This window comes from Rhizobium sp. WYCCWR 11128, assembly GCF_013416305.1.
Taxonomy (GTDB): Bacteria; Pseudomonadota; Alphaproteobacteria; order Rhizobiales; family Rhizobiaceae; genus Rhizobium; species Rhizobium indicum.
Map to the genome: position 1 here is coordinate 1 of NZ_JACCEZ010000016.1, position 113,366 is coordinate 113,366.

At 61.4% G+C, this 113,366-nt stretch carries 107 protein-coding genes; 46 read left to right on the top strand and 61 right to left on the bottom strand.

Going from position 1 to position 113,366, the window contains the following annotated elements; all coding sequences use genetic code 11:
• The 6 genes from HX898_RS30410 to HX898_RS30435 form a co-directional block, all read left to right on the top strand.
• Positions 1 to 650: FAD-binding protein (locus tag HX898_RS30410; RefSeq protein WP_180196588.1), on the top strand; the 650-nt coding region annotated here is incomplete at its 5' end.
• Positions 651 to 666: 16 nt separating this feature from the next.
• Complete coding sequence (locus HX898_RS30415; protein ID WP_180196589.1) at positions 667 to 1,362, top strand: dimethylsulfonioproprionate lyase family protein; 696 nt, start codon at positions 667 to 669, stop codon at positions 1,360 to 1,362.
• Between the two features lie 153 nt (positions 1,363 to 1,515).
• Positions 1,516 to 2,643, top strand: a complete 1,128-nt coding sequence (locus HX898_RS30420; RefSeq protein ID WP_164049258.1) for an S-(hydroxymethyl)glutathione dehydrogenase/class III alcohol dehydrogenase — start codon at positions 1,516 to 1,518, stop codon at positions 2,641 to 2,643.
• Positions 2,644 to 2,646: 3 nt separating this feature from the next.
• On the top strand, positions 2,647 to 3,483 hold the full coding sequence (gene fghA / locus HX898_RS30425) for an S-formylglutathione hydrolase (protein WP_138388636.1): 837 nt from the start codon (positions 2,647 to 2,649) through the stop codon (positions 3,481 to 3,483).
• Between the two features lie 54 nt (positions 3,484 to 3,537).
• Positions 3,538 to 4,110 carry an S-(hydroxymethyl)glutathione synthase gene (gene gfa / locus HX898_RS30430; protein WP_180196590.1) on the top strand — a complete coding sequence of 191 codons (573 nt, stop codon included), beginning with the start codon at positions 3,538 to 3,540 and terminating at the stop codon, positions 4,108 to 4,110.
• Between the two features lie 211 nt (positions 4,111 to 4,321).
• Positions 4,322 to 5,332, top strand: a complete 1,011-nt coding sequence (locus HX898_RS30435; protein WP_180196591.1) for a GlxA family transcriptional regulator — start codon at positions 4,322 to 4,324, stop codon at positions 5,330 to 5,332.
• Positions 5,333 to 5,443: 111 nt separating this feature from the next.
• Here HX898_RS30435 and HX898_RS30440 read toward each other — a convergent pair whose 3' ends face one another.
• The 3 genes from HX898_RS30440 to HX898_RS30450 are packed head-to-tail and all read right to left on the bottom strand — an operon-like array spanning position 5,444 to position 9,106.
• Complete coding sequence (locus HX898_RS30440; RefSeq protein ID WP_180196592.1) at positions 5,444 to 6,724, bottom strand: Xaa-Pro peptidase family protein; 1,281 nt, start codon at positions 6,722 to 6,724, stop codon at positions 5,444 to 5,446.
• A gap of 47 nt (positions 6,725 to 6,771) precedes the next feature.
• Positions 6,772 to 7,842, bottom strand: coding sequence for an FAD-binding oxidoreductase (locus HX898_RS30445; RefSeq protein WP_180196593.1), 1,071 nt, complete (start codon positions 7,840 to 7,842; stop codon positions 6,772 to 6,774).
• Positions 7,843 to 7,852: 10 nt separating this feature from the next.
• Positions 7,853 to 9,106, bottom strand: coding sequence for an aromatic ring-hydroxylating dioxygenase subunit alpha (locus HX898_RS30450; protein ID WP_168264237.1), 1,254 nt, complete (start codon positions 9,104 to 9,106; stop codon positions 7,853 to 7,855).
• A 111-nt stretch (positions 9,107 to 9,217) separates the two neighbouring features.
• Between HX898_RS30450 and HX898_RS30455 the strand changes: the two genes are divergently transcribed.
• The gene (locus HX898_RS30455; protein ID WP_171600571.1) at positions 9,218 to 10,105 is read left to right on the top strand and encodes a LysR substrate-binding domain-containing protein; all 888 of its coding nucleotides are present in this window, start codon (positions 9,218 to 9,220) and stop codon (positions 10,103 to 10,105) included.
• Positions 10,106 to 10,116: 11 nt separating this feature from the next.
• Here the strand turns inward: HX898_RS30455 and HX898_RS30460 are convergent, their stop codons facing one another.
• The 3 genes from HX898_RS30460 to HX898_RS30470 form a co-directional block, all read right to left on the bottom strand.
• Entirely contained in the window at positions 10,117 to 11,769 is a 1,653-nt protein-coding gene (locus HX898_RS30460; RefSeq protein ID WP_180196594.1) for an acyltransferase, read from the bottom strand.
• 208 nt (positions 11,770 to 11,977) lie between these two features.
• Complete coding sequence (locus tag HX898_RS30465) at positions 11,978 to 12,784, bottom strand: MBL fold metallo-hydrolase (protein WP_180196595.1); 807 nt, start codon at positions 12,782 to 12,784, stop codon at positions 11,978 to 11,980.
• Between the two features lie 436 nt (positions 12,785 to 13,220).
• Entirely contained in the window at positions 13,221 to 15,218 is a 1,998-nt protein-coding gene (locus HX898_RS30470; protein ID WP_180196596.1) for a GGDEF domain-containing phosphodiesterase, read from the bottom strand.
• A gap of 180 nt (positions 15,219 to 15,398) precedes the next feature.
• On the opposite strand from HX898_RS30470, the gene HX898_RS30475 reads away from it, so the two are divergent.
• Complete coding sequence (locus tag HX898_RS30475) at positions 15,399 to 16,436, top strand: class I SAM-dependent methyltransferase (RefSeq protein ID WP_180196597.1); 1,038 nt, start codon at positions 15,399 to 15,401, stop codon at positions 16,434 to 16,436.
• Between the two features lie 126 nt (positions 16,437 to 16,562).
• Here HX898_RS30475 and HX898_RS30480 read toward each other — a convergent pair whose 3' ends face one another.
• Positions 16,563 to 17,420: an NmrA family NAD(P)-binding protein gene (locus HX898_RS30480; RefSeq protein WP_180196598.1), complete on the bottom strand. Its 858-nt coding sequence runs from the start codon at positions 17,418 to 17,420 to the stop codon at positions 16,563 to 16,565.
• A 129-nt stretch (positions 17,421 to 17,549) separates the two neighbouring features.
• On the opposite strand from HX898_RS30480, the gene HX898_RS30485 reads away from it, so the two are divergent.
• Entirely contained in the window at positions 17,550 to 18,446 is an 897-nt protein-coding gene (locus HX898_RS30485; protein WP_138388647.1) for a LysR family transcriptional regulator, read from the top strand.
• A gap of 145 nt (positions 18,447 to 18,591) precedes the next feature.
• Here HX898_RS30485 and HX898_RS30490 read toward each other — a convergent pair whose 3' ends face one another.
• The 3 genes from HX898_RS30490 to HX898_RS30500 are packed head-to-tail and all read right to left on the bottom strand — an operon-like array spanning position 18,592 to position 21,041.
• A complete protein-coding gene (locus HX898_RS30490) occupies positions 18,592 to 19,062 on the bottom strand; it encodes a cyclophilin-like fold protein (protein WP_180196599.1) in 471 nt (156 codons plus the stop codon).
• Between the two features lie 13 nt (positions 19,063 to 19,075).
• On the bottom strand, positions 19,076 to 19,822 hold the full coding sequence (locus tag HX898_RS30495; RefSeq protein WP_180196600.1) for an SDR family oxidoreductase: 747 nt from the start codon (positions 19,820 to 19,822) through the stop codon (positions 19,076 to 19,078).
• 31 nt (positions 19,823 to 19,853) lie between these two features.
• Positions 19,854 to 21,041, bottom strand: coding sequence for an MFS transporter (locus tag HX898_RS30500; protein WP_180196601.1), 1,188 nt, complete (start codon positions 21,039 to 21,041; stop codon positions 19,854 to 19,856).
• A gap of 94 nt (positions 21,042 to 21,135) precedes the next feature.
• On the opposite strand from HX898_RS30500, the gene HX898_RS30505 reads away from it, so the two are divergent.
• Positions 21,136 to 22,032 (top strand): LysR family transcriptional regulator, encoded by an 897-nt coding sequence (locus HX898_RS30505; protein WP_180196602.1) that lies wholly within the window; start codon positions 21,136 to 21,138, stop codon positions 22,030 to 22,032.
• Positions 22,033 to 22,116: 84 nt separating this feature from the next.
• Here HX898_RS30505 and HX898_RS30510 read toward each other — a convergent pair whose 3' ends face one another.
• Positions 22,117 to 22,863: an SDR family oxidoreductase gene (locus HX898_RS30510; RefSeq protein WP_180196666.1), complete on the bottom strand. Its 747-nt coding sequence runs from the start codon at positions 22,861 to 22,863 to the stop codon at positions 22,117 to 22,119.
• 40 nt (positions 22,864 to 22,903) lie between these two features.
• Positions 22,904 to 23,296, bottom strand: coding sequence for a DoxX family protein (locus tag HX898_RS30515; protein ID WP_180196603.1), 393 nt, complete (start codon positions 23,294 to 23,296; stop codon positions 22,904 to 22,906).
• Positions 23,297 to 23,454: 158 nt separating this feature from the next.
• Between HX898_RS30515 and HX898_RS30520 the strand changes: the two genes are divergently transcribed.
• The gene (locus tag HX898_RS30520) at positions 23,455 to 23,835 is read left to right on the top strand and encodes a helix-turn-helix domain-containing protein (protein WP_180196604.1); all 381 of its coding nucleotides are present in this window, start codon (positions 23,455 to 23,457) and stop codon (positions 23,833 to 23,835) included.
• 109 nt (positions 23,836 to 23,944) lie between these two features.
• Here the strand turns inward: HX898_RS30520 and HX898_RS30525 are convergent, their stop codons facing one another.
• Entirely contained in the window at positions 23,945 to 24,439 is a 495-nt protein-coding gene (locus tag HX898_RS30525) for an Lrp/AsnC ligand binding domain-containing protein (RefSeq protein WP_180196605.1), read from the bottom strand.
• Positions 24,440 to 24,589: 150 nt separating this feature from the next.
• Between HX898_RS30525 and HX898_RS30530 the strand changes: the two genes are divergently transcribed.
• Both HX898_RS30530 and putA read left to right on the top strand, forming a co-directional pair.
• Positions 24,590 to 24,796 (top strand): hypothetical protein, encoded by a 207-nt coding sequence (locus tag HX898_RS30530; protein ID WP_180196606.1) that lies wholly within the window; start codon positions 24,590 to 24,592, stop codon positions 24,794 to 24,796.
• Between the two features lie 28 nt (positions 24,797 to 24,824).
• A complete protein-coding gene (gene putA, locus HX898_RS30535; RefSeq protein WP_180196607.1) occupies positions 24,825 to 28,532 on the top strand; it encodes a trifunctional transcriptional regulator/proline dehydrogenase/L-glutamate gamma-semialdehyde dehydrogenase in 3,708 nt (1,235 codons plus the stop codon).
• A gap of 231 nt (positions 28,533 to 28,763) precedes the next feature.
• On the opposite strand, the gene HX898_RS30540 is transcribed toward putA, so the two are convergent.
• Positions 28,764 to 29,615, bottom strand: a complete 852-nt coding sequence (locus tag HX898_RS30540; protein ID WP_180196608.1) for a sugar phosphate isomerase/epimerase — start codon at positions 29,613 to 29,615, stop codon at positions 28,764 to 28,766.
• A gap of 344 nt (positions 29,616 to 29,959) precedes the next feature.
• Between HX898_RS30540 and HX898_RS30545 the strand changes: the two genes are divergently transcribed.
• The 4 genes from HX898_RS30545 to HX898_RS30560 are packed head-to-tail and all read left to right on the top strand — an operon-like array spanning position 29,960 to position 33,767.
• Positions 29,960 to 30,847, top strand: a complete 888-nt coding sequence (locus tag HX898_RS30545; protein ID WP_138332475.1) for a sugar phosphate isomerase/epimerase — start codon at positions 29,960 to 29,962, stop codon at positions 30,845 to 30,847.
• Between the two features lie 59 nt (positions 30,848 to 30,906).
• A complete protein-coding gene (locus HX898_RS30550) occupies positions 30,907 to 32,076 on the top strand; it encodes a mandelate racemase/muconate lactonizing enzyme family protein (RefSeq protein WP_180196609.1) in 1,170 nt (389 codons plus the stop codon).
• 2 nt (positions 32,077 to 32,078) lie between these two features.
• Positions 32,079 to 32,771 (top strand): FadR/GntR family transcriptional regulator, encoded by a 693-nt coding sequence (locus tag HX898_RS30555; protein WP_138388660.1) that lies wholly within the window; start codon positions 32,079 to 32,081, stop codon positions 32,769 to 32,771.
• 21 nt (positions 32,772 to 32,792) lie between these two features.
• Entirely contained in the window at positions 32,793 to 33,767 is a 975-nt protein-coding gene (locus tag HX898_RS30560) for an NAD(P)-dependent oxidoreductase (RefSeq protein WP_180196610.1), read from the top strand.
• A 79-nt stretch (positions 33,768 to 33,846) separates the two neighbouring features.
• Here HX898_RS30560 and HX898_RS30565 read toward each other — a convergent pair whose 3' ends face one another.
• From HX898_RS30565 to HX898_RS30595, 7 genes are all read right to left on the bottom strand, one after another.
• Complete coding sequence (locus HX898_RS30565) at positions 33,847 to 34,923, bottom strand: ABC transporter ATP-binding protein (RefSeq protein WP_062942813.1); 1,077 nt, start codon at positions 34,921 to 34,923, stop codon at positions 33,847 to 33,849.
• Complete coding sequence (locus tag HX898_RS30570; protein WP_180196611.1) at positions 34,923 to 36,032, bottom strand: ABC transporter ATP-binding protein; 1,110 nt, start codon at positions 36,030 to 36,032, stop codon at positions 34,923 to 34,925. Before HX898_RS30570 ends, HX898_RS30565 begins: the two co-directional genes overlap by 1 nt.
• Positions 36,029 to 36,232, bottom strand: a complete 204-nt coding sequence (locus tag HX898_RS30575) for a hypothetical protein (RefSeq protein ID WP_138388663.1) — start codon at positions 36,230 to 36,232, stop codon at positions 36,029 to 36,031. Before HX898_RS30575 ends, HX898_RS30570 begins: the two co-directional genes overlap by 4 nt.
• Entirely contained in the window at positions 36,229 to 37,188 is a 960-nt protein-coding gene (locus HX898_RS30580) for a carbohydrate ABC transporter permease (protein WP_003549729.1), read from the bottom strand. The genes HX898_RS30575 and HX898_RS30580 overlap by 4 nt, the downstream gene beginning before the upstream one ends.
• A 1-nt stretch (position 37,189) precedes the next feature.
• Positions 37,190 to 38,095, bottom strand: a complete 906-nt coding sequence (locus tag HX898_RS30585) for a sugar ABC transporter permease (RefSeq protein ID WP_003562956.1) — start codon at positions 38,093 to 38,095, stop codon at positions 37,190 to 37,192.
• A gap of 155 nt (positions 38,096 to 38,250) precedes the next feature.
• The gene (locus HX898_RS30590) at positions 38,251 to 39,561 is read right to left on the bottom strand and encodes an extracellular solute-binding protein (RefSeq protein ID WP_180196612.1); all 1,311 of its coding nucleotides are present in this window, start codon (positions 39,559 to 39,561) and stop codon (positions 38,251 to 38,253) included.
• A gap of 369 nt (positions 39,562 to 39,930) precedes the next feature.
• Positions 39,931 to 40,569, bottom strand: a complete 639-nt coding sequence (locus HX898_RS30595; protein ID WP_180196613.1) for a TetR/AcrR family transcriptional regulator — start codon at positions 40,567 to 40,569, stop codon at positions 39,931 to 39,933.
• A gap of 99 nt (positions 40,570 to 40,668) precedes the next feature.
• Between HX898_RS30595 and HX898_RS30600 the strand changes: the two genes are divergently transcribed.
• The 4 genes from HX898_RS30600 to HX898_RS30615 are packed head-to-tail and all read left to right on the top strand — an operon-like array spanning position 40,669 to position 44,381.
• Entirely contained in the window at positions 40,669 to 41,865 is a 1,197-nt protein-coding gene (locus tag HX898_RS30600) for a Tm-1-like ATP-binding domain-containing protein (RefSeq protein ID WP_180196614.1), read from the top strand.
• An 11-nt stretch (positions 41,866 to 41,876) separates the two neighbouring features.
• Positions 41,877 to 42,719, top strand: coding sequence for a phosphoenolpyruvate hydrolase family protein (locus tag HX898_RS30605; protein ID WP_138388667.1), 843 nt, complete (start codon positions 41,877 to 41,879; stop codon positions 42,717 to 42,719).
• A 25-nt stretch (positions 42,720 to 42,744) separates the two neighbouring features.
• Entirely contained in the window at positions 42,745 to 43,158 is a 414-nt protein-coding gene (locus HX898_RS30610) for a cupin domain-containing protein (protein WP_029871362.1), read from the top strand.
• A gap of 32 nt (positions 43,159 to 43,190) precedes the next feature.
• A complete protein-coding gene (locus HX898_RS30615) occupies positions 43,191 to 44,381 on the top strand; it encodes a Xaa-Pro peptidase family protein (RefSeq protein WP_180196615.1) in 1,191 nt (396 codons plus the stop codon).
• A 72-nt stretch (positions 44,382 to 44,453) separates the two neighbouring features.
• Here HX898_RS30615 and HX898_RS30620 read toward each other — a convergent pair whose 3' ends face one another.
• Positions 44,454 to 45,047, bottom strand: coding sequence for a DJ-1/PfpI family protein (locus tag HX898_RS30620; RefSeq protein WP_180196616.1), 594 nt, complete (start codon positions 45,045 to 45,047; stop codon positions 44,454 to 44,456).
• A 54-nt stretch (positions 45,048 to 45,101) separates the two neighbouring features.
• On the bottom strand, positions 45,102 to 45,800 hold the full coding sequence (locus HX898_RS30625; protein WP_011649359.1) for a GntR family transcriptional regulator: 699 nt from the start codon (positions 45,798 to 45,800) through the stop codon (positions 45,102 to 45,104).
• A 96-nt stretch (positions 45,801 to 45,896) separates the two neighbouring features.
• On the opposite strand from HX898_RS30625, the gene HX898_RS30630 reads away from it, so the two are divergent.
• Genes HX898_RS30630 through HX898_RS30645 form a run of 4 tightly spaced genes read left to right on the top strand, consistent with a single transcriptional unit; the run spans position 45,897 to position 50,518 of the window.
• Positions 45,897 to 46,931: an Ldh family oxidoreductase gene (locus tag HX898_RS30630; protein WP_180196617.1), complete on the top strand. Its 1,035-nt coding sequence runs from the start codon at positions 45,897 to 45,899 to the stop codon at positions 46,929 to 46,931.
• Positions 46,928 to 48,157, top strand: coding sequence for an iron-containing alcohol dehydrogenase (locus HX898_RS30635; RefSeq protein ID WP_180196618.1), 1,230 nt, complete (start codon positions 46,928 to 46,930; stop codon positions 48,155 to 48,157). The genes HX898_RS30630 and HX898_RS30635 overlap by 4 nt, the downstream gene beginning before the upstream one ends.
• A gap of 13 nt (positions 48,158 to 48,170) precedes the next feature.
• Entirely contained in the window at positions 48,171 to 49,658 is a 1,488-nt protein-coding gene (locus tag HX898_RS30640; RefSeq protein ID WP_180196619.1) for an NAD-dependent succinate-semialdehyde dehydrogenase, read from the top strand.
• A gap of 11 nt (positions 49,659 to 49,669) precedes the next feature.
• Positions 49,670 to 50,518 carry an alpha/beta hydrolase gene (locus HX898_RS30645; protein WP_348649490.1) on the top strand — a complete coding sequence of 283 codons (849 nt, stop codon included), beginning with the start codon at positions 49,670 to 49,672 and terminating at the stop codon, positions 50,516 to 50,518.
• Between the two features lie 112 nt (positions 50,519 to 50,630).
• Here the strand turns inward: HX898_RS30645 and HX898_RS30650 are convergent, their stop codons facing one another.
• Positions 50,631 to 51,956, bottom strand: coding sequence for an FAD-binding oxidoreductase (locus HX898_RS30650; RefSeq protein WP_180196620.1), 1,326 nt, complete (start codon positions 51,954 to 51,956; stop codon positions 50,631 to 50,633).
• 233 nt (positions 51,957 to 52,189) lie between these two features.
• On the opposite strand from HX898_RS30650, the gene HX898_RS30655 reads away from it, so the two are divergent.
• Positions 52,190 to 52,666, top strand: a complete 477-nt coding sequence (locus HX898_RS30655) for an Lrp/AsnC family transcriptional regulator (RefSeq protein ID WP_003549758.1) — start codon at positions 52,190 to 52,192, stop codon at positions 52,664 to 52,666.
• Between the two features lie 329 nt (positions 52,667 to 52,995).
• Here the strand turns inward: HX898_RS30655 and HX898_RS30660 are convergent, their stop codons facing one another.
• From HX898_RS30660 to HX898_RS30710, 11 genes are all read right to left on the bottom strand, one after another.
• The gene (locus HX898_RS30660; protein WP_180196621.1) at positions 52,996 to 54,651 is read right to left on the bottom strand and encodes an ABC transporter ATP-binding protein; all 1,656 of its coding nucleotides are present in this window, start codon (positions 54,649 to 54,651) and stop codon (positions 52,996 to 52,998) included.
• Positions 54,648 to 55,514 carry an ABC transporter permease gene (locus HX898_RS30665; protein ID WP_180196622.1) on the bottom strand — a complete coding sequence of 289 codons (867 nt, stop codon included), beginning with the start codon at positions 55,512 to 55,514 and terminating at the stop codon, positions 54,648 to 54,650. Before HX898_RS30665 ends, HX898_RS30660 begins: the two co-directional genes overlap by 4 nt.
• Entirely contained in the window at positions 55,511 to 56,461 is a 951-nt protein-coding gene (locus tag HX898_RS30670) for an ABC transporter permease (protein ID WP_180196623.1), read from the bottom strand. Before HX898_RS30670 ends, HX898_RS30665 begins: the two co-directional genes overlap by 4 nt.
• A gap of 89 nt (positions 56,462 to 56,550) precedes the next feature.
• Entirely contained in the window at positions 56,551 to 58,161 is a 1,611-nt protein-coding gene (locus HX898_RS30675) for an ABC transporter substrate-binding protein (protein ID WP_180196624.1), read from the bottom strand.
• 62 nt (positions 58,162 to 58,223) lie between these two features.
• Positions 58,224 to 58,937, bottom strand: a complete 714-nt coding sequence (locus HX898_RS30680) for an HAD-IA family hydrolase (RefSeq protein WP_180196625.1) — start codon at positions 58,935 to 58,937, stop codon at positions 58,224 to 58,226.
• Positions 58,938 to 59,160: 223 nt separating this feature from the next.
• Positions 59,161 to 60,537, bottom strand: a complete 1,377-nt coding sequence (locus HX898_RS30685; RefSeq protein ID WP_180196626.1) for an aspartate aminotransferase family protein — start codon at positions 60,535 to 60,537, stop codon at positions 59,161 to 59,163.
• A gap of 13 nt (positions 60,538 to 60,550) precedes the next feature.
• A complete protein-coding gene (locus tag HX898_RS30690; RefSeq protein ID WP_180196627.1) occupies positions 60,551 to 61,387 on the bottom strand; it encodes a GNAT family N-acetyltransferase in 837 nt (278 codons plus the stop codon).
• Between the two features lie 155 nt (positions 61,388 to 61,542).
• Positions 61,543 to 62,823 (bottom strand): 3-oxo-tetronate kinase, encoded by a 1,281-nt coding sequence (gene otnK, locus HX898_RS30695; protein ID WP_180196628.1) that lies wholly within the window; start codon positions 62,821 to 62,823, stop codon positions 61,543 to 61,545.
• A gap of 3 nt (positions 62,824 to 62,826) precedes the next feature.
• Positions 62,827 to 63,603, bottom strand: coding sequence for a 2-oxo-tetronate isomerase (gene otnI, locus HX898_RS30700; protein ID WP_180196629.1), 777 nt, complete (start codon positions 63,601 to 63,603; stop codon positions 62,827 to 62,829).
• Between the two features lie 14 nt (positions 63,604 to 63,617).
• Positions 63,618 to 64,562, bottom strand: coding sequence for an L-threonate dehydrogenase (gene ltnD, locus HX898_RS30705; RefSeq protein WP_180196630.1), 945 nt, complete (start codon positions 64,560 to 64,562; stop codon positions 63,618 to 63,620).
• 171 nt (positions 64,563 to 64,733) lie between these two features.
• Positions 64,734 to 66,050 (bottom strand): MFS transporter, encoded by a 1,317-nt coding sequence (locus tag HX898_RS30710; protein WP_180196631.1) that lies wholly within the window; start codon positions 66,048 to 66,050, stop codon positions 64,734 to 64,736.
• 241 nt (positions 66,051 to 66,291) lie between these two features.
• Here HX898_RS30710 and HX898_RS30715 point away from each other — a divergent pair, with 241 nt between their 5' ends.
• The 4 genes from HX898_RS30715 to HX898_RS30730 all read left to right on the top strand — a co-directional run bounded on the left by HX898_RS30715 (position 66,292) and on the right by HX898_RS30730 (position 70,109).
• Positions 66,292 to 67,290: a LacI family DNA-binding transcriptional regulator gene (locus tag HX898_RS30715; protein WP_180196668.1), complete on the top strand. Its 999-nt coding sequence runs from the start codon at positions 66,292 to 66,294 to the stop codon at positions 67,288 to 67,290.
• 16 nt (positions 67,291 to 67,306) lie between these two features.
• Positions 67,307 to 67,981 (top strand): aldolase, encoded by a 675-nt coding sequence (locus HX898_RS30720; RefSeq protein ID WP_180196632.1) that lies wholly within the window; start codon positions 67,307 to 67,309, stop codon positions 67,979 to 67,981.
• A 171-nt stretch (positions 67,982 to 68,152) separates the two neighbouring features.
• On the top strand, positions 68,153 to 68,821 hold the full coding sequence (locus HX898_RS30725; protein ID WP_024319620.1) for a haloacid dehalogenase type II: 669 nt from the start codon (positions 68,153 to 68,155) through the stop codon (positions 68,819 to 68,821).
• Between the two features lie 13 nt (positions 68,822 to 68,834).
• Positions 68,835 to 70,109 (top strand): FAD-binding oxidoreductase, encoded by a 1,275-nt coding sequence (locus HX898_RS30730; RefSeq protein ID WP_180196633.1) that lies wholly within the window; start codon positions 68,835 to 68,837, stop codon positions 70,107 to 70,109.
• 68 nt (positions 70,110 to 70,177) lie between these two features.
• On the opposite strand, the gene HX898_RS30735 is transcribed toward HX898_RS30730, so the two are convergent.
• From HX898_RS30735 to argE, 13 genes are all read right to left on the bottom strand, one after another.
• Entirely contained in the window at positions 70,178 to 70,483 is a 306-nt protein-coding gene (locus tag HX898_RS30735) for a DUF982 domain-containing protein (RefSeq protein ID WP_003549782.1), read from the bottom strand.
• A 111-nt stretch (positions 70,484 to 70,594) separates the two neighbouring features.
• Complete coding sequence (locus HX898_RS30740; RefSeq protein WP_138333102.1) at positions 70,595 to 70,816, bottom strand: hypothetical protein; 222 nt, start codon at positions 70,814 to 70,816, stop codon at positions 70,595 to 70,597.
• A gap of 9 nt (positions 70,817 to 70,825) precedes the next feature.
• Positions 70,826 to 71,767: a ThiF family adenylyltransferase gene (locus HX898_RS30745; RefSeq protein WP_180196634.1), complete on the bottom strand. Its 942-nt coding sequence runs from the start codon at positions 71,765 to 71,767 to the stop codon at positions 70,826 to 70,828.
• Entirely contained in the window at positions 71,764 to 73,245 is a 1,482-nt protein-coding gene (locus HX898_RS33590) for an HEXXH motif-containing putative peptide modification protein (protein ID WP_348649491.1), read from the bottom strand. The genes HX898_RS30745 and HX898_RS33590 overlap by 4 nt, the downstream gene beginning before the upstream one ends.
• Positions 73,246 to 73,452: 207 nt before the next feature.
• A complete protein-coding gene (locus HX898_RS30755; RefSeq protein WP_138388687.1) occupies positions 73,453 to 75,147 on the bottom strand; it encodes a S8 family serine peptidase in 1,695 nt (564 codons plus the stop codon).
• A gap of 33 nt (positions 75,148 to 75,180) precedes the next feature.
• On the bottom strand, positions 75,181 to 76,212 hold the full coding sequence (locus tag HX898_RS30760) for a phosphatase PAP2 family protein (RefSeq protein WP_180196636.1): 1,032 nt from the start codon (positions 76,210 to 76,212) through the stop codon (positions 75,181 to 75,183).
• A gap of 41 nt (positions 76,213 to 76,253) precedes the next feature.
• Complete coding sequence (locus HX898_RS30765) at positions 76,254 to 78,209, bottom strand: SARP family transcriptional regulator (protein ID WP_180196637.1); 1,956 nt, start codon at positions 78,207 to 78,209, stop codon at positions 76,254 to 76,256.
• A gap of 226 nt (positions 78,210 to 78,435) precedes the next feature.
• Positions 78,436 to 79,893, bottom strand: a complete 1,458-nt coding sequence (locus HX898_RS30770) for an NAD-dependent succinate-semialdehyde dehydrogenase (protein ID WP_180196638.1) — start codon at positions 79,891 to 79,893, stop codon at positions 78,436 to 78,438.
• A 15-nt stretch (positions 79,894 to 79,908) separates the two neighbouring features.
• Complete coding sequence (locus HX898_RS30775; protein WP_180196639.1) at positions 79,909 to 80,952, bottom strand: tartrate dehydrogenase; 1,044 nt, start codon at positions 80,950 to 80,952, stop codon at positions 79,909 to 79,911.
• Between the two features lie 9 nt (positions 80,953 to 80,961).
• A complete protein-coding gene (locus HX898_RS30780; protein WP_180196640.1) occupies positions 80,962 to 82,425 on the bottom strand; it encodes an aldehyde dehydrogenase family protein in 1,464 nt (487 codons plus the stop codon).
• A 129-nt stretch (positions 82,426 to 82,554) separates the two neighbouring features.
• Positions 82,555 to 82,908, bottom strand: a complete 354-nt coding sequence (locus HX898_RS30785) for a cupin domain-containing protein (protein ID WP_018245974.1) — start codon at positions 82,906 to 82,908, stop codon at positions 82,555 to 82,557.
• Positions 82,909 to 82,933: 25 nt separating this feature from the next.
• A complete protein-coding gene (locus tag HX898_RS30790; RefSeq protein ID WP_180196641.1) occupies positions 82,934 to 83,857 on the bottom strand; it encodes a glyoxylate/hydroxypyruvate reductase A in 924 nt (307 codons plus the stop codon).
• Between the two features lie 26 nt (positions 83,858 to 83,883).
• Entirely contained in the window at positions 83,884 to 85,005 is a 1,122-nt protein-coding gene (argE, locus tag HX898_RS30795; protein ID WP_138332562.1) for an acetylornithine deacetylase, read from the bottom strand.
• Between the two features lie 337 nt (positions 85,006 to 85,342).
• On the opposite strand from argE, the gene HX898_RS30800 reads away from it, so the two are divergent.
• Complete coding sequence (locus tag HX898_RS30800) at positions 85,343 to 86,245, top strand: GNAT family N-acetyltransferase (RefSeq protein WP_171600525.1); 903 nt, start codon at positions 85,343 to 85,345, stop codon at positions 86,243 to 86,245.
• Positions 86,246 to 86,275: 30 nt separating this feature from the next.
• Here the strand turns inward: HX898_RS30800 and HX898_RS30805 are convergent, their stop codons facing one another.
• Genes HX898_RS30805 through HX898_RS30815 form a run of 3 tightly spaced genes read right to left on the bottom strand, consistent with a single transcriptional unit; the run spans position 86,276 to position 87,104 of the window.
• Positions 86,276 to 86,500, bottom strand: a complete 225-nt coding sequence (locus tag HX898_RS30805; protein WP_138332566.1) for a hypothetical protein — start codon at positions 86,498 to 86,500, stop codon at positions 86,276 to 86,278.
• Complete coding sequence (locus HX898_RS30810; protein WP_180196642.1) at positions 86,497 to 86,757, bottom strand: hypothetical protein; 261 nt, start codon at positions 86,755 to 86,757, stop codon at positions 86,497 to 86,499. The genes HX898_RS30805 and HX898_RS30810 overlap by 4 nt, the downstream gene beginning before the upstream one ends.
• 35 nt (positions 86,758 to 86,792) lie before the next feature.
• A complete protein-coding gene (locus HX898_RS30815; RefSeq protein ID WP_138332568.1) occupies positions 86,793 to 87,104 on the bottom strand; it encodes a hypothetical protein in 312 nt (103 codons plus the stop codon).
• On the opposite strand from HX898_RS30815, the gene HX898_RS30820 reads away from it, so the two are divergent.
• From HX898_RS30820 to HX898_RS30835, 4 genes are all read left to right on the top strand, one after another.
• Positions 87,049 to 87,306 (top strand): hypothetical protein, encoded by a 258-nt coding sequence (locus HX898_RS30820; RefSeq protein ID WP_180196587.1) that lies wholly within the window; start codon positions 87,049 to 87,051, stop codon positions 87,304 to 87,306. The two genes, HX898_RS30815 and HX898_RS30820, sit on opposite strands and share 56 nt — an antisense overlap.
• 66 nt (positions 87,307 to 87,372) lie before the next feature.
• Positions 87,373 to 88,278 (top strand): LysR substrate-binding domain-containing protein, encoded by a 906-nt coding sequence (locus tag HX898_RS30825; protein ID WP_180196643.1) that lies wholly within the window; start codon positions 87,373 to 87,375, stop codon positions 88,276 to 88,278.
• 57 nt (positions 88,279 to 88,335) lie between these two features.
• Complete coding sequence (locus HX898_RS30830) at positions 88,336 to 89,466, top strand: HPP family protein (RefSeq protein ID WP_180196644.1); 1,131 nt, start codon at positions 88,336 to 88,338, stop codon at positions 89,464 to 89,466.
• Between the two features lie 35 nt (positions 89,467 to 89,501).
• Positions 89,502 to 89,780, top strand: a complete 279-nt coding sequence (locus HX898_RS30835) for a DUF6522 family protein (protein ID WP_018445068.1) — start codon at positions 89,502 to 89,504, stop codon at positions 89,778 to 89,780.
• A 50-nt stretch (positions 89,781 to 89,830) separates the two neighbouring features.
• On the opposite strand, the gene HX898_RS30840 is transcribed toward HX898_RS30835, so the two are convergent.
• From HX898_RS30840 to HX898_RS30860, 5 genes are all read right to left on the bottom strand, one after another.
• Complete coding sequence (locus HX898_RS30840; protein ID WP_138388700.1) at positions 89,831 to 90,565, bottom strand: ABC transporter ATP-binding protein; 735 nt, start codon at positions 90,563 to 90,565, stop codon at positions 89,831 to 89,833.
• On the bottom strand, positions 90,562 to 91,380 hold the full coding sequence (locus HX898_RS30845; RefSeq protein WP_180196645.1) for an ABC transporter ATP-binding protein: 819 nt from the start codon (positions 91,378 to 91,380) through the stop codon (positions 90,562 to 90,564). Before HX898_RS30845 ends, HX898_RS30840 begins: the two co-directional genes overlap by 4 nt.
• Entirely contained in the window at positions 91,377 to 92,687 is a 1,311-nt protein-coding gene (gene livM / locus HX898_RS30850; RefSeq protein ID WP_180196646.1) for a high-affinity branched-chain amino acid ABC transporter permease LivM, read from the bottom strand. The genes HX898_RS30845 and livM overlap by 4 nt, the downstream gene beginning before the upstream one ends.
• Before the next feature lie 15 nt (positions 92,688 to 92,702).
• Positions 92,703 to 93,620 (bottom strand): branched-chain amino acid ABC transporter permease LivH, encoded by a 918-nt coding sequence (locus HX898_RS30855; protein WP_180196647.1) that lies wholly within the window; start codon positions 93,618 to 93,620, stop codon positions 92,703 to 92,705.
• A 179-nt stretch (positions 93,621 to 93,799) separates the two neighbouring features.
• Positions 93,800 to 94,915 carry an ABC transporter substrate-binding protein gene (locus HX898_RS30860; protein ID WP_180196648.1) on the bottom strand — a complete coding sequence of 372 codons (1,116 nt, stop codon included), beginning with the start codon at positions 94,913 to 94,915 and terminating at the stop codon, positions 93,800 to 93,802.
• A gap of 306 nt (positions 94,916 to 95,221) precedes the next feature.
• Between HX898_RS30860 and HX898_RS30865 the strand changes: the two genes are divergently transcribed.
• Genes HX898_RS30865 through HX898_RS30890 form a run of 6 tightly spaced genes read left to right on the top strand, consistent with a single transcriptional unit; the run spans position 95,222 to position 103,925 of the window.
• Complete coding sequence (locus HX898_RS30865) at positions 95,222 to 97,303, top strand: hydantoinase/oxoprolinase family protein (protein WP_180196649.1); 2,082 nt, start codon at positions 95,222 to 95,224, stop codon at positions 97,301 to 97,303.
• Positions 97,304 to 97,313: 10 nt separating this feature from the next.
• Positions 97,314 to 98,981 carry a hydantoinase B/oxoprolinase family protein gene (locus HX898_RS30870; protein WP_180196650.1) on the top strand — a complete coding sequence of 556 codons (1,668 nt, stop codon included), beginning with the start codon at positions 97,314 to 97,316 and terminating at the stop codon, positions 98,979 to 98,981.
• The gene (locus tag HX898_RS30875) at positions 98,978 to 100,189 is read left to right on the top strand and encodes a pyridoxal phosphate-dependent aminotransferase (protein ID WP_180196651.1); all 1,212 of its coding nucleotides are present in this window, start codon (positions 98,978 to 98,980) and stop codon (positions 100,187 to 100,189) included. Before HX898_RS30870 ends, HX898_RS30875 begins: the two co-directional genes overlap by 4 nt.
• A gap of 12 nt (positions 100,190 to 100,201) precedes the next feature.
• Complete coding sequence (locus tag HX898_RS30880; protein WP_180196652.1) at positions 100,202 to 101,014, top strand: NAD(P)-dependent oxidoreductase; 813 nt, start codon at positions 100,202 to 100,204, stop codon at positions 101,012 to 101,014.
• Positions 101,015 to 101,023: 9 nt separating this feature from the next.
• Positions 101,024 to 102,217, top strand: coding sequence for an FAD-binding oxidoreductase (locus tag HX898_RS30885; RefSeq protein ID WP_180196653.1), 1,194 nt, complete (start codon positions 101,024 to 101,026; stop codon positions 102,215 to 102,217).
• Between the two features lie 22 nt (positions 102,218 to 102,239).
• Positions 102,240 to 103,925: a thiamine pyrophosphate-binding protein gene (locus HX898_RS30890; protein WP_180196654.1), complete on the top strand. Its 1,686-nt coding sequence runs from the start codon at positions 102,240 to 102,242 to the stop codon at positions 103,923 to 103,925.
• A gap of 146 nt (positions 103,926 to 104,071) precedes the next feature.
• Here the strand turns inward: HX898_RS30890 and HX898_RS30895 are convergent, their stop codons facing one another.
• Together HX898_RS30895 and HX898_RS30900 are read right to left on the bottom strand one after the other, a co-directional pair.
• Positions 104,072 to 104,803, bottom strand: coding sequence for a FadR/GntR family transcriptional regulator (locus tag HX898_RS30895; RefSeq protein WP_138388710.1), 732 nt, complete (start codon positions 104,801 to 104,803; stop codon positions 104,072 to 104,074).
• A gap of 45 nt (positions 104,804 to 104,848) precedes the next feature.
• Entirely contained in the window at positions 104,849 to 107,905 is a 3,057-nt protein-coding gene (locus tag HX898_RS30900; RefSeq protein WP_180196655.1) for an FAD-binding and (Fe-S)-binding domain-containing protein, read from the bottom strand.
• 98 nt (positions 107,906 to 108,003) lie between these two features.
• Between HX898_RS30900 and HX898_RS30905 the strand changes: the two genes are divergently transcribed.
• Both HX898_RS30905 and HX898_RS30910 read left to right on the top strand, forming a co-directional pair.
• Positions 108,004 to 108,753 carry an SDR family oxidoreductase gene (locus tag HX898_RS30905; protein ID WP_138388712.1) on the top strand — a complete coding sequence of 250 codons (750 nt, stop codon included), beginning with the start codon at positions 108,004 to 108,006 and terminating at the stop codon, positions 108,751 to 108,753.
• Positions 108,746 to 109,495, top strand: a complete 750-nt coding sequence (locus tag HX898_RS30910; RefSeq protein WP_180196656.1) for an SDR family oxidoreductase — start codon at positions 108,746 to 108,748, stop codon at positions 109,493 to 109,495. Before HX898_RS30905 ends, HX898_RS30910 begins: the two co-directional genes overlap by 8 nt.
• On the opposite strand, the gene HX898_RS30915 is transcribed toward HX898_RS30910, so the two are convergent.
• From HX898_RS30915 to HX898_RS30925, 3 genes are all read right to left on the bottom strand, one after another.
• Positions 109,476 to 109,733, bottom strand: coding sequence for a hypothetical protein (locus tag HX898_RS30915; protein WP_180196657.1), 258 nt, complete (start codon positions 109,731 to 109,733; stop codon positions 109,476 to 109,478). The two genes, HX898_RS30910 and HX898_RS30915, sit on opposite strands and share 20 nt — an antisense overlap.
• Before the next feature lie 50 nt (positions 109,734 to 109,783).
• Positions 109,784 to 111,412, bottom strand: a complete 1,629-nt coding sequence (gene groL, locus HX898_RS30920; protein WP_180196658.1) for a chaperonin GroEL — start codon at positions 111,410 to 111,412, stop codon at positions 109,784 to 109,786.
• Between the two features lie 152 nt (positions 111,413 to 111,564).
• Positions 111,565 to 111,879 (bottom strand): co-chaperone GroES, encoded by a 315-nt coding sequence (locus tag HX898_RS30925; protein WP_180196659.1) that lies wholly within the window; start codon positions 111,877 to 111,879, stop codon positions 111,565 to 111,567.
• 349 nt (positions 111,880 to 112,228) lie between these two features.
• On the opposite strand from HX898_RS30925, the gene HX898_RS30930 reads away from it, so the two are divergent.
• The 3 genes from HX898_RS30930 (at position 112,229) to HX898_RS30940 (ending at position 113,365) form a co-directional block, all read left to right on the top strand.
• A complete protein-coding gene (locus HX898_RS30930; RefSeq protein ID WP_138388717.1) occupies positions 112,229 to 112,519 on the top strand; it encodes a hypothetical protein in 291 nt (96 codons plus the stop codon).
• A 108-nt stretch (positions 112,520 to 112,627) separates the two neighbouring features.
• Positions 112,628 to 112,984 (top strand): hypothetical protein, encoded by a 357-nt coding sequence (locus tag HX898_RS30935; RefSeq protein WP_138388718.1) that lies wholly within the window; start codon positions 112,628 to 112,630, stop codon positions 112,982 to 112,984.
• Between the two features lie 54 nt (positions 112,985 to 113,038).
• Positions 113,039 to 113,365, top strand: coding sequence for a DUF2934 domain-containing protein (locus HX898_RS30940; RefSeq protein ID WP_180196660.1), 327 nt, complete (start codon positions 113,039 to 113,041; stop codon positions 113,363 to 113,365).
• Position 113,366 lies beyond the last annotated feature (1 nt).

The window sequence follows — 113,366 nt, forward strand, 5'->3', positions numbered from 1 at the left end:
TCGGCAAGAACGTGCTGCCGCGCGTCGCCGCTCTTCTCGATGTCGCCCAGGTCTCCGAGATCATCGAGGTGATCTCGTCCGATACCTTCAAGCGGCCGATCTATGCCGGCAATGCCATCCAGACGGTACAGGCGACCGATGCCAAGAAGGTCATCACCGTGCGCACCGCTTCCTTTGCCTCTGCACCGGAAGGTGGTTCGGCGACCGTCGAGGCAATCCCGGCGGTTTCCGATCCGGGGTTGTCGACCTTCGTCAAGGACGCGCTGTCGGCCTCCGACCGTCCGGAACTGACCTCTGCCAAGATCATCATCTCCGGCGGCCGCGCCCTCGGCTCGGCGGAGAAGTTCAAGGAAGTCATCCTGCCGCTTGCCGATAAGCTCGGTGCTGCCGTCGGTGCATCCAGAGCCGCCGTCGATGCCGGTTATGCGCCGAACGACTGGCAGGTCGGCCAGACCGGCAAGGTGGTGGCGCCGCAGCTCTACATTGCCTGCGGCATTTCAGGGGCCATCCAGCATCTGGCCGGCATGAAGGATTCGAAGGTCATCGTCGCCATCAACAAGGACGAGGAGGCGCCGATCTTCCAGGTCGCCGACTACGGACTGGTCGCCGATCTCTTCGACGCCCTGCCGGAATTGCAAAAGGCGCTCTAGCGGGGGGAGACCGAACGTGGTGCGCGTCGTGGGACGTCCAATCAAACCTGGTGCCGACCTTCTCCTGAACGATGACGAAAAACCGGCATACATACGGCTGCACGACATCGGGAGGGAGAGGCGCTCTCGGCCGCTGCAGGAATTCCTCAATGATGTCGGCGGGCTAATGCTGTCGGCGGAGGCTCCTGCCGTCGCCAGTTTCGTCGCGGGCAAGGTTCTCCAGAGGCTGCTCAAGACCGGCAAGGTGCGTCCAGAGGGCGGGCCTCTTCCCGGCGCGCCGGAAGGGCTGGATGACGCCATCGGCCATCTTGCAAAATCGGGACGAAAATACGAGGCGATCGCCGGCCAGTTCCAGAGTCTCGCCGACAAGCTGCTCTGGAGACGCGGCCGCTCCGGTCCGTTCGCAAGCCTGAATTTCGGCAATACGCACTCCCATGCGGTCTTGGTCGGTCCCGGCGGCATGGAGGAACGCGCCGATCTCAGGGTCGGCGTGATCTACATGGATCGCTATACAAGATTTCCCGATCACGTTCAGACGCAGCCCCGCGCTTTCATTCTGCTTTCGCCGGGTGAAATCTGCCTTGGCAATTCCCAATGGTTTTCTGCCGGTATCGGCACAGTCTTTGCAAACGACGCCGGGCAATCCTTCGCGATAAGATGCACAGCCCGGCCACTGCTGGCGGTCTGGTGCCAGGTTGAGCGGGAGACGTGATGGGGTCCTTGGCGACAATGGGTCGGAGATGTACGAAAAGCTTGAACGCCAGAGCTTGAAGTCTCGGCGGTAACGCAGCGAAGCAGATCGGCGAGAAACAGGTCGATCCGAATATGCAGCATCAGAATTCAATTTAAGAGGAAGGATATCAAAATGGACGTTCGCGCCGCCGTTGCCGTTCAGGCAGGAAAACCGCTCGAAGTGATGACCGTGCAGCTGGAGGGGCCGCGGGCCGGCGAAGTGCTGGTGGAGGTCAAGGCGACGGGCATCTGCCACACCGATGATTTCACCCTGTCGGGCGCCGATCCGGAAGGCCTCTTCCCGGCAATCCTCGGCCATGAGGGTGCCGGCATCGTCGTCGATGTCGGCCCTGGTGTCACTTCGGTGAAGAAGGGCGACCACGTCATTCCGCTCTACACCCCGGAATGCCGCGAATGCTATTCCTGCACCTCGCGCAAGACCAACCTCTGCACCTCGATCCGCGCGACCCAGGGCCAGGGTGTGATGCCGGACGGCACCTCGCGCTTCTCGATCGGCAAGGACAAGATCCATCACTATATGGGCTGCTCGACCTTTTCGAACTTCACCGTGCTGCCGGAGATCGCCCTTGCCAAGGTCAATCCCGACGCGCCGTTCGACAAGATCTGCTACATCGGTTGCGGTGTCACGACCGGTATCGGCGCTGTCATCAACACCGCCAAGGTCGAGATGGGCGCGACGGCGATCGTCTTCGGGCTCGGCGGTATCGGCCTCAACGTTCTGCAGGGCCTGCGTCTTGCCGGTGCCGACATGATCATCGGCGTTGATATCAACCCTGACCGCAAGGCATGGGGCGAGAAGTTCGGCATGACCCACTTCGTCAATCCGAAGGAGGTCGGCGACGACATCGTGCCCTATCTCGTCAACCTGACCAAGCGCCACGGCGACCTGATCGGTGGGGCCGACTATACGTTCGACTGCACCGGCAACACCAAGGTGATGCGCCAGGCGCTGGAAGCGAGCCACCGCGGCTGGGGCAAGTCCATTATCATCGGCGTTGCCGGCGCCGGCCAGGAAATCTCCACCCGTCCGTTCCAGCTGGTCACCGGCCGCAACTGGATGGGCACCGCCTTTGGCGGCGCGCGCGGGCGCACCGACGTGCCGAAGATCGTCGACTGGTACATGCAAGGCAAGATCCAGATCGATCCGATGATCACCCACACCATGCCGCTCGAAGATATCAACAAGGGCTTCGAGCTGATGCACAAAGGCGAAAGCATCCGCGGCGTGGTCGTGTACTGAGCCATGAAGACGATCTCGACCGAGAATTCTCATGGCGGCACCCAGGGCGTTTACGTCGATCGCTCGGATGTCTGCGACTGCGACATGACCTTTGCGGTATTCCTGCCGCCGCAGGCCAAAGCACGGAAGCTGCCGGTTCTATGGTACCTTTCCGGTCTGACCTGCACCCATGCGAACGTCATGGAAAAGGGCGAGTATCGGCGACTTGCCGCAGAACTCGGCATGATCATCGTCTGCCCCGACACCAGTCCGCGGGGCGATGCCGTCCCGGACGAACCTGGCAATTGGCAGTTCGGCAAGGGTGCCGGCTTCTACGTCGACGCGACCGAGCCGCCATTCGCACAGAACTATCGGATGTACAGCTACGTCGTCGATGAATTGCCGAAGCTTATCGCGGCCGAGTTTCCGGTCGACATGGACCGCCAGGGAATCTTCGGTCACTCGATGGGCGGACATGGCGCGATCACGATCGCGCTCAGGAACCCCGAACGCTTCGGCAGCTGCTCGGCTTTCGCTCCGATCAGCCATCCCTCGGTCTCCGGCTGGTCAAAGCCGGCATTCCAGAAATACCTTGGATCGGATGAAACGGCCTGGCGGGCATATGATGCCTGCTCGCTCATCGAAGACGGGCACCGGTTCCCGGAATTCCTCGTCGACCAGGGGACGGGGGATAGCTTCCTGGAGGATGGATTGCGCCCCGAAGAGCTCAGGCAAGCCTGCGAGACGGCCGGCATCAGCCTGCGGCTTCGCATGCAGGAAGGCTACGGCCACTCCTACTTCTTCATTTCGACATTCATGGAAGACCATCTGCGCTGGCACGCGCGGAGATTGGGAGACTGATTGCAGAGCTTGGCCGGGCATATTGCAAACGGCCCAGAAGGGGAGGAGAAACCCATGACCAGCATAGCCATACATCCGGCAGTGGATTCAGGCTTTCGGGCGACTGACGCTGCTTTCGCAGGCGGGACGCTCGTCTGCAAGTGCGCAAGCAATCCGGTGAAGGTCAGGATCAAGAGCGACATTGCCCACAATCATGCCTGCGGCTGCACGAAGTGCTGGAAGCCCGAGGGCTTCGTCTTTTCAGTCGTGGCCGTCGCGCCGACCGATAGCGTCGAAGTTCAGGAGAATGGCGACAAGCTCGCCGTCGTCGATTCCACAGCCTTGATCCAGCGCCACGCCTGCAAGGAATGCGGCGTGCATATGTATGGGCCGGTCGTGCGCGAACATCCGTTCCAGGGATTATCGTTCGTCCATCCGGAACGCTTTCAGGAAAGCGGCTGGGCGAAGCCGGGCTTTGCGGCCTTCGTGTCGTCGATCATCGAAAGCGGCTTCGATCCCGCGAAGATGGACGCAGTCAGGGCGCAGTTGAGGACGTCCGGCCTCGAGCCTTACGATTGCCTGAACCCTGGCCTTATGGACTACATCGCAACCTGGATGGCCAAGAAGAGCGGCGTCCTGGCCGCGTGATTTGACCCTGGGGAGCGCCGGGTCGGCGCTCCCCGACAAACGCCGCTATCCGGATATCGAGATATTCCGTGAAGGCCTACGGCGGCTCAGGCTAGCCGGATCGAAGCCGCGGGAAACATTGGACAAACCATTTTCATTGACGATCATGATCCGCTAGCGCATTTCTTTCAGTTTCGATGAGCACGCTCTCACAAGCGGCAAGGAGATGACTATGCGACCTGAGCAGCATCGACAGGCAGACGCCGCCGCGAAGTCGGCTGGCCGGCTCAAGGTCGGCTTCGTTTTGGCGCGATCATTCACACTGTCGGCCTTTGCGCTCTTCGTGGACACGCTGCGACTTGCCAGCGACGAGCAGGATCGTTCCGGAAGGGTCCTTGCCGACTGGCAGGTGATCGGCAGCACGCGGCACCTGATCACCGCGAGCTGCGGCGTCCAGGTTGCTCCGACCTCCGATTTCGTCGATCCGTCGAAGTTCGATTACATCGTGGTCGTCGGCGGCCTTCTGACGGTGGAGAACCCTGTCGACCAGCAGACCATCACCTTTCTCAAGCAGGCCGACGCCAAGAAGGTGCCGCTGATCGGCGTGTGCACGGGTTCGTTCATCCTTGCTGCGGCTGGCTTGATGAAAAGGCACGATTCCTGTGTGAGCTGGCTGCATTACAAGGAGTTTCGGGAGCGGTTTCCCGAGCTTAGCGTTCGGTCCGACCGGCTCTTCAATCTCGATCGCCAGCGCGGATCGTGCGCAGGCGGCAGCAGTTCCGCCGACATGGCGGCGTTGCTGGTCAGGAAATATATCAGCCGCGACGCTGAACGTAATGCGCTGGAGGTCCTTCAGATCGAAAAGGCCCGGACTTCAGCGGACATACAGCCCCGGCGTCCGCTCTACGACGACTATGACGACGCCCGCGTCAAGGCGGCGATGATTACGATGGAACAGTTCGTCGATGGCAGCATGTCCATACAGAAGCTTGCCGCCACGGTTGGCCTGTCTCGGCGGCAACTGGAGAGGATCTTCATCGACAAGACGGGAATGTCTCCAGCCAAGGCCTATAATCGCGTACGCATGGAGCGGGCGAAATCGATCCTTGCCCAGTCGAAGGCGCCGCTGATCGAGATTGCGCGGGATGTCGGCTTTGAAAACGCCTCGCAGTTCACGAGAACCTTCAAGCGCACATTCGGACAAACGCCGTCACAGCATCGTGCCGCGTCGAGAGCGCACTAAAGCGCGTCGCAATCTTTCAGATTCGCTCCTCGCGCTTTAGGTCTTTGTTCTTTGTTCTCACGCATGTCGTTGCCGCAAAACCGCCGCACACTTTTGCGCGACATGCTTTCTTCAGATCTCTTCCCACGGAAACGTGTCCAGCCGCTCGGCTCCCCTTGCCGTAATCAGAGCCTGGGTTTCCAGCTTGATGCTCTCGGATCCGGCTTCGGCGATCAGGCTTTCGACGTTGAGCACCATGCCCTCCTCGATGACGCCGCTGAAATCGGGATCGAAATCAGGGTGCAGCAGGATCCCCGGCCATTCGTCGGCCATGCCGGTGCCGTGCAGAGCGAGCGTGTATCGATAAGGCTGGTATTTCTCCGGAATCCGCCACGACAGTTCGTTGAATTCCTGGAACGTCATCCCGGGCTTGATGATTGAAAGATTGTGCTCGATCTGATCCCTGGCAGCGGCGTAGAGTTCTTTCTGCTTGGCGTTCATGGCCACGTGTCCCGCTGTCCACGAGCGCGATAGATCGGCGCAATAGCCGTAGGGTCCGATCATGTCGGTGTCGAAGGATATCATCTCCCCGCGTTTGACTACGTAGTCCGAACATTCCTGATACCAGGGGTTTGTTCTCGGGCCCGCGGTCAGGAGCTTGGTCTCGAGCCACTCGCCGCCGCTGCGTGCGTTTTCGAAGTGGAGCTCGGCCCAGATCTCTCTTTCGGTGCGGCCGGGCTCGGACACCTCGTACATCCGCGCCATGCCTGCTTCGCAGACACGGATCGTCCATCTCATCAACTCGATTTCATCGGCGCTCTTGATGGATCGCGCCCGCTCGGCCAGCTCCTGACCGTCTAAGAGCGTGAAGCCGCGTTCCCGCAATTCGAAGGCGCCCGCCGGTTCGAGCCTGTCCACCGCCACGCGCTTGTTGCCGCCATTGCGGCTCACGAGGTCCGCGACCTCGTCCGCCCAGGCTTTCAGGCGGGGTTCCATAAGGTTGCCTGATGTGAAGAATATCCAGGATTTCGCCGGGCGGATCTCGTCGATGCCGGGAAGCCCGTCATTGACATGTTCGGCGCCTTCGAATTCGAAGAGTATCGCCGGACCATCGGCCAGGATCAGAGCGTAGCGCGAGGCGTTGTGCATCGTCCAGATGCTCATATTCGATGAATCGAAGGCATATCGGATGTTGACGGGATCGTAGAGAAGCAGGGCGCCGCAATCCCATTCGCGCATCTTCGTGCGCAGGCGTCCCAGACGATAGCTGCGAGCCCGATCGAGGGTCGTGGCCGGCAAAGGACTGATAAGAGGCCGATGCGCTCCCTCAGGATTGAGATATGCCTGCTTTCGCTCATCCTTGAAGACCGTCGGGCCGGCCAGCTCGGCGGAATCGCTTTCCTCTCGCAACATTTCAGTGAGCCCCTGTTGTCGGTGAATGACGCGACGTTACCGGGCGCTCAGCGCTCGATGACCAGATCGCTGAGCGGCTTGGAGCAGCAGGGCAGAAAGAAGCCGGCGTCGATTTCCCTCTGACGAATTCCGCCATTGTGGTTCATGTCGACCGTGCCTGACGTAAGCTTCGACTTGCAGGTGCCGCAGACTCCATTCGCACAGGAGGACGGGATCCTGACGCCCGACTTCTTCGCACAAGAGAGCACGCTCTGGTCGCCTGTTACCTCGATGCTGCGCGCCTGCTTCGAGAAGGTGACCTGAAAGACCCTCGCCGCTGCCTCCTGAGCCGCAGGGATTTCGGGTTCGTCGATGACCGCGGCGTCGAAACTTTCCTCCAGGTAATTCGAGGCGGGCACGCCGAGCTCGGCGGCAATGGTGCGCGCGGCGGCCATGAACGGGGCGGGGCCGCAGCACATCACGGTTCGCTCGGCGATATCGGGAACCGCAAGCCGCATGTAGTCTTTCGAAATACGGCCGGTCAGACCGGGCCAGGACGGCTCGCCGGCCACGGTCTCCGGGAGGAATTGCAGGCGAAGGTCTTTCAGCCTGCGGGCGATGCAGGCCAGTTCGTCGCGAAAGATCAGGTCCTGCGGCGTCCGCCCGGCGTGCATGAAGACGACGTCGGCAGGTTCGCAACTGTCGGCGAGTTCCCGCAGAATGGACATGACGGGGGTAATTCCGGAGCCGCCCGACAAAAGCAGAAGCTTGCGTCCAGACGTCTCGGGCCTGACGAAGTGGCCGAGCGGCCCGTTCGCCTTGATGGTCGCGCCGGGAACCAGGGTGTCGTGAAGCCAGTTGGAGATCTTGCCGCCGGGAACGCGCTTCACCGTCACGGAGAAGGCGTTTGTCCGATGTGGCGAAGACGAGATGCTGTAGCACCTGTTTTCAGCGTCTCCATTATGTTCCAGGTCGAACAGGAAGTACTGTCCTGCCTTGAACGCAAACCGCTTGCCCTCACGGGACGCAAAGGTGAATGTCTTGACGTCATGGGTTTCCTGCTGGACGTCGAGGCAGACGAGCGCGTCGTCTTCTTCCGGGTTCCAGAGGTCGTGAAGGGCGGCCCTTGCTGCGGGCATCTGCGGGCTCCTAGTATCCATGGGCGCGCATCCGATCGATGTACCAGCTGGCGAATTTGTCGAGGTTCGTCTCGGAAAAGCGGGAGTAGGGGCCTGGTTGATATGCCGGGTCGAGAGTGCCTGCATGGGAGCGCGCCACGAGATCGGCGTCCTGGTCCGTCGTCGCGACCCAGACATCCGTCAGCTTGTCGAGATCGTAATCGACGCCTTCGACGGCGTCCTTGTGGACCAGCCACTTGGTTCTGACCAGCGTCTTGCCCGCCGAGAGCGGAATGACGGTTGCCACCACGGCATGGTCGCCCATGAAGTGGTTCCAGCTGTTGTGGCCCCAAAGATGCGTGTCGCCGAGATCCTTGCGGGTCATGTGCCCAAGAAGTTTGGAGGATGCGGCGGTGGCGTCGTGGGTCTGGGATTCGCCGGCGCCTGCGATGATCAGCCGCTGGGTGCGGAAGTTGGTGGCGCAGTCGGCGAGCTGCTCGACGGCCGCCGACGGAAAGCCGTCGGACTCCCAGGCCTTCGTCTGCTCTTCATACAGCCTGAAATGTTCCTCGGCCTGTTCGCGATCCTCCGGGCTCAGCGTCTCCGGGTCGAAGCCGAAGTCGAGATCGACGAAGGAGACGCAAAGCTCCGGATGGTTCGCCGAGCAATGATAGCATTCCCGATTGTTTTCCATCGTGAGCTTCCAGTTGCCATCCTCGATGACATCGGTTTGGAAGGCAACCTTTGCGTTCCGGATGTCGTAGGGGGCGAGGCGTTCGGTCATGGCCTGTTCGAGGATGGCGATGTCCTCGGGCGGATTGTCGGAGAGACAGACATAAATCAGTCCGCCGATCGACTTGAAGGTGACGGGCTTGAGGCTCCGACACTCCTTGTCGAAGTCCTTGCCCATGTGAGGCGCGTAGCTGAGCTCACCCGTCAGTTCGTATGTCCAGGTGTGATAGGGACAGACGAGTTTTGAGACGATCGTCTTGCCCGGATCGAGAAGTCGGGAGCCGCGATGGCGGCAGACATTGTGCAGGACGCGAATTTCTCCGTCGTCGTCACGCAGAAGGATCAGGCTCGTCTTGCCGATATCGATCACCGTGGCGTCACCGGGTTCTGGGACATCGCAGTCGAGACCGACACAAATCCAGTGATTGTGGAAGAAGACGTCGATGTCTGCTTCGAACACGTCTTCCCTGACGTAAAGGCCGGCCGGCAGGGAGTGACCGTTGGCACGAGCGTCGAGAAGGGCGGAAATGGAAGATGGGAGCTTGTTTAGCATCAGAACCTCTTATGCGAGAGTTTTCCTAGATTGCCCTTGCAGTTCCGATGTTTCAACGGCATAAAAAATTCGCTTCGCATAAGTTTTTGTCATGCGATGAGGAATTCTGGGATGCACTTTAGAAGACGGATCCCGTCGCTGACGGCACTGGTGACCCTGGAGGCGGTGCTCAGAAAGAAGAGCTTCACCACGGCTGCGACCGAATTGGGTGTCACCCAGGCGGCGGTCAGCAGGCAGATTGCATTGCTGGAGGAGGAATTCGGCCAGCCCCTATTCGTGCGCAAGCATCGAGCGATCGAGCCGACAGCGGCATGCATCAACCTCGGAGCCACGCTGGCCAAGAGCTTTGCCGATATTGCCGAGAGCGTGGAAGCGCTCCAGTCGCGCAGCCAGGACGTGTTGACCATAGGAGCGACCGTTGCATTCTCTTCTTTCTGGCTGCTGCCGCGGCTGGCAGAGTTTCGCCGTGCCAATCCGGGCATCCTGGTGCGGGTGATATCCCAGGACAGCCCGATCGCTCTCGATGACGGAGAAGTCGATGTGGCAATTCGATATGGTGTGCCACCCTTCAGCGATAGCACCGTCATCGCCTCGCACGGCGACGTCATCTGCCCGGTCTGCTCTCCCGACTATCTCAAGCGTCGTGGCGATGGCGCGCTCGGCTCCGCCGACGAATTCATCGAGACGGACGTTCTCGATCGTTCCTGGTATAGCTGGGCGCAGTGGTTTTCGCTGACCGGCGCCAACCTCGAGATAAAGCCGTCGCTTCGGTTCAACCACTATACCGAAACCATCGCAGCCGCACGCGCCGGGCAAGGGATTGCGTTGGGATGGCGCATGCTGGTGGGCACCTTTCTGGAGGATGGAACCCTGGTGCAGGTCGACGGCGGCGAGCTTGCCGCGGAAGATCGTTACAACGTGATCGTGCCCGTCAAAGCCAAGCGAAGCAACGCACGCGATCTTGCCGCCGCCTGGCTGACGGCATCATTGCACGGTTGATCGAAGCGTAATCACAAACCCAGCCCCACGGTTGCCGTTCGGTGAACGCCTTTCGGGACGAAGGCGAAGCGATCCGCCAGTCCCAGGAAATCGGCCGCCAGGTGAATGACGGAAAGCCACATTTCCGTTCCCTGCAAGCTCGGTTCAGCACCATCGGCAAACGGGAACCCTTCGCCATCCCGCCATCTATCCAACGCCCTCGATATGACCTTGCGGGCGATCGCCTCGCCGTCGGCCCGCCTGTAGTCGGTTTGCCGGGCAATCAGCAGCAGAGGATGAATCGTATCGAGCAGGTTGCACGCATTGTATTTTGCTGCAACGAAGCCTTTGTGGTTGCGATAGTTGAGATGAACCGTTTCAAGCGAGGCGTGCGGGTGGGGAAGTGCCACGCCGAACTGGGCGTAGGTGCCGCGCGTCAGGCGATAAAAGCCGTTCACCGGTTGAAGCCATCCTTCCGCCGCGGTCGGTTCACCCCACAGCCCCGAAACGCTGTTGGCATTGCGGCTCAGCCACTCGAAGAGCGCCTGCCGTGAATGCCTGATGCCGAAAGACTCCGCATTGAAGTACATGGCAGTTCCGATCGCATCGACCACGCTTCCGGCGTGCCATGCCCGGGTCGACCAGGGCAGGGCGCTCAGCCATTCATCCAGCTCCCCGGCGCCGAGCTCGACCGCATGGACCGGTTGGCGTGGACCGGAACCAAGCAGTTCAAGCGCATAGCCAACCGCAAGGACGTTATAGAGCGCCTTAGAATCATCCTTCAATGCCCTCCCGTGCTCTCGCGCATGCTCTTCCGGGAAAAGGCCGGTCTCTTGGTCCTGAAGACCTTGGAGACGCTCGACTGTCTCCGCCGCATCGAGATCGGGCGGCAGGTGGCCGAAGCCGGCAGCGATCTCGATTGCATCGCAGAGATGCCGGGTCGCCGGTCTGCGGATGCCGTCTGCTTCCAGCGATTCATAGGACCCCTGCGTTTTCCAGCGTGCCAGAATGTCCGGCCATTGGTCTTTTGCCTTCTGACCGAGCCTGGTCAATTGATCTTCAATGTCGCCAGTGCCGGATTTCTTGGGTGCCGAGCCTCGGCTCCGCAGCACCCGGGCGGGTACGCCACCGGCAATCGCCATGGCGGGAATGTCTCCCGTGACCACCGCTCCGGCGGCGATCACCGCACCGTTTCCAATCGTGGCGCCATCGAGGATCACGCAATTGGCGCCGATCCAGACATCGTCGCCGATCACGATGCCGATGCTGACGACGCCCTGGCGGTGTATAGGAATGGTCGGATCGTCGAAGCCATGATTGAAGCCGACGATCGAGGCATGCGAAGCAATCCGCACGCCATGACCGCACGTCACCGTGCCGGAAACACAGGCATAGGGATTGATGGTGCAATCGTCGCCGAGGATCACATGGCCGCGAACGAGCGCGTGCCCGGCGATCCACGACCGCTCGCCCATCGTCAGGCTTTCGGTGAAGACTGCGGCATTCTCGGCGATGTAGGACGTCTCGGCCAGTTCCGCATCGCATGATCGCCTGAGTTCCGCCTTGCGGGCGAGGTGAGTGGGATGACGGAGGTCCGACGCAATGTGTTCCCAGGTCAGGTATTGAAGCCTGCGCGCTTCCTTCTCTTCGCTCACTGACGATTGCGGGCTATTGACGTGATCCATTCTGCTCCTCATTCCCGGGTTCAACCGCCGAATAATCGTCTGCCTTCAGCGATCAATTGCCTCGCTTCATCAGACGGCCTGATTCGTCCAAAAAGCCGCAATTTGTCGGGGGCTGCTGGCCTTACTACCTAGGAAGAAATCGATCGAAATTCCATCGGTCTCGTTTCCATCGAAGGAGTTCGCTGCCTTGTTATCGCTGAACGGCACCTTAACCTTCAATGGCCCTTATGTATCTTTGAACAGACCCTTCCACGACACGTGAGCCATCTGTTTTGATCGTTCTCCCCGTGAATGCACCGTAAATCGACTCAAATCGATATGGCCGTACGGCCTCCGATATGCCTTCCACAGTTCTGGCGTTGAGCGGAATGAGGTTCGGATAGCTGCGCATGAAGCTCACATACTGACGATCCAGCGTGACTTGCATCGTGTCGCCCACGAACAGAGCGCCCCGTCCAGCTTCCAGCCAGGGACAGTGAAGCACCGAACTGCCAGCGAAATGCCCACCGCAACGAATTACGGTCGCCGGACCGACTTGCAAAGTTTCACCCTTCCAAAGGCGAAGTGCCGGACCAGGTCTCTGTACCCATTCGCCGTCATCGGCGTGGAGATAGATCGGCACGTCGCCACAGGCTGTGCTCCACTCGACCATCGAAGAATAGAAGTGTGGGTGTGAAATTGCGATCGCCGTAAGACCGCCCATCGCAGCAATTTGGGCCGCACTCGCCTCGTCAACGAGGCTGAGGCAATCCCAAAGAATGTTGCCATCCGGTCCCTCGATGAGGAAGGCGCGCTGGTCAATTGCGAAGGCAGGTGAGATCTGCAGGCTGTGAACACCCTGCGCTTCTTGGTTCCAGATCACACTGTGTGTCCGGCTGATTGCCGCCATATCCGTCCACCTTTGCCCCGACTGGGGCACGAACTGACGGTCGTCCTCGCAGACCGGGCAGGCTCGCGGCGGCTCAGATCTCTCGCTGAACTGAGCGCCGCAGGCGGTACAGATAAAACAAGTCATGCTCAAATCCTCAACAGGTTTGGGTGCGGCCTCTGCATCGCCAGCAAAACATGCAGCAGATGTCGAATGTTCCCAATTGCATTGTTCCCATCATGTAGTGTTGCGACATGGGAGATTGGAAGGTGCCAGTGAGGCTAGCCCTCGGCCGTGCATGAAGTCGCCCCCGGTCTTGGGACGACGGGGCCTCAAGCCGAGTGAAATGGGTGAGGCGCACGGAAGCCAGGCTAAAACGTTGTCGCTGACGTAACGGAAGAATCGGACTCGCGGAATGAGCATAGCCGCCCTTACAGCTTATCGAGTGCGGGCTGTTCGGTTGCCGGCACTCCTGACATGGCAAGATAGGCGCCACTCAGCATCACGACGATCTGCAAAGACGTCACATGCCACGCATCGATCATCGGCGACGTGCTGAGCCATCTGGAAACCTTGAGGCGAGTTATGCCGCGCTCAGAAGTTCAGCGCTGACCGGCATGCCCATATGAAAGCCCTGGACGCGGTCGATGCGAAGATCCTTGAGAAGGGAAAATTGTGCTGCAGTTTCTACGCCTTCCACCAGGATCGTATTCCCACGATTGCGGATGAGAGCAATCATGTCCTGAAGCATCATCAGACCGCGTGGGTTCGAGCAGTCGTGCAGGAAGGTTCGATCGACCTTGACCGTCTGAAACTCGATTGCCCTCAGCCAGGAGAGGCCCGCGAAGCCGCAGCCGAAGTCGTCAAGCCAGATTTCGACGCCGAGTGCCCGCAGATCGGCGATGCATTTCAGCACCTCCGACTGCATATCCATGTCCAGGCCCTCGGTGACTTCCAAGGCTAGTCGCGACCCGCAGACCCCGCACCGGGCAAGGATATCAGCGACACTGGCAGCAAAGCCGGGGGAACGCAGTTGTATCGGCGACACGTTGACGCTGACGGTCGCCATGCGATCGGTCATCAGTATATCCCGGCATGCCGTCTCGATCGCCCACCTGCCTAGTTCGAGGATAGCGCCACTTCGTTCCGCAACCGGAATGAATGTCTTCGGCGAAACCGCGGAGCCGTCCGGCATCCTGAGGCGCATCAAAGCCTCGACAGCTCTTGCTTTCCCGTTCGTCACGTCGAAGATCGGTTGGTACACGAGCGAGACCAGTTTGCGATCGATAGCGGCCGCCAGCAGCGGGACGAGTTTGCCAGCATGGTCGTCGGGGCGAGGCAAAAACGGATCAAAACTGCGAATGCAGTTTCGGCCACTTGCTTTGGCATTGTAGAGAGCGAGGTCGGCTTCACGTACTATTCGTTCAACTTTCTCTCCCACTTTCTCGCGGGTGAAGGCGACGCCGATGCTGACGGTTACGATCGACATATCGTCTGGTCGCTCGTCGTGAGCAATCGCAAGAGACTCGACTTCCATTCTGATCTTCTCGGCGAGAGTCATCGCGACCTTGGGGAGGGCAGCCGGCATGACCACTATAAACTCCTCGCCACCATATCTGCCGATCATGCCATCGGACGACTCTACAACCGCCTTCAGCGCAATGGCGATGACGGTCAGGCATCGGTCTCCTTCCTGATGTCCGTAGCGATCATTGAAGCGTTTGAAAAAGTCGACGTCGATGAGGAACACGGAGAAGTCGCGGTGTTCGTCTTTCCAGGCGGCCCAGCATTCGTCGAGCCGCCGATCCAGCGCGCGTCTGTTGCCGATGCCTGTCAGATAGTCAGTATGTGAAAGCTCGAGCAGTGACCTTCCGCGCTCGGACGCTTCCCAGTGCTGGTGGCGAGCCTCCGCCGCGTTCAACAACACGTTTCGACGCTCCACGTTCAATCGCCAATTGACGAAAGACGTGAAGGCAAAGCACGAAATGTAGAACATCCCGAAGGCAAGCTTGTAGGTTTGGCTTGAAGGAAAAAATTCCACGATCGTAATGAAAAATGCGCATAGAACGAGGCCCGAGGTGATCACCGAAAGCCGAAACGGGAAACTGAAAAACAGGTTGGCGCCCATCATGAAGATGGCGCCGAATATCATGTAGTATGACATGGCGGTGACGTCGCGGGTAGCAATCGCCGGGTAAAGCCAGCCTACATAGCCCACAAGCAGAGCAGCGGCGCATGTGATGTCAAGCCAGACGGTTTTCGCATTGGCCAGTCGCAGAATTTCGAACGCCAGCAGCGCGATCGTTGCAACGACGAATCGCGCGGCGATCGTCATAGGGGCAACATCGGGGATCAGCCATCGGTCGGGAAGTGCAAAGGCCACATAAACGGCAACCGCCATCCAAAGACCTTGCCGTGAGCTCCGCCTCCGGACAGCATCATTTTCAGTTTTCAGAGATTTGAGAGCCTCGGCGAATGAAAAACTGGCGGTAGATTCGTCACTCTGGACATTAGTGCAAGCCGCGATCATGCAACGACGCCGGCCTGACAGCCATCTAAAGTATGTTGAAAAGTAAGCCATACTTCGGCGCCCTCCAAAATCGCGTTCGGCGACCTGCAACCGGTTTGTCTTATTGCTTAGCTTTGTTAGAGGGGTAGCATCTGACCCGCAAGAGTAGAATTACCCTTATCCCGTGTGGATTCTAGTCGCATCCTATTTCGAGGTTGATTATGCTTAACGCTATATCAAGGGGATCTCGAAATGGCACAAAGCCTGGTCTTGGACGGTGAAAGTCTTGTTGCGCCCGGCGAAATTCGTCGGGTGGCAAGGAGGGTTGCTACCCCAGATCCCGGCCACCTGATCGTTGCCAGAGCCGAGCTTGCCCTCAGCCTTGACGTGTCGATCCGTCAGTTCAAGTCCGGCGTCGAGCCCAATGCGATCATCGAGCGTCTTGCCGAGGCCTTGCACCAGATACGGCGGCGCTTTCATCCGGAGGTGTGGGACGTCATCGTTCCGATCGCGCAATCCCATCCCGTTGCTCACTATCTTAATCAAGATCCATTGACCCGCTGGTCGTTCGAAAAACCGCGCGGCTATTCTGGCGACGCACGCCTTCTCGACTTCATATACGGCCGACCTGAAATCGAGGACGCCGTCTTGTCCGCGAGCAACTTGGGACGTTCGATCTACGCCTACACTCGAAATGCTTCGTCATCCGTCGCGGTGAGGGAGCGTCGAGACATTCTGGCTCGCCGCGTTGACGAAATCGCTTCGACCCGGGCTGGTTCCACCGAAGTTCTCGCCATCGCTGCCGGGCATCTTCGTGAGGGGCCTTTGTCGAGCGCTCTCAGCGCCGGCGCGATCAGACGCTGGGTGGCTTTGGATCAAGACCCGATAAGCGTTGGAACCGTCGCTCGCGATTTCGCCGGCACGTCCGTCGAGGCCGTGAACGGGTCGGTCAAATCCCTGCTCGGTGGGAGGCACGCGCTGGGAATGTTCGATTTCGTCTATGCCGCGGGTCTCTATGATTATTTGCCGGACGCGGTAGCCGTAAGGCTGGCCAGGAAGTGCGTCAGCATGCTGAAGCCTGGCGGCACATTCCTATTCGCCAACTTCTCCCCGGAGACCGACGTCGATGGCTATATGGAGACATTTATGAACTGGGCGCTGCTGTTGCGGTCAGAACCAGAGATGGGCTTGATCGCCAGTGAAAGCGTGACCGGGGCGGATGTGAAGGTGTCTGTTTGGCCCGGCTCAAACCGCAGCATTGTCTACTGTGAAATTCAAAAACCGCATTAGGCCGCACGTCTGCCGTCCGATCCGGTAGTCTTTGGGTAGTCCGTTAGTTCAAAATCCGGGAGCGACCCTGTCAGAGGCTGCATGAGAAAAGGGCGTGGCTGCTCTCCGCCACGGCCTTTGAGCTGTTTATCGGCCGGGGCAAATGAGACGGGCCATGGCTGTGTCCAGTGTGGTCGTGCCCTTCACCGGCTCGCCCTCGAACCGGATCCAGCCTTCGTTGAAGCCATCGATCATACGCATCCGCGGGAGGGGGTTCTGCATGCCCTGATCGGTGAAAATCTGCTCCCAGGTGTCGCGGGCGACCGGCTCCGCCCGGACGGGTTTGCCGAGGATGGATGATAGGACAGCGGCGATATCGTTGGGCGTGACGCCCTCTGGCCCCATCAACTCGACGACCTGTTTGCCCACCCACTCGTGCTGCAGCAGTTCTGCCGCCTTGGCTGCGACGTCGAGGACAGAAACCATCGGATAGGGCTGATCGAGCGGCTGCAGGAAACTCGAGAAGACACAGGTCTCGCGCGCCGGCGCGATATCCCAGGCCGTGTTCTCCATGAACCAGCCGGCACGCAGAAAGGCGATTGGCATTGGCAAGGCAGATAACGTCTGTTCGACGAGACCAAGCTGGCTCAAGAGGTTAGGTTCTCTGGCCTGCGCGCCGATGGTGGAGAGGCAAACGACCTTGGCGGGACGAGACGAAAGAAGCGCGGTCTTCAGGGCCGCAATGACAGCGCGCACTTCCATAAAGCCAGGGGTCGGATCGAAGGTCGGCGGGATCAGCAGAAAGACGCCGTCGGCGCCGGCGAAAGCCTTGGTGAGCGCATCGGCGTCGGTCATCTCGGCCAAGGCCAGTTCCGCTCCTTTGTCCTTCCATTCCGCTGCTTTCTCCGCATTGCGCGCGACGGCGCGTATCGGCACCCCTGCCTTCAGCAGACGCGCGGCGACAATGCCTCCGACTTGGCCTGTTACTCCGGTGATCACAAACATGGTTAGACTCCTTCGCTTCCTGCACCGCCAGCAGGTTGGCGGTTTGTTATGCTGATCATGTCCTTCGGCAGCACTTGACTGAAGCGCGCTTCTGTCACATGATTGGTGACTAAAAATCACGGATGCCCGATGTTTGACGGACGATTATTGAATGGCGTGAGCGTACTGGCCGCCGTTATCGAGAGCGGAAGTTTCGCGCGGGCGGCGGAGCTAATGGGACTATCGGCGTCGGGTGTCAGCCGCGCCATTTCCCGACTGGAGGGGCGGATCGGTCTGCGGCTGCTCGACCGGACAACACGCACGATGCGGCTCACCGATGACGGCGCACGGTTCTACGAACAGGTGGCCCCACTCTTGAGCGGCATCGAAGAGGCTGCGCAGACAGCTGTTGGCGCCAGACAGGCGGTGCGTGGCCGACTGCGAGTCAATGTCGACCCATATTTCTCACGCCTTGTGCTCGGCCCGCGGCTCGGCGCCTTCCTCGACCGTTACCCGGATATCCAGATCGAGGTCATCACCCGCAACGAGATCGGCGATCTTGTTACTGATGGCATGGACGTCGCTGTGCGCTTTGGCGAGCCTGCACAACGGTCGCTTATTTCGCGCCTGTTGATGCAGACACGCGTGATCACGATTGCGGCTCCCGCTTATATCGAGCGACATGGTCGGCCGGGCCGTCCACAGGATTTGAGCGAGCATACCTGTATCCAGTTCCAGGACCCGCTGACTGCAAGGCCTTTCGAATGGGAGCTTCGGCGGGGTGAAGAGGTCGTCTCGATCGAGACCCGCAGCCGCATTTTAGTCAACGATGCCGGCACGACCTTGGCGACCTGCCTTGCGGGGATAGGCATCGCGCAAGTCTTCTCACTCGGGATGGCGGATTATCTGAACAATGGGCAGCTCGTGAACCTCTTTCCCGACTGGTCGGACGAGACATTCCCGCTCTACGCCTTCTATCCCTCGCGTCAGCATGTCCCGGCTAAGGTCAGGGCCTTTATCGATTTCTGCGTCGAGATCATCGAATAGACGGAGGCGCCTCGTCGAGCGCCTCTGCTGACTAAGCCGGCCGCGGCTTTCTGGTTCTGATATAGGCCATTGCGGAAATTCGTCCTGTTGGGTTCTTTCATGCTTGGGAGGAAGCGATTTCAGATTTCCGGGCATGGAACCCTTGTCAGATGCGTTCTATGCGGACCGGATACGCGCCGCGCACCAGCAACGGCTCGAAACCATTGTCGAAGCGGCCGAGCCGGATCAGCCCGTCCCAGCGGTAATCCGCGTAGAACAGGGCCAGGTTACCCCACGGTTTGAAGTAGCAAAGGTCGCCCGGCTGCTCGTTTCCGAAAGCACCGCTGCCTTCTTCGGTCAGCTTGCGCGGCAGATGGACGATCTTTTCGTTCCTGCCGTAGTCCTCGATCGTGAGGTTCAGGGGCAGCATGGAAACGAGATCGCGCGCCGTCGGATTGTCGAAGAGTGTCGCGGTCAGGGTTAGATTGTTGAAGCCTATCCTGATCCTGACGTCTCTCGCCTCGGGACTCGCCGGGCCGCGCTCGTCCTGCCCTTGCGCCACGAGAGGGAGAGCGGCGGCCGCCAAAGTTCCGCCCAGCACCGCGCGACGGCTCATGAACTTGGATGTCATCGACATAGCGCGCCTCGCGTCAGACAGGTTGAGCCGTCGGCCGGAACAGGATTTCGTTGATGTCGACATCATCCGGTTCGTTCACCGCGAAGGCGACCGTTCGGGCGAACGTGTCCGCGCTGATGGCGATCTTGCTGACGAACTCCTTGGTGCCCGCCTGGATGTCCTTTTCGCTGATATGTTCGAGGAGTTCGGTGCTCATTGCGCCGGGTGAAATGATCGTGGTGCGGATATTGTATGGTTTCACTTCCTTCCGCAGCCCTTCCGAGAGCGCGCGCACGGCGAATTTCGTCGCGCAATAGACGGCGGCACCCGGATCGACCACGTGGCCGTAGACGGAGGACACGTTGATGATGTGCCCCGACTTCTGCGCTTTCATGTGCGGAAGCGCTGCTGCGATGCCGTAGAGCACGCCTTTGATGTTCACGTCGATCATGCGATCCCACTCGTCAACTTTGAGCCGTTCGAGCGGCGCAAGCGGCATCAGGCCGGCATTGTTCAGCATGACGTCGATACGACCGAAGGCGTTGACGGCGGTGTCGACGAGGTTTTCGACTTGATGTCGGTCCGTGACGTCGGTTTGGACTGCCTTGGCCCTATGGCCCTTGGCGGCCAGTTCCTCAGCCAGCTTAGCGATGCGGTCGCTACGCCGCGCGCCCAGGACGACGGAAGCGCCGCGCTCAGCAAGATGACGCGCGGTGGCTTCGCCAAGCCCGCTGCTTGCCCCGGTGATGACGACCACTTTGTTTTCAATTCCTTGGGACATGATGATCTCCTGTTTTGAGGTTTCTGAAGGTTCAGGAACGGCGACCGGCGAGCGCGGCGAGGACAGCCGAACCGGCGAGAAGGCAGGCGGCCAGAAGGAAGGTGCTCCACCATCCCGCGGTGTCGAACAGCATGCCGCCGGCGAAAGCGCCGCATGCAATGGCAAGTTGGATCAGCGCCACCTGCAGCCCACCTGCCGCTTCCAACTCGCCGGGGATGATAGCGGCCATCCATGTGTTCCAGGCGACTGGAATCGGCGTCGAGAAAAATCCCCACATGACGATCAGGCATGCGGTAACCGCCGCGAACGGCCCGAGAGCGATCAGCAGCAGGGCAAGGACCGAAAGAGCAGCCGGCAAGCCTACGAGAACGAAGAGGAGGTGGCGCCGGGCGACGAAGCCAATGACGGAGGTTCCAGCCAGTCCGCCGACGCCAAGGCCGAGAAGCACCATGGACAGAACATTCAATTCCAGTCCGGTGACGCCTTCGAGGAACGGACGAAGATAAATGGACAGTGCGTTCTGGCCGATGAAGGCGAGAGAGGTCGCCGCCATTCCAATCGCGAATGTGCGATTGCGCAGCAGCCCGAATATTCTGGCCACCGACACGGTTGATGTCGCCGGCATCCTCGGCAGAACGACCAGTTGCCAGACGAGCGCTGCTATTCCGATCGGCACCGTGATGAAGAATGTGCCCCGCCATCCGATCAACCCGCCAAGAAAACTGCCGAGCGGCGCGGCAAGGACGAGGGCGAATGCGGTGCCGCCTTGAAGAAGCGCAATGGCCCTGGGCAGATCACGGTCTGAAGCCAGGCGTGCCAGAATAGCCGTCGAGAGCGACCAGAAGCCGCCGATCGAAACGCCGACCAGGGACCGCCCGACGAGAAAGACAAGGAAGTTGGGTGCGAGGGCAACCGCCAAGCTCGATGCAACAAGAACCGCCGTATAGAGCAGGACGACAGACTTCCGGTCGATCCTCGCCAGGAAGGCATTGCCGAAAAGGCTGGTGATGACCGCAAAGACTCCCGACACGGTGATCGCTAATCCAGCTTGCCCCTCTGAAATAGAGAGCTCCCTGGCGATCGGGGTCAGAAGGCTCACAGGGAGAAATTCCAACCCCACCAGAAGGAAAGTGAGAAGCGAGAGGCAGGTCACAGCAGACCATGAGGTCGCCGTGTCGTCCGTCAGTGAGGTCTCATTCAATGTCAACTCGACGGTCATTCACGTTCTCCTGTCCGTTGCCAGATAGATAGCCGGACTGGTTTTGCGCGACTAGAAGTTATAATCTGAACGTCGTGATGAAGGAGATTCAACAATGCGGCGCGACGAGTTCACGGAAATGCGTGCGTTTCTGGAGGTGGCTCAGGAGCGGAGTTTCACGCGCGCTGCATCAAAATTGGGAGTCACGCGCTCGGCGCTGAGCCATACGATCAGCGCGCTCGAAGCCCGGCTTGGCGTCCGGCTTCTCTCCCGCACGACGCGTGACGTGGCTCCCACGGCGGCCGGTGCGCGGCTCGTGGAAAGTATCCAGCCGCATTTCGAGAGCATCGCTGCCGGGATCAGCGCCCTCGGCGCGCTGCGCGACAAGCCTTCGGGCACAGTCCGCCTCGTATGTCCCGATGATGCCGTGGAGCTGGTCTTCCGTTCGAGGCTGCCGGCATTTTTACGGGATTACCCCGATATCACCTTGGAACTCATCGTCGACAACGGTTTTACAAATATCGTGGAGCGCCAATTCGATGCCGGCGTGCGGCTCGGCGAAGCGATTGCGCGCGACATGGTGGCCGTTCGCATTGGACCCGATATCTCTTACGCCGTGGTCGGATCACCCGAATATTTTGCGGCCCGCACTGTGCCTTCGACCCCGCATGACTTGACGGACCACAATTGCGTCAACCTGCGTCTTCCGACGTCAGGCGCTCTCTATGCCTGGGAGTTTGAAAAGGATGGCCGCGAGTTCAGCGTTCGTGTGGAAGGCCAGCTCGTGATGAGCAACATAGGGCCGGCGATCAATGCCGCTCTCGACGGCGCCGGGCTGTCTTATGTGCCGAGAGACCTCGTCCGGCAATATTGTGACAGCGGTCAACTGAATGAAGTGCTGGCCGACTGGGCGCCAACATTCCAAGGGTATCATCTCTATTACCCCAGCCGGCGCCATCCATCCCCTGCTTTCTCCGCCTTCGTCGAAGCTTTTCGCTACCGGCATCGGTAACCAACACTCATGTCGAGAGGTTCTGCCGGACAACGGGGCGCAACAACGCTGCACCCCTTGCTCATCGAAGGTTGCCGAGGGCTGTTACCGGGCGCTGTCGATGATTGCGCCGCCGTCGGGGGTAAGGCTGTATCCCGTAATGAATTGGGAATCCTTGCTGGCCAGGAACAGCACCACCGGGGCAATGTCGTATTCCGGCGAGCCGAAACGAGCGAGCGCGTTTGTCGGGGGAGGGATATCCTTTTCCGCAGCACCCCAGGTGTCCGCGATCGGCAGAACGTTGTTCACGGTGATGTTGTCGGCACCCCATTCGCGTGCCGCCGTGCGAGTCAGCGCGCGCACCGCCTCCTTGGCCATGTTGTACGGACCGTAACCAGCCAGTCCCACGGTGCCGGCCATCGAACCGAAATTGATGATCCGCCCGTCTCCGCCTTCTCTCAGGTGAGGATAACAAGCCTGCATGAAACGCAGATATGCGATCGGCCCGGTGTCGAAGTTCCGTTGCAATTGCTCGACCGAAAGGTCTATGACCGACGACGAGACCGCAGAACCATCGAAAGCATTGTTCACGAGAATGTCGATGCGGCCATATGTGGCGACAACCTTGTCCACCGCGGCGGTGATCTGATCGGCTTCACCGACGTCGCAGACGACGCCGAGGGCGGTGCCGCCCGCTTCGACGATATCCGCGACAACGCGTTCGACGCCTTCGGATGTGCGCGAAAGAATTGCGACCTTCGCGCCTTCGGCCGCAAACAGTTTTGCGGTGGCGCGGCCAATGCCGCGGCTTGCGCCAGTGATAACGGCAATTTTTCCATTGAGTCGACCCATGTCTATCTCCATTTGATAAGGCTTGAGAATCGTCGAGGTGTCAGAGGGCAGCAGCCTGGACGTAAGGTGAGGGGACGTCGCGGGCGTCGTTCTGCGTCATAAACGAGGCGATCAGCAGCGCCAGGCCGATCGCCGCTGGCAGAGCACCGACAGGTTTTCGAACGCCGATATGGGCGAGGCCCGACAGCAGCAGGTGAAAGAAGATGCCGGCATAGGCGAGATCGCTGAGCGGCACGCTCACGCGCGAAAGGATCGCGATCGGGCCGATGACCTTAACAATGATCATGAACGGAACCAGGTTGTTCGCGCTGTATCCTAGTTCCGTCAGCGCCTCACGAACCCACTGTTTCTTTGTGGCGTACATGTAGGCTGAAGCGAGATAGAGCGCGGATAGAAGTGCCGTGCTGATCCAGTATCCGTAAAATTCCAGCATAAGTTCATCCCTGTCGCTGCCCAGGCAGCAACATTCCTCTCGTCGAGTCTGTCGGTTTCTATGTGAGGGGCGCTCCTTTTACTGCGTCCCTGATGCACGGATGGAAAATGTCGTCTAAGGTCTATCTTTGCAAGTAGGATGAATTACTTGCAGCTAGTATGGAAAACCAGACCGTGGCCGATGGCAAAATCAATATGCATGAGGAGATGCGTCGCGCATTCGCGCTGCTCTCCGGCAAATGGAAGCTGGAAATCATGTGGCTGCTCCATCAGCGGATCCACCGGTTTGGCGAACTGAGAAAGGCTATTCCCGGCATTACCCAACACATGCTGACGGCGCAACTCCGCGAGCTCGAAGCAGACGGGCTCGTGTCCCGCACCATCTTTGCGGAGGTTCCTCCGCGCGTCGAATACGAGATCACCCAAAAAGCGCGGGGCCTCGGTCCCACCATGGAAGCGTTGACGACATGGTGGAATGAGTACGGGAAGAGTGTGCCGGTGAAACCGAGCGCACGCGGTCGGAAAGCGAGAGATGGCTGAACTGCCTGTGGGCCGATTGATCATAGTGGCGCGATAGCCGATAGCAATGACGATATCGCAGTCCGTCCGGCGGCTACTCACCGGAAGTTCGTCATCTCAAGGATCACATTCACGAAAAACTCGAACCGGACTTGTCCCAGCCTTCCTTGACCGTCTCCATCGCAACATTCGTCGATGTGCTGGCAACGTGGGGCAGTGTCGAGATGCGCTCGCCGAGGACGCGGCGGTAGCGGCCGATATCGCGCGTGCGGATCTTCAAGAGATAGTCGAACCTGCCGGCAATCATATGGCACTCTTCGACTTCGCTGATCTTCTTGATGGCATCGTTGAAGCTTTTCAGCGCATGCTCGCGGGTATCGGAAAGCTTCACCTCGACGAAAGCAATATGGTCGAGCTGCATTTTCGACGGATTGAGGATGGCCTTGAATCCTTCGATATATCCGTCGCTGATCAGCCTTTTGAAGCGGATCTGGCACGGCGTCTTCGACAATCCGACACGCGCGGCCAGATCGGTGATCGACAGCCTGCCGTCCTCGGCGAGTGCGGCGAGGATCTTTCTGTCGAACTGGTCCAATTCACTAAAGATGTCGGTTTCGGCAGCCATTCGAACTCTCGGGGGTGAATTAATAAGTTCATACAGCCTGGAAACGGCTGAAATCAAGTGAGATCGCGATTTGAGGCTGTGGTAGATTGTGGGCCGGGCAGAAGAGTGCTGAAATCGGTATCGGCGCCGCGCTCAAAACGGGGATCATTCATGCATAATAAAGAAGCGGATGACGATCGGACGCCGGATTTGCTCGCTCACTACCGGCCGCTGGCGATCAGAGCCGTAGCCGCGGCGCTCACCCTCAAGCGCGACAGACCGGATGCGCGCCCGCTGCGAGAGACGGAATATTCCGGCCCCGCCTTCACGGACGATGAACAGTGGGACGACGAGCCCGGCATCTCGTTCATCCGTTAAACCAGACATCGATTGAATAGGGACTCTCATGTTGAACGCAGCGATCGACCCCGCCCCCTCCAATAATCCGACCGCCGGCGCGCCGTTTTCCGGCTTTGCCCCACCGATCCGACCGCAATCCGAACTTCGCCAGGCCATTACGGCTGCCTATCGCCGGCCGGAAACCGAATGCCTGCCGCCGCTCGTTGCCGCAGCGCGCGTCTCCGAGGCAAAACGCTATGACATTCGCAGCACGGCCCGCAGCCTGATCGAGGCGTTGCGCGCCAAGCACAAGGGGACCGGTGTCGAAGGGCTGGTGCAGGAGTATTCGCTTTCCAGCCAGGAAGGCGTGGCGCTGATGTGCCTCGCCGAAGCGCTGTTGCGCATTCCCGATACCGAAACCCGGGATGCGCTGATCCGCGACAAGATCGCCGAAGGCAACTGGACCTCCCACATCGGCGGCGGAAAATCCATGTTCGTCAACGCCGCCACCTGGGGCCTCGTCGTCACCGGCAAGCTGACCTCGACGGTCAACGACCGAAGCCTGTCGGCAGCGCTGACGCGGCTGATCGCGCGCGCCGGCGAGCCGGTCATCCGTCGCGGCGTCGATATGGCGATGCGCATGATGGGCGAGCAGTTCGTCACCGGTGAAACGATCGCAGAGGCGCTGAAACGCTCCCGGCCGCTGGAAGCACGCGGCTTCCGTTATTCCTACGACATGCTGGGCGAGGCCGCGACGACGGGCGCCGACGCCGAGCGTTATAACCGGGATTACGAAAAGGCGATCCACGCCATCGGCAAGGCGTCGGACGGACGCGGCATCTATGACGGCCCGGGCATTTCGATCAAGCTTTCGGCCCTGCATCCCCGCTACGTGAGGTCGCAAGCCGGCCGGGTGATGAGCGAGCTGCTGCCGAAGGTCAAGGCGCTGGCCGTTCTCGCCAAGACCTATGATATCGGCCTCAATATCGACGCGGAGGAGGCCGATCGGCTGGAGCTTTCACTCGATCTCCTCGAGGAGCTTTGCTTTGCCCCTGATCTTGCCGGATGGAACGGGCTGGGCTTCGTCGTGCAGGCCTATGGCAAGCGCTGCCCCTTCGTCCTCGACTACATCATCGATCTCGCACGCCGCTCCGAGCGCCGGGTCATGGTGCGTCTCGTCAAGGGCGCCTATTGGGATGCGGAGATCAAGCGCGCCCAGTTGGATGGACTCGACGACTATCCGGTCTATACCCGCAAGATCTACACCGATGTCGCCTACGTCGCCTGCGCGCGCAAGCTGCTCGATGCTCCGGATGCGGTCTTCCCGCAATTTGCCACCCATAATGCACAGACGCTCGCCACGATCTATCGTCTGGCGGGTCCTGATTTCACCGTCGGCAAATACGAGTTCCAATGCCTGCATGGCATGGGCGAACCGCTCTACGACGAGGTTGTCGGGAAGGAAAAACTCGACCGGCCCTGCCGCATTTATGCGCCTGTGGGAACACATGAGACGCTGCTTGCCTACCTGGTTCGACGTCTTCTGGAAAATGGCGCCAATTCCTCCTTCGTGCACCGCATCTCCGATCCGAATGTCTCGGTCGAGGTCCTGATTGCCGATCCCGCCGAAATCGTCGCAGCTATGCCCGTTATTGGCGCGCCCCACGCGCAGATCGCCTCGCCGAAGGCCCTTTACGGCAACGCCCGGGCCAATTCCGATGGTCTCGATCTCTCGAACGAGGCCACCCTTTCGGATTTGGCTGAGGCGCTCGCCTCCACGGCTGCTGCCCCGTGGCATGCGCTTCCCCTCCTTGCCGACGGCTCTAGGGATGGGGTGACGCGCGATGTTCTCAATCCTGCCGATCACCGGGATGTCGTCGGCACGGTAACCGAGGTGAAGGTCGAGGAGGCTGCGCGCATCGTTCGCATGGCTGCGGATTATGCGCCGCAATGGGCTGCCGTGCCGCCGGCCGAGCGTGCTGCCTGCCTGGAACGGGCCGCCGACATCATGCAGGCCCGCATCAAGGTGCTGATGGGCATCGTCATGCGCGAGGCCGGCAAATCCGCGGCCAATGCCGTCGGCGAAGTGCGTGAGGCCATCGACTTCCTGCGCTACTATGCCGAACAGGCGCGCAAAACCCTCGGCCCCTCGCATGCGCCCCTCGGCCCGATCGTCTGCATCAGCCCATGGAATTTCCCGCTGGCGATTTTCACCGGACAGGTCGCCGCAGCCTTGGTGGCCGGCAATCCCGTGCTTGCCAAACCTGCCGGCGTCACGCCGATCATCGCTTCGGAGAGTGTGAAGATCCTTCACGAGGCGGGCGTGCCTGTCGGTGCCCTGCAGTTCGTGCCCGGCAGCGGCCGTCTCGGCGCCGGCATGGTCGGGGCGGAGGAGACTGCAGGCGTGATGTTTACCGGGTCGACCGAAGTTGCCCGCATGATCCAGGCACAACTGGCCGAAAGGTTGTCAGCAGGCGGCAAGCCGATTCCGCTGATTGCCGAAACCGGCGGCCAGAACGGCATGATCGTCGACTCGTCCGCATTGGCCGAGCAGGTGGTGGCCGACGTCATTGCCTCTGCTTTCGACAGCGCCGGTCAGCGCTGCTCGGCCCTCAGGGTTCTCTGCCTTCAGGACGATGTCGCCGATAGGACCCTCAACATGCTGAAGGGCGCCTTCCGCGAGCTGACGATCGGCCGAACCGATCGGCTGAGCATCGATGTCGGCCCGGTCATAAACGACAGCGCCAAGACGGAGATCGACCAGCATATCGAGCATATGCGCGGCTTAGGCCGCAAGGTGGATCAGCTGCAGTTGCCGGAAAGTACTGCGGCGGGGACGTTCGTTCCGCCGACGATCATCGAAATCAAGTCGCTGTCGGACCTGACGAGGGAGGTCTTCGGACCGGTCCTGCATGTCGTCCGTTTCAAGCGAAACAGCCTCGACCGGCTGATCGACGACATCAACGCATCGGGTTACGGCCTCACATTCGGCCTTCACACCCGGCTCGATGAAACGATCGCGCATGTGACCAGCCGCATCAAGGCCGGCAACCTCTATGTCAACCGGAACATCATCGGCGCGGTCGTCGGCGTGCAGCCTTTCGGCGGCCGCGGCCTGTCGGGCACCGGTCCGAAAGCCGGCGGTCCGCTCTATATCGGCCGGCTGGTGCAACGTGCGCCCGTGCCGCCGCAGCAGGATTCCATTCATACGGACCTTGCCCTTCGTGACTACATTGTCTGGCTCGACAAGAAGGGCCTGTCGGGTGAGGGGGAAGCGGCGCGTGGATATGCGAGCCGTTCGGCGCTCGGGCTCGAACGCGAACTCACCGGTCCGGTGGGCGAGCTCAATCTCTACGCGCTCCATCCCCGCGGCCGTATTCTCGTCGTGCCGCAGACGGAGGGTGGGCTTCATCGCCAGATTGCCGCTGCCCTATCGACCGGCAATCACATCGTCGTGGACTCGGGTTCGTTATCGAGGTCAGTCCTGGCGGATCTTCCGGCGGCTGTCGCCGGCCGGATTTCCTGGACCTTGGACTGGGAAAAGGACGGGCCGTTCTCCGGTGCCCTCGTCGAAGGGGATCGCAACAGGGTTCTGGCCGTCAATCAGAAGATTGCTCACCTGCCCGGTCCGCTTCTGCTGGTCCAGGCCGCAACGACCGAAGAATTGGCGAGCGATCCCGAGGCCTATTGCCTGAATTGGCTGCTGGAGGAGGTGTCGACCTCGATCAACACCGCGGCTGCCGGCGGAAATGCAAGCCTTATGGCCATCGGCTGAGTGACAAGACGAGGGCGCAGAAATGTGCTCTCGTTGGCATGCATGCGCCCTTGATCGTCGGGAAGGGTGGCCGAAAGCCGGCCCATCCAATGGGTTTGCCCAAGCCTGAGAAAACCGCGGTCTTTCATGAGCAGCATAAGCGTCCGCATTCCCCCGGCAGCTCGGCCGCGGCCGCGGTCTCCGGTGCGGTGTAGCCCTGTCCGGATCAAAATCAGGCAAGTCGGCTGGTGGTCATGCCGCCGCGTGCCATCCATCGCGGATATGGCGGTAGCCTTCGCGATAGACCGATTCCGGTGTCTCGGAAAAGTCGCGCCAGACCTTTGTCGCGGCGGCGAGCTCCTTGAGCGCCCGACCGAAGGCCTCGATTGTCAGCCACCCGTCGTAGCCGCTCGCGCGTAGCGCCTCGAACGTCTCCGCCCAGGGAATGTTGCCGCGCCCGGGTACGCCGCGGTCGTTCTCCGAAATGTGGACATGCACGATGCGGTCACTGTTTCGCGTGAACGCGCCGATGGGATCTGTCTCTTCGATATTGCTGTGGAACGTGTCGTACATGGCGCGGATATGCGGATGTCCCACCGCGTCGATATGGGCCGCGAGATCGTCCATCGTGTTGAACAGGTAGCATTCGAAGCGGTTCAGCGCCTCAAGCCCGATCGTGATGCCGTGCTTTGCTGCATGATCGCCGATCGCGCGTTGCGAGGAAACCGAGCGCTTCAGTTCCGCCGCGCTCGGGCCACTCCCGGAGAATTTGCCGAGTGTCGAATGCAGCGGCCCGCTCAGCATCGTCGCGCCCAGCGCCTCGCTGCAGTCGATCGCCCATTTCACGTAGTCGATGCCGCGCCTGCGGGTCGCGGCGTCGGCGGCGATCAGGTTCATCTGCGGGTCGCCCATGGCGGAAACGGCGGTCCGTTCCAGGCCGATCCGGTCGAGCAGAGCCCCCAGCCGCCGGTAGTCATCGGGTGTGCCGGAAAAGATCGGAATCTCGACTCCGTCAAACCCCGTGTCCTTGATATCGCGTAACAGTGCCTCGTGTTTCCGGCCGACACTTGTCGTCCAGAGGAACATGCACATGCCGATCTTCATCTCCCCTCCCCTTGGCCCTGCGGCCACTGCGCGGCGGTTTCAACCGCCTATCACTTTCCAGATCTGGTCATACCAAATCTTGGAATCTGGTCAAGCCAGTTCATGGCGCGCTTGAGGTGTTGGATTCGCACCTTAGCAGCAAATTCAGCATTAAATATCGATCTGCAAAAGAAATATCGACGTTTTGGCCGGTCTTGCAGAGGGTGAAGAATTACGTTAGAGCTTCTAAATAACAAGAATTGGCCAAACCAGATTGCCGGAAGTCGCGAGGCTGGCCAAGGATAAGGTGACATCTTGCCGACCAATTGGCGGTCGAGCGGGCCGCAACAGTCTAGGAGGACCTCATGCATCTTTCGACACATAACTGGATGCGGGCCGAACCGCTCGCCGTCACGCTGAAGCGCATCAAGAAATATGGCTACGAAAGCATCGAGATATCCGGCGAGCCGGCACAATACGACGTCAACGAGACGCGCGCGCTGCTGAAAGAGCACGGCATCCGCTGCTGGGGTGCCGTCACGCTGACGCTCGGCGAGCGCAATCTTGCCGCCAGGGATGAAGGCCAGCGCGCCAGGTCAGTGGACTATGTCAAGAGCGTCATCACCATGGTCAGCGAACTCGATGGCGAGATCGTCACCCTCGTGCCGGCGACCGTCGGCAAGGTGGTGCCGGATGGCACCGAGGAGGAAGAGTGGACATGGGTGGTGGACGCTACCAAGGAGTGTTTTGCCCATGCCCAGAAGAGGGGCGTGCGCATTGCCGTAGAGCCGCTCAACCGTTTCGAGACCTATTTCTTCAACCGTGCCGCCCAAGCGCTGGCGCTCGCCGATGCCGTCAGCCCCGAATGCGGGGTTTGCCTTGATGCCTTCCACCTGAACATCGAGGAGGAAGACATGTATGAAGCGATCCGGCTCGCTGGAAAGCGCCTGTTCGATTTCCACGTCGCCGATAACAATCGTTTTGCCGCCGGCCTCGGCCAGCTCGACTGGCCGAAGATCATCGGCACGCTGAAGGAGATCGGGTACGACGGCGCCGTCACCAACGAATTCGTTGCTCCGGTCGACCGCACGCCGGCCTCAAAATATCCGGACATGGTCGAGCGTAACCCCGTCGATATTCCCCCGGAGCAACTGAAATTTATCCAGGACCACGGCTCGAGCGTTCTCACTGAGAAGTTCTACGACGATCAGATGCGGATCACTGCCGAGACGATCCTGCCGCTGATCAGGTAACGAACGGAAAGACATATGCCCTGTGGCTCGCGGGCCGTGAGGGGCAGGGGATCCGAGACATGCGCATTAAGACCGTAGAGGCCTGGTGGATCAAAATTCCCATCGAGGCGAGCCGTCAGCACCGCAGCGACTTCGGCCGACTGACGAGCTTCGATAGTGCGATCCTGCGGATCGAAACGGACGACGGCATCGTGGGCTGGGGAGAGGGCAAGAATGCCGCGGGCAGTTCGGGCACCTATGGCACGCTGGTACACATGCTCAATCACGAGGTGGGGCCGAAGCTCATCGACCGCGATCCTGCCGACATCTCCACCATTTGGGAGATGCTCTATAACGGTGTACGCCACGAGACGGCGGCGAGTTCGGGTCACGCCATGCCCGAGATCGCGCGGCGCGGTCTTTCCGTCGCGGCGATCAGCGCGGTCGACATAGCGCTCTGGGACATTCTCGGCAAGTCGCTCGGCGTCCCAGTCTGGAAGCTGCTGGGTGGGCGCAAGGCGGACAGGTTGCCCGCCTATGCCTCGGGCGGTTGGGAGAGCGTGGACCGGATCGGCGAACAGCTCCGGTCCTATATCGCGGCCGGTGGTTTCAAGTCAGTCAAGATGCGCGTCGGTGCGATGGATCGTGCGCTGCATGTCTCGGCATCGCGCGTACGGGCGGCTCGCAAGGCGATCGGCCCCGACGTCGACCTGATGGTCGATGCGCACGGCACCTATACCGTTGCGGAGGCAAAGCGCTTCATCCAGATGGTCGCCGATTGCGACCTCGCCTGGTTCGAGGAGCCGGTGATAGCCGATGACAAGCCGGGCATGGCGGAGGTGCGCGCGGCTGGGAACGTGCCGATCGCTGCGGGCGAGAGCGAGTCGACGCGTTTTGCCTTCCGAGATCTTGCCATGCTTCGGGCCGCCGACATATTCCAGCCGGATCCCGCCTTCTGCGGCGGCATTACGGAGGCGATGCGCATCAGTTCGCTCGCCAGCGCCTTCAACCTCCGTTTCGCGCCGCATCTTTGGGCCGGCGCGCCCTGCTTCTTCTCCGGCCTGCATTTGTGCGCGGCTTCCCCGGCAAGCTTCGTCATCGAATATTCGCTCGGCGCCAATCCGATGATCCATGATCTTGTCGAGGACACTGTGTCGGTGAAGGACGGTATGGTAGAGATCCCGGACAGGCCTGGCCTGGGCTTCACGATCAATCAGCGGGTCCTGGAGACTCACGCGCAAAGACAGTGACGATGAAAGAAAATTCCCTCCTCTCCGATCTCGCGGCACATCTTTTCTCGAACTCGAGCGGCAACGGCCGCACGCCATCGGAGCGAGAGCTTGCGGAGCATTTCGGCGTCAGCCGGGGCCAGGTTCGCGAGGCACTGGCCATTCTGGAGGCAATGCGCATCGTCGAACGCCGGGCCAAGTCGGGCATCTACCTGACGACCACGGAGGCGAGCGTGGAGGCAATGGCACTTTTTGCCCGCGCCGGCGTGCCGCTTGATCCTATCCTGATCTACGAGACCGTGGAGCTTCGCAAGATCCATGAGATCAAGGCCGCGGAACTCGCATGCGATCGGGCGACGGAGGAGAATTACCAGCAATTGCGCGATATCCTCGCTGCGTCCGAGGCGAAGCTTGCCGCCGGCGAGGGGCTGGCGCGCGAGGATCGGGACTTCCATTTGGAGATCGTCCGAGCCACCAAGAACAGCGTCTTCCATCGGGTGTGCAGCGTCTACTACGTCATGGGCGAGCACCGCCTGCCGATCTATTTTGCCGACGCCGCCCGCAGCCGGCGCTCGCATGAGGAACATATCCGCATCTATGAGGCGCTGCTTGCCCGAGACGGCAATCTGGCCCAGGCGCTGATGAGCGCGCATCTTCAAGGCGCGGAAAGCTATTGGAAGGGTCTCATCGGCGGTCCAGCGACGACAGCCGGATAGGCGCAACCGGCGGGAGGGCCGATGAGCTTCATCTTTTCCACACATCCCCTGCACCCCGCGGCCAAGACCATGCTTGAGGCTGCGGGTGATCTGCGCGTCGCTTCCGCGCCCGATCCCGAAACGTTGCTGCGAGAAGGCCGCGGCGCGGGTATCGTCGTCATACGCGCGCCGATCCCGCCGGCCTTCTTCGAAGATGCGCCGGCGCTTCGCGCGGCGATCCGCCATGGTGCCGGGCTCGACATGGTGCCGATGGATGCGGCGACCCGGGCCGGCGTACTTGTCGCCAACGTCCCGGGCGCCAATGCCTCGACTGTCGCCGAGCACGTCTTTCTCGTGACGCTGGCCCTGCTTCGGCGCTTCCGCCTGATGGACCGCGACCTGCGTCAGAACGGCTGGGTGGCGGGCCGCGCCCAATCGGACGCGGCCGTCGACCTCGCCGGCCGCACCATGGGCATCGTTGGAATGGGCAATGTCGGCAAGGCGATCTTCAAGATCGCGAAGTTCGGTTTCGGACTGGAGGTGGTCGCCACGAGCCGGTCGCCGGAAAGCGTGCCGGACGGCGCGCGTTTCGTCACGATCGATGAGCTTGTGGCGACGGCTGACATCGTGGTGCTCTGCTGCCCGCTGACGCCGGAGACGACCGGCTTGCTCAATGGCGGTCGCATCGGGCGCATGAAGCCCGCGGCCATTCTGGTCAACGTCTCGCGCGGCCCCGTGATCGATGATGCGGCGTTGATCGAGGCGCTGCGCGATGGTCGTATCGGCGGAGCCGCGCTCGACGTCTTCGCAACGCAGCCGCTGCCGCTCGACCATCCCTATCTCGGCTTTGACAACGTCATCGTCACGCCCCATCTCGCTGGTCTGACGGAAGAGAGCATGATGCGCATGGGAACAGGCGCGGCGAGCGAAGCCCTGCGCGTCATCAAGGGCGACTTGCCCGTTAATTTGCGCAATCCCGAAGTGGTAGAACACTACCGCCGGCGCTTTCCCGCATAGCGCCTCGTCGCGACAATTCGAAACGCTGGCTGCCCCTGCCGTGCCGCCGAGACCGCTGGCATCCTTCGGACCGATCAGGTCAGCCCGCGTGCCGCAGGCTTACACCGCTTCCGGCATCAAACAGCACGACCTTTTCCGGATTCCACGAAAAGCGAACCTCATCCTCGATCCGAAGCGCCGTCTGTGTCGGCACGGTCGCGTGGATGAACTTCTCGCCGGTGCGCAGCGTCACGATCTTTTCGACACCGTGATTTTCCACGTCGTGGACCCGTGCTTCGCCGGGCGCGCCGCTGTCGAGAAAAATGTCCTCGGGACGGATGCCGAAGGTGAGCGGACGACCGTCTGTCGCGATCCCGTGTCCGTTGCCGAGGGGCAGCCGATAGCCCTCGCTCGCCACTGCCTCGCCGCCGGCAAGCGTGCCGGCAATCAGGTTCATCGGCGGCGAACCGACCGCGCGCGCGACGAAGGTGTTGACCGGGTTTCCGTAGATCTCCTGCGGCGTACCCGTCTGCACCAGTTGACCATTGTTCAGGACGCCGATTTTGTCGCCCATCGACATGGCCTCTATCTGGTCGTGAGTGACGAAGAGGAAGGTCGCGCCGAGGTTCATCTGCAGGTTTTTCAGCTCGGTGCGAAGTGCTTCGCGAAGCTTCGCGTCGAGCGCCGAAAGCGGTTCGTCCATCAAGAAGACCCGCGGCTTGCGCACGATGGCCCGGCCGATCGATACGCGCTGCATCTCGCCTCCCGACAGCCGGTCCGTCTTGCGGTCGAGCAGATGCTCGATGCGCAGGGTTTTCGCAACGCGGTCGACGCGCTCCTTGATTTCCCCGGGTTCAACGCGACGGATACGGGATTTCAACGGAAATTCCAGGTTCTCCCGCACCGTATAGCGCGGGTAAAGCGAGTATTGCTGGAGCACCAGGGCCACGTCGCGCTCGGCGGCACCCCAGTCGGCAACGTCCTGCCCGTCGATGAAGATCTGGCCTGCGGTCGGCTTCTCGAGACCGGCGATCAGGCGCAGCGTCGTCGTCTTGCCGGCGCCGGTCTGCCCGAGCAGCACGAAGAACTCGCCGTCAGCAATGTCGATGTTCAGGTTTTTCAGCGCCGTGTGGCTGCCGAAGGTTTTGGTGATGCCCTTGAGTTCGATATGCGCCATCAGAGTCTGATCCCCAGCGACGAGCCGGTCGCGGTGTTGAAGAAATGTGCCTGGGCGGGGTCGATGCGTGCCCAGACGGCTTCGCCGGGACCAGGCACGAAACCGCTCTTGGTGCGTGCCCTGATCATCTGGTGACCGACCTTCAGGTCCACGATGTCGTGCGAGCCGAGAGGCTCGATGATATGCGCTTCGACCGGCATGAAGCCCTCGCGGGCCTCCCGTGAAACGAGCACGCCCTCAGGGCGTACCCCGAGTGTCAGCTTGCCGTTCTCGGCCCTTGCGTCAGAGAGGCGGTTGGCCAGTACGGCGGGGAACTCGAAGCCCGTCGTCCCGTCGCCGACCTGCACGCTGGTATGGCCGCCCGTTTCGCTGACGGTCGCCGGCGCCATGTTCATGACGGGGCTTCCGACGAACTGGGCGACGAACGTGTTGGCGGGTTGCGCGTAAACCTCTTCCGGCGTGCCGATCTGCTGAAGGATGCCCTCGTGCATGATGACGATGCGGTCGGCGACCGACATGGCCTCCACCTGGTCATGCGTCACGTAGATGGTGGTTGAACCCTGCTTGATATGCAAACGCTTGATTTCCGCCCGCATCTCCTCGCGCAGCTTCGCGTCGAGCGCACCGATCGGCTCGTCCATCAGCATGGCCTTTGGCCGTCGCACCAGCGCGCGGCCGATTGCGACACGCTGCATGTCGCCGCCGGACAGCGCCGAAGGCTTGCGGGCCAGCAGACCGGTGATGCGCAGCACACCGGCGATCTCGCGGACCGACGCATCGACATCGGCACGGCTCATCCGGGTAGCGCGGAGCGGGAAGGCGATGTTCTCGTAGACCGTCATGTGCGGATAGAGCGAGAAGGATTGGAACACCATGGCGATGTCCCTGCCGGATGCCTTGATATGCTGCACCGGCTGCCCGTCGATCAGAATGTCGCCTTCGTCGATCGTCTCGAGCCCGGCGACGGCGCGCAATGTCGTCGTCTTTCCGCAGCCCGATTGTCCAAGCAGCACGATGAATTCATTGTCGGCGATGGCGAGATTAAGGTCTTTGATGACCTGGACGGCACCGAAATATTTCTGGATCCCGCGAAGTTCGATCTGCGTCATGAATGGCTGCCTTCGTCTGGTTGCGCGTCCCGCGGGATTTTGGTCGTCACCATGAAGGCGATCAGTCCGACGAGCGTCATCGTCATGCCGTAGCGATGCAGAAATAGGTTCCAGGGCTGGCAGAGCGCGATAATGCCGAGGATCATCAGATACTGCGAAGCGGGTTCGAGAAATCTCTGGTTCAAGGCGCGGAAGGTCATTTGCGGATCGCTCCGAAGCTCATGCCGCGCAGGAGATGGTTCCTGAGCAGGAAGGTGAAGATGGCGACCGGTAGCAGGAACAGGAACGTGCCGGCCGCAATGACCGTCCAATCCGGCAGGCCCGAGCCGACCTGGCTCGGAATGAAGGGTGGAGCCGTTTGCGCGCGCCGGTTCGTCATGATCAGCGCAAATGCATATTCGTTCCAGGCCGTGATGAAGCAGAAGACCGCGGTCGCGGCGATTCCGGTCGCCGCTTCCGGGATGACGATCTTGAAAAAGGCCTCCATCCGCGTGTAGCCGTCGACGAGAGCGGCCTCCTCGTACTCCTTCGGGATCTCGTCGATGAAGCCCTTCATCAGCCAGACCGAGAAGGAAAGGTTGAAGGCGGTGTAGAGTATGATGAGGCCCCAATGCGTGTCGTTGAGGCCGACGACACGGTACATGAGGAACATCGGGATCGCGACGACGACGGGCGGCAGCATGCGCGTCGACAGGATGAAGAAGAGAAGGTCTGCCTCCCCCTTCACCTTGAAGCGCGAGAAGCCGTAGGCAGTGAAGGTTCCCATGCCGACGGCCAGTACCGTGGACGTGATGGCGACGATCAGCGAGTTCATGAAGCGGTTCGGATAGCCGGAGGGCTGCACCTCGCCGCGGCCGGAGCGGACGATCTTCTCGCCGCCGTCGAACACCATCCGCTCCCACCAGGGGGCGGCGGCATATTCTTCAGGGGTCGGCGCCCCGCGCAATTGCGAGCGCTTGGTGAAGAGCTTCACGAAGGGCGAGAGTTCCGGCTCGAAGAGCACCGTCGGCGGAATGGTGGTGGCGAGGTTGCGCGGCTTGAAGGCCGTCGAGGTGATCCAGTAGATCGGCGCCAGGAAGATCAGCGTGATGACCAGTACGGCGGCGATCGCCACCCGGTTCAGGGCGCGTTCGGAGCGGGTTTGGACGGCGGCCATCTCAGCGCTCCTTCACTTTGTTGAGGTACTTGACGTAGATGTTGGTGATGGCGAGGACCATGATGAGCACGATGTAGGCGAGTGCGCAGGAGCGCCCCGTCTGCCATTCCTGGAAGGCCATCTTGTAGAGCCGGATGGAGATCACCTCGGTCGTCGGTTGGCTGGTCAGGATGTAGGCGAGGTCGAAGGTCTTGAAGGCTTCCATCGTACGGAAGATGATTGCGATCATGAGGATCGGCGCCACGAGCGGCAGCGTGATGCGGAAGAAGGTATAGAACGGCCCCGCCCGGTCGATCGCCGCTGCCTCGTAGAGATGCTTCGGCACGGCCGAAAGACCGGCAAGCGACAGCAGCATCACGAAGGGCGACCACATCCAGATGTCCGTGATTGCGACTGCATAGAGCGCCATGTCCGGATTCGACAGCCACTCGAAGGAGCCGAGGCCGAGTGCGTAGTTGATGATGCCGAAGGACGGGTCGTAGAGCAGCTTCCAGAAGAGGCCGACCACTGCCATCGAGAGCATCATCGGCAGCAGCAGCAGCGTCGTCAGAAGACCCTTCAGCGGGATATCGCGGTTGAGCAGCATCGCGGTGCCGAAGCCGACGATCACCTGCCCCGTCACAGAGACGATCACATATTTCGCGGTGATGGCGAAATTCGACCAGATGAAAGGATCGTTCAGCAACTCGCGGTAGTTCTGCAGGCCGACGAAGTTGGCCGGCGCGTTCGACGAGGCGCGAAAGTCGGTGAAGGAATAGCCGAGCGAATAGATCAGCGGAAAGATGTTGAAGACGATCAGGAACAGGATCGTCGGAATGATGAAGAGATTGCGAATCCGGATGTCGCTCATACCGCGAGATGCGGCACGCGATTTCGTGTCCAGCGATGTCATGACTGCGGTGGCCAATCCTCTCCTCCTCCGAGAGTTTGGCACCGGATGCCGGAACGGCATCACGATGCGCGAAGTTGATGCCGGGCGCCGCGCCCTCTCGAACCGCGCCCTTCGACGCGGAGATGCAGATGAAATGGGAGGGGCCGTGGCCCCTCCGCTGAGCGCGCTTGCTACTTGTTGCGTCCGTATTTCGCGAACGTAGCGTTCCAGTCCGCTGCCAGAGAATCGAGCACTTCCTTCGCCGTGCCTTGGCCGGCGGTGACGAAGGGATAAATGCGCTGGTTCATCTGGATCAGCAGTTCGGCATATTCAGGCGTTGCCCAGAAGTCCTTCACCTTGAACATCGTCTCGTAGAAGGCCTTGTTATAGGGTGTCGCGTTCTGAAACTCCGGCGATTCAAGCACCTTGGCGCTTGCCGTGTAGCCGCCGAGTTCGGCCCAGCGCTTCTGGGTCTCGTCCTTGATGAACCATTCGAGGAATTTCATCGCCTCTTCCTGGTTCTTTGAGTAGGAGATGACCGATATGCCTTGGCCGCCGAGCGCTGCGAATTGCTCGCCGTTCGGGCCTGCCGGATTGGCAAAGAAGCCGGTAACCTTGGCGTTCGGGTTGGACGCCTCGTTCACCAGGGCCGGGAAGAAGGCGAAGTAGTTCATGCTCATCGCCGCCAGGTTCTCGGTGATCGCCTGGTTGTTCTCGACGAAGAAGGACTTGGCCCAGCCCGGAGGCGTAAAGCCGTAGAGCTCGCGATACAGCTCGAGCGCCTTGACGTTCTTCTCGGAATTGATGATGCCGTCAACCTTGTAGCTCTGGTAGTCGCCGAGTTCGCCTCCAAACGAGAAGATCGCGTTCTCGACACCCATGACGAGACCGTCATAGGAGTTGTCGGTATAGATGGCGATTCCGTAGCGCTTCTGGTCCGGACGGTGGAAGAACTCGGCGATGTCACGCATCTCGGCCCATGTCTTCGGCGGGGCGAGGTCGTAGCCGTATTTGGCCTTGAACGCCTCCATCTCCTTGGGATCTTCGAACCAGTCCTTGCGGTAGGACCAGCCGACGGCGTCGCCTTCGGCCGGAACTGACCAGTACTTTTTCGAGTTCGACGGATATTCGGCGTAGTATTTCACCGTTGCCGGAGCCATCACCTGGGTCAGATTGTGCTTGGTGAAGAATTCGGTCAGATCCACGTAATGTCCGGCTTCTGACGCTGCCCCGATCCACTGGCTGTCGCCGACGACCATGTCATAGGCTGAACCCTTGGCGTTGAACTCGGTGAAGGCCTTGGTCTGGAAGTCAGCCCATGGTGTGGTCTCGACCGTGACTTTGACGCCGGTTTGAGCCTCGTATTCGTTTGCGAGTTCCTGAAGGTAGTTTGCCGGGTCCCACTCGGCCCAGAAGATCGTCAGTTCCTGGGCTTGCGCGGACGTTCCGCAGGCCCACATCAATCCGACACCGGCCAACAGACCGGTCATAGTTTTGCGCATAACGTTTCCTCCCATTTATGCACGCTTCCCGCTTCATCGCGGGCCTCCCGATCCGGCTTCCCGATCCCCCTGGGTGGTGTTCGTGCTGGGGGTCCTCCTCGACCCCTAGCTCGTTTCAGATCTCAAGCCTGAATGTCGTTACCTTGATCTGGTATTACCAAATGCCATTATCGTCAAGCGCAACCTCGGAGAGCTTTCGTCAAAGGCTCGTCTTCCGTCTTTCGACGTCTTTCCCCCGCATTTGCAGGCCTGTCGATGCCATTTTGTCGGTTCGTCTCACATTCATCATCGGCGATCCAGACCACAATACAAGAATATATTACTGGCACTGGTCTAACCAGTTGGTGTGCCAAGTCTGGGCGCGCCACGTCATGACTCGCTCTCCGCCTGCCGTAACGCGGTATCAACAAGCGCCTTGGCCGCCCACTCGGCAACAGACTGCGCGCTTTCCGAGGTCAGGCCCCAGATATCCTTCAATACGATCAGCACCTCGACGCCGAAGACAAGCGAAAGCGCCTGCGCAAGGCGTTCCCGGGACTCGGGCGGCACGGTGCCCTGCAGCGGGGCCGTCACGCTCTTCAGCAGGTCGACCCGGTGGCCGCGCTTGAACAGCGGCTCGTTGCCGAGCGTGCCCGCCTGACGCTGCGCCCACTGGTCCAGTGAAAGTTTCAGCGCCGCCTTGAAGGTGGCCTCGAACTCGTCGATGCGCGGCATTGCGGTCGCCAAGAGGTCGGCAACGCGGGTGCGCGCATCCGGACTGTCCGACGACCAGCCGAGGATCGGCCCCAGAGCCTCATCCACCACGGCATGCACGAGCGCGGCCTGGCTCGGAAAGTAACGGTAGGCCGTCGCGCGCGAGACTTCGGCAGCCTCGGCGACTTCACTTACCGACGGAGTGATACCGGACTGCATGATCCGCGTTGCCGTTTCGAGCATCAGTTTTCGCGTTCGGGCACGCGGGCCTCGCTCGGTCCTGGCTGTTTCGTTCTGTTGACGTGAGACATCCATGTCTTTATGATACGCACGTCTCACAAATTTGCAAGGGCCCGTCGCTTTGTCCCAACGTGAGATATGCCGGGAGGAAATCCACCCGGTCGCGGAGGGGAAATGAAGCAGATCTACGTGGTCGGCACGGCCGACACGAAGGGCGAGGAGCTTGCGTATCTTGCCGCTTGCATCGAAGCGGTGGGCGGCGGTGTTGTCCGCGTTGACGTCGGCATAGGCGAGCCTGCGACCGCCGTCGATGTGAAGGCCGACGCAGTGGCGGCGTGCCATCCGGACGGGGCTGGAGCCGTTCTTGCCAGCGGGGACCGCGGAAGGGCGGTCGAGGCGATGGGCATTGCTTTCGCGCGCTTCCTTGTGGAGCGCCAGGACATCGCCGGCGTCATCGGTATCGGTGGAGGCGGAGGCACTTCGATCATTACCGCAGGCATGCGCCAATTGCCGCTCGGTCTGCCAAAGATCATGGTCTCGACGCTCGCATCCGGCGATGTGGCTCCCTTTGTCGATGTTTCAGACATCGTGATGATGCCTTCGGTCACGGACATGGCGGGCCTGAACCGGCTGAGCCGCGTCATCCTTCACAACGCCGCTCAGGCGATCACCGCCATGGCCCACCGCCCGGCTGAGGTGACTGCATCCAAACCGGCCCTCGGGCTTACCATGTTCGGCGTTACCACACCTGCCGTATCCGCCATGGTCGAGCGCCTCCGAGCGGACTATGATTGCCTGGTCTTCCACGCCACAGGCACGGGCGGGCGGGCGATGGAGAAGCTTGCCGACAGCGAGCTCATCTCTGGCGTGCTCGACATCACGACGACCGAGGTCTGCGACCTGCTGTTCGGCGGCGTCTTGCCCGCCACCTCGGACCGTTTCGGCGCCATTGCTCGCAAAGGCTTGCCCTATGTCGGTTCGGTTGGTGCGCTCGACATGGTGAACTTCTGGGCGCCGGAGACCGTTCCGGAGCGTTATGCCGGCCGGCTGTTTTACCGGCACAACCCGAACGTCACCTTGATGCGCACGACACTGGCCGAATGTGCGCAGATTGGCCGCTGGATCGGCGACAAGCTCAATCTCTGCCACGGCCCCGTACGCTTCCTCATTCCCGAAAAGGGCGTTTCGGCCCTCGACATCGAAGGCGGTCCGTTCTTCGATCCGCAAGCCGACGCCGCCCTTTTCGCCGCTCTCGAGGCGACGGTGAAGCCGACGGCGTCGCGACGTATTATTCGCCTGCCGCTCCATATCAACGACCCAGATTTCGCCGAGGCCGCCGTCGCGGCCTATCGTGACATCGCCAACCCCTGAGAGACAAATCGATGCCAGTCATACCGCGCAACACCATCCTCGAAAAATTTCACGGCATGATCGCAGCCGGCGTGCCGATCGTCGGGGGCGGCGCCGGCACCGGCATCTCCGCCAAGGCCGAGGAAGCAGGCGGCATCGACCTCATCATTATCTACAATTCCGGGCGCTACCGGATGGCGGGGCGCGGTTCGGCGGCCGGACTGCTCGCCTATGGCAATGCCAACGAGATTGTGAAGGATATGGCGCTCGAAGTGTTGCCGGTCGTGAAAAAGACGCCGGTACTCGCCGGCGTCAATGGCACGGACCCCTTCGTGCTGATGCCGCGCTTCCTTGCCGACCTCAAGGCAATGGGCTTTTCCGGCGTACAGAACTTCCCCACAATCGGCCTCTTCGACGGCCGGATGCGGCAGAGTTTCGAGGAGACAGGTATGAGCTACAATCTGGAGGTCGAGATGATCGCCACCGCCCACGGGCTCGAGCTGCTGACGACGCCTTATGTTTTCAACGAGAGCGAGGCGATCGCCATGACGGCCGCCGGCGCCGACATCGTCGTGGCGCATATGGGAGTGACGACTGGCGGCACGATCGGCGCCACATCCGGCAAGTCCCTCGATGACTGCGTCGATGAGATCACCGCGATCATCAAGGCGGCACGTTCCGTGCGCGACGATGTCATCGTGCTCTGCCATGGCGGCCCGATCTCCATGCCGGAGGATGCGCGCTATGTTCTCGAGCGTTGCCCTGGCTGCCACGGCTTTTATGGCGCAAGCTCGATGGAGCGCCTGCCGGCAGAGGCGGCAATTCGCAAGCAGACCGAAGATTTCAAGGCGCTCGCCATCGGCGCGGTCGTCTGAGGAAGGATGTGGAGGAGGCAGTTTCATGGTAAAGGACAAGTACTTCATCTATCCTAAGGACGTGAGCGCCTTCGGCTTCGACTGGGGCAAGCTGTCGCTGACTGTGGCGCCCGAGGTCAACGGCGCCAGCCGGTTTTCCGGCGGTGTCGTCGAACTGCCGAGCGGCGAGGGCCATTCCCGCCACAATCATCCCGGCGCGGAGGAAATCATCTTTGTGATTTCTGGCGAGGGCGAGCAGATGGTCGAGGACGAGACGGGTAATCCTATCACGCGGAAGGTCGCCAGCGGCTGCACGATTTATGTTCCGGAAAGCCGCTTTCATTCGACGAAGAACACTGGCGGCGGGCCGATGCTCCTCTTCGTGGTCTACTCACCGGCGGGGCCGGAGCTTGCGCTTCGCGATTTGCCGGACTTCCGCCTGCTGCAGCCGGGCTCCTGAGGCGGGGCATCCATTTTCTGGGAGGAAAGACAATGAACGACAATGCAGGGCAAACAAGGCAGGCCGCCGTGACGCCGTTCGATACGGCCAAGCTCGACCGTCTCATGGAGGAAGCCGGTATCGACGTCATCGTCGCCACCTCCAAACACAACACGCAATATCTCATGGGCGGCTATAAGTTCATCTTCTTCGCCGCCATGGATGCGATCGGGCATAGCCGGTACCTGCCGATGGTGATTTATGAGAAAGGAGCGCCTGATCACGCCGCCTATGTGGGGAACCGCATGGAGGGCGCAGAGCACCAGAACAATCCATTCTGGACACCCGCCGTGCATACGGCAACCTGGGGCACGCAGGATGCCGCCGGGCTTGCCGTCGAGCACCTGAAGAAAATCGGCAAGGCCGGTGGGCGCATCGGCATCGAGCCAGCCTTCCTGCCATCCGACGCCCGCGACCTGCTTGCCTCTCGGCTGGATGGCGCTCGATTTGTCGATGCCACGCATGTGTTGGAGCGGCTAAGGGCGGTCAAGACGCCGGATGAACTGGCAAAGCTGAGACGCGCCTCCGAACTGATTACCGACTCTATGCTGGCGACAGTCGCGGCGGCCCGCGCCGGCTCGACGAAGATGGAGATCATCGAGCAGCTGCGCCGGGAGGAAACGAACCGCGGCCTGCACTTCGAATATTGCCTGCTGACGCTTGGCTCCAGCCACAACCGCGCGGGCTCGCCGCAGGCCTGGGTCGACGGCGAGATCCTGTCGATCGATTCTGGCGGCAACTATCACGGATATATCGGTGACCTCTGCCGCATGGGTGTGCTCGGCGAGCCGGATGCGGAGCTGGAGGACCTTCTGGCCGAAGTCGAATGCATCCAGCAAGCGGCCTTCGCCAAGGTCAGAGCAGGGGCTGCGGGCAGTCAGATGATCGAGGCAGCAGAAGCCGAGCTCAAGGCCTCGCCGTCGGCAGCCTTCACCGACTTCTTCTGCCATGGAATGGGCCTCATCACCCACGAAGCGCCATTCCTCATGACGAACCACCCCGTCACCTATGATGGCATCGATGCCGACAAACCGCTGGAAGTCGGGAGCGTGATCTCGGTCGAGACGACGATGCTTCACCCAAAGCGCGGATTCATCAAGCTGGAGGATACGCTTGCCATCACCGATGGCGGCTATGAAATGTTCGGCGACCGTGGCCGCGGCTGGAACCGCGGTGGAGCGTGATTGCAGGCCAAACCGCAAAGAAGGCCTGGCAGATGTCACCTGCTAGGCCTTCTGCTATTTGGTACCGTCGTCTCAGGTGTGGTGGATCTCCGTCCCCAGCACCTTCAGGCATTCGCGGATAAAGGCGGCGAGCGCCGTCCAGCCCTTGGCCGAAACCATCGTGCCGTCGACATAGGCTTCGGTTGGCGAGAGGTCGATATAGGTTCCGCCCGCCAGGGTGACCTCCGGTTCGCAGGCCCCAAGTGCACCCACCTTCTTGCCGCGAACGACACCGTCGACCGCGATCAGGATCTGGACCCCGTGGCAGATAGTGAAGATCGGCTTCTTCTGCTCGTGGAAATGACGCACCATTGCCTGCACCCGCTTGTCGGTGCGGATGTATTCCGGTCCACGCCCGCCGGCGCAGTAGACGGCATGATACTGGTCGAGCTGGTTCTCGGCCTCGGAAAACGTCTTGTTGATGGTGACGTTGTGCCCGAGTTTTTCGGTGTAGGTCTGGTCTCCCTCGAAATCGTGCAGCGACGTCCTGAGGATGTCGCCGGCCTTCTTGTCCGGGCACACGATGTGCACCGTGTGGCCGACCGCCTCCATCGCCTGCTGATAGACGAAGATTTCGTACTCCTCGGTGAAATCGCCGGTGAGCATCAGGATTTTCTTGCCTGGCATGGGTTCTCCTCCTCTTGTCAGATCGGGCAGGCACGATCGTGCCTGCCAGGTTGCTCAGATTTCGTCGAATGCCGGCAACAACCGGTCGCGCGAGTGTTCGATATGAATGCGCATTGCGTTCGCAGCCGCGCCCGGGTCGCGCGCCGCAAAGGCATCGAGCAGCGTCTGATGCTCGGCGAGCGCCTCCTCGGTGACGCGGCGATGGAACATCAGGCGGAAGATATGGAAATGCGTGTGCTGGAATGTCAGCATCTCGCGGATCAACTCGTTGCCGGCAAATTCCATGATCCGGTCGTGAAAGATGGCGTCCTGGCGCGCGAAGGCCGAATAGTTCGCTCGTTCGTCCCTGTTGTCGCTGCGTGTCATCACGCCTGCGGCCTCGGTGAGAATGGCGAGCTTTTCGTCGTTCATCGCCTCGGCTGCCTTCGCAGCGCCGGCAGGTTCCAACAGTAGACGCAGTTCATAGAGCTCGTCGAAGCGGTGGCGCGTGATCTGGGGCGCGGCACGATAGCCAACGAGATGCTGCTTGACGACAAGGCCTTCGCCTTCAAGCCGGCCGAGGGCTTCGCGGATCGGCGTATGGGAGACGTTGAACTCCTTGACCAGGTTGTCGACCGTGATGCGCGTCCCTGGCGCAATCTTCAACGACATGAGCTGGTTGAAAATTGCCTCGTAGACGTCGCCCGCCAGGCTGTTGGCGCGCGGTATCTGGGTTGTGCCCGTTGAGGGTTCCTTCGGTCTCGTCGAAATCATCTGCTGGCTTGCCTCTTGACAGGTTCAATCGCTAGCACGATGCTGCGGCCAAGACAATCCTATATCCTATACGATTTAATATAGGGAGGAAAAATCATGCGCGTATCCGAAGCGGCAGCGCTTGCGCTTGCCACCCGCCTGCTGGAAGAGCATGGCGCACCGCGTGACCATGCGGCCCTGCAGGCTCGCGTCCTGGTGACGGCGGAGATGAAGGGGCACCCTTCGCATGGCCTGTACCGGCTTCCGCGGCTGGTCGAACGGATCGAGCGCGGGGTCATTGACCCGCAGACGAAGGGCACCCAGCGCTGGCGCGCGGATGCGGTGCTGGAGGTGGAGGGGTCGTCGGGATTTGGCCCCGTCGTCGCCATGGCCGCGATCGAACGGCTGGCGCCGCACATTGCGGATCTTGGTATCGGCCTTGTCGCCGTGCGCAATGCCAACCATCTCGGAATGCTCGCGCATTATGTGGAGGCCATCGCTGCAATGGGTTTCGTCGGCATCGCGCTCTCGTCAAGCGAGGCGCTGGTCCATCCCTTCGGCGGCACCCGGGCCATGCTCGGCACCAACCCCATCGCCATCGCCGTGCCGACCGCCGAGGAACCGCTCGTGCTCGACCTGGCCACCAGCCTCGTGCCGATGGGCAGGATCCATCATCACGCGGCGACCGGCAGACCTATTCCCGAGGGATGGGCGCGCGATGCGGCCGGTAACCCGACGACCGATCCGGGGCGTGCGAAGGCCGGCGCGATTGCGCCCTTCGGCGACGCGAAGGGCTACGGCCTCGGTATCGCTTTGGAGCTGCTGGTGGCAGCTCTTGCCGGCTCGGCGCTAGCGCCGGAAGTGCGCGGCACGCTCGACAGCCAGTCGCCGTGCAACAAGGGCGACGTCTTCATTTTGATCGAGCCCAGTCTGGCGCCGGGACTGCCGGCGCGACTGTCGACCTATCTCGATGCCGTGCGCGGTTCACCACCCGCCAGCGCCGGCGAACCGGTTCTCGTCCCGGGCGATCGTGCCCGCCGGCGGCGGGCGGCGGCAAGCCGCAACGGGTTCGAGATCGACCAGCGCCTCTGGGAAGACCTCAACGCGCTTTCGCGCCCCCGCATCCTGGCCTTCGAGGGACAAAGATTATGAGCCTGTTTGCCGCCTTGAGGCTGCCGCGGGAAATCCTGTTTGGCGTCGGCCAGCGCCATGCGCTCGCGAGCGTCGCCAGCAGGACCGGCCGGCGCGCTCTCGTCTGCACCGATGCGCGTTTTGCCGCAACACCCGTCTTCGCGGAAATGATCGCCGCGCTTGAAGCAGCCGGCATTGTCGTCCTGGTGCATGACCGGACGCTGCCGGACGTGCCGCAAGATACGGTCGCGGTTTGCGTTGAAGCCGCGCGCGGCTTTGAGCCCGATATGGTGATCGGCATCGGTGGCGGCAGCTGTCTCGACATGGCGAAATGCGCTTCGCTCCTGCTGGCTCATGGCGGCGCGCTCGCCGATTACTACGGTGAGTTCAAGGTGCCGGCGCCCGTCCTGCCGGTCATCGCCGTGCCGACGACGGCAGGCACGGGCTCCGAGGTGACGCCGGTTGCGGTTGTTTCCGATCCCGATCGTACGCTGAAGGTTGGCATTTCGAGCCCCTATCTCATTGCCGCAGCGGCGATTTGCGACCCGGAACTCACGCTCTCCTGCCCGCCGGGCCTGACCGCGGTTGCTGGTGCGGATGCGCTGACGCATGCCATCGAAGCCTTTACGGCCATGCGCCGCCCCGGCGATCCTGAACTCGCGCAGCAGCATGTCTTCATCGGCAAGAGCGATCTTTCCGACCAGTTCGCGCTGCATGCCATCCGGCTCCTCAGCCGGAGCTTGGAAAAGGCCTTTACCGACGGCTCCGACATCGATGCGCGCGCCGATGTGATGATGGGTGCGCTCGCAGCCGGCTGCGCCTTCGGAACGGCGGGTACCGCTGCGGCCCATGCCGTGCAATATCCGGTCGGTGCCTTGACCCATACGCCGCATGGGCTCGGGGTTGCGACCATGCTGCCCTATGTGATGACATATAATCGCCGTGTCGCTACAGCGGAAATTGCTGTTGTCGGCAGGGCGCTCGGTCTCGATCCCACCGGCGTGGAGGACGACGAAACGGTTGCCAATGCCGCGATTGGCGAGGTGTGCCGCCTCTTCGCCGCGATCGGCATCTCGCCGACGCTTGCCGGGCTCGGCCTGCCGGAAGACCGGATCGACTGGGCCGCAGAGCAGGCGCTCGGCATCGGCCGGCTGATCAAGAATAACCCCCGCTCCTTCGATGCGGCCGCCATGCGCGGCCTGGTGCGCGCCGCTTATGACGGCGACCTGGCCGCTTCCGCCCTCTGACTTGGAAATCATCATGAACGTCAACCAGCATTCTTCACATCCAGACCACGATCCCTTCGGGCTCAACTCGTTCTCCCGCGGCCTCTATATAGGCGGCGCCTGGCGGCCTGCGGCTGGCGAGGGGCGGATCGACGTGATAGACCCCTCGACCGAGGCGGCCATTGCCTCCGTGCCCGATGCGACCCTTGCGGATGCGGCAGTGGCCGTGGAGGCTGCCGCAGGCGCCGCGGAAGGTTGGCGCGAGACGCCGCCGAGAAAGCGTTCCGAGATTCTGCGCCGCTGCTTCGAACTTATGGTGGAGCGCTCCGAAACGCTTGCCAGGCTGATTTCGCTCGAGAACGGCAAGGCGTTGCGCGACGCACGCGGCGAGGTGGCCTATGCGGCGGAGTTCTTTCGTTGGAACGCCGAGGAGGCGGTGCGCAGCTCTGGTGAGTTCGGCACTGCCCCGGCCGGTGGAAACCGCATCGTCGTCGATTACCAGCCTATCGGCATCTGCGTTCTCATCACACCGTGGAATTTCCCGGCCGCGATGGCGACCCGCAAGATCGCGCCGGCCCTTGCCGCAGGCTGCACCGTCATTCTGAAGCCGGCGAGCGAGACGCCGCTGACGGCCTATGCGCTTGCGGCTCTCTACGAGGAGGCTGGCGTGCCGCCGGGTGTCGTGAACGTGATGACAACATCGACGCCAGGCCCCGTCATCGCCGCCATGCTGACCGACCCGCGCGTGCGAAAACTCTCCTTCACAGGCTCGACGGGCGTCGGCCGCACGCTTCTGGCGGAAGCGGCGAAAAATGTCATCTCCTGCTCCATGGAACTTGGCGGCAACGCGCCGTTCATCGTTTTCGACGATGCGGACATCGACGCGGCGATCGAGGGTCTGATGGTCGCGAAAATGCGCAATGCGGGTGAGGCCTGCACGGCTGCAAACCGCATTTATGTCCAGTCCGGTATCCACGATGCCTTTGCGGAAAAATTTACCCGACGCATGGCCGCCCTCAGGGTCGGTCCGGGTGTGGATCTGGATACCGAGTGCGGTCCGATGATCACACGCAAGGCGGTGGAGAAGATCGAGCGCCTTGTTGCAGACGCCATTTCGCGCGGCGCGCGCGCGCTCTGCGGCGGACGAACATTGGCAGAACGCGGCTTCTTCTATCCACCGACGGTGCTCGTCGATGTTTCCCCGGCCTCCGACATGGGGTGCGAGGAGATTTTCGGTCCCGTCGCGCCGCTCTACCGTTTCGAGAGCGAGGCGGAGGCGATCGCTGCCGCCAACGATACGGAATATGGCCTCGCCGCCTACATCTATACCCGCGACATTGGCCGCGGCATGCGGGTCGCCTCCAAGGTCGAGGCTGGAATGATCGCGCTTAATCGTGGACTGGTCTCCGATCCCGCTGCCCCCTTTGGCGGTGTGAAACAGAGCGGCCTTGGGCGTGAAGGAGGGCAGCACCACGGTATCGCGGAGTTCATGGAAGCCAAGTACATTGCGACAAGTTTCTGAGGGAGGAACTTGTGGCCGATCCGTTTCGCATTCGTGACCATGTCGCAGATTTCGACGAAATCGTTGCCGATATCCGCGCTCGCAGCCTTGCAACGCGGCGCACTGTCGCCATGGAGGCCAACATCGCCTATGGGACTGCGCCGGGCGAGACGCTCGATATCTTCCTGCCAAACAGCGCCGGCTCGGACATGCCGATCCACATGTTCATCCATGGTGGTTATTGGCGGATGTTTTCCAAGGAGGACTATTCCTGCGTCGCTGAAACGATCACCGGCGCCGGCGCGGTCGCAGCCATCGTCGATTATTCGTTGATGCCCATGGCGAGAATGGACGTCCTGATTGATCAGGTCCTGAAGGCCAAGGCTTTCCTGCTGGCGCATGCCGATCGTTTTGGCGCCACGTCAAAGCGGTTCTCCGTCAGCGGCCACTCCGCCGGTGCACATCTTGCAACCTTTCTCTTCCATCGCTCGCCAGCGCCTTCGGGTGTAGTTGCTGCTTTCCTGCTCGGCGGGCTATACGATCTCGAACCCTTGCAGACGTCTTTCCTGCGTGACGAGATCGCCTTGAGCGACGAGGAGGTGCGACGGTTTACGCCCATGCATCAGGAGCACGATCCTGCAACACGTGTCGATATCATGACCGGCGAACTGGAAACTGGTCCGTTCAAAATCCAGGCAAATGCGTTCAGGGACATTCTTGCCACCCAAGGGCTTGACGTGCGGGCATCGCAGGTCGCAGACGGCAATCACATGAGCACGGTACGCGATCTCGCCGTCGCTGGCACGCCTGTGGCGGCAGCATTGCGCGCCTTGATTGCCAATGATGCCGGTGAGGAACCGAAGCGATACACCTTCCCTTGACCGCCGGTTTTTCGTGATCGTGGCAATCGAAGCGTGATGCATCGGCTCCTATGGCCGGTACCAAGTCGTGCCGATCCGCGTCGTCGAACGTCGCGCAAAGGCCGACCGTGCCCTAAAAATCGGCGACTTTGCCCCAGGCGGATCCCCCGAAGCGGTCGGGATGGTAGGGCCTCGGATCGACGATCGGCTCATCGCCCGTGACGATATCGGCGATCAGATGACCGGCGCCCGGTCCGATGCCGAAGCCGTGGCCGCTGAAGCCGGCAGCGAGGATGAAACCCGGCAGGGTGGCGATCTCACCGATCCCCGGCACGCCATCGGGCGTGCTGTCGATATAGCCTGCCCAGGTCGCGCTGATGTCGGTTTTCTTCAAGGCGGGCAGAAGTTCGAGTGCCCGCGAATGCGTGAGGGCAATGGTGGCCTCGTCTACCGTCGGGTCGAGGATGCGCATGCGCTCCATCGGCGTCGGCCTGTCGAGCCGCCAGCGTGCCAGAGATTCATGCCCTGAGCGAAAACCTTCCAACCCGCCGGGTGCGAGACTGCGCCAGCGCCGGACGAACATCGGCAGGAACTGTGGCGCGAAGCGGAACTGCTGTGGGGTCGGATCGACGCGGCCGCGGCCGCTGATCGCCAGCGTGTAGCCGCCATCGCGGCGTCGCGTCACCGACACGGCTGATGTATGCAATGCATCCGGCAGGCCGTCGGCACCCGCGGAAACGGAGAGGATCGAGGAGCGGATCGAGGCTTGCGGAAATCGAATACCGAGCTGGCGGCAAAAGGAGGAGGCCCAGGCGCCGCCGGCGAGGACCGCAATCTTTGTCCGGATCGTGCCATGCTCGGTGACGACGCCCGAGAGCCTGCCGCCTTCGACGTCGAGACCGCGGGCCGCACAGGACTGATGCACCGTGCCGCCGAGTTTCAGGATCGCGCGCGCGACGGCTGGCGCAGCGCTCGCCGGATCAGCGGTGCCGTCGGTCGGCGAAAACACCCCGCCTTTCCATGAGGTGCCGGTGGCACGCCCGCGTTCGGTCGCCTCGGCGCTGCTCAGCATAAGTGTCGTGACGCCGACCGAGCGGGCGAAATCGCGCCAGCGTGCCCAGGCGGACAGTTCCTCTTCGCTATTGCTCAGATAGAAGAGGCCGCAACGACGGAACCCGGTGTCCTCCCCGGTCTCAGTGGCGAAGCGCTCCCACAGGTCGAGGCTCTTCGTCGACATCGGCAATTCGCGGGCGTCGCGGTTCTGCTGGCGGCACCAGCCCCAGTTGCGGCTCGATTGTTCGGCGCCGATCAGACCCTTCTCGACCAGGGCCACCTTCAATCCGCGCCGGGCGAGATAATAGGCCGTGAAAACGCCGACGATGCCGCCGCCGATAACCACGACATCAGCGGTGGAAGGCAGTTCCGGCGTGGTGTCGACGCGAGTGAGAGGTGCGGGCATGGGAGAGTCTCCGTTTTAACGGTAGTGTAGCGGATCCGACGCCACGGCTTTGCCGGAGATCGGTTGGCGGCAGCAGAAGATTCCGTGTTGGGAGGATACCAGCAGCCGTTTGTGCTTCGGCCTGTCTCGCAACGCGATCGACAGGCCAACGTCATGTGCTAAGGTTGGTGCCGGGAACAAGCAGCATAATCTGCTGCGTCATTGGCGATCTCCAGCAAGTGAGGGCGTATGAGATGAAACTCGACCGGATCGACGTAAAAATCCTTTACGAACTGCAGAAGAATGGCCGCGTCACCAATGTGGAACTCGCCGAACTGGTCAATCTGTCGCCGAGCCCCTGCCTGATGCGGGTAAAGAAGCTGCAGTCGGAGGGCTATATCGAAGGTTATTCGGCTCAGATCAACGTCAGCAAACTTGGGCAGACGCTGACTGTGTTCACCGAGATCACCCTGAAGAACCATCGGCAGATCGATTTCGCTCGCTTCCTGGCGGCGATCGAAAAAGTTGACCAGGTGATCGAATGCCATCTGGTTTCGGGCGGCTACGATTATCTGCTGAAATTCGTCACCGCCGGGATCGACGAATACCAGACGATCATGGAGCGCCTTACCGATATGGACGTCGGCATCGACAAGTATTTCAGCTTCGTCGTCCTGAAATCGCCGATCATCAAGGCCCACATGCCGCTAACCACCTTGTTTCCGCATTAGGGCTATTTCAGCAAAAGTGAGCAGTTTTTGCGTCACTCATCAGTCCTGCGCGGATACTGCTCTCTCTGTCGCAGGTTGTTCTCCCTATAACTCTAAGCTTCTACCGGTTGGAAGGACTTGCGACAAAATTTCGGCCTTACCTTCCAAAGCCATGTTCGCTGCCACTTGCTGGGCTCCTGCCGCGGAGTCGAGGCTTTCCAGCACGACCTGACCCGGTGGGCGCTTGATCTGGCAAGCGCCCAACTCTGGTTTCGAGGAGGGCAGAGCAGTTTGCTGCCTAATTTCTTGAAGCAAATCCGACCCGAGAAATTTCGCGTTAGAATCGTCGCTCAATGCCGGCAATAAGCCCGCACCAGTTCCGGATCCTGCTGGAGCCCGTCGAGCCAGGCCGGATCGAGCGTTGGCACCGATGAGAAGAGCAGTTGCGAATAGGGGTGTTGCGGCGCCTTCACCGTCAGGGATGTGATTTCCTCGACCTTCCGGCCTCCATACATCACGACGATCTCGTCGCAGATCGCCTCCACCACCGAGAGGTCGTGGCTGATGAAGATGTAGGAGAGGCCGAGTTCGCGTTGCAATTCCTTGAGCAGGTCGATGACCGCGGCGGCGACCACCGTGTCGAGCGCCGAGGTAATCTCGTCGCAGAGGATCAGCTTCGGATCGGCGGCGAGCGCCCGGGCGAAGTTGACACGTTGCTTCTGGCCGCCCGAGAGTTCGCCCGGCCGGCGATGGCGCAGGTTGCGGGGCAGGCGTACCATGTCGAGCAGTTGATCGATCCGGGCGTTCCGCGCCTTTCGATCCATGCGGTGGTAAAAGACCAGAGGCCTGTCGAGAATGTCCTCGACCGATTTTGCCGGGTTGAGTGCGGTATCGGCATATTGGAAGACGATCTGCATCTCGCGCAACTCATTGCGCGAGCGCTCGCGCGCGTTGCGATGCAGTTCCGTGCCGTCGAAGACGATCTTGCCGACCGCCGCCGGCAGGATGCCGGCGATTGTGCGGGCGAGCGTCGACTTGCCGCAACCGGATTCGCCGATAATGCCGAGATTGCGGCCTCTTTCCACCTTCAGGCTCACATGCTCGACCGCGCGAACGAGCGGCAGGCCGTCAGCCTGGCGCTGCCCATAGCCCGCGACAAGACCTTCGATGCTCAGCAGGGGAGCCGTCGCGGGTTCGGCGAGGCCAGTTGCGCCGCGCGGTTTCGGTTCGAAGGCTGCGAGCAGCTCCCTGGTATAGGGGTGCTTGGCATTGTTGAGGATTTCGTCGGTGGTGCCGGTTTCCTGCGTCTCTCCGCCTTTCAACACCACGATGCGGTCGGCGATCTGCGCGACGACGGCAAGGTCGTGCGAGACATAGACGCCAGCGATACCACCCTTCTTCATCACCGACTTGAAAGCCCGCAGGACTTCGATCTGGGTCGTCACGTCGAGCGCCGTCGTCGGCTCGTCGAAGATGACGAGGGTCGGGTCGCCGATCAGCGCCATGGCGGCCGCCAGACGTTGCAGCTGGCCGCCGGAAACCTGGTGCGGATAACGGCTGCCGATCGTCTCGGGTTCCGGCAGGGACAGCGCCCGGAAGAGCTCGACTGCCCGGGCACGCGCATCGTCCGGCGACATCAGCTGGTGAATACGCGTGACTTCGATCACCTGGTCCATGATCGATTTGGCCGGGTTGAACGCGGCAGCCGCCGATTGCGGGACATAGGCGACTTCGGTGCCGCGCACCTTGGCGCGCTGCTTCTCGCTGAGCGTGACCATGTCCTTGCCGCCGACCGAAACGCTGCCGCCGGAGATACGACAGCCCGCACGGGTATGGCCCATCAGGGTCAGGGCGATGGTTGTCTTGCCCGAGCCGCTCTCGCCGATCAGCGCGACGATTTCGCCCTCGGCAACATCGAGGCTGACACCCTTGATGATCTCGACGCGACGGCCGGAATCGGTGGTGGCTTCGACCTTCAGATCACGGATTTCGATGAAATTGCTCATGACACACTCCGGTCGCGGATTTTCTGCGGCAGGTTGTCGATCAGCAGGTTGACGCTGATCGTCAGGCTGGCGATGGCAAGCGAGGGGAACATCACCGCCGGCGCACCGAATGGCAGGCCGCCGATGTTCTCGCGCACGAGCGCACCCCAATCGGCATAGGGCGGCTGGACGCCAAGGCCGAGGAAGGAAAGTCCGGAGAGCAGCAGAACGATGAAGACGAAGCGGATGCCGAGATCGGCAAGCACCGGCCCGACGATGTTGGGCAGGATTTCCGAGCGAATGAGATAGAGGGTGCTTTCGCCGCGGATGCGCGCAACCGTGATGAAATCCATCGCATTGATGTTGACGGCGAGCGCCCGGGCGAAGCGGTAGGCGCCGGGGATGTAGATGACAGACAGCGTCATGATCAGCACCGGGACCGAGGAGCCGACGGCCGCGACGACCACCAATCCGAACAGTTTGCTCGGGATGGAGTTGAGGGCGTCGAGGAAGCGGCTGAGGATCGTGTCCAGCCAGCCGCCGGCGACTGCTGCGATCATGCCGAGCACGACGCCGCTGAAGCAGGCGATCGTCACCGCCGCCAGCGAGATACCGACCGTGTAGCGTGCGCCCATCAGAATCCTTGAGAGCATGTCGCGGCCGAGATAATCGGAGCCGAGCCAGAGTTCCCGGCTCATCGGGCCGAAATAGTCGAGATCGATGATCTCGCCGACGGGGTAGGGGATGACCCATGGCGCGAAAATCGCGACGAGCGCCCATAAGAGGATGACAGTGAAGCCAATCGCGCCGACGATGTTGAAGCGATAGCCAAACCGGGTTCCGGACAGCCGGCCGGAGGTGGTTTCGGAACTGGTCATGGTCATCGTAGCCTCGGATTGGAAAGGATGGCGATGATATCGGCGATGGTGATCAGGAGCAGGTAGCCCAGGCAGAAGATCATCGCACAGCTCTGGATCAGCGGCAGGTCGCGGGTGGCGACGGCATCCAGCATCAGTTTGGCGATACCGGGATAGTTGAAAATGGTCTCGACGATGATGACGCCTCCGAGCAGATAGGACAGCGAAAGCGCAACGGCATTGACGATCGGGCCGAGCGCATTCGGCAGTGCATGACGAAAAACGATGCGCGGCCGGGAAGCGCCCTTGAGCAATGCCATCTCGACATAGGGTGTGTTGAGCGTCTCGATGACAGCCGCGCGCGTCATGCGGATCATCTGGGCCGAGACGACGAAGGTGAGGGTGATCACCGGCATGGCATAGACGCGCAACAGGTCGGTCAGACTGTGGACTTCATTGGCGAAAGACAGCGCCGGCAGCCATTTCAGATAGACGGCGAAGATGAGCGCTGCGGAGGTCGCGACCATGAACTCGGGCACGGAGATGACGCCGATGGTGATTACCGTGACGATCCGGTCGTAAAGGGTGCCGCGCAGCATCGCCGCAGTGATCCCGAGCGTCAGCGCGATCGGTACGGAGAAAAGCGCGGTGACGCCGGCAAGTTTCAGCGTGTTGACGAAGCGGCCGGCGATGAGAGCGGCGATCGGCATGTCGTTGGCATAGGACGTGCCGAGGTTGCCTTGCAGCAGCCCGACTAACCAGCGCAGGAAACGAAAGAGCGCCGGCTCGTCGAGATGCATGGCCTTGCGCAGGCCTTCGACGGCTTCCGGGGTGGCGGCTTGGCCGAGCAGGATCGTGGCCGTATCTCCAGGCAACAGTGTTGTCGCGAAGAAGACGGCGAAGGAGACGATCACCAGGGTGATCACGGCGACGAACAATCTGCTCAGTACAAGGGATAAGACCTGGCGGTTCACTGGCGTCTTCCCTTTGCGTTCGAGTTAAGTTCCATCAATGCAGATGGAGGAACTGGGGCGCGGCTGCAGCCCCAGTCTGCTTTGCTGTATCAGGCTTCAAGCCAGACATATTCCGCGAAAGCGTATCCCATCTGGCCGCCGAGCGGGTTGGCTTCCAGGCCCTTGAGCTTGGCGGTCGTGGCATCGACGTTCGAGATATAGGCCGGAATGATTGTACCAGCTTCCTGGGCGACCATGCCCTGCATCTCGTTGTAGATCGTCTTGCGCTTGTCTTGATCGAGAGAGCCGCGCGCCTCGATCAGCATCTTGTCGAACTTCTCCGACTTGTAGTGGCTTTCGTTCCACGGAGCGTCCGAGGTGTAGAGCAGGGAGAAGAGGATATCGGGGGTCGGCCGCGGGTTGATATTGCCGAAGTGGATCGGCGCCTTGAGCCAGTAATTGTCCCAATAACCATCAGATGGCACTCGCTGCACATCGAGCTTCATGCCGATTTCGGCGCCGGCCGCCTGGATGATCATGGCCATGTCGATCGACGAGCTCGCCGCATCGGAAGCGATGATCGGGATGGATTGGCCAAGCACGCCGGCCTTGTCGAAGTGGAACTTCGCCTTCTCAGGATCAAAGGCTCGCGCTTTCAGCTCTGCGTCATGATAGAAGTTCGCCGGCGAAACGGGTTGATCGTTGCCGACTTCACCGAGACCGCGCAGCGCCGATTTGACGATCTGTTCGCGGTTGACGAGATACTTCATGCCCTCGATGAAGTCCCGCTTGTTGCCGGGCTCCATATCCAGTCGCATGTTGAGATTGGTATAGTTGCCGGACGTGGTCTTCGACAAGGTGAAGCCGTCGCCCTGGGCCTCGACGAGGCGCATAGAGCGCGGATTGATCGTGGCTGCGAGATGGATGTCGCCCGCAAGCAGTGCGTTTACACGGGCATTGTCGTCGCTGATCGCGAAATATTCGAAGGAATCGACATTCGGGCCGGATTTCCAGTAATTCTTGTTCTTGATCCCGACGGACCGGACGCCCGGCTCGAAGACTTCCTTGACGAAAGGGCCGGTGCCGTTGGCCTTGGTGAAATCGGTCGTGCCGTCGGCGACGATCATGAAATGATGCATCGACAGAATGGTCGGCAGGTCGGCATTCGGGCTGGCGAGTGTGATCTCGACGGTCTGTTTGTCGACCGCCTTGAAGCCGGTCATCTGGGCGGCGATCTTGGCGACCTTCGAGCCGACGGATGGGTCGAGATGGCGCTTCAGCGAGAAAACCACGTCATCGGCGGTCAGCGGCTTGCCGTCATGGAAAGTAACGCCGTTCTTCAGCTTGACCGTCCAGGTCTTCGCATCCTTGGACTCGATCGCTTCGGCAAGCTCCATCTGCGGCGTGCCTGATTTGTCGAGGAAGGTGAGGCGGTTATAGAAGGAGCAGCACCGGACATAGTCGGTGGAGAGCGACGCCTTGGCGGGGTCGAGCGTATCGGCCGTCGAGGACGACCAGCCGGCCGCCTTGAGCGAGCCGCCGGAAACGGGCGTAGCGGCGAGCGCCTTGCCGGCGCGGCCAAGCACGAGCCCGCCAGCTGATATGGCCACGCCGCCCGCAAGCATCATATGCAGCAACTCGCGACGAGTGGCGCCACGACGGATGGCGCTTTCGACTATGGCGTCGTCGGATCTGGTCCAATTGGTGATCTTGTCGTTCATCTCATTCCCCTTTTCTTGTGTGGCGGGCTGCCCGTTGCGGGCAGGCCCGATCTGCTTCAAAGTCAGGCGCGCGCGGCGGCCACGGCATCGGCAAGGCCGGCCATGGAGGTGAAATGGTAATCGGGTTTGGTGAACTCGGCCGGTTCGATCGTGCCGCCGTAACCCTTCTCAGCATGGCGCCGCTCGATCCAGCAATTGGTCAGCCCGAGTTTCCTGGATATCCCGATATCGTGGAACTGGCTCTGGGCGACATGCAGGATGTCGTCCTTCGAATGTCCTTCCGAGGCAACGTAGGCGAATACCTTCTCGAAGAAGGCGGGATCGGGTTTCTCGGTCCCGGTATCATCCGCGGTGAAGGCGGCATAAAAGGGATTGCCGAGCTCTTTCTCGAAGAAATCGAATGCCCAGCGGCGGGCATTGGTCATCGCCACGAGGCGGTAATCCTTCGCAAGACTGGCCAGTGCCGCGGCACTGTCTGCAAAACCCTTCCAGCTCTTCGCCGAGTCCCGCAGTCGTTCGCCATATTTTTGCTCAGTGGGCAGGCCGAGCTTCGGCGCGATCGCAAGGTAGACGCGCACGAGGTCGTCCGGAAAGAGATCGGCATCCTTGGAGTAGCGGGCTGCGCGGTAGAGGCTAAGCGCTTGCTCGCCGTCGACTGTGCTTCCGACCTCGGCCGCGATTTCGGCGAAGCAGGTCTTGAGGCCGCCTTCGAAGTCGATAAGCGTGCCGACGACGTCGAAGGTCATGTATTTGAATTCCGAAAGGCTCTTGCTCACGTGAATTCCCCAGTGTTCGGCTCCGATGGGAGCTCGGCTTCTCGAAGAAGAAAATTCTGTTCCGCTGGCGGGGTCATTGTCCCGCTCTTGTATGGGAAGGCCCGCATCTGTCGGGATCCAGGCCTTTCGTTGACTTCAGTTTGTCACCTGCACTGCGCCGGATTCGCCGAATAGGCGTCACAAGGCGGCAGAAAATACCGAATCTGGCGGTTTCCCGATATTCTCAGGCCTGCAGCGCCCGACGCACATCCGGGTCCTCCAGCGTCTCGTCCAGCGTGATGCGGGTGCGCTCGACGATCGCGTCGATCTCCGTTTCGGTGCAGCAGAGCGGCGGCGCATAGCCGAGCACACCATTGCCGAACGCGCGGATGACGAGGCCATTCTCCCAGGCGCGATCGAAGATGCGGCGGGCGGGTTCGGCGGATGCCGGCAACGGCGTTTTGTTCACCTTGTCGACCACGAGTTCGACGGCGGCCAGCATGCCGCGGCCGCGGACATCGCCGACGAGCGGATGATCCCTCAGCGATTCCAGGCCCTGCATCAGCCGCGCACCGGCCCTGACGCCGTTTTCGAGAAGGCCGTTTTCGTAGAGCTTCAGGACTTCGAGGCCGACCGCGGCGCTGACGGGATGGGCCGAATAGGTATAGCCATGGCCGACGGCGGCGGCACCGGCACCTTCGGCAATCGTTTCATAGACGTGATCGGCCATCAAGACGGCGCCCATGGGGACGTAGCCGGAGGTGAGGCCCTTGGCGGTCGTCATGAAGTCGGGCACGACCTCATCCTCGCTGCAGGCAAAAAGCGGGCCGGTGCGGCCAAAGCCGGTGATCACCTCGTCCGCGACGAAAAGGATGTCGTGCGCGCGGCAGAATTCGCGCATGGCTTTCATCCAGCCTTTCGGGGGCACCAGAACGCCGCCCGAGCCCTGGATCGGCTCGACGTAGAAAGCGGCAACGCGTTCCGGCCCGATCGCCTCGACCTTGCTTCTCAGCGCCGCAAGCGAGGCGTCGATGATCGCTTGCGGATTGTCGCCCACCGGGTTGCGATAGGCATAGTGAGACGGAATCTTATGCTGCCAGTCGAAGGGAACACCGAAGCCGGCATGGAAGGCCGGCAGCGCTGTCAAACCCGCACCGACCGTCGAGGAGCCGTGATAGCCCTGTTCGACCGAGATGAACTGATCGCGCTGAGGCTGCCCACGGGCGTTCCAGTAGTAGCGGATGAAGCGGATCGTGCTGTCCACCGCATCGGAGCCGCCGAGCGTGAAATAGACATGGTTGAGATCGCCAGGCGCGCGGTCGGCGAGTTCGCCTGCAAGCCGGATCGCGGGCTCGGAGCCGAGGCCGAAATAGGCCGTCGCATAGGGAAGCTCGCGCATCTGCCGGGCCGCCGCCTCGACGATGCTTTCGTGGCCGTAACCGGCATTGACGCACCAGAGGCCGGCGAAGCCGTCGATCAGCTGCTTGCCGGAGGCGTCGGTGACCGTCGCGCCCTTGGCCGAGGCCAGCACGCGCACGCCAAGCTTTTCATGGCCGCGATAGGAGGCGACCGGATGAATGAGGTGGGCGCGATCGAGTTCGATGAGGGAATTGCTGTACATGGAGATCTCCGGATCAGCCGAGTGCCTGGCTGGCGAGGGCAAAGGTGGTGGCGGTCGGATCGGCGGCATCGTTGGCCAACGGCTTTTTCATCGTGATTCCGCCGCCGACATGGGCGAGCCCCTGTTCGGCGAGCCACGGAGAAAGCCCGGTCTCGGCCGTGGTGTCGACCCTGAGGAACCGTCCGGGCCGTCTGGCGATGAAATGTTCGATGAGTTTCCTGGCTTGCCCGAGGTCGGCGGCCACCACCGGTCCGATCACTTCGCCGCGCCCGAAGGGACGCAGGCAAGCGAAGCCGGAAAGGTGGCCGTCGCGGCGAATGACGGCGAATGCGCCGATCCCGGCGAAATAAGAGAGCAGTCCTTCGCGATCGGCGCCGAAGGCAAGTCGGTCGAGGGCTACGATAGCAGGGAGGTCGGCGTCTGTAGCCGCTTGCGTTTCCGCCGACGCGGCGATGTCTCCGGCAAGGCCCTGATGTTGTGCCACGGTTCCCGTCTCGTGGAAGCCAAGCTTCTGGTAGAGCGGCAGGCCTGCCGTCGTCGCCACCAGCCTCAGCGGCCGGTCTCCGGCGATCAGCAGTGCGGCGTCCATTAGCTTGCGGCCGAGGCCCCTGCCGCGCATCGTCTCGTCGACGATGACCATGTTGATGGTCGCACAATCTTCCTTATACGGCGTGACGAGGACGGTGCCGACGACCTTGCCGTCCTCGACCGCAACCATCCCGTCGCTCAAGGCGAGCGCCAGCTGCCAGTCTTCCGTCCGATGCGGCCAGCCCGCCTGTCGGGAGAGCGCGACGGCGGCTTCCAGATGGTCGGGCCCGAACGGGACGATTTCGATCTGACTTGTTTGCATGGGGGCGTCCTTCATATCGTGCCCGCCAGTCTGCCGGAGCGCCGGCGGGCAGATCGTCTGAAGGCCGTGGTTCAAGCAGTATCTTATGGCTTTGCTGTCACGGGCCGCCGCATCTTATGCTAGAACCAATCTATGTCGATCCGATCGAGATCCTGTCAGTGCATCATCGCCAGCGCTGCCGTAAAGAAATCTTCGCCTCCGAAGTTTCCTGATTTCAACGCCAGAAGCATGTCGCCCTGCGCATTGCCGACCGTGCGCAGCACCGGCACGCCGGGCGCAATCTCCGGGCCGATCAGAAATGCCGGAATAGCGAGCCTGTCGACTGCCGCGCCCGAGGTTTCGCCGCCGGCGACCACAAGGCGCCGCACGCCTCTCTCCACCAGTTCGGCTGTAATGATCGACGTCGCGGTCTCGATCGCATGGCCGGAGGCCTCTCGTCCATAGATCGATTGCAGCCGGGACACGGTTTCAGGCGAAGCACTCGCGGCGACCACGACGGGGCCGGCGGAGATGCGGTCTCCGGCCCAGGAAATTGCCGCGGCGATCTCATCGGGACCGGCAAGCAGCCGCTCCGGGTCGAGCCGCAGCACGGGCATCGATCGTTCGGCGATGTCGAGTTGATGGAGTGTCGCCTTGGAACAACTGCCGGCAACGATCGCTGAAAGCCCGCCCACCGGGCGAATGGCGTCCGCCGTCGTTGCGCCGCCGGAGGATATCCGGCCGGAGCGGACGAGCGCACGGGCAAGGCCGAGGCCGAGGCCGGACGCACCGGTGGACACCGGCGTCTCGAGAGCGACCTCGCCGAGCGTTTCAAGATCCCGTTCGAAAATCGCATCGGCGATAACAGCAGTGACGCCTGCGGTGCGAAAGGCATCGAGCCTCACTTTGACGGCGCCGGGTCCGGCCGCGATGGTCGTCAGATCGATTAGTCCGACAGCGTTGCGCGATTGTCGGGTGAGCACCCGAACGAGATTGGCGTCATGCATCGGATTGAGGGGGTGGTCCTTGAGCGGGCTTTCGTTCAGCGGCTGTCCGCCAACGAACAGATGGCCAAGATAGACGGTGCGTCCCGTTTCCGGAAAGGCGGGCGTTACCAGTACGATGCCGCCGCCGGCAGCATCGCTCAAGGCCTCGGTGACCGGACCGATATTGCCGGCATCGGTGGAATCGAAGGTCGAGCAGATCTTGTAAAGCACATGGCCGGCGCCCCGCTGACGCAGCCATCGCTCGGCGCTCGCCGCCGCCGCAACGGCGTCCGAGGCCGGGACGGAGCGGATCTTCAGGGAGATGACCACGGCGTCGACATCCGGTAGGGCGAGCGACGGGTCGGGGATGCCGACCGTCTGTACCGTGCGCAGACCGTTCTTCGTCAGCGTGTTGGCGAGGTCGGAGGCGCCCGTATAGTCGTCAGCGATTGATCCGAGCAAAATAACCATCGTCTAGCTCCGTGCAAAAGGTTTGAACCAGCCAAGACCGTCCAGCGTGTGGCCGCGCGGGACGTATTCGCAGCCGACGAAACCGTCGTAACCGAGGCGGTCGATTTCACCGAACAGATAGGGATAGTTCAGCTCTTCCCCATCCGGCTCGTTGCGTGACGGCACGCTGGCGATCTGGATATGGCCGGTGATCGGCAGCAGGCGTCGCAACGCCATGGTGACGTCGCCATGGATGATCTGACAGTGATAGATGTCGAACTGGAGCTTCAGGTTCGGCAGACCGCATTCGGCAATCAGCCGCTCGGCGGCGCCGAAGTCGTTGAGGAAATATCCCGGCATGTTGCGCCCGTTGATCGGCTCGAGCAGGAGATCGATGCCTCTTTCAGCAAGCCGCCCCGCGGCGTAGGTGACGGAGTGCCGGTAAGAGGAGGAGGCGTCTTCGTCGTGACGGTCGGCGATGCCTGCCATCAGGTGCAACCGCCTGACGCCCGTTGCCGCCGCATAGTCCAGTGCCCGCTCGACATCCTCTTTCAGCGCATCGAACCGTCCTGGAAGAGCGGCGATGCCACGTTCGCCTGCTGCCCAGTCGCCCGGCGGCAGGTTGAACAAGGCCTGCTGCAGATTGTTGCGCGCAAGCCGTTCAGCAATTGCCTCCGGCGTGGCTTCATAGGGGAAGAGATATTCGACGGCGGCAAACCCGGCATCGGCTGCGGCGTCGAAGCGGTCGAGGAACGCCCATTCGTTGAACATCATCGTCAGGTTGGCGGCGAAAACCGGCATATCTAGCGTTCCTTTTACAGGCTCTGCGGCTCTTTGGTGGAGCTGGGCAATTCAGCGCCGGAAAGCTTGGCATAGAGCCGCGCCAGCGAGGAATCGTCGTCACGGCCCATGCCCGCCCCGGAGGCGGCCAGATACATCTGCAGGGCTGCTGCCGCGAGCGGTACGGGATAACGCTCGGAGCGGGCCATGTCCTGGACGATACCGAGATCCTTGACGAAAATCTCGATGCTGCTGAGCGGAGTATAGTCTCCGGCCAGCACATGCGGCACGCGGTTTTCGAACATCCAGGAATTGCCGGCCGATGCCGTGATCACCTCATAGACCTTGTCGAGGTCGAGGCCCTGCTTGGCGGCAAAGGTTATGGCCTCACAGGCGGCCGCGATGTGCACACCGGCGAGAAGCTGGTTGATCATCTTGAAGGCCGCGCCTTTTCCGGCCTCGTCGCCGAGCTCGTAGACCTTGGCGGCCATGGCGTCGAGACCCGGGCGCGCCGTATCGAAGGCCTGTCCGGAGCCGGATGCCATGATCGTCAGTTCGCCACGCGCCGCCTTGGCCGCACCGCCCGAAATCGGCGCGTCGAGGTAATGCAGGCCGAGAGCCTCCACCCGCCCGGCCAGATCGCGCGCGACGGCGGGATCCATGGTTGCCGACGAGATGAAGACGGCGCCGGGCTTCATTGTGCTCGCGACGCCGTGGGGCCCGAACAGCACGGCCTCGGTCTGCGCGCCGTTGACGACCACGGAGACGACTATGTCGGCATCCTTTGCCGCAGCGGCAGGGGTCGCCGCGCCACGTCCGCCATCGGCGACGAAGCGGTCCACTGCCGCCGGCGTGATGTCATATCCAACGACGTCGAGACCTGCGCGCTTCATCGACTGGGCCATTCCAAACCCCATGGAACCAAGACCGATGACGGCTGCGACAACGGCCGAGCCCGAGTTTTCAGCAAGCGGTGACATGAGGATGTTCTCCAGTCTTGTGAGGAAAGGTCTGCGCCCCTCCGGGTGCCATCCCGGAGGGGCTTTAGAGCGCCGTGCGTCTACAAGACGCGCTAAGGACGCTCTAACATTTTGAATTTGCGCATAATCCTTTCCGAAAATCGATTCCGATTTTCGGGGTTATGCGCGAGTTTAGCGATTGACGGTTTTCGCCGGAACCGTCAACACGGCCAGCGAACCAATGATTAACGCAGCTGCCAGCAGATACATGCCGGCGCTGTTGGTGCCGGTGACGTCTTTGAGATAGCCTACCAGAAACGGCCCGAGAAACCCGGCGAGATTGCCGACCGAATTGATCCAGGCAATGCCGGCCGCAGCGCCCGTACCGGCAAGAAAAGCCGTCGGAAGCGACCAGAAGAGCGGCGCGCAACTGATGGCGCCGGCGGCAGCCAGCGAGAGGCAGACAATCGAGACCGTCGTGCTCGTCGCCATCGTCGCCGCGACAAAGCCACCGGCCGCGATGAGGGCCGGGACGACGAGGTGCCAGCGGCGTTCGCGCAGCCTGTCGGCGGAACGTCCGAGCGCCAGCATGGCGACGAATGTGCAGATATAGGGGATCGCGGAAATCAGGCCGATATTGAGGTTTCCGCTAACGCCCGAGGCCTTGACGATGGTCGGCATCCAGAAATTCAGGCCATATTGCCCGAGCACGAAGCAGAAATAGATCAGGCACATCAGCCAGACGCGACGGTCGGTCAGCGTTGCGCCGATGCTGTGCGGGCTTGCCGTCTTGGCCCGGTTCTCCGCCTCGATATTGGCCGTCAGCACGCCTTTTTCCTCATCGTTCAGCCATTTCGCGCCCTGGATCGTATCATCAAGGTAGAAGAACGTCGCAACGCCGAAAAGAATGGCCGGAATGGCTTCGATCAGGAACATCCACTGCCAGCCGGAAAGGCCGTGCGTGCCGTGAAAACTGTCCATCAGGAGGCCCGAAAGCGGGTTGCCGAAAATGGCGGATATCGGGATCGCCGACATGAAGGTTGTGATGATCCTGGCGCGGCGATGAGCCGGATACCACGCGGTCAGATAGAGAATGATGCCGGGAAAAAATCCGGCTTCGGCAACGCCCAGCAGGAAACGCAGGACATAGAAGACGGTTTCCGAGGAGGTGAACATGAAGGCGGCGGAAATGACGCCCCAGGTGAGCATGATGCGGGCGATCCACACCCGCGCGCCAACCTTGTTCATGATGATGTTGCTCGGCACTTCAAACAGAAAATAGCCGATGAAGAAAATGCCTGCGCCGACGCCATAGGCGGCTTCCGAGAGGCCGAGCTCGCTCGACATCTGCAGCTTGGCGAAGCCGACATTGACGCGGTCGAGATAGGCGACCACGTAGCACAGCATCAAAAAGGGTACGATGCGCCAGAATACCTTGCCATAGGCACGGTCTTCGAGCGTCTGGGCGGGATGTGCGCCAACGACTGGCGCCTGCGTCTGCAGCGTCATGATTTTCTCCTCCGATTGTTGCCGCGGTCTCCTGTCGATCCTCCCGCGGCACGCCGAGCCACCTTTTGGCAGCGCTGCCATTTTCATTAATCCATTTTGGCAGCGCTGCCAACGGCAAATTGGTAGCGCTGCCAAAAAAACCTTGCTTCTTGGCGGTAGCGGTGAAAAATGGGGGGCAGAGCGGTGGTCATCGGGCGGGCAGGCCGGGCAACCACCTCAACAGTCGGGTTCAAACGTAACGATGCAATTCAAACATCAGGCGACGGTGACGCTTGCCGAGGTCGCGGAAGCCGCCGGTGTTGGCGAGAGCACGGTGTCGCGCGTACTGCGTAACCACGGTTCGTTTTCCGGCAAGACGCGCGAGCGGGTGATGGCCGCCGTCGAGCGGCTGGGCTATGTGCCGAACCGGATTGCGGGAACGCTGGCCTCCACCGGTTCGCGTCTTGTGGCCTTCGTCATTCCCTCTTTGTCCAACATCGTCTTTCCCGATGTGCTGCGCGGCGCCAGTGCCGTTCTGGAGGAGAACCGGTATCAGGCGGTCTTCTCCGTGACCGACTATGATCCGGGCAAGGAGGAAGCGCTCGCCGCCGCGATGCTTGCCTGGCGGCCGGCGGCGGTCATGCTGGCGGGATGCGAGCATACCGAGGGCACGGTGAAGATGCTGCGCGCCAGCGGGTGCCGGGTCGTCGAACTGCTCGATCTGGACGGCGATGCTCTCGATATCGCGGTCGGTTTCTCGAACCGCGCGGCCGGGCGGGAGAGCGCTGCATTCCTGCTGAAGCGGGGCTATCGCCGGATCGGCTATGTCGGCCACGACCTGAACCGCGATACCCGTGCCGGCAAGCGGTTTTCCAGCTTTTGCGAAACGCTCGCTGCGCATGACGCCCCCCTCGTCGCCCGCGAGATTCTCCCAGGCGCTTCGTCCGTGGAAAATGGCAGGCTGGGGCTGGAGCGGCTGCTTGCCCGGACGACCGATCTCGATGCGGTTTATTTCTCCAATGACGACATGGCGCTGGGCGGCTATTTTCACTGTCTGGCTAAGGGAATCGCGATCCCCTCGAAGCTCGCCATTTTCGGCTATAACGGCCTCGATATCGGCCGGGCAACACCGCAGCCGTTGTCGACCATCCGAACGCCGCGCGTCGCGACCGGGGAGATCGCCGCGCAACTGGTCGTCACCAATGCGCCGCCACAGGCCGTCGATCTCGGCTTTGAATTGATCGAAGGGGCAACCGCCTAATATTGGAGGAACTGTCATGTCCGACGCGCGCCTGCGTGAGGAAATCTGCCGATACGGCCGCTCGCTGTTCGAACGCGGGCTGACGCCCGGTTCGTCGGGCAACATATCATTACGGCTGGAGGATGGCGGCTGGCTGGTCACGCCGACCAACGCCTCGCTGGGCTTTCTCGACCCGGCACGGATCTCCAGGCTCGATGCCGAAGGCCGGCTCCTGTCCGGCGACAAGCCGACCAAGGAAATTCCGCTGCACACTGCCCTTTACGATACGCGCGGCAGCGCCCGCGCAATCGTCCATCTTCACTCTACCCACGCGGTGGCACTGACCATGCTGCCGGAGATCGATCCGCGCGCCGCCCTGCCGCCGATGACGCCATATTATCTGATGCGCGCCGGCGAAACCGCGCTGGTGCCTTATTATCGTCCCGGCGATCCTGATGTGGCCGACGCCATCCGCGGGCTGGCGGGCAAGTATTCGTCGGTGCTGCTGGCCAATCACGGACCTGTTGTCGCCGGCGACAGCCTGGAGGCGGCGGTCTTTGCGACCGAGGAACTGGAGGAAACGGCGAAGCTCTATCTGCTTTTGCGCAACCTCAATCCCCGTTTCCTCAGCCCGGCGCAGGTGGCCGATCTCGTCGACACCTTCGGCCTCGACCTCCCGTCGCATCACGATCACGATCACGACGGCGATTGAATGCGTCATTCCGCCGGCCATTAACCGCGGGCAAGCGCGCAACCTTCTGCCAAACCCTGCTTTCGATACGATAGATTCTGCTTCCGATGGCGGCAATTCAGGCGAGCTGTGGGTGAAGCGGTGCCTATGATTGTGACACGTCCCCAGTTCCGATCGCTCAAGGATACGCAGATGACGACGTTCCGTCCGAAATACATCACCTTCGACTGCTACGGCACGCTGACCAACTTTCAGATGGCGGAAGCGGCGCGCGACCTCTACGGCGAAGAGCTCGACGAGCCACGTATGGCGGAGTTCATCAAGAATTTCGCCGCCTATCGGCTCGACGAGATCCTGGGCGACTGGAAACCCTATGCCGAGGTCGTACACAATTCGCTCGAGCGGACATGCAAGCGCAACGGCGTGACATTTCGCGACGAAGCCGCCCGGATGATCTATGAGCGGGTTCCGACCTGGGGGCCGCATTCGGACGTTCCGGCCGGTCTCGCCAAGGTCGCCAAGGAAATCCCTTTGGTCATCCTCTCCAACGCCATGAATTCGCAGATCATGTCGAACGTCGAAAAACTGGGCGCGCCCTTCCATGCGGTCTATACCGCCGAGCAGGCTCAGTCTTATAAGCCACGCTTCAAGGGCTTTGAATATATGCTCGATATGCTGGGCTGCGGGCCGGAAGACGTGCTGCATTGCTCGTCCTCCTTCCGCTACGACCTGATGTCGGCCCACGATCTCGGCATCAAGAACAAGGTTTGGGTCAATCGTGGCCACGAGCCGGCTAATCCCTATTACGGTTATGTCGAAATCCCTGACATCTCGGGCCTGCCTGGAGTCGTCGGGCTCTGACGGAGACACGCGGATGCAGTTCGAATCCTACTGGCACAACACCGCCCAGCCCTTTGCCGGCGGCGCTCAAGGCCCCGTCGAAGGACATTACGACGTCGCCGTCATCGGCGCCGGCTTTACCGGGCTTGCCGCGGCGCGCCAGCTTGCGAAAACGGGCGTCAAGGTCGTCGTGCTGGAGGCCGAACGGGTCGGCTGGGGGGCATCGGGGCGCAATGGCGGACATCTCAACAACGGGCTCGCCCACAGTTTCCTCTCCGCCAAATCAGCACTCGGCGTGGAGCGAGCCGTCGCCCTCTACAAGGCGTTCGACGATTCCATCGACACGATCGAGGCGATCATCGCCGAAGAGGGGATCGACTGCAATTTCCGCCGCGCCGGAAAGCTAAAGCTTGCCTCCAAGCCGCAGCATTTCAATGCCCTTGCCCGCAATTTCGAGGCTGTTCACAGAGAGGTCGATCCGGACACGGCGCTTCTGACGGCGAGTGACCTGAAAAGCGAGGTTGGGTCGCCCTTCCATGGCGCCATGCTCTCGAAGAAGAGCGCGATGATGCATATGGGCCGCTATGTCGCGGGGCTCGCCGCTGCGGCCACCCGTCACGGTGCCGCCATCTTCGAAAAGGCCTCCGTGACCGCGCACCGGCAGGGCAACGGTCGCCACAGCCTTGAGACCGCACGCGGCACCGTCACCGCAGATCACGTCCTGGTCGCGACAGGCGCCTATACGCCGTCGCTCTTTAATTATTTCCGCCGCCGGATCATTTCCGTCGGCAGCTTTCTGATCGCGACCCGTCCGCTGACCGACGCCGAAATCGCGGCTACGATGCCGGGTAACCGGACCTGCGTCACGTCGATGAACATCGGCAACTATTTTCGGCTGTCGCCGGACAAGCGGCTGATCTTCGGCGGTCGCGCGCGGTTTTCCGCCACATCGGATCAGCGCTCGGACGCAAGGAGCGGCGACATTCTCCGCGCCAGCCTGGCTGAAATCTTCCCGCAGCTTGCTGGCGTCGAAATCGACTACTGCTGGGGCGGGCTCGTCGATATGACCAAGGACCGCTATCCGCGCGCCGGCTATGTCGATGGTGTCTGGTATGCCATGGGTTATTCCGGCCACGGCGCCCAGCTCTCCACCCATCTCGGCATGATCATGGCCGACGCCATCCTCGGCAAGGCCGACCGTAATCCGATCAAGGGGCTCGAATGGCCGGCCGTTCCCGGCCATTTCGGAAAGCCGTGGTTCCTGCCGCTCGTCGGGCTCTATTACAAGACGCTTGATCGCTTCCAGTAACGGACCGGATCAGTCCGATTGCAGCCGAAACGGCTCGATGGGGGCAGGAGCACCTGCGCGGAGTTCAACTATCTGGCCTCGCTGACTGGATAGATCCTGAGAATCCCAAGGCGGTTATCAGTCGTGATCGCTGCAATACCCGCTTCATATGCGGCGCGGACGATTGCCTCATGCAATTGCTCGGGTTCGCTCTCTCCGGTAAGGACCTCCAAACAGATTCTCACCGCCGTGAGGAATTCCTCACCATCGTCGGTGGGCCATTCCTTCAGCAACAGTTGGGCAGCCTCGTGAGCGGTACGGATCACCTTGCGATCTTTCCCTTCGGCAAAAACAAGAATTATCGTTGGGAACTTTCTCACCATATCGAATCTCATTGCCCCTGAACTCCGCGGGACGGCCAGTGCCAATGCCGGGCCATGGTTCGGACCGAGATTGGCCGCACATGCTCGTCAACCATCTTCCGCGTCATCTCGACAATCACGTGCCTATCCTCCGGTTGGTGGGAAGGAGGAGTTCGCTAGATTGGCTTTTAGCTCGCGGGCTGCCGCCTCAAGGAGTCGCTTGAATTCTTCGGAGGTCACGCCATCCGCGCGCATCACGATGGCGATCAGTGGATCACGAAGAGCTTCGGTTATCGTCAGCTCATCGTTCTTTCCGGCAGTTGCGCCAACGGAGCAACAATATTCCGAGGAAAATAGCGCGATCATGGACATACCTTACATTCGGGGTGTTTTAAGAGAGTGCAGCTCGGCTTGATCGCCTTTGAGGTCCAATATCCATTGGCGTCCCCGGGCGACCGAGTGTCTCGAAAGGCAGTTTTGGGCGATCTGCGACACCGCAAGGTCGGCGACCAATGGGTTGTCGACGGTGGCCGGCAGGGTGCGAAAGCTGCCGTCGGTTGCAACCTGGGTGGCGCAATGGCAGACGGAACAAGCGTCCTCATGCACCAAGACAAAAGGACCTGCCATGCAATAGTTTGCCGAGCGGCCGACATGCAGATGCGGCGGGAGGCCGGCTTTCAATGCTCGGCAGGCCGACAGGAGATCTTGGGCTCGACGAGAATCGTCGCCGGCGAAAATTAAGAACGGGTTATTAGCGTAGTCTGCGATTAACCTTAGCGCCGAGGCGCCTTCCGCAAATTCCGGCAGCGCGAAGACATAGGCCGAGAAACCCGCGGCCAGATGGGTCGCCAGCCTGTCCGTCTTCAGCCAGCCGAGATCAGCCTCGCTTGCCCATGGGAGACGGTTCAAGTTGTTCTCATCGATACGATCCGCATCCACGAGAAGGAAATGGCGCGCGCCGAGGGCCGCAAGCTGGATGGCGATCTGTGAGCCCAAGTCGCAGCATCCGATGATGACGAAGTCGATATCGCCAAACCGTGCGATGTCGCGTTGCCGATGAAGAGGCGTCAGGATTGCGTCGTGGTGATCGATTGCGGCGGAGTCATATTCGTCCTCCGCCGGCTCGGAAGCCTTCAACGAGACGACGAATGCAGACCGGGTAACATGGGGGCTCTGTTCCTCGACAGAATCGGTACTATTGCCGGTGAACAGAGCCCCCCGGCCGCCCCGCCCAAGGCTGTGGGTGACGAGGTTTGGGAAGTCGACGGACGCGGTGGCGGTCGCCGATAATCGTTTGGGCCGATCATTGACCATCACATCGCCTCCATCTCGCTGGGCGCAACTCCGCGGATCATCGCGGCGTAGTGACCGTAATCCTCGCCCATCGCATGGTCGGGGGTCTTCACAATCACGTGGAATTTGCCGTCGTACCAGAGGCTGACATTGTCGCCGCTGTCATCGATCTCTCGCCGGCCCATCCGAGGATCGATCGGCTCCTTGCCGCGCAGCAGCATCTGTCCGATATCCCAGGCTTGGCGATCGAGAACTCGCTGGCGCTCGGCAAGATGCGCCTGTCGGTGCGCAAGGGGTTCTTCGGCAAGCAACTGGCTGACGAGGAACAAGATCCGACTGCTCCAGGAAGGAATGGCGGCGATGTCTGGGAGGTCGAGGAGGACATCGCCGCCGAGACGTTCGATACCTTTCCGAGCGATGTCGATAAGCGGGACTTGCCGCGCGGCATAGGCGATTATGAATGCCGCTTTCCGGGCGCGGCGCTCAGGATCCGCCTCGGTGGATAGGCATGCCATGCGCAAGGCGCACTCCCAGGGAATGGTGTAGGCCGTATGCAGGATGCTCTCGAGCGTCTGTAAGTCCTTCTTGTATGGGGAAACATATTGGAACTCGCCGGGCAGGGATGCCGCCGCCGAGGTCGTATAGAACCCGAGCAGGATATTCCCCGTCTCATGAAGCAGTTGGGCCGCTGTCGCGGCATGATCGCCGGCGCGCAATCTCTCTCTGGAAAGGACGATGAGCGCGCTGCCCGGCAATTCGTTCGAACTCGAAAAGGAGCACTGCGGTTCGCGCCGCACGCCAACGTAAAGCGTGTGCAGGCCGGCGATCAGACGATGATGGCCGTACTCGTCCAAGTCCGCGATCAATGCGAAGGCCTTCTCCAGATGGTCGGCGATTCGATCCAATTCCGCATCGTCGGTGATCGGATAGCCGGGCCGGGGATAGTCCGGCATGCATTGGCGGAGGAGGGCTTGCATGATACGGCTTCGCGCCGGACTTTCGATGTGCACGAGGCCGATGCCGCAACAGAGCCGGCACGCTGTCTGACGTTCGAGTTCAAGATCCGATGCGATCAGATCCGGCTGCAGATAGCGGCCGACGACCTGCACATCGGGGCGGGCTGCCTGCCATTCCAGACTGCGCGCGAGCGCACCCATCCAGGCTGCAAGTACGGATGAACGGTAAGGGTCGGCGCCGACCGGTCCGGCAACTGCTGGCGGAAGCTCCGGCAGGCGAGTGTATCCGCCATCTGCAAGGTCGGGGAAATAACCTGACAGTGCCTCTACCCCAGCCGAACAACCGGCGAGCTTCGAAGCCGCCGCAAGCGTGCGGCCATATTGGAAGCGTCGCTTCAAAAGGTTGCGTGTTGCCACGCGCTGCAGGGAGACGGAACTTGCCATCAGAGGATTGCGCTTGAGCAGGAGGCGCGCCTCATCTGCCAACTGTTGTATGCGTGACGCGGACATCGGCAGCCTCCGTGAGTTTGTCTTCGGGCGGATCAAGGTTGCATCTCAGGCAAGAATGCCGGAGTTCGGGCCGGCTTCGTCGAGTATCGGAACGGTATGCGCCGTCCGTTGAGAGGCACTATTGCCCAAGGGCGTCATTCGCCCGCCAGTACCGCGTTAAAAATCCGTAAAAAGGGGCGTAAACAAAGAAAAAGCCCCCTCGATAGAGGAGGCTTGGAATCTCTCGAAAAGCATCCCCGGGCTTCAGATGGCCAGGGCTGCCTGTACCGCTGCCCGCGCATTTGGCAGGCCCGATCCAAAGAAATAGCCCATCTCGACGGCGTCCTCGCTTTCGGCGTTCATGCAATCCGCCGTCAATTTCCTCGTTCCGGGCGCGACAATGGCGTCCAGGCGGGATGTGGTCTTCAGAATCGATTTCACTTGGGGCCCCGAGAGGCGGTCACCGGGATTATGGCCGCTTTTGTAGGCCCGCTGTATCAGGGCACATAGCCCGCCCACCTGCGCCGCCGCGCCTGATGTGCCCCCGAAGGTGGTGTAGTATCCGCCCCCGATGCCGGGATTGGTTCCGAACGGCACGACGGCCGACCACGGATCGGAGCCATGATCATAGCCGAAAATCCCCGATAGGTCGGTCGTCAGCAGCGAGAAGTGCGAATAGCAGTATTCCCGCGTTCGAAAAGCGCTGTAGTCGTGCTGCGCGGCAAATGGAGAAAGCCGGTCGAGGCGCAACTGATGCCTATTGAAGACCTCCCCGTCGTCGGAGGGGGAGACAACCGTCAATCCTTCGCCGTAATTGCTGTAGCCCGAACGGAAACCTTCGACGGTAACGGCTCCAACTGCAATGACGCCGTTGTTGTCGGCGGCAAGACTTGCCGGATAGATCAGCTGGCTCTCGCCACTGTTTCCTGCGGCGCAGACGATCGGGATGTGCCGGCTGATGGCGAGGATGAGTTGTTTGAGGACATGCCATGGGCGATCCGGATTGGAGCCTTTCTGCGCAGCCTTCGGCTCCAGTTCAGGCCCACCCTGATCAGCAAGGGCAATGCGCGTGAACAGATTGGCGGCATCCTGGTTTTTCCATAATTCCAGGTCGGCCTTCAGCTCGTTCTTCGGATCAACGATGCTGTGTTTCGGGTCAGGCAGACCGCGCGGCAAGACGATTACGTCTGCTTTCTGAAGATAGGCATAAAGGAAGGCCGCAATGAACTGCCTGACATCGTCTTCGAAGGATGTTCTGATCGAGATGAGCCTTGAGAAAGGGTCAACGCCGAAATAGGGGATGACATTGCGATTGCCGCTCGTACGCAGCTCGTCGCCATTCCCGTAGAAGGCTCCTTCCGGCGGAAGGCTTGGCGTGCCTTCTTCCGCAACAACGGCGGGTTCGCCGACGATCAGCCCTGCGCAGCAGGTACCATGCGACGCAAACAGCGATTCCGGATTGTAGAGCCGCCGGAGGACACCCTCCGACGCGGCGTATTCGGCAACCAGATCACCAAGATAGTCCCGGTCGTCGTTCGAAAGGCCCATATTGCCGAGCGGAGCGATGTCGAGCCCGGCAAAGAAGGGATGTCTTTCCTCACGGTCAAAGGACGTGGTCGTATCGAGAATTTCGAGCACGCGCGCGCCGTAGCGATGGGTCGTCAAATCGATTGACGCCTCTCGGTCAAGCCGGGTTGCCAGATTGGGATGATCCGGAGATACGCCGACATCGATCAGCGCGACCCGGGCGGGACGCAGCGGGCCGGCGGATACGATAGCATCCCAGACCGTGCCGGTGATGAGGGGATCGGGGAGCGCGCGTGCGGCGCTCGCATCGGGCGCTGGAGGCGCCGGCGGAGCCGATCCGTATTCCGCGTCGACTACGCCAAGAGCAGTCAGGTGCCAGAGATAGTAGTAGTTGATCGGCGCGGGCTCAGGCATTTTTGTTTGATCCGTCATGGTTTTAACCCTGTTGAGCAGCAGCTGGAGAATTCAGACCCATTCGTCGTGTACGGCCTGGAACAGAGGACCGAACGCGTCGTGGAGGTAGGGAGCGAAGCGTCGGGCGAGATCTCGCCCTGCCTGCGTGTCGCTCGGATAGTGCAGGCCGGCCCATTCGCGATTTTCGGCGACGTTCTGGGCGATGCGGGCAAGCTCGTCGGTGGCCGGATGTTCCGGCAGGATCGTCGAGAACGCAAAGGCGATCGAAAAGCACTGGAACGAATGGTTGCTGGGATAGGACTCGTGGACCGGCACGGCCAGCAACGGCCGCAGCATGGGCTCAAACTGGTTTGGCCGCAGCCGGTTGAACTGGCTCTTGTAGATCAGTCCGACATATTCGCAGGCCGTCAGGATCGCCTGGAAAAGCCCTTCCGTCTGCTCGAAACCGCCGAGATCCTCGATATGCAATGCGCGGGTGAATTCCCCCACGGAGATCGTCGACTCGACTTGGATGTCGGGCAGGCGCCGCACACGCTCGCGGTCGCGGCGCTGCATAGAGAGCAGCACAGTCGTTTCGAGGCGGGTATAATCCGGGCCGGGCGGCGGAAGTATATCCAGCATTTCCCAGGTGAAGCGCCGCGCCGCGGTATAGGCGTTGCGTGACGGCTGCTGGTGCAGCCTGCGCAGCTCGAAGGAGGGGATAAGCTGCGACACGCCGAGGCTGGCGCCGTCCATCGTCGACTTGTTCTTGTTCTTGTTCTTATTCTTATTTTTGTTCTTGTTTTTGTTCAGTGACGCCTTGTTGAGCACCGACTTATTCGCCACGCTCGTGAGGACCGAGGCTACGGCCATCGTCGCCATCATCGGCCCGACCAAAGGCGATGCATCTTCACCCGTGCCGGGGAAAAGCGCAGGTTCGGAGGCTGCATCAGGTGCTGCTGGCGACGCACCGGCGAGAGGATCAGCACCGGCGTCGTCCCTGGGTTCGCATGGAAGGACCGTATCCGGCTCAATCCTGAATTTATAGCTGTTTAGAAATAAAACTAATTTTGATTGCGATTCGTGGGCAGTGTCCGCTTCCATTGCAGCCTCCTTGCGCGATGATGTGAAGAATTGTCCGGGGCTCAGCGCAGCTTGGCGCCGGCCTTGAGCAGGCCGTCGATCAAGATCTGGCCGCCGCCTGTGTCGAGCAGCGGATAGCCGCTGCCGCGGAAGTCGTTGATGGAGAAGCCGCCCTCGACTGCCTCAAGACGCTGCAGGTAATGCCGCGCGCCGCCGAGATCGTTGGAATGGGCATGACTGGAGGCAAGATAGCGCAGCAGACTGTTGAAGTTCGGCCGTGCCCGCAGGGCTTCTTCGCCTGCAACTATGGCTGCGGCATGGTCGCCTGCAAGCGCTGCCGCAATGCATTTGGTCGTATCGAAGTAATATTTATGCGGGCTGTAGACGCCGAGTTCCTGTACCCAACGCGCCATCGCCACCGCCTTGTCGGGCTGGCCTGCATAGCAGTGCAGCATTGCGTAGAGGTCCCAACCGAGCGGCAGGGCCGGATTCAGGCGGATCGATTTTTCGAACAGGTTGGCCGCATAGTCGTATTCGCCGAACAGGAACGAATGGACGTGGCCGACGAGCGCGAGCGACACGGAATTCTGCGGATCGAGTTCCAGCGCCTTGCGAGCATAGGCCTGGGCTTCCTCGATCAGATGCGCGTCCAGCGCGTTGAAACGCTGGCCGACCTGGAAAGTCCGAATGAATGACAGCCAGGCAAAAGTCGATGATCGCGGCTGATACTGGATCTGTGCTTCCAGGCGCCGTTCCGCGTTATCGAGGTCGTCGCGCGACAGCCGAAAGATCGCACTGACGGCGTCGATCAGGAGACCGTCTTGCGACAATCGGCTGTCGGTTGCCTGGAACTCCTGGAAATAGGCCAGCTGATCGACGGCCTGGCTGATCAGCGCAGCGGCGATGCCGAACTCGCCCCGCTCGAACTGCGTGCGGTTGATTGCCTGACTGCCCAGCCAATGAATACGGTTGTTGATCAGATGCTTCATCACCAGCTCGATCAGCACCATGTCACCATCAAACGTCAGGCGAAGCTGTAGGCATATGGGAAGGCTGATCTGCTGTTCGTTCTCTTCAATATGCGGCAAGGTGAAGGAGAGGTCGGTGACGCCAAAGCCCAGCCCATCGATGATGGCTTTTGCAATGAGGTTCTGGAACCGTGTCGCAGCAATTTGTCCGCCCTCTCCGGCACCCACCACGATGGGGGACAGAAGAGCCATCATCCATTGCCAGCCACCGCCGCCCCGCCGCCCATCTGGGCCGCTGCTGGCGCTGTCCACGGGTTTGCCTGTTCTCGACGTATCCGGGGCGCCTGTTAAAGGCAGCAGGGCGGAATGTTTGGCGATATCGCGGCTCGGTTGCTGTCGCGGCTCGAAGACGTCGTGGACTTGTCCTTCATCGAGGCGGCGATACCAGTTTTGCCGTTCCAGCGCCAACCAGTCCTCGAATTCGGGATCGCGGATGTCGATGCCTTCGAGCAATTCGTCGGTGACTTGATCTGGAGACCGCTCCGTCCGAATCATCAGGTCGGTATCGAGCACGAGTCGGTCCGTATCCAGCCAAACGGTATTCTTATCCGCAATCAAGAGATCACGTGCCGGTCCCAGACTCTTATGAATGTCCAAAAGCGCCTGGCGTAGACTGGCTGCCGCCTGGTCGTCGGAGCGATCGCTCCATAACTTGTCCCTAAGCCAGATTCTCGAGCGCGAGCCCCGGGTGGACAATGCAAGCATCGCCAGAAGAGCCTGTGCCTTTTTGGATTTCGGAGCAACCGACCGCCCCCCGGCGTCCACAAGGGCAAAAGGCCCGAGCAGGAACATCCGAAACGGATAGTGCCCCTTGTTCATGCGATCCACCGGCCCCGCCCCCGCTGCCTCCGATACGCTCGTTTGGCGGCCAGAAGACCTAGCATCCAGGGGCCAGTCTGCCACAACTTCGGCTCCTGGCAAGCAACCGGGAAGGGAAACCGGGATTGCGAAATGTAAATCTATGCTATGACGATGATCGAACTGAAGCATAACCGGTTGAAATCCCTCTGCGTAACTTCGCAAACCGGCCGTAGCATCCTTCCGTCAAAGCAGCGTCAAAGAAATGTTGTTTGGGCACCGTAATTCTGCAGGCATCCGCCAAAGGCTGCGGAGTACTTAAAACGACGTGTCGGAGTTGCTCCAGCAGGAGCATCGACCGTCGCTCCGATCATCCAGCGCCGGGATGATGTCCCGGCGCTCTTTTGTTTTCCTGTAGTTAGGCGAGCCCGCCGATGTGGAAGCTCTTCATTTCGAGATATTCCTCGATGCCGCACTGCGCGCCCTCCCGGCCAAGACCGGATTGTTTGACGCCGCCGAAGGGAGCGACCTCGGTCGAGATCGCCCCTGTGTTGAGGCCAACCATCCCGAATTCGAGCGCTTCGGCGACACGCCAAGAGCGTTTCAGGCTCCCGGTGTAGAAATAGGCCGCAAGCCCGAAGGGCGTGGCGTTGGCGATGCGGATCGCCTCTTCCTCGTTGTCGAAACGGAAAAGCGGGGCAACGGGTCCGAACGTCTCTTCGCTGGCGAGCCGCATCTCGGTCGTCGCACCGCCAAGCACCATTGGCACCGCATATTGATTGCCTTCAGGCACGGAATCTGCGGTGGCGAGGATCCTCGCTCCCTTTTCCACCGCATCGTCGACATGACGCTTGATCTTCTCGATCGCCGCCTTGTTGATCATCGGCCCGATATCGGTGCCGGCATCCGTGCCGGCCCCGACCTTCATGGCCGATACGCGCGCGGAAAGTTTGGCGGCAAAGGCCTCATAGACGCCGGACTGGACGAGAAGCCGGTTGGCGCAGACGCAAGTCTGCCCGCCATTGCGGAATTTCGATGCGATCGCGCCTTCCACGGCCAGATCGAGATCGGCATCGTCGAAGACGATGAAGGGCGCGTTGCCGCCGAGTTCGAGGCTGAGCCGCTTGATGCTGTCGGCCGCACCGCGCATCAGCAGCGAGCCGACGCGGGTCGAGCCGGTGAAAGAGATCTTGCGGACGGTTTGGTTCGCCATCAGTTCGTCGCCGATGCCGGCCGGCATGCCGGTGACGATATTGATCACGCCCTTGGGGATGCCGGCGCGCTCCGCCAATACGCCGAGCGCCAGCGCCGAATAAGGGGTGAGGTCCGATGGCTTGACGACGACGGTGCAGCCTGCGGCGAGCGCCGGTCCGACCTTGCGGGTGATCATCGCATTCGGAAAATTCCACGGCGTGATGATCGCCGACACGCCGACGGGCTCCTTCAGAACGACGATCCGCCGATCTGCCGTCGGCGAGGGAATGGTCGTCCCGCCGATGCGGCGCGCCTCCTCGGAAAACCATTTGATGAACGAGGCGCCATAGCGGATTTCGCCGCGCGCTTCCGTCAGTGGCTTGCCCTGCTCTCGGGTGAGGATCAGCGCCAGATCCTCGATATTGTCGAGCATCAGATCATGCCAGGCTTCCAGCAATGCGCCGCGCTCGGCATTGGTCTTTGCGCGCCATGGACCAAAGGCCTTTTCCGCCGCGGCGATCGCCGTCCTCGTATCGGCTCCGTCCATGTCGGGCACCGTGCCCAGCACATGCTGGGTCGCCGGGTCGATCACCTCGATCGTGCGCCCAGCTTCAGCCCCGCGCCATTCTCCGTCGATCAGCCCCTGCTGGCGAAGCAGACTGCTATCTCTTAATCCGTTCATTCTGTTCTCCATTGATCAGCCGAGTGCCGAAAGCACCGATGCCGTGATCGCGTCGGTCTTGTCCTTGCCGGGAATTGCGCCGATGCCGCGCGCCGTTGTTGCTTCGATTGATGCCATCACCCTTGCGGCAGCAGCCTTTTCTCCCAAATGCTCCAGCATCATCGCGCCCGACCAGATGGCGGCGATCGGATTGGCGATGCCGAGATCAGCGATATCGGGCGCCGAGCCGTGGACCGGTTCGAACATCGATGGCGCTGAGCGATCGGGATTGATGTTGGCGGAGGCGGCAAAACCGAGCCCGCCCTGGATGGCGGCGCCGAGGTCGGTCAGGATATCGCCGAACAGGTTGGAGGCGACCACGACGTCGAGACTATCAGGCGCCATGACCATGCGGGCGGCCATGGCGTCGATATGGTAGCTGGTCACCTCGACATCGGGATATTCCGCTGAAAGCCTCTGGGTGATCTCGTCCCAGAAGACCATCGAATATTTCTGGGCATTGGACTTCGTCACCGAGGCAAGCTTGCCGCTGCGCGCACGCGCTTGCTCAAAGCCGAAGCGCAGAATGCGCTCAACCCCCTTGCGGGTGAAAATCGAGGTCTCGACCGCCACCTCATTATCGGTGCCCTGGTGGACGCGGCCACCGGCGCCGGAATATTCGCCCTCGGTATTTTCACGAATGCAGAGGATGTCGAAGCCATCGGACCGCAACGGCCCCTGCACACCCGGCAGCAGCCGGTGCGGGCGGATATTGGCATATTGCACGAAGGCCTTGCGGATCGGCAGCAGCAGCCCATGCAGCGACACCGAATCCGGCACTTTGCGAGGCCAGCCGACGGCGCCGAGCAGGATTGCATCGAAGGATCTGAGCGTTTCGATGCCATCGGCGGGCATCATGCTGCCGTTCTCCAGATAGTAGTCGCAGGACCAGGGATAGCTGGTTGCATCCAGAGAAAATCCGTTCAGGCGAGCTGCCTTTTCGAGCACGGCCCAGGCTGCTGCCGTCACGTCACGGCCGATGCCGTCTCCGGGCAGAAGGGCGATCTTGTAGGTTTTCATCGCAGATCCTCACAGGCTGATGAGCACACTCTTGCTCTTGCGGTTGGCGAGATAGGCGTCGCGGCCGAGATCCTTGCCGATGCCGGACTGCTTGTAGCCGCCGGTCGGCAGGATATGGTCGCGCGAGCGACCATAGCGGTTGACCCAGACGGTGCCGGCCTGCAGGCGGCGCGTCACGCGGATGGCACGCGAGAGATCGCGGGTGAAGAGGCCTGCGGCGAGCCCATAGGCCGGATGGTCGGCGAGGCTCAGTGCCTCTTCCTCGTCCTCGAAGGTCTGAATGGTCAGGACCGGTCCAAAAATTTCCTCAAGAACTGCTGGCGATGTTGCCGTCACGCCCGAAATCAGGGTCGGTGCGTAGAAATAACCTTCGCGGTCGAGGCGGCGGCCACCGGTGAGGCATTCGGCGCCACCGTCGATGGCGGCACGGATGATGCCGTCCATGCGGGCGATCTGTCGTTCGGAGATGACGGGCGAATAATCGGTCGCTTCATCCCAGGTGGGGCCGGGGCGGATGGCCGCTAGCCTCTCGACGAGTGCAGCTGCGAGCGCGTCCGCCACCTTCGCCTCGACGATAAGGCGGGATCCGCAAACGCAGGCCTGACCGGCGTTGGAGAGAATGCTGCCGGCGATTGCGCCTGCCGCAAGATCGAGATCGGCATCGGCGAAGACCAGCTGCGGGCTCTTGCCGCCGAGTTCCAGCGTCATCGGCTTGACGCCGGTGCGGGCGATGTTGGTCATGATCGCCGCGCCGGCTGCGGTCGAGCCGGTGAAACTGACCTTGGAGATGCCGGGATGTCCGGTGATCGCATTTCCGGTGGTCGGGCCGTCGCCGAGCACGATGTTGACGAGACCGGCCGGCAGGCCGGCTCGCACCGAAAGTTCGGCGAGATAGAGTGTGGAAAACGGCGTCATTTCCGATGGCTTCAGCACCACCGCATTGCCCGCCGCCAGCGCCGGGCCGATCTTCCAGCCGGCCATGGACAAGGGAAAATTCCAGGGTGTGATGGCGCCGACGACGCCATAGGGTTCCGTCATGATCATGCCGAAGTTCGCATCGTCGGTCGGGACGAGGTCGCCGCCCTCCTTGTCGGCGAATTCGGCAAAGAAGCGGATCTGTTCGGCGGTGACGGCGATGTCGCCGGCGACAAGATGACCAACGGGACGTGTCGAGGAGAGCGCTTCGAGCCTGGCGAGGGTCTCCGCCTCGGCTTCAATCAGATCCGCCCAACGCTGTAGCGCCACAGTGCGCTCGCGTGGTCGTACGCCACCCCAATTGCTCGTCTTCAAGGCGGTCCTGGCGGTTTCGACGGCGTGGTCGACAAGGGCCTCGTCGGCCAGCGGGCAGCCGGCATAGGCCTTGCCGTCGGATGGACGGTGCATGTCGATGACGGCTTCGGCCGGAACCAGCCGGCCGCCGATGAAATGTCCGACGGGCAGGGAAATCGTGTTCGGATCGAAGCTGAGTGTCATCGCATGTCCTCTGGATGGGCTGAGACAAGCCTAACCGGGGAAGGCGAGCAGCATGCGTCGACCGGCGATGCCGCAGCGGCGAAAAATTGCGTTTTCGCCGCCGCCGCAGTCAAATCTACGGCGTCGGCATCACGACACGGTGACGTAGATCTTGCGCACCGTCTCGATCGTCTTCCAGACGCCAACGAAGCCCGGCTTCATGACGAAGCTGTCGCCGGCCTTGTAGACAACCGGTTCTCCGCCTTCCGGGGTGAGTTCGATCAGGCCGGACAGGATATGGCAGAACTCGAACGTCTCCCCCTTGATCGAGCGCGTCTCGCCGGGTGTCGCTTCCCAGACGCCGCTATGAACCGTCTCACCGCGGGCGACATCCTGCGCCCAGGTCTTGAAGGCAGGATTGCCCGAGATCAGGCGTTCGGGGAGGGGCCCGGACTCGCGCGGCGCGAAGGATGGGTTGGTGTCGATCGTCTTGAGGAGGGACATGATTTTGCTTTCCTAGGTTGAGAACTCAGTAGCCACGGTTGCGATCGACCAGACCGATCGGATCGACGCCCGCCTGATGTCGTTTGATGTTGCCGATGACGGCCGCCGCGGCGGTTTCAGGCTGGGTGACGCTCGCAATGTGCGGCGTCAGCAGGATCTTCGGATGGTTCCAGAAGGCGTGGTCCTGAGGCAGCGGCTCCGGATCGGTGACGTCGACGACGGCGCCGGAGAGATGCTCGGTGTCGAGCGCGTCGACGAGCGCCTGATGATCGAGCTGAGGACCGCGACCGACATGGACGAGTGCGGCAGCGGCCGGCAGTCTGGCGAAAAGCTCGGCATTCAGGAAGCCCCGCGTCTCGTCCGTCAGCGGCAGCAGGCAGACGAGAATGTCGGTGGTTGCAAGCAGAATGTCGAGGCCGTCCCGGCCGCTCAGGCATCGGACGCCGTCGATCTCGCGCGGGTTGCGGCTCCAGCCCGAAAGCGGAAAGCCGAAGGGCTGTAAACGTTCGAGCACGGCGCTGCCAAGCATGCCGAGCCCGAGCACGCCGATGCGGCGTTCCGAGGCCTGCCTAGGAGCGATAGCCTGCCAGGTCCGGCGCCGCTGCTGGTCGAGATAGGCCGGCAGGTCGCGATGCAGCGCAAGTACGGCCAGCGTCACATATTCCTGCATCATCCTGATGATGCCGTCCTCGACCATGCGCACCACCTTCACCGAAGCAGGCACTGCATCGATACGGAGCTGGTCGATGCCGGCGCCGATCGAAAACAGGATTTCGAGATTGCGATAGCGTGCGAGATCCTCCGGCACCGTCCAGGTGATCAGGTAGCGCACGGCGTCCGGTTCGACCGACTTGGGATCCATGGAGAAAGCAATGTCGGGCAGTTCGCGCGCGAAGGCTTCGGCGAATATGGCGCCGCGCTTCGCATCGGAATTGAAGAGAAAGGTCATGGCGTCGGCTCCTTGATCCGATGTCATCAGGTGCAGCGGCGGCCAAGCGCCTCGACCATCGCCTGGCAGGCGAGCAGTTCGCCGGCGAGGATGAATTCGTCCGGCTTGTGGGCGCGGCCGATGTCGCCCGGTCCGCAGATGATCGCATCGATGCCTGCGCGCTGGAAAAGCCCGGCCTCCGTGCCGTAGCTGACGGCGGCGAGCGGCTCGATGCCGGTCAGTTCGCCGAGCAGAGTTGCAAGCGGCGCATCGGCGGCAAGTGAAAGCGCCGGATAGGCGCTGAGTTCGCGCCATTCAACCTGAAAGCCGAACTGCGACAGCGCCTCGGCCGATGTTCGAAGGGGCGCTAGCAACGCGGCGGGATCGACGCCGGAAATAGCCCGCGCCTCGAACTCGGCCTCGCAGCTGTCGGGAATGATGTTGACCGCCTGGCCGCCTTTCAGCGTGCCGACCTGAAGCGAGGAGTAGGGCGGTTCGAAGACAGGCTCATACGGGCCGCGCGTGAGCCGTTCGGCTTCGGCGCGAGCGCAAGCCAGGACGTCGGTAATGGCATGGATTGCGTTCAGTCCCTGGTCCGGGCGCGAGGAATGGCCGGACCGGCCCCTGACCGTCAGCCGGGCGGCGGCCTTGCCCTTGTGGGCGCGGATCGCCCGCATGCCGCTCGGCTCGCCGATGATCGCGCCAAGCGGAGTTGCACAGAGCTCCGGCAGGCGGGCGATCATGTGCGGCACGCCGCGGCAGCCGGCCTCCTCGTCATAGGAAAAGGCAAGGTGGACGGGGCGGCGAAGCGGTGTTTCCGCCAGCGCGGGGACGGCCGCGAGAACCGCGGCCAGGAAGCCCTTCATATCCGTGGCGCCGCGACCGTAGAGGCGGTCCGCCTCGGCGCGCAGGCGAAACGGGTCGCTGGTCCAACCGCCTTCGGCGGCGGGGACCACGTCCATATGGCCTGAGAGGATATAGCCCGGCTCCCCCTTTGAGCCGATTGTGGCGAAGAGGTTCGAGCGATCGCCCTCCGGGCCGGGAAGCTCCGTGACGACGGCGCCGTGGCTTCGCAGGTAGTGCCGGATCCACGCCACGATCTCGCCGTTCGGCGTGCCGACGACGGAGGGGAAACCGACGAGCCTTTCGAGAATTTCAATGGCCTGCATCGGTGACCTCACAAGCATGCCCTGCTTGCCGAGACGGCGGCCATGCCGCCGACGGAAACGACAATTCGGCCCAGCGAGATGTTAGAGGTGTTTGCAACTGGGCTGAGGGAGGTGACATTTCCGGGCTCTCACAGTGAATGGCGACTCCGGCCGCTGGATCTGTCGATGAGTCTAGAGGGAGGCGCAGGCGTTACTTGCCGAAAGCGCATCGGGATTTGGTCGATTGTTGTGTTTGCGCAGGCTTCACCAGTGAATTGTGTCGAACGATCTGTTCTAGTCTGGGCGGAGAAGTTTCCGGGCGCAGACTTGGCCAGAAAAATGCGGCAGGAGGGCGGGAGTGAGTGAACTGATATCCGAATCCAGGTTCGTCGATAGTTTCGAGACGCATATCGCCGGGATCGACAGCGTTGCCCTTGACCAGTTGCACGCACTTTCGATGACCGTCGCCTGGCCGCATCGCGGTGAGGACTGGCAGTTCCTGCGGGAGTTCGGACAGGGCATCGTGGCGATCGATGAAATCGGCCGTATCCTGGGCTCTGCCATGTGGTTTCCCTATGACGCGCAATTTGCCACGGTCGGTATGGTCATCACCTCGCCGCGTCTTCAAACCAACGGCGCCGGTCAATGGTTGATGGGCCATGCGCTGAATCAGGTCGCCGGGCGGAACCTCGGGCTGAATGCGACGCGCGCAGCGCGCCGTCTTTATCGGTCCCTGAATTTTGTTCGGGAGGCGCTCGTCTTTCAATGCCATGGCGAAGCGATATTGCCGCCGGATGTGGCGCCGCCGTCCGGCGCCGTGATACGGGCCGTCGAGGCTGGCGATCTGGAAGCGATCGCCGAATTGGATTGCGTGGCCTTCGGCACGGATCGCAAACTGCTCCTGGCCCGGCTCCTGGCAAATTCCAAGGGCATCGTGTTGAGCCGCGCCGGCCGGATCGAGGCATTCTCGCTTTGCCGGCGGTTCGGGCGTGGCCATGTCATCGGTCCGGTTGTGGCGCGCAGTGACGCAGACGCGATCGCCGTCGTCCGCCCGCATGCGGCCGAGCATGCAGGGGCGTTCCTGCGCCTCGACACACGCGAGCAGGGCGGGACCTTTTCCGATTTCCTCTCCCGCTGCGGTCTTCCTGTCTACGATATCGTGACGACCATGTCGCTCGGTGGCCCTTGGCTTCCGGTTGCCGGACGCGCGATGGCGCCCGAGCCGAAGACCTATGCGCTCGTCAGCCAAGCACTCGGTTGACACAAGCCTACTGACGATCGTTGTCGGGTTTTAGGCGCCGGGACAGATGGGTATGCAGGTCAGAGCCTGCTGACGTTCGAATTCGGGCCGGAACGAGCGGTATTGCCAGAAACCCTCCGGGCTTTCCTTGCGGTATACGGTCTCGAGCCAGAACACTGTGTCATCGGTCGGCAAGACAGGATGCCACGCGTACCATTCCGACCAGATTTTTCCTGCCGGGTCGCTGTCCATGATCGCCACTCGCCTCCTCATCATCGGCGCAACTCGAACATCCGTGCGGCACGGGAGCCGTTGCGGTCCCGGCGTGCCTCGGCAAATGTTCTGTTGTGGAGAATAACAGCGAGAGAATATTCTTCAATGGAGATCATTTTCCCGTATTGCGCGAAGTCTTTCTTGTCGGCGGTCGGTGGATGTTTCAGGTTGTAAGATGTGGCTCTTTGACGAATGATTTCGTCGGTAGATGCAACGCCTCGATTGGGCTTCGACACCGGGCGATGAGCTGCGGTGTTCAATCACCACTGATCTGTTTGCGTGATGGTTGGATGGCTTAGCTAATCGAACGCAGCCCGAGATAGGCCGCCAAACTGACGGCGGAGAGGGCGATCGTCAGCCTGGGTCTCGCATCGTCGAACATCGCCGCCAGCGAAAGGCCGAGCATCAGGATGATGGATTTTGCCCAAAGCTCCTGATCGGAGACGGTGAAAGCGATTGCCGCCAGAAAGACGGCGCTTGCGACGATCGTCACAGGGGCGGATTTCTCAGCGAGATCGCCGCCTGGGAAATACGGCAGGAGAAAACGGCGCATGCTCAAGCCTGAAGCGACGCTCAGAAGAAGACAGGTCAAGACAAGTTGCAACATTAAGGTCGTCGCCGATCGATCTGCAGATGGCCTTGAGGATGCAAACCGCATGCCAGCCTCAAACCCGCAAATCCTCATCCGACAGAGGCAATGCCGCCGCCTGCATGGCTATTTCCTCGGCGTCGCGATCCTTTTTTCGGCAATCGCTTGCCTGTTCGGTCCGCGGATGGCGTTTTTTCGCCCAATGCCGAAATCGGCTTGAGCCTGCGCAATGATTTTTATATAGAGAATTATCTGTCGTCTTAATTCCGGAAATGAGATCCTTTCATTGGACCTTTCATCGATCGAGATATTCCTCGCTGTTGCCAGCGACCGCAGTGTTACCAAGGCTGCCAAGGCCGTAGGGCGGGTGCCGTCGAATGTGACGACGCGCGTCCAGCAATTGGAGGAGGATCTCGGCGTTTCGCTCTTCAGCCGTGACGGCAAGAAGATGACGTTGACACGCGAGGGCGAGACGTTTTTCGCCTATGCCAACCGGCTTATGGCGCTTGCGCTCGAAGCGCGCCAGGCCGTGCGGCCTCTCGCCCCATCGGGGACATTGCGGGTCGGCACCATGGAGAGCACGGCAGCCAGCAGGCTGCCGGCGGCGCTGACACAGTTCAATCAGATGTGGCCTGATGTGTCGCTTCATCTGACGATGGGAGCGTCCCGCGATCTGACCCGCGACGTTCTCTCTGATGCGCTGGATTGTGCGCTGATTGCCCGCCTGCCGAAGACGATGCGCGAGGAAGACTCGAGCTTCGATGCCGAACTCAAGGCGCTCGAGATCGAGCCGGTCTTTGTCGAGGACCTGTTGATCGTGTTGCCGTCCGGGCATCCCTCCATCAAATCCGCCGCCGACCTGCGTGTCGGGTCGCTCGCTGCTTTGGAGCCCGGCTGCACCTATCGCCGGATCGCCGAAAACTGGGCGCGCAAATCGAGCGCCCTGCCGACGAGCGAACTCGGCTCCTACCACGCGATCCTGGCGAGCGTTGCGACCGGCAACACGGCGGGTGTCATGCCGCGATCCGTCCTTGACCTCATGCACTGGCCGACGCCTGTCCAGACCCACCAGCTAGGCCCCGTCGAGACGCTGCTCGTCTATCGCAAGAATGATCGCCCCAGCGCCTTCAACGCATTCCACGAAGTCCTCAGCGCGACAAAAGGCAGAGATGTCAGGCTGGCGACAAACTAGTCCGCACGTCTTCCTCTTTGGTCCGCCAGATAATCCTCGCTTAAAATTGGTCTTGTCATGCAGTATCCCGTTTCCCCGAAGGTGGGACCGAGCCGCTTCCGCCGCTTCCGTTTGTTCTCACCCATATTGGCGGGAGCGACCTTACGAGAGCGATTGATTGCATGTCTCGGCGCTTTGCTGGCCATCGGTCTCACCGGCGTCATCAGCGGCTATATGTTCGGGCAGGGGCCACATCTTCCGCTGATCGTCGCGCCGATGGGCGCGTCCGCGGTGCTGCTTTTTGCGGTGCCGGCAAGCCCGCTTGCACAGCCTTGGTCGATCATCGGCGGCAATACCATTTCCGCCCTGATGGGGATTATTGCTGCCTATTTCATCCGCGATCCGATCATCGCGACCGGCGTCGGCGTTTCGCTTGCCATCGGCGCGATGTCCTTCACGCGCTGCCTTCATCCGCCAGGAGGAGCGGCTGCGCTGACCGCCGTGCTCGGCGGTCCTGTCGTTGCCGGCTGGGGATTCCTTTTTCCCTTCGTGCCCGTCGCTTTGAACTCCTGCATTCTCGTCGGCCTTGGCCTGCTGTTCCACAAGCTATCCAAGCGGAATTATCCGCACGTCGTTCCAAAGCCGGCGGAGAACACCCATCAGACGATCGACCTGCCGTCAGCCGTGCGGGTGGGTTTTCGCGAAGAGGATGTCGATGCGGCCCTTGAGGCGTTCGACGAAACCTTCGATATCGACCGGGCAGACCTTGGCCGGCTGTTGCAGCAGGTCGAGCTGCAAGCGGCCATCCGCTCAAACGGCAAGATCAGCTGTGCCGATATCATGTCGCGCGACGTGATCGCCATTGGCGAAGCTTCGGAACCGGATGCCGCACGGCATCTTCTGCTCAAGCATAATATCCGTACGCTGCCGGTGAAGGACCCGGAGGGTCGCCTAGTCGGCAGCGTCGGCTTGCGGGAGTTGTCGATGAGCACCGAGACCATCGCGCATGCGATCTCGAGGCCGGCGGTGGCCAGACCTTCGGATCCTGCTCTGTCGCTGTTGCCCGTCCTGACGGACGGGCGCACGCATGCCGTCATCATCGTCGACGACGATTACCGCATCCTTGGCCTGATATCTCAGACGGATCTGCTGAGCGCAGTAGCGCGGCTGCTGCCAAAGGAGGACAATGCGATTCCGGCGGTGGCCTGAGCCGTGAGCGTGGAACTTAGCTGGAGAAAAAATCGGTGCTGATTGAGCGCGATTCAAATGGCGATTTTATCCTGGAATCATCGGAGCTGGCGAAACGGTTCGGATTGTCGCTGGCCGATCTTCGCCGCCACATGCGCCATGGTTCCGTCGTCAGTTCCGTGGAAATCGGGACTGCCGAACATGAGGGGACAAAACGCGTGTCGCTTCGGCTCGGCAACAGGCTTTGGCAAGCCGTTCTGAACGATGAAAATGAAGTGCAGCAGGAACAGATGACCGTTCTTCGGGGTAAATCCTCCGGACGGCATCCGCGCTAAATCGACGCCAGCTGTCGGCAGATTGGCCATGCCGGCTGGAAGCCCCTTGTTCAGTGCAGTCCGAGATAGGCTTTGCGGACCTCTTGGTTATCGAGCAGGGCGGCGCTGTCGCCGGAAAGGTGGATGCGGCCGTTGACCATGACATAGGCCCGCTGCGACAGCTTCAGTGCATGGTTGGCGTTCTGCTCGACGAGAAATATCGTTTTGCCCATCGCAGCGATCTCCCGCAAAACTTCGAAAACGCGCTTGACGATCAGCGGCGCCAAGCCGAGCGACGGTTCATCGAACAGGATCAGCTCGGGCCGCGCCATCATGGCGCGGGCGATGGCGAGCATCTGCTGTTCGCCGCCCGACATGGTGCCGGCGGTCTGATTTCGGCGCTCCTTGAGGCGCGGGAAGAGCTCGAACATGGTGTTCCGGTCTTCTTCGAAGCGGGCCATGCCGATTGGCGTCGTGCCCATCATCATATTCTCTTCGACGGACATCTCCTGAAAGATCTGACGACCTTCCGGAACGAGCGCGATGCCGCGCCGGGAAATCCTGCTTGTCGGCATCTGGGAGATATCTTCGCCGCGATGCAGTATCTTGCCGGATGAGGCGCGCGGCGCGCCGAAGATGGAGGAAAGCAGCGTGGTCTTGCCGGCGCCGTTTGCGCCGATCAGGCTGACGATCTCACCGGCTGAGATATGGACGTTTACCGCCTTCAGCGCTTCTACCGGGCCGTAATGGGCGTGAACGCCGGCGAATTCGAGAAGCGGTACCTGCGTGTCGGACGACTGGCTCATGCTGGTACCTCTTCTTCGCTGACCCCGAGATAAGCGGCGACGACGGCCGGGTCGTTGGCGACATACTCAGGCGTGCCGTCGGAGATCACCTCGCCATGATCGAGCACGACGATGTGGTTCGAAATGCGCATGACGAGACCCATGTCGTGCTCGATGACGAGAACCGTCTGCTTGTGATCGGTACAGAGCCGTTGGATGACCTCCGCCAGATCGAGCGTTTCGGAGGGGTTGAGGCCGGCGGCCGGTTCGTCGAGGCATATGAGGCTTGGACCCGTGCACATGGCGCGGGCAATCTCGACGCGGCGCTGCCGGCCGTAGGGCAGTTCGCCGGCAAGACGGTTGGCGTCGTCGGCAAGCTTCATCTGTCCAAGCCAGTGATAGGCGCGGTCGACGGCGTCTGCCTCGGCCTTGCGAAACGCCCCGGTTCGGAAAACGCCGCTGAGAATATTGTTGCGGGTGGCCAGATGCTGGGCGACCAGAAGGTTCTCGATGACCGACATTTCCTTGAACAGGCGGATGTTCTGGAACGTCCTGGCAATCCCGGCGCGCGTCACGAGGTGCGAGCCGCCGGTCATCGGTTTCGTCACCAATTGGCCGATATCCGTCGGACCACCGCGTCCGTTCAGCATGATGCGGCCTTCGCTGGAGCGGTAGAATCCGGTGATGCAGTTGAACATCGTCGTCTTGCCGGCGCCGTTGGGGCCGATCAGGGCGGTGACATCACCGCGTTCGACGGAGAAGCTGACGTCCCGGTTGGCGACGATGCCGCCGAAACGCATGGTGACATTCTGCACTTCGAGGATGGGTTCGTTCATCGCCCCGCCTCCGCCTTGCCCTCAAAGGACAGTTCGGTGCCGATGCCTTCTTTCATCGAGCTCGGAAAGAATGCCGGACGCTTGATGCGGACCAGGCCGCGCGGTTTCCAGATCATCATCACTACCATCAGGATGCCGAAGACCAGAACGCGGTATTCGGCGAACTCACGCAGAAGTTCCGGAAGAATGGTGAGAACGAGAGCTGCCGAGATGACGCCTGCCGTCGATCCGAGGCCACCGAGCACGACGATGGCGAGGATCAGCGCGGATTCGAAGAAGGTGAAGGAGGTCGGGTTCACGAAGCCCTGTTGCGCGGCGAAGAAGACGCCGGCGAGGCCGCCCGTGGAGGCGCCGAGCATGAAGGCCGTGAGCTTTGTGAAGACGTGATTGACGCCGAGCGAACGGCAGGCGATCTCGTCTTCCCGCAGCGCTTCCCACATGCGGCCAAGAGGGATGACGCGCAGCCGCTCCACGGCGTAGATGACGAAGCAGACGATGAGAAACAGCACGAAATAGAGGAACCAGAACCGGTAGTCCGCACTGTAGGGGATGCCCAGATATTCATGAATGGGAACGCCGCCCTGTTTGGCCGTACGGGTGAATTCGAGGCCGAGGAAGGTGGGTGCCGGAACCGGAGCGCCGTTGGGGCCGCCGGTGAATTCCAGCCAGTTGTTCAGCACCAGACGAATGATTTCGCCGAATCCGAGCGTGACGATGGCAAGATAGTCGCCATGCATCTTGAGAACGGGGAAGGCGAGGATCATGCCGAAGAGACCGGCCAGAAAAGGCGCAAGGACCAGAGCGCCCCAGAACCCGATGCCGAGATATTGCGACCCGAGCGCCAGGAGATAGGCTCCGACGGCGTAGAAGGCGACGTAGCCAAGGTCCAGCAGACCCGCAAGCCCGACGACGATGTTGAGCCCCAGGCCGAGCAGGCAATATATCAAGGCGAGGATCGCAATGCCCAGGAAGTATTTGTCGGCAAAGAACGGCAGGCTCAACCCGGCGAAAAACAACAGGGCAAGGACCAGCATCGGCGACCGTTCCTTGCCGGTCATGACGGTCACACCGGCGCCGTTGCCTGCCATGCCCCGGGTGAGCTTTCGGCCGAGGCTGCTCATCTGGAACAGCGAGAGTGCCGATCGGCCTGCCGTGACGACGGCCGCCAACAACACCGCGCGCATCAATTCGTTCGTGAACGAAAATCCGTCGAGCACCAGCCCCGAGATCGGGCCGAACAGGATGAGGGAGACCGTAAAAGTGAGGAGTGCTTGCTTGAAGAGTGCGCGAAGGCGGTTGGATTCCATGGTTCGTGCTCCTCTTCAGACTTTTTGGATTTCCGCCCGGCCAAGCAGGCCATACGGTCGGAAAAACAGGAGAGTGATGAGCAATGCGAAGGCGAAGACGTCCTTGTAGTCGGTGCTGACATAGCCGGCGAACAGAGCCTCGGTCAGGCCGAGGACGATGCCGCCGAGTACGGCGCCGGGCAGCGAGCCGATCCCGCCGAGAACCGCGGCCGTGAAGGCCTTGATGCCCATGACAAAGCCGATGAAAAAGTTGAAGGAGCCGTAGTTGAAGGTAACGAGCGTGCCGCCGACGGCGGCAGTGGCCGCGCCCATGACGAACACCGCCGAAATGATCCGGTCGGTATTGACCCCGAGTATCGCGGAGATCCGGATATTCTGCTGGGTGGCGCGGCATTCGCGGCCGATCCTGGTGTAGTTGATCACATAGGTCAGCACGCCCATGGCGATCAGCGACGCGAACAGGATCACCGTCTGCATATAGGTGATCTGCGCGAAGTGGACATCGCCACCGATGCGAAATGCCCCCTGGATGAGGGTCGGCACACCCTGGTCGCGCGCGCCTTGGGCGATCTGGACGTAGCTCTGCAGCATCAGCGAGATGCCGATCGCCGATATCAGCGGAGCCAGCTTGGTCGAGCCGCGAAGCGGCCGATAGGCGACGCGCTCGATCACCCAGCCATAGACGGCTGTGATCGCGCAGCTGATCACCAGCACGGATATCAAGGCGAAGGGAACCGACTGAACGCCGAAATAGCCAAGGACGGCAAGCGTGATGGCGGCGATATAGGCCGATACCATATAGACGTCGCCATGGGCGAAGTTGATCATCCGGATGACGCCGTAGACCATGGTGTATCCGACCGCGATCAGGCCGTAGATCGTCCCCAGCGTGATGCCATTGAACAATTGTTGAAGCAGGATGTAAAAGTCCATGGTGAACCCCTCTTATGGTTTTCGGGGATGGATAAGCCGGCCGAACCTAAAGCGCGTCGCGATCTTTCAGAGTCTCTGGTCGCGCTTTAGGTCTTTATTTTTCCGCATGTCGTTACCGCAAAACCGCTGCACAGTTTTGCGCGACAAGCTTTAGGTCCGGCCGGCTCGGGCAAAATGCCTTACTTCACCAAGACAGGGGTTCCCTTGTCGTCGAAGTTGTAGAAGACGAACTTGAAGTCCTTGATGTCGCCCTTGGCGTCCCAGGTGATTTTGCCGATGGCGGAATCGACGGTGTTGTTGCGGAGGTAGTCGGCCTGGGCCTTCAGCTCGTCGCCGGCCTTGAGCGCGGCAATGACGGCCTGTGCATTGGCATAGCCATAGAGCACGTAGTTGGCCGGCGTGATGTTGGCTTTCTTCAGCGAATCCTGGACGCCCTGCGTGGAGGGATCCGCCAGCGGGTCCGGTGTTGCCGAATAATAGACGTTCTTGAGGTTCTGCGCACCGCCGGCGGCCGCGACGAGTTCCGTCTGGGCGAAGGCGTCACCGCTGACGACGACCACGTCGACACCCTGCTCCTTCAACTGGCGGATCAGCGGACCGCCTTCGGGAATGAGGCCGCCGAAGTAGACGGCGTTGGCGCCGGAGCTCTTGATCTTGGTGACGAGCGCGTTGAAGTCGCGTTCGCCGCGGGTCAGGCCCTCGTACATCACAGGCTTGATTCCGCGCGCTTCGATCGTCTTCTTGACGGCGTCCACCAGGCCTTGGCCATAGGTGTCCTTGTCGTGAATGAGCGCGATCTTGTCCCGCTTCAGCGTATCCAGAATGAAGCTGCCGGCAACGACGGCCTGCTGGTCGTCACGGCCGCAGCCACGGAACAGATTGTCGAAACCGCGATCGGTGACGGTCGGATTGGTCGAGGACGGCGTCATTTCGAGGATGCCGGCATCATTGTAGATTTCGGAAGCGGGAATCGTGTTGGACGAGCAGAAATGCCCGATCACGGCCTGGACCTTGTCCTGGTCGACGAAACGATTGGCGACGGAAACGGCTTGCTTCGGTTCGCAGGCGTCGTCCCCCTTCACCAGTTCAATCTTCTTGCCATTGATGCCGCCCGACGCATTGACGTCGGTGACGTAGGCGGACACGCCGCTGAACACCTGCTCGCCGAAGGTCGCATTGGCGCCGGTATAGGGGCCGGCGACGCCGATCTTGATCGTGTCGGCCGCCAATGCGTTGGAAAACAGCAGGACGGAGGCGACGGCGGTGGCGCTAAGAAGTGTCGAGATGGATTTCATGTGTTTTTCCCTCTGGTTGAAGCCATTCGATTTTTAGTCGTTCTCGACGCGGTTCAAGTCCGCGTTCATGCTTCGTCGTTCGGCGAAGCTATTATTTTTGCTGTGTAATTCGTTCTCGTTGAAAACGCCGAGAAGGGCGAGTTTCGAGACTTTCGGGCCTTTTCTTAATTGACACTTATATGATAAGTGACATATACGAAGACCGTCAAGCGGAAATGTTGCAGTGTCGTTTGCAACAGTGAAGAATGGCGGGATGCATGGCCGCGCAGCGCGGTCTCGAAGGTTAAGAAAGCGGGGAACAAGACGGTGAGCAGCACGCCACGAAACTGCCGGGTGGGCGTCGATATCGGCGGCACCTTTACGGATATCGCTCTCGACCTCGATGGGGCGCTTCACTCGACGAAGATCCTGACGGACTATACGGCGCCGGAGCGGGCGATCCTCAAGGGTGTGAAGACCGTTGCCGACATGGCGGGCATCGCTCTTTCAGAGATCGGCATCCTCATCCATGGCACGACGCTTGCCACCAACGCACTCATCGAGCGGCGCGGCGCCAAGACCGCCTTCGTGACGACGGAAGGTTTTCGCGATGTGCTCGAGATGCGCACTGAGAACCGTTTCGAACAATATGATCTCAATATTTCCCTGCCGCCGGCTCTCATCGCGCGCGCCGACCGCTTCGTCGTGCGTGAGCGTATCGATGCGACGGGCAAGGTTCTGCTTGATCTCGACGAGGCTTCGGTCGCAGCCGTCGTCGAGAAGGTCGCGGCAGGCGGCTATGAAAGTGTCGCGATCGGTTTCATCCATGCCTATGCCAATGGCGCCCACGAGATCGCCGTCCGCGACGCGATCCTGAAGCGCCTTCCTGGCCTCTCCGTTTCGATCTCGTCGGAGGTTTCTCCGCAGATGCGCGAATTCGAGCGCTTCAACACGGTCTGCGCCAATGCCTATGTCAAGCCGGCGATCAAATCCTATCTCGACCGTCTCGTCGTGTCGCTGAAGGAGATCGGCGTCGGCTGCCCGGTCTTCATGATCCATTCCGGCGGCGGGATCGTCTCGGTCGAGAGCGCCTCCGAGTTTCCGGTCCGCCTGGTCGAATCCGGTCCGGCGGGCGGCGCGATCTTCGCGGCCGACATCGCCCGTCAATATGGTCTCGACACGGTTCTTTCCTTCGACATGGGCGGCACCACCGCCAAGATCTGCCTGATCGAAAACCAGGTGCCGAAGACGGCCAAGACTTTCGAGGTCGCGCGCACCTATCGATTCCGCAAGGGATCAGGCATGCCGATTTCCATCCCTGTTGTCGAGATGGTCGAAATTGGCGCCGGCGGCGGGTCGATCGCTTCGGTCGACGCAATGCGTCAGATCCGCGTCGGGCCGCATTCGGCGGCCTCGGAGCCCGGCCCGGCCTGTTATCAGCGCGGCGGCAAGAACCCCACCGTGACCGATGCGGACCTGATCCTCGGCAAGCTCGATCCTGCCAATTTCGCCGGTGGCGCAATCCCGCTTTCCGTCGAGGCGAGCCACCAGGCGATGAGCGACGATATCGGCTCGGTCATCGGTCTCGATCCGGAAGCTTCCGCTTACGGCGCCTGCGAAATGGTTGACGAGAACATGGCCAATGCCGGCCGCGTTCACACCGTCGAGAACGGCAAGAACATTTCCGATTTCACCATGATCACCTTCGGCGGCGCAGGGCCGCTGCATGCCGCACGCCTCTGCGAAAAGATGGGTATCTCGACCTTCCTCGTTCCGCCAGGCGCCGGCGTCGGTTCGGCGATCGGTTTCCTCAAGGCGCCCTTCGGCTACGAATCCGTCCGCAGCGCCGTCTTCAACCTGTCGAATTTCGAATATGCGGAGGCCAACCGCCTCCTGGAAGCGATGAAGGCCGAAGCGCTTGGCTTCGTCGAAGGCGGGCTCGACGCCGGCTCCCCGGTGATCGAGCGCACGCTGTTCATGCGCTATGCCGGGCAGGGCTGGGATATCCCGGTCCCGCTTGCCGACGACAATTTCGACCCTGCGAGCGCCGAGACGATCGCAGCCTTGTTCGAAAGGGAATATGAGCGCTTCTTCGGCCGCGCCATCGAGGGTCTCGATATCGAGATCGTCAGCTGGTCGGTCAAGGCGAGTTCGCCGCTGCCGCCGGTCGAACGCATCCCCTCCGTCGCCGAAGGCAATGTCGTGCCGCCGGGCAAGACCCGCCGTCTGTTCGAGGCTTCCCAAGGCGCCTATCTCGAAGCCGGCATTCACGAGCGCACCGCCCTGAAGCCTGGCGACGTGATCAAGGGCCCGGCCGTCATCGTCGAGCGTGAGACCTCAACCGTTCTCACTTCCTCCTTCAAGGCCATCGTTCAGCACGACGGCTGCCTTCTCGCAACCCGGATCTGAGGATAGTCACGTGAACCAATCCATGATCGATATCCATATGCAGGTCATGTGGAACCGGCTGATCTCCGTCGTCGAGGAGCAGGCGCAGACCCTGATCCGCACGGCCTTCTCCACCTCGGTGCGCGAGGCAGGCGATCTGTCGGCGGGCGTCTTCGACCTGGAAGGCCGCATGCTGGCACAGGCGGTTACCGGCACGCCCGGCCACGTCAATGCCATGGCGGAATCCGTTGCGCATTTCATCGCCGATATCGGGCCGGACAATATCTTCGAAGGCGACGTCTACATCACCAACGATCCCTGGAAGGGAACCGGCCACCTGCACGACATCACCGTCGTCACGCCCTCCTTCCATCACGGCAAGCTGGTCGGTTATTTTGCCTCGACCGCGCATGTCGTCGATGTCGGCGGCCGCGGTTTCGGCCCGGATGCCCGCGAAGTCTATGAAGAGGGCATCTTCATTCCGATCATGAAATTCTTCGAGCGCGGCGAGCTGAACCGGACGCTGATCCATATCGTCCGAAACAATGTTCGCGAAAACGACAAGGTCGTCGGCGACTTCTATGCGCTCGCCGCCTGCAACGAAACGGGCCAGCGGCGGCTCGTCGACATGCTGACGGAATTCAATCTTCCTGATCTGTCGACGATCGGCGGCTTCATCCTCAAGCATAGCCGCGAGGCAACGCTGGAGCGGCTGCAGAACCTTCCGCATGGCTCCTGGAACTATAGCCTCGACCTCGACGGCTATGACGAGCCGGTGCATCTTGCCGCAAAACTCACCATCGGCCCCGAGGGGATCGTGGTCGATTTCGACGGCACCTCAGGCATGAGCAAGTTCGGCATCAATGTGCCGCTCGTCTATGCCAAAGCCTATGCCTGCTACGGTATCAAATGCGTCGTGGCGCCGGAAATTCCAAACAACGCAGCCTCTCTCGCGCCCTTCGAGGTGGTGGCGCCGGAAGGCTGCATCCTCAATGCCAAGCGGCCGGCGCCGGTCGCCGTCCGCCACGTTCTCGGCCATTTCGTCCCGGATCTCGTGCTGGGCGCGCTGCATCAGGCGCTTCCAGGCCAGGTCCCGGCGGAAGGTGCGAGCGCGCTCTGGAACCTGCATATGAGCGTGCGCCCCGTCTCCGATCAGATCGGCGGCAAGGGCGCAGAAATCCTGATGTTCAATTCCGGCGGCACCGGCGCCCGCGCCGCTCTCGATGGCTTGAACGCCACCGCCTTTCCGAGCGGCGTGCACACGATGCCGATCGAGGCGACGGAGAATGTCGGTCCCGTCATCATCTGGCGCAAGGAATTGCGCGAGGGGTCCGGGGGTGCCGGTGCCCAGCGCGGCGGTCTCGGCCAGATGATCGAGATCGAAGCGGCCGAAGGCTTCAGCTTCCGCTTCTCCGCCATGTTCGACAGGCTTGGCCACCCCGCACGCGGCCGCGAAGGCGGACTGAACGGCACGGCCGGCGCAGTTGCTCTCGACGACGGTACGGTTCTCAAGGGCAAGGGGCTGCAATTCGTACCTGAGGGCCGGCGCCTGGTCCTGTCGCTTCCGGGCGGCGGTGGTTACGGCGATCCGGCACATCGCCCGGCTGATGCGGTCGAGCACGATCTGAAGCATGGATACATCACAGAAGAACAGGCTGAAGCCTACGGCAGGAGCCGGACTAAGGGAGGCAAGGCATGAATATGATTGCATTCGAAAGCACACGTGTTGCGACGATCAAGTCCTCACCGTCCATGGCGGTATCCGTCGCCGCCAAGGCGATGCGGGCCAAAGGAGAGCATGTCGTCGACCTGTCGCTCGGCGAGCCCGATTTCGATACGCCGGATCATATCGTTCAGGCGGCGATCGAGGCCATGCGCAAGGGGCTGACCCGCTATACCGCGCCGGACGGCCTGGTGGAGCTGCGCGAAGCGATCGTCGCCAAGTTCAAACGTGAGAACGGCCTCGACTACGCCATGGATGAGATCTCCATCGGCAACGGCGCCAAGCAGATACTCTTCAATGCATTTCTGGCCACGCTGGAGCCCGGCGACGAAGTGGTCGTGCCGGCGCCTTACTGGGTCTCCTATACCGACATCGTCATCCTGCATGGCGGCATTCCCAAAACCGTGTCTTGCGGTGTCGAGGACGCCTTCAAGATCACAGCCGAGCGGCTGGAAGCAGCCATCACGCCGAAGACGCGTTGGTTCCTGTTCAATTCTCCCTCGAACCCGACGGGGGCGATCTATACGGCGGACGAACTGAAAGCGCTTGGCGCGGTGCTGGCGCGCCACCCCCACGTGGCGATCATGTCGGATGAGATCTACGAACATATCGTCTGCGGCGACGTGCCCTTCACGTCGTTCGTCGTCGCGTGCCCGGAGCTGAAGGACCGCACGCTCATCATCAACGGCGTATCCAAGGCCTATGCCATGACAGGATGGCGCCTCGGCTATGCGGCCGGTCCGCGGGAACTGACCCGGGCCTTGAACAAGCTTCAGTCCCAGAGCACGACCTGCCCGTCCTCCATCACCCAGTTTGCGGCCGCCGCAGCGCTCAACGGTCCCCAGGACTTCGTCAGGACGGCGGTTGCCGAATACAAGGCGCGCGGCGAACTGGTCGCGAGGGGCTTCAGCGCGATACCCGATCTCGATGTGCGAGCTCCGGAAGGGGCCTTTTACCTCTTTCCGAAATGCGCCCACTATATCGGCAAGACGGCGCCCGACGGCGCCAGGATTTCCAACGATACGGAACTGGCCTCCTATCTCCTCAGGGAAGGCAAGGTCGCAACCGTTCCCGGCGCCGCTTTCGGTGTCGAACCCTATATTCGCCTTTCCTTCGCGACATCGCGTGACAATCTTGCCATTGCCATCGAGCGCACCGCCGATGCACTGGCCAAACTTCGCTAAAGGGAAAATTCGATGACTGATTATCAGCGTACGCTTCTGACCGGCGCGGCCGGCGCTCTGGGAACCCAGCTGCGCAAGTCAGGAACAAGGCTTGGCAAGATCGTCAGGCTGTCTGCACGCAGGCCCTGCGAGAACGTCAAGCCACACGAGGAAGATGTTCCGGCGGACCTTTCCGACTTCGACGCCGTTTCGAAAGCCGTGGAGGGTTGCGACGCCATCATTCATATGGGCGGTCAGGGGCTGGAAGCCCCCTGGAACACCATCCTCAACGCCAACATCGTCGGCAGCTACAACATCTATGAGGCGGCCAGGCAGCATGGCGTCAAGCGCATCGTCTATGCCAGCTCCGTTCACGCCATCGGTTTTTACGAGCGCACCGAGACGATCGACGGCGACGTTCCGACCCGCCCCGACAGTCTCTACGGCGTGTCGAAGACCTTCGTCGAAAACCTCGGCCGTTACTATTTCGACAAGTTCGGGATCGAGACAGTGAGCCTGCGCATCGGCTCGTCCTTCCCTGAGCCGACGGACCGGCGCCACCTCATCACCTGGCTTTCCTATCGCGATTGCCGCCAACTCGTCGAAAAGAGCCTGTCGGCCGAACGCGTCGGCTTCATGGTCGCCTATGGCATGTCCAACAACAGCCGGGCGTTTTGGGACAACCGCACGGCGGCATCGCTTGGATACAAGCCGGAAGACAGCGCCGACGACTACGCGGACAAGGTCTTCGGCAAGACGAAACAGGGCGATCCCAACGATCCGGCGGTGCGCTTCCAGGGCGGCAGCTTTGCCGCCGCCGGCCACTATGAAGACGAGAAAAAGTGAGACGCCCTGATGCAAGCTTCCAAGTCATCCTATGACGTGGTGATCGTCGGTGGAGCAGTGGTCGGCAGTTCGACGGCATATTTTCTGGCGACCAATCCCGACTTCAACGGATCGGTCCTGGTGATCGAGAAGGACTGGACCTATCAACGTTCGGCGACGGCGCTGTCTTCCAGCTCTATCCGTCATCAGTTCTCGAATGCGATCAATGTCAAAGTCTCGCAGTTCGGGACGGAGTTCATCCGCAACTTCAAGGAAAATGTCGCCGTCGATGACGACACGGCGGAGATCGGCTTTCATGAGGCCGGTTATCTGTTCCTCGCCGAGGACGAACGCGGCGATCAGGTTCTCAGGCGCAATCACGAAACCCAGATCTCGTGCGGCGCGGAAGTCACGCTGCTCGATCCTGATGGTCTCGGCCGGCGGTTTCCCTGGCTGAACCTCGAAGGACTGACACTCGGCAGCACCGGCGAGCGGGGCGAGGGCTGGTTCGACAGCGTCGGTCTGCTGCAGGGCTTTCGCAAGAAAGCGCGCGCGCTCGGCGTCGAATACATCGAAGACGAAGTTTTTGCCGTCAATAGAGAGGGAGACCGCATCGTTTCCGTGTCGACGAAGAGCGGCCAGACGATCGCCTGCGGCACGATGGTCAATACATCAGGAACCAACGGCAAGAAAATCGCTGGGATGGCCGGGCTCGACGTTCCCGTGGAGCCGCGCCGACGCTCGCTGTTCGTCGTCGATTGCCGCACGCCTCTGGAAGGAAAAGTGGGCCTGACGATCGATCCTACCGGCGTCTTCTTCCGGCCCGAGGGCAAGTTCTACCTGATGGGCACCTATCCCAAACATGACCCTGAGGTAGACCCCAACGATTTCGATGTCATGCACGACGAATTCGATGAGGAAATCTGGCCGATCATGGCGAACCGGGTTCCGGCATTCGAGGCAATCAAGGTCGTCAACTCCTGGGCCGGCCACTATGACTATTGCACTCTCGATCACAATGTCGTCCTCGGACCGCATACCGAGGTCAGCAATTTCCTCTTCGCAAACGGCTTCTCGGGGCACGGTCTCCAGCAATCGCCGGCAATGGGACGGGGTCTCTCGGAACTGATTACCTATGGCGGCTTCAAGACCCTTGATCTTTCGCCATTCGGCTACGAGCGGGTAGTAGCACAGCGCCCCTTCCTCGAAGACGCCGTCATTTAACGAACAGCAGAGGGGCTCCCCGATGAGAAACGAAACATTGAAGCGCAGCGGCGGCCAGGTGCTCGTCGATGCCTTGCGCATCCATGGTGTCGAGCGCGTGTTCGGCGTGCCGGGCGAAAGCTATCTTGCTGCTCTCGACGCCCTTCACGACGTGGAAGACGCCATCGAATTCATCGTCTGTCGGCAGGAAGGCGGCGCTGCTTACATGGCGGAAGCCTACGGCAAGATGACCGGCAAACCCGGCATCTGCTTCGTGACCCGCGGGCCGGGCGCGACGAACGCGTCCGTGGGCGTGCATACGGCCTTCCAGGATTCGACACCGATGATCCTGTTCATCGGGCAGGTGGCGCGCGATCAGATGGAGCGCGAAGCGTTCCAGGAGATCGATTATCGCCGCATGTTCGGCCAGATGGCGAAGTGGGTCGTCGAGATCGAGGATGCCGCCCGCATTCCCGAGCTCATCAGCCAGGCATTCCACCGAGCGGTCAACGGCCGGCCCGGGCCGGTGGTCGTCGCCCTTCCCGAAGACATGCTGACCGATATGGTCGATGTCGCCGACACCCCGCCCTACAAGCGGGTCGAGGGCTTTGCCGGCCCGCAGCAATTCGAGGAATTGCTCGGCCTTCTCTCCGAGGCGAAGCGCCCGATGGTCGTCGTCGGCGGCGGCGGCTGGACGCAGCAGGCCGTTGCCAACCTGAAGGTATTTTCGGAAGCCTTCGGCCTGCCCGTCGCCGCTTCTTTCCGCTGCCAGGACTTGTTCGACAATACGCACGAAAACTATGCCGGCGACCTCGGCCTTGCGGCAGGGCCGAAGCTGATCCGTCATGTGAAGGATTGCGACCTGCTGATCTCCATCGGCGCCCGCCTTGGGGAGATGACGACAGGCGCCTATACGCTGATCGACATTCCGGTTCCGAAGCAGTTGCTCGTTCACATCCATCCGGGCGCGGAGGAACTGGGGCGCGTTTATCACGCGCGATTGCCGATCAATGCCAGCGTCGCTGGTTTCCTGTCGCAGGCGGCAAAGCTGAAGCCATTAGCTGCCCCGGTATGGAAGGATTGGACCAGGACGGCCCATGCCGACTACCTCGAAAACCTCGATCATCCCAAGGTGCCGGGTCCGGTGCAGATGGGCGATATCATGGAATGGCTGCGCGGACATCTCAAACCGGATGCCATCCTGACCACCGGCGCCGGCAATTATTCCGCCTGGGCGCATCGCTTCTATCAGTATCGCACCTTTCGCACCCAGCTCGGACCGACGAACGGTTCCATGGGCTACGGCGTGCCGGCGGCGATCGCTGCCAAGATCACCGATCCCGCGCGCACGGTCGTTGCCTTCGCCGGCGACGGATGTTTCCTGATGAACGGTCAGGAACTCGCAACCGCCATGCAGTATGACGCTCGCGTCATCTTTCTCGTCATCAACAACGGCATGTATGGCACGATCCGCATGCATCAGGAGCGTGAGTATCCCGGCCGCGTCTCCGGCACCCGCCTGACGAATCCGGATTTTGCCTCGCTGGCGCGATCTTATGGCCTCCACGGTGAGACGGTGGAAAAGACCGAGGATTTCGCCGGCGCCTTCGAACGCTGCGAGTTATCCGGCAAGCCGGGTCTCATCGAAATCCGGATCGACCCGGAAGCGCTGACACCGAAAATGAGCCTGACGCAAATTCGCGACCAGGCGATCGCCCAGGGAAAGTGATCGCAGCAAAAGGCGCCGCCTCAAAAAGCCGGGCGGCGCCTCAGCAGACCAGCGGAAAGTGAAGCCGCTTGAGGGGCGTGGAAAAGGGCGAGATAGGAGCGCAGGATGTGTCGCAGCAGGCGGATCATCCTTTCCTTCCCCCTGACTTAATCCTCGGTTTCGCTACTCGTCGGCTCATTGAGCATCGTGCGGTAACGATGGAGGCTTTCCTCCAGATGGACGATCAGCGCGGCCTTCGCAGCCTTGGCATCACCCTGGGTGATGGCGGCCAGGATAGCGGCATGTTCCTTGTTGATTTTCTTCAGGTAGGTGCTGTAGCCGCGCGCCGATTGGCGATGCTTGAGCACGAGGTCGAAATTGATGCTCTCTATCACCGCTTCCAGAAAACTCGGGAAGTGGGGATTGCGGGTGGCGCGGGCGATCGCGAGATGGAATTCGAAATCGGCGCGTGCCTCGACCTCGGCATCCTCAGTCACCAGGTTTTCGAGGTTGTCGTAGGCGCGGGCAATTTCAGCCAGCGCCTCCGGCGTGCGCCTCGACGCGGCAAGGGCGACGGATTGGATCTCGACGCCGAGCCGCAATTCCAGGATCTGCATCGCGGAACGAATATCCTCGATGCGGCTGATTTCGAAATTGAGGGTCTTTGCGTCCTTGTCGCTCACATAGACGCCGGCACCCTGTCGCGTCGTGACCCTTCCGCCCACCTTAAGAGAGGTGAGCGCCTCGCGAATGACGGTTCGGGACACGCCGAACTCTTCGCACAGCTGGGCGCTTGACGGAATTTTCTCGCCGGGAGCATAAAGGCCGGAGTCGATCCGTTCCATCAGCTTCGCAACGACGATTTCCGCAAGATTGCCTCGTTGCGTGATGATTGACACTGGTTTGCTCCGATTTTCACGATAAAATTTAGCACATATCACATATCATGCCACGTCTGATTGCGGAACGTCGGCTTTTTCAGACATTATCTTATCGATCACCTGAAAGGGATGCGGGATGCGCTTGTTGTCGATTTCCTTCACCTGCGAGCGGCATGAATATCCGGTGGCCATGAGACTGTCGGTGTCGCCGGCGGCATCGATCTCCCGCTTCCAACTCATCGCATAGAGGCGCTCGGAGATCGGCCGATTGCGGGCCTCGTGGCCAAAGGTGCCGGCCATTCCGCAGCACCCCGTTTCTGCTGCCTGAAGGTCGATGCCGAGGCTTCCGAATACGCTTTTCCATTGTGCGATGGAGGCGGGCGCATTGGTGCGTTCGGTGCAATGGGCCATCAACCGGAAGCTCCTGCCTTTGCTGGCGGAGGGGGAAGCGGCGAGCCTGTCGAGCTTGGCGATCAGCCATTCCTGCGGAAGGAGAATGGTTGCCTGCAGCCTCCCTTTGTATTCGCTGCGAAAGGCGAGCGTCATCGACGGATCGAGCCCGACCAGCGCCACGCCTGTATCATCCAGCCGTTGCAGATAGCGCGCGGTCCGCTCGGCCGCAGCCTCAAAGCGTCCGAGATAGCCATGCACGTGCAGGGCTTTGCCATTGACATGCGACGCCGCGAGGAAGGGCGATAGCCCCATTTTCCGCGCGAGTCCAATTGCGGCGAGGGCGACCTCAGGATCGAAATAGGCGGTAAACGCATCGGCGACAAAGATGACGCTCTGCTCCCTCTCACGTGGCGACAAGGCCTCGATTTGCGGAAGGGTCGCAAGCGGCACGCCAAGGCCGGCGGCTTCCTTCGCCAGAGAGATCCGCGGCAGGCGAGGCAGGGACGTCAGGCCGGCAACGCGCATCATCATCCTGCCGGCTCGCGTGCCGACGACCAAGTTGTAGGCAGGTCGTATCCGGTGGACCAGCGGCAGGGTGGTCTCGATGGCTGCGACCAGCGGATCCTTCAGCGGACGCAGGTAGCGTCCGTAGTAAAGCTCCAGGAATTTGGAGCGGAAAGCCGGGACGCTGACTTTCACCGGACATTGTCCCGAGCAGGCCTTGCACGCCAGGCAGGTGTCCATTGAAGCGCGGACCTCGTGGGAAAAGTCGTCGCGATTTTGAGGATTCAGCGAGTTGAAAACGCGCCGAGCGAAGCGCGCGAGCGGAACGCTCTGCCGCAGGCGTTTTGCCTCCTGGCGAGGATCGATGCCTTTCTCGGCAAGCAGCCTCAGCCATTCCCGCATCAGAGCGGCGCGGCCTTTGGGCGAAAAACGCCGGTCGCGTGTCGCCTTGTAGGAGGGGCACATCGGGCTCGTTTCGTCGAAATCGAAACAGGCGCCGTTGCCGTTGCAATAGGCGGCGTTGTCGAAGGCTGCGCGGATCTCGTTGCCGATGATGCGGTCGGTATCTCCCCGCAGCGGAACCTCGTCGATCTTCAGCAGCGCTTGGCCGGAAGGAGTTGCGATCTTGCCCGGATTGAGGCGGTTTTCCGGATCGAAAGCCCGTTTGATCTCCTGCAGGCTGGGATAGAGATCGCCGAAGAATTCCGGCACATATTCGGAACGTACCCCCTTGCCGTGCTCCCCCCAGAGCACGCCGCCATATCTGCGCGTCAGCGCCACCACGCCATCGCTGACCTCCCGGACCAGCCGGACATGGTCATTGCGGGTGAGGTCGAGGGCAGGCCGCACGTGCAGGACGCCGGCATCGACATGGCCGAACATGCCGTAGGAAAGGCCCGCGCCATCAAGCAATGCGCGGAACTCGCGGATATAGGCCGCGAGGTTTTCCGGCGGCACGGCGGTATCCTCGACGAAGGCGACGGGCCTGACCGGCCCGTCCACATTGCCGAGCAGGCCGACCGCCCGTTTGCGCATCGACCAGATCGCCTCGACGTCGGTATGGCTCCGCGCGATCGTATAACCCAGGTGACGGGCATCTGCGCCCGTGTCGAGAGCGGCGATCACTTCGGCCAGTTTGCGGTCGAGTTCGGCTTCATCGTCGGCGAGCACTTCGGCGATATTGATGCCGTTTGTGGTTCCGCCTGCATCGTCAGGGAAAAAGCGGGCAATGCCCGTCCAGACGATGTCGCCCCTGGCGAGGCCTAGAACTTTTTCATCGACCGTTTCCACCGAGGCGACATTCAGCGCGACAAGCGTGCGGGCATCCTCCAATGCCGTGTTGAAGTCCCCGTAACGAATGTTGATCAGCGCCGCATGGGCTGGAATCGGTAGAAGGTTAAGTTCCGCTTCGGCGATCATCGCCAGCGTTCCCTCCGAGCCGCAGAGAATGGCATTGAGGTCAAAGCGTCCGTCGCTGCGCCGGATGTGAGCGAGATCGTAACCGGTCATATAGCGATTGAGTTTCGGAAAAATCTCGGCGATCCGGTCGCGTTTTTCACGCGCGATTCGGTCGACCGTCCTGTGGATCTCACCGACGCTGTCCTCACGCGCGACGATCTCTTCGAGCGCCGCTTCATCGAGCGGGCGCGACCACCAGTCGGTTCCATCCGCGAGCACGATGCGCAATCCCAGCACATGGTTGCTGGTCTTGCCGTAGAGGCATGAACCCTGGCCGCAGGCATCGGTGGAGACCATGCCGCCGATGGTAGCGCGATTGGAGGTGGAGAGTTCAGGCGCAAAAAACAGGCCGTAGGGCTTCAACGCTTGGTTCAGCTGATCCTTGACCACGCCCGCCTGGACCCGAGCAATTCTCCTGATCGGGTCGATTTCGAGAATGGAATTCATATGTCGCGAACAGTCGACGACGATGCCTGAGGTGAGGGATTGACCGTTCGTGCCGGTTCCGCCGCCGCGCGGCGCGACGGTGATCCCCAGAAAAGCCGGCTCTGACAGCACGGCCGCCGTAATCTGCAGGTCTTCGACGCCTCTGGGGAAAAGGATACCGGCCGGCTCGACCTGATAAATGGAATTGTCGGTCGAAAAAACGGTCCGGCTCGCCGCGCCGCTTTCGATGTCGCCACCGAACCCCGCCTCGATGAGCCGCTGGAAGAATCCCGCAGCGGGAAGGGGGATTGAACCGTTCGGCCGGAGGCGTGGAATCATGTCGAGACCTTCAGAATGCACTTGAGCTTTATCGAAGTTGGCATATAAGTGATAACATACAATGCCAGCGGTGCAACGCAAAACACTGAGGTGGAACTTTGAAGAACCAGACCGCAATCATCGTCGGCGGCGCTTCCGGGCTCGGATTGACGACGGCCAAACTGATGATCTCGCATGGGGCGACCAGGATCGGGCTCATCGATCGTAATGAGCAGTTGCTTGCCTCTTCGGCCGAGGCGCTTGCCGCGCTCGGCGCCGAGGTCGCAACCGCGGTTGCTGACATTTCCCGGGCGGAAACGGCTCATCGCGGGTTCAACGAGATCGCCGGCAAGCTCGGTCGGGTCCACGTGCTCGTCAACAGCGCTGCCATCTATCCGAGACGCCCTATCCTCGAGATCACCGACGAGGAATGGGACCTCGAAAATGCGATCAACGTGAAGGGTACCTATCATATGATGGTGGCCGCCGTTCTTCATATGCGCCAGCACGTGAACGCGCCTGCGGTTACCGGGCGGATCGTCAACGTGACCTCGGTCGATGCTTTCAAGGCCCATCCCCAGAATGCGCATTATGCCGCAACCAAGGCGGCTGTCGTCAGCCTGACGAAATCCTTTGCCCAGGAATGCGCCAAGGACCAGATCCTTGTCAATTCCGTCGCTCCTGCCGGCTTCGCCACGGATCGCGCCAAGGAGCTGGGATTCCTTCCGGAACTGGCCAAGGCCAGCGCGCTTGGCCGCGCGGCCGAGCCGGTCGAAATGGCGGAGTGGATCGTCATGATGGCATCGAGCCGCAACACCTATGCCACCGGCGAAAACGTCGTCGTCAGCGGAGGCTATATCTATGTCTGAGCCGCTGCCCTATCGGGTCGCCGTGGTCACCGGTGCGACGAGCGGCATCGGCCGCGCCACCGTCGGCAAACTACGCGAGATGGGGCTGACGGTTTATGCCGTTGGCCGAAACGCCGAGGCTCTTGAGGAACTCGCGCGGGAAAGCGGGGCGAAGCCGGTCCGTGCCGATGTACGCGATACCGCGGAAATCGTCAGGCAGCTTCACGGAACAGACGTCGATATCCTGATCAACAATGCCGGCATTCTCTCGACACGGGCGACATTCAACGAGATCGAACCGTCCGAGATCGATGCCATGATCGACATCAATCTCAAGGCGCCGATGCATCTGACCCGCGCATTCCTGCCTGCTATGGTCGAGCGAAAGCGCGGCCACCTGATCTATATCGGTTCGAGCGGCGGTCAGGCGCCCTATCCGAACATGGCCGCCTACGGCCCGTCGAAGGCCGGGCTCAGCCTGTTTTGCGACAATCTGCGCTGCGACCTGCTCGGGACCTCGGTTCGTGTGACGGAGGTGGTGCCGGGCCGCGTCCAGACGGAGCTTTATCGAACCGCAATGGAGGGCAACCAGGCGCGGACCCTGCTCTATGACGGCTACCGTCCGATACAGCCCTCTCACATCGCCTCGATCATCTCGAATGCCATCGAGCTTCCCGTCTTCGTCGACGTCGCCAGGATAGAGGTCTTCCCGACGGACCAGGCGACCGGTGGCGGCACCATGGTCAAATTCCCGGAGCAGTAGGCGGGCGCTCGCTCGTTTCGAAGAGGCCGCGGGCCGCCTCGACCATTGACTGCAGGTGATCGGGGTCGCGCACGCCCTGCCGGTAAAGCTCGATGATGATGCTCGCCATTCGTTCGGCTTCGTCGCTGTTCCTTACCACCCCGTAATCGGTGCTCAGCCTGTCGAAGACGCGCTGGCAGGTTTCAAGATCGCGGGAGTCCAGCGGCACCTGCGATCGGTTTTTGATCGTTTGAACCATCTCTATTCCCTCGGGAAAGGCCCGCCCGGCGGTGCGGGCGGGCGATCATTCTAGAAATCCATGCCGGGGCCGGCGGGCATTGGCGGCGGCGCGTCCTTCTTGGGCTTGTCGGCGATCATGGCTTCCGTCGTGACGAGAAGACCGGCGATGGAGGCCGCATCCTGCAGCGCGGTGCGAACCACCTTGGCCGGATCGATGACGCCCTGCACATAGAGGTCGCCATATTCGCCAGTCTGAGCGTTCCAGCCGTAGGAAAACTCGCTCTTCTCACGCAGCTTGCCGACGATGACCGAGCCTTCCGCGCCGGCGTTTTCGGCAATCTGGCGAGCCGGCGCCTCGACCGCGCGGCGAACGATGTCGACACCGACGCGCTGGTCGCCATTGGCGGTCTTGATATTGTCGAGCGCCTTGACGGCGCGCAGCAGCGCCACGCCGCCGCCCGGCAGAATGCCTTCCTCAACCGCCGCGCGGGTTGCATGAAGCGCGTCGTCGACGCGGTCCTTCTTTTCCTTCACTTCGACTTCCGTCGAGCCGCCGACGCGGATGACGGCAACGCCGCCGGCGAGCTTGGCAAGACGTTCCTGCAGCTTCTCGCGGTCGTAGTCCGAAGTGGTTTCTTCGATCTGGGCCTTGATCTGGGCCACACGGCCTTCGATGTCGGACTTGGCGCCTGACCCATCGACGATTGTGGTGTTTTCCTTCTCGATCGAGACTTTCTTGGCACGGCCGAGCATGTCGAGCGTGACGGATTCGAGCTTGATGCCGAGATCTTCAGAGATGACGGTGCCGGCGGTCAGGATGGCGATGTCTTCGAGCATGGCCTTGCGGCGGTCGCCGAAGCCTGGCGCCTTGACGGCCGCGATCTTCAGGCCACCGCGCAGCTTGTTGACGACGAGCGTTGCGAGGGCTTCGCCTTCTACGTCTTCAGCGATGATGAGGAGCGGCTTGCTGGATTGGACGACAGCTTCGAGAACCGGCAGCATCGACTGCAGGTTCGAGAGCTTCTTCTCGTGGATGAGGATATAGGGGTCCTCGAACTCGACCCGCATTTTGTCGGCATTGGTCACGAAGTAGGGGCTGAGATAGCCGCGGTCGAACTGCATGCCTTCGACGACTTCGAGTTCGGTTTCGGCGGTCTTTGCTTCTTCGACGGTGATGACGCCATCATTGCCGACCCTTTCCATGGCTTCCGCTAAAAAGCGGCCGATTTCGGCATCGCCATTGGCGGAGATTGTGCCGACCTGGGCGATTTCGGAATTGTTGGAGATCTTGCGGGCGTTGGCCTTCAGTTCCGCGACGATGGCCGCGACCGCAAGATCGATGCCGCGTTTCAGGTCCATCGGGTTCATGCCCGACGTGACCGCCTTGGCGCCCTCCTTGACGATTGCCTGGGCCAGCACCGTTGCCGTCGTGGTGCCGTCGCCGGCGACGTCGCTGGTCTTCGAAGCAACTTCACGGACCATCTGGGCGCCCATGTTTTCGAACTTGTCTTCGAGTTCGATTTCCTTGGCGACCGAAACGCCGTCCTTGGTGATGCGCGGGGCGCCGAAAGATCTTTCGATCACAACGTTGCGGCCTTTCGGGCCGAGGGTCGCCTTCACGGCGTTGGCTAGGATGTCGACGCCACGCAGCATCTTCTCGCGGGCTTCGGTGCTGAATTTGATTTCTTTAGCAGCCATGTCCTCACTCCTTCATAGGCAGCCAGAGCAATTCCAGGAAAGTGCGACGCGGTTTTCCATCTGGAATCGCGTCTGAAATAAAAGGTTGGAGCGGTTCTGCTTTTTCCATGAAAAGCTGAAGCACTCCAGCATTGACGACGTCCGCAGGGATCTCAGGCGGCCTGCTTCTTTTCGCCCTGCGGCTCGATGATGCCCATCACGTCGCTTTCCTTCATGATCAGCAGGTCTTCGCCATTGATCTTGATCTCGGTGCCGGACCATTTGCCGAACAGGATGCGATCGCCGGGCCTGACGTCGAGCGCCTGGATCTGGCCGGCTTCGTTGCGCGCGCCGGGGCCGACGGCGATCACTTCGCCTTCCTGCGGTTTTTCCTTAGCGGTGTCGGGAATGATGATGCCGCCCTTGGTCTTTTCCTCTGAATCGACCCGGCGGACGAGAATGCGGTCATGAAGCGGTCGGAACGACATGTCTTCCTCCATCGACAAACAGTGATGACGTTTGTTTCCCTGGCCGGACCGGATGACCAATCCGGGCGGGTGCTCGCGCGCGAGCCTTGCGACAGTGATTTGGTTCGATGGTTTTGCAATTCAAGAGGTGATGGAAGAGAAATTGGCACTACCTGCTCGTGAGTGCTAACGCCCGGCAGGTAACAGAAAATCGCCTCCCGCGTTCGAATAACGAAGGCGACGGCGTGGTGCCGGAGGCGAGTTCGAGCAGAATTGAGGCTTGAATCCGGATTTCGGCATTCCCAACTCTTTGATGATCGAGGCTTACTTGAGCTCGGTCATCGTCCCACGTCTTTTTGGAGTGAGTGACATGGAAGAGAAGACCAATATCATCAAAGACCTCAGTATCGAGGAACGCGAGGAAATCCTCGTCGATATCGCTCGTACGCTGGAGGACACGGCGCGTGAGGCCTATGTCGAAGGCAACACGCAGTTTGCCGCACTTTCCAACAACATGGCCGAAGCGATCCGCGGCAACGCCGATGAACTCGCCCGTGATGATCCGGAAAATGCCGAGCTCGTATTTCAGCAGGCGACGGCGATGATCTCGCAATTCGAGGCCGTGCACCCCTATCGAATGGTGAGTATGGCCGTTCATTGATTGCCGCCCGGGCGGTGCGGCTCGGTCGCCGGCTCAAATCAATCGCCAACCACGCGGAACTCTCACTCTTTGCGAAGGTTATTGGATCACAACATCGAAAGGTGATCCATGACGACTTTCAAATCCAGCGTGCCGCCCGAGAGCGGCACCGACGATGCGCGGTCCGCCGATACAGAACGGGCCGAGACCGATCGTAAAAGGGCAATGGAAACTGCCCGACGCAACGCCAGCTCGGCATTAGATCGTGATACCGAAACCGAAACCCCAAGCCTGAAGCTTACAAAGGAATATCTTAGCCTCGGCGGCCACCGCCGATCCATGATTGACGACAATATCACCGATGTTCGCCAATGGGACGAGGATCCGCCGGAGGCCGAACGGTTCTGGAAGGAACGGGTGGAGACGCTTCCAAAGGATCAACGCAAACAGGTGGAGGATTTTCTTCCAACCATCAACACGCCCTGATAGGCGGCCGGGCCGCTCTTCGGAGGGCTCATCCCAGTGCGCTTGGAGGAGATCATGGCGATAGACAAGCACGAGCAGATACGCCAGCGCGCCTACGAAATCTGGGAGGCCGAGGGCCGCCCGGATGGCGCCGACCAGCGCCATTGGCTTCAAGCCTGCGACGAACTGTCGGGCGACGATGAGAATGAGACGCTGCAGAATCTGCTCGATGAAGACGACAGGGATGATGCGGCGCTACTTCAAGGCGCCGGTGAGAGTGGCGATCTCGATCGGCGGCGGGCGAGGCCTGTCCAGGCCGCCGTGGCTCCCGCCCCTGACATCGAGATGACGACGGGCGAAAAGCCTTACCCGCGGAAGATTAGAAAAACCGAAGGGCCATAAT

What these genes read in the sequence shown, in the direction of transcription:
- HX898_RS30880 (WP_180196652.1), top strand. Translation starts at nt 100,202, where the DNA reads ATGACTGATTATCAGCGTACGCTTCTGACCGGCGCGGCCGGCGCTCTG.
- HX898_RS30675 (WP_180196624.1), bottom strand. Translation starts at nt 58,161, where the DNA reads ATGAACGACAAGATCACCAATTGGACCAGATCCGACGACGCCATAGTC.
- HX898_RS30485 (WP_138388647.1), top strand. Translation starts at nt 17,550, where the DNA reads ATGTTTGACGGACGATTATTGAATGGCGTGAGCGTACTGGCCGCCGTT.
- HX898_RS30525 (WP_180196605.1), bottom strand. Translation starts at nt 24,439, where the DNA reads ATGGCTGCCGAAACCGACATCTTTAGTGAATTGGACCAGTTCGACAGA.
- HX898_RS30890 (WP_180196654.1), top strand. Translation starts at nt 102,240, where the DNA reads ATGAGAAACGAAACATTGAAGCGCAGCGGCGGCCAGGTGCTCGTCGAT.
- HX898_RS30860 (WP_180196648.1), bottom strand. Translation starts at nt 94,915, where the DNA reads ATGAAATCCATCTCGACACTTCTTAGCGCCACCGCCGTCGCCTCCGTC.
- HX898_RS30665 (WP_180196622.1), bottom strand. Translation starts at nt 55,514, where the DNA reads ATGACCATGACCAGTTCCGAAACCACCTCCGGCCGGCTGTCCGGAACC.
- HX898_RS30685 (WP_180196626.1), bottom strand. Translation starts at nt 60,537, where the DNA reads ATGTACAGCAATTCCCTCATCGAACTCGATCGCGCCCACCTCATTCAT.
- HX898_RS30640 (WP_180196619.1), top strand. Translation starts at nt 48,171, where the DNA reads ATGAACGTCAACCAGCATTCTTCACATCCAGACCACGATCCCTTCGGG.
- HX898_RS30760 (WP_180196636.1), bottom strand. Translation starts at nt 76,212, where the DNA reads ATGGAAGCGGACACTGCCCACGAATCGCAATCAAAATTAGTTTTATTT.
- HX898_RS30520 (WP_180196604.1), top strand. Translation starts at nt 23,455, where the DNA reads ATGGAAAACCAGACCGTGGCCGATGGCAAAATCAATATGCATGAGGAG.
- HX898_RS30615 (WP_180196615.1), top strand. Translation starts at nt 43,191, where the DNA reads ATGAACGACAATGCAGGGCAAACAAGGCAGGCCGCCGTGACGCCGTTC.
- HX898_RS30590 (WP_180196612.1), bottom strand. Translation starts at nt 39,561, where the DNA reads ATGCGCAAAACTATGACCGGTCTGTTGGCCGGTGTCGGATTGATGTGG.
- HX898_RS30930 (WP_138388717.1), top strand. Translation starts at nt 112,229, where the DNA reads ATGGAAGAGAAGACCAATATCATCAAAGACCTCAGTATCGAGGAACGC.
- otnI (WP_180196629.1), bottom strand. Translation starts at nt 63,603, where the DNA reads ATGCCGGTTTTCGCCGCCAACCTGACGATGATGTTCAACGAATGGGCG.
- HX898_RS30420 (WP_164049258.1), top strand. Translation starts at nt 1,516, where the DNA reads ATGGACGTTCGCGCCGCCGTTGCCGTTCAGGCAGGAAAACCGCTCGAA.
- HX898_RS30620 (WP_180196616.1), bottom strand. Translation starts at nt 45,047, where the DNA reads ATGCCAGGCAAGAAAATCCTGATGCTCACCGGCGATTTCACCGAGGAG.
- HX898_RS30735 (WP_003549782.1), bottom strand. Translation starts at nt 70,483, where the DNA reads ATGAGATTCGATATGGTGAGAAAGTTCCCAACGATAATTCTTGTTTTT.
- HX898_RS30720 (WP_180196632.1), top strand. Translation starts at nt 67,307, where the DNA reads ATGTCCGACGCGCGCCTGCGTGAGGAAATCTGCCGATACGGCCGCTCG.
- HX898_RS30445 (WP_180196593.1), bottom strand. Translation starts at nt 7,842, where the DNA reads ATGCCCGCAGCAAGGGCCGCCCTTCACGACCTCTGGAACCCGGAAGAA.
- HX898_RS30780 (WP_180196640.1), bottom strand. Translation starts at nt 82,425, where the DNA reads ATGACACTCAGCTTCGATCCGAACACGATTTCCCTGCCCGTCGGACAT.
- HX898_RS30855 (WP_180196647.1), bottom strand. Translation starts at nt 93,620, where the DNA reads ATGGACTTTTACATCCTGCTTCAACAATTGTTCAATGGCATCACGCTG.
- HX898_RS30725 (WP_024319620.1), top strand. Translation starts at nt 68,153, where the DNA reads ATGACGACGTTCCGTCCGAAATACATCACCTTCGACTGCTACGGCACG.
- HX898_RS30815 (WP_138332568.1), bottom strand. Translation starts at nt 87,104, where the DNA reads ATGTTGCAACTTGTCTTGACCTGTCTTCTTCTGAGCGTCGCTTCAGGC.
- HX898_RS30530 (WP_180196606.1), top strand. Translation starts at nt 24,590, where the DNA reads ATGCATAATAAAGAAGCGGATGACGATCGGACGCCGGATTTGCTCGCT.
- HX898_RS30925 (WP_180196659.1), bottom strand. Translation starts at nt 111,879, where the DNA reads ATGTCGTTCCGACCGCTTCATGACCGCATTCTCGTCCGCCGGGTCGAT.
- HX898_RS30790 (WP_180196641.1), bottom strand. Translation starts at nt 83,857, where the DNA reads ATGACCTTTCTCTTCAATTCCGATGCGAAGCGCGGCGCCATATTCGCC.
- HX898_RS30500 (WP_180196601.1), bottom strand. Translation starts at nt 21,041, where the DNA reads ATGACCGTCGAGTTGACATTGAATGAGACCTCACTGACGGACGACACG.
- HX898_RS30650 (WP_180196620.1), bottom strand. Translation starts at nt 51,956, where the DNA reads ATGCCCGCACCTCTCACTCGCGTCGACACCACGCCGGAACTGCCTTCC.
- HX898_RS30830 (WP_180196644.1), top strand. Translation starts at nt 88,336, where the DNA reads ATGCAGTATCCCGTTTCCCCGAAGGTGGGACCGAGCCGCTTCCGCCGC.
- HX898_RS30730 (WP_180196633.1), top strand. Translation starts at nt 68,835, where the DNA reads ATGCAGTTCGAATCCTACTGGCACAACACCGCCCAGCCCTTTGCCGGC.
- HX898_RS30440 (WP_180196592.1), bottom strand. Translation starts at nt 6,724, where the DNA reads ATGTTGCGAGAGGAAAGCGATTCCGCCGAGCTGGCCGGCCCGACGGTC.
- livM (WP_180196646.1), bottom strand. Translation starts at nt 92,687, where the DNA reads ATGGAATCCAACCGCCTTCGCGCACTCTTCAAGCAAGCACTCCTCACT.
- HX898_RS30755 (WP_138388687.1), bottom strand. Translation starts at nt 75,147, where the DNA reads ATGACGGATCAAACAAAAATGCCTGAGCCCGCGCCGATCAACTACTAC.
- HX898_RS30805 (WP_138332566.1), bottom strand. Translation starts at nt 86,500, where the DNA reads ATGATGAGGAGGCGAGTGGCGATCATGGACAGCGACCCGGCAGGAAAA.
- HX898_RS30625 (WP_011649359.1), bottom strand. Translation starts at nt 45,800, where the DNA reads ATGATTTCGACGAGACCGAAGGAACCCTCAACGGGCACAACCCAGATA.
- HX898_RS30550 (WP_180196609.1), top strand. Translation starts at nt 30,907, where the DNA reads ATGCGCATTAAGACCGTAGAGGCCTGGTGGATCAAAATTCCCATCGAG.
- HX898_RS30480 (WP_180196598.1), bottom strand. Translation starts at nt 17,420, where the DNA reads ATGTTTGTGATCACCGGAGTAACAGGCCAAGTCGGAGGCATTGTCGCC.
- HX898_RS30770 (WP_180196638.1), bottom strand. Translation starts at nt 79,893, where the DNA reads ATGAACGGATTAAGAGATAGCAGTCTGCTTCGCCAGCAGGGGCTGATC.
- HX898_RS30495 (WP_180196600.1), bottom strand. Translation starts at nt 19,822, where the DNA reads ATGTCCCAAGGAATTGAAAACAAAGTGGTCGTCATCACCGGGGCAAGC.
- HX898_RS30910 (WP_180196656.1), top strand. Translation starts at nt 108,746, where the DNA reads ATGTCTGAGCCGCTGCCCTATCGGGTCGCCGTGGTCACCGGTGCGACG.
- HX898_RS30935 (WP_138388718.1), top strand. Translation starts at nt 112,628, where the DNA reads ATGACGACTTTCAAATCCAGCGTGCCGCCCGAGAGCGGCACCGACGAT.
- HX898_RS30820 (WP_180196587.1), top strand. Translation starts at nt 87,049, where the DNA reads ATGCTCAAGCCTGAAGCGACGCTCAGAAGAAGACAGGTCAAGACAAGT.
- argE (WP_138332562.1), bottom strand. Translation starts at nt 85,005, where the DNA reads ATGCAGGCCATTGAAATTCTCGAAAGGCTCGTCGGTTTCCCCTCCGTC.
- otnK (WP_180196628.1), bottom strand. Translation starts at nt 62,823, where the DNA reads ATGGTTATTTTGCTCGGATCAATCGCTGACGACTATACGGGCGCCTCC.
- HX898_RS30635 (WP_180196618.1), top strand. Translation starts at nt 46,928, where the DNA reads ATGAGCCTGTTTGCCGCCTTGAGGCTGCCGCGGGAAATCCTGTTTGGC.
- putA (WP_180196607.1), top strand. Translation starts at nt 24,825, where the DNA reads ATGTTGAACGCAGCGATCGACCCCGCCCCCTCCAATAATCCGACCGCC.
- HX898_RS30595 (WP_180196613.1), bottom strand. Translation starts at nt 40,569, where the DNA reads ATGGATGTCTCACGTCAACAGAACGAAACAGCCAGGACCGAGCGAGGC.
- HX898_RS30545 (WP_138332475.1), top strand. Translation starts at nt 29,960, where the DNA reads ATGCATCTTTCGACACATAACTGGATGCGGGCCGAACCGCTCGCCGTC.
- HX898_RS30510 (WP_180196666.1), bottom strand. Translation starts at nt 22,863, where the DNA reads ATGGGTCGACTCAATGGAAAAATTGCCGTTATCACTGGCGCAAGCCGC.
- HX898_RS30505 (WP_180196602.1), top strand. Translation starts at nt 21,136, where the DNA reads ATGCGGCGCGACGAGTTCACGGAAATGCGTGCGTTTCTGGAGGTGGCT.
- fghA (WP_138388636.1), top strand. Translation starts at nt 2,647, where the DNA reads ATGAAGACGATCTCGACCGAGAATTCTCATGGCGGCACCCAGGGCGTT.
- HX898_RS30875 (WP_180196651.1), top strand. Translation starts at nt 98,978, where the DNA reads ATGAATATGATTGCATTCGAAAGCACACGTGTTGCGACGATCAAGTCC.
- gfa (WP_180196590.1), top strand. Translation starts at nt 3,538, where the DNA reads ATGACCAGCATAGCCATACATCCGGCAGTGGATTCAGGCTTTCGGGCG.
- HX898_RS30450 (WP_168264237.1), bottom strand. Translation starts at nt 9,106, where the DNA reads ATGCTAAACAAGCTCCCATCTTCCATTTCCGCCCTTCTCGACGCTCGT.
- HX898_RS30660 (WP_180196621.1), bottom strand. Translation starts at nt 54,651, where the DNA reads ATGAGCAATTTCATCGAAATCCGTGATCTGAAGGTCGAAGCCACCACC.
- HX898_RS30515 (WP_180196603.1), bottom strand. Translation starts at nt 23,296, where the DNA reads ATGCTGGAATTTTACGGATACTGGATCAGCACGGCACTTCTATCCGCG.
- HX898_RS30555 (WP_138388660.1), top strand. Translation starts at nt 32,079, where the DNA reads ATGAAAGAAAATTCCCTCCTCTCCGATCTCGCGGCACATCTTTTCTCG.
- HX898_RS30740 (WP_138333102.1), bottom strand. Translation starts at nt 70,816, where the DNA reads ATGATCGCGCTATTTTCCTCGGAATATTGTTGCTCCGTTGGCGCAACT.
- HX898_RS30455 (WP_171600571.1), top strand. Translation starts at nt 9,218, where the DNA reads ATGCACTTTAGAAGACGGATCCCGTCGCTGACGGCACTGGTGACCCTG.
- HX898_RS30765 (WP_180196637.1), bottom strand. Translation starts at nt 78,209, where the DNA reads ATGCTTCAGTTCGATCATCGTCATAGCATAGATTTACATTTCGCAATC.
- HX898_RS30630 (WP_180196617.1), top strand. Translation starts at nt 45,897, where the DNA reads ATGCGCGTATCCGAAGCGGCAGCGCTTGCGCTTGCCACCCGCCTGCTG.
- HX898_RS30610 (WP_029871362.1), top strand. Translation starts at nt 42,745, where the DNA reads ATGGTAAAGGACAAGTACTTCATCTATCCTAAGGACGTGAGCGCCTTC.
- HX898_RS30775 (WP_180196639.1), bottom strand. Translation starts at nt 80,952, where the DNA reads ATGAAAACCTACAAGATCGCCCTTCTGCCCGGAGACGGCATCGGCCGT.
- HX898_RS30470 (WP_180196596.1), bottom strand. Translation starts at nt 15,218, where the DNA reads ATGGCTTACTTTTCAACATACTTTAGATGGCTGTCAGGCCGGCGTCGT.
- HX898_RS30475 (WP_180196597.1), top strand. Translation starts at nt 15,399, where the DNA reads ATGGCACAAAGCCTGGTCTTGGACGGTGAAAGTCTTGTTGCGCCCGGC.
- HX898_RS30580 (WP_003549729.1), bottom strand. Translation starts at nt 37,188, where the DNA reads ATGGCCGCCGTCCAAACCCGCTCCGAACGCGCCCTGAACCGGGTGGCG.
- HX898_RS30540 (WP_180196608.1), bottom strand. Translation starts at nt 29,615, where the DNA reads ATGAAGATCGGCATGTGCATGTTCCTCTGGACGACAAGTGTCGGCCGG.
- HX898_RS30575 (WP_138388663.1), bottom strand. Translation starts at nt 36,232, where the DNA reads ATGACCTTCCGCGCCTTGAACCAGAGATTTCTCGAACCCGCTTCGCAG.
- HX898_RS30560 (WP_180196610.1), top strand. Translation starts at nt 32,793, where the DNA reads ATGAGCTTCATCTTTTCCACACATCCCCTGCACCCCGCGGCCAAGACC.
- HX898_RS30460 (WP_180196594.1), bottom strand. Translation starts at nt 11,769, where the DNA reads ATGGATCACGTCAATAGCCCGCAATCGTCAGTGAGCGAAGAGAAGGAA.
- HX898_RS30915 (WP_180196657.1), bottom strand. Translation starts at nt 109,733, where the DNA reads ATGGTTCAAACGATCAAAAACCGATCGCAGGTGCCGCTGGACTCCCGC.
- HX898_RS30715 (WP_180196668.1), top strand. Translation starts at nt 66,292, where the DNA reads ATGCAATTCAAACATCAGGCGACGGTGACGCTTGCCGAGGTCGCGGAA.
- HX898_RS30605 (WP_138388667.1), top strand. Translation starts at nt 41,877, where the DNA reads ATGCCAGTCATACCGCGCAACACCATCCTCGAAAAATTTCACGGCATG.
- HX898_RS30570 (WP_180196611.1), bottom strand. Translation starts at nt 36,032, where the DNA reads ATGACGCAGATCGAACTTCGCGGGATCCAGAAATATTTCGGTGCCGTC.
- HX898_RS30710 (WP_180196631.1), bottom strand. Translation starts at nt 66,050, where the DNA reads ATGACGCTGCAGACGCAGGCGCCAGTCGTTGGCGCACATCCCGCCCAG.
- groL (WP_180196658.1), bottom strand. Translation starts at nt 111,412, where the DNA reads ATGGCTGCTAAAGAAATCAAATTCAGCACCGAAGCCCGCGAGAAGATG.
- HX898_RS30600 (WP_180196614.1), top strand. Translation starts at nt 40,669, where the DNA reads ATGAAGCAGATCTACGTGGTCGGCACGGCCGACACGAAGGGCGAGGAG.
- HX898_RS30940 (WP_180196660.1), top strand. Translation starts at nt 113,039, where the DNA reads ATGGCGATAGACAAGCACGAGCAGATACGCCAGCGCGCCTACGAAATC.
- HX898_RS30690 (WP_180196627.1), bottom strand. Translation starts at nt 61,387, where the DNA reads ATGCAAACAAGTCAGATCGAAATCGTCCCGTTCGGGCCCGACCATCTG.
- HX898_RS30465 (WP_180196595.1), bottom strand. Translation starts at nt 12,784, where the DNA reads ATGACTTGTTTTATCTGTACCGCCTGCGGCGCTCAGTTCAGCGAGAGA.
- HX898_RS30840 (WP_138388700.1), bottom strand. Translation starts at nt 90,565, where the DNA reads ATGAGCCAGTCGTCCGACACGCAGGTACCGCTTCTCGAATTCGCCGGC.
- HX898_RS30490 (WP_180196599.1), bottom strand. Translation starts at nt 19,062, where the DNA reads ATGTCGATGACATCCAAGTTCATGAGCCGTCGCGCGGTGCTGGGCGGA.
- HX898_RS30655 (WP_003549758.1), top strand. Translation starts at nt 52,190, where the DNA reads ATGAAACTCGACCGGATCGACGTAAAAATCCTTTACGAACTGCAGAAG.
- HX898_RS30565 (WP_062942813.1), bottom strand. Translation starts at nt 34,923, where the DNA reads ATGGCGCATATCGAACTCAAGGGCATCACCAAAACCTTCGGCAGCCAC.
- HX898_RS30885 (WP_180196653.1), top strand. Translation starts at nt 101,024, where the DNA reads ATGCAAGCTTCCAAGTCATCCTATGACGTGGTGATCGTCGGTGGAGCA.
- HX898_RS30435 (WP_180196591.1), top strand. Translation starts at nt 4,322, where the DNA reads ATGCGACCTGAGCAGCATCGACAGGCAGACGCCGCCGCGAAGTCGGCT.
- ltnD (WP_180196630.1), bottom strand. Translation starts at nt 64,562, where the DNA reads ATGTCACCGCTTGCTGAAAACTCGGGCTCGGCCGTTGTCGCAGCCGTC.
- HX898_RS30785 (WP_018245974.1), bottom strand. Translation starts at nt 82,908, where the DNA reads ATGTCCCTCCTCAAGACGATCGACACCAACCCATCCTTCGCGCCGCGC.
- HX898_RS30845 (WP_180196645.1), bottom strand. Translation starts at nt 91,380, where the DNA reads ATGAACGAACCCATCCTCGAAGTGCAGAATGTCACCATGCGTTTCGGC.
- HX898_RS30900 (WP_180196655.1), bottom strand. Translation starts at nt 107,905, where the DNA reads ATGATTCCACGCCTCCGGCCGAACGGTTCAATCCCCCTTCCCGCTGCG.